We start from the raw sequence: 84,057 nt of genomic DNA on the forward strand, positions 1-84,057 counted from the left end.
CCGATAGATTAGCGATGGATTTCCCATCAAAATTAATATCCCCTTGCAGCACCTTGCCCGGCGGCGGAATAAGTCCCATCAGCGCTTTGGCTGTTACGCTCTTACCGCTGCCGGATTCGCCGACGATGCCGACGGTTTCCCCTGCATCAATATGAAAGCTGACGCCGCGGACAGCTTGATTCTCCCCTTCGCGGGTGAAGAATGAAACCTTAAGGTCCGTAGCGGTCAGTAACCGTTTTGTCATCTGTGACTCACTCCCTTGTGCCTGCTGTTCACCGGTTATCTCCGAGTGAGCTTCGGTTCAAATCCGACGCGCAATATATCGCCCAGCACGTTGAAGCTAAGAACCGTCAGTAGTATGAATAGTCCTGGAAAAACCGCCAAGTAAGGCGCTTGCGCGATATAACCCTGTGCATTGTTGAGCATGCTGCCCCACGTCGCGCTGGGCGGCTGCACCCCAAAGCCGAGAAAGCTAAGGGACGACTCCATCATGATGGCGTTCCCGATCGTATTCGTTGCGCCAACGATAATGACGGGCATCAGGTTCGGCAGAATATGACGAATAATAATGCCGATGGCGCTTTGCCCTGAAGCTTTCGCATACAGAACGAACTCGCGCTCTTTCACCGTCATGGTCTCCGCTCTAATAATCCGTGCTATGTTCATCCACATCAATAAAGCAATGATAAGAATGATGCTGCCTACATTCGGCTTCAAGAAAATGCTGAGTAATAGTAAGACAAGGAAGGAAGGAATCGACATGATGACCTCTACGCCGCGCATCAATACATTATCCAGCTTGCCTCCGAAGTAACCGCTAATCACCCCAATGGTGACACCGATCCCCGTTGCTACCAGCATCGATGCGAAACCAACCATCAGCGATACACGGCCGCCGAACAGCGCCCTCGTAAAATAATCACGACCGAAGTCATCCGTCCCGAACCAGTGGGCCGAGCTCGGCTTCTTCAGCCGCTCCAGTACATTCAATTGATTCGGATCCTGAGACGATAGAAACGCCAGAATGGCGCTAATCGTCAGCACCGCCAATATGACGACGGCCGCGATCCCAAATTTATTCGACAATAGCTCGTTTCTAACATTGCGCCATTTGGTGCGATTCATGAAGTCACCTCGTCTGTTTGATTCTCGGATCGGCTATGCCGTACAGCAGATCCGCGGCCAAATTCCCCAGTATCAGCATCACGGATGAGAATAGCGTTATGCCCATAATAATGGGATAATCCATTCCCCTCGCGGCCGTCATGCCCAGTGATCCGATACCCGGCCAAGAAAATATCGTTTCCGTCACGATAGCGCCCGCCACCAAATCTGCCATGGACAGCCCAAGCAGCGTAATAACAGGCAGCAGAACATGCTTCATGACATGGCGATATAGAATCTTCATTCGAGTTGAACCGAAAGCATATTGAATTTGCACATAGTCTTCTTTCAATTGTCCAATCGTACTCGAACGGATGTAGCGCACGTAACCGGGCATGAATCCAAACGCCAATACGAGGCAAGGCAGAATCCCATGTTTGAATACATCCCAAGCAGAGCTCGTACCGATTGTCCGCATTCCCATGCTGGGCAGCCAGTGAAGCTTAACCGCGAAGAAATAGATAAATAAAATAGCAAGCCAGAACAGCGGCACAGAAATACCGATATAGGATAGGAAATTAATCAGCTTGTCCACCCATTTGTTTCGGTATGCGCCTGCCAGCAGCCCCAGCGGGATCGCAAGCAATACCGCCAAACCAATCGCGGCACCCATCAGACCCGCTGTTGCAGGCAGGCGTTCCACGATTTGCTGCATCACCGGTTGATGATTCACAAGCGAATAGCCTAAGTTGCCCGTAAGACATGCCTTGAGCCATTGCCAATATTGTACATACGCCGGCTGGTCGAGCCCCATGTTATGCCGGATTCGCTCAATAACATCGGCATGCATGCTAGGTGTAATAAAAGAGCGCACCGGATCGCCCGGAGCCATCTTAATCATAGCAAAGCAGACAACCGAGACGAAGAGAAGCATCGGGATGGTCTGCAATAATCGTTTGGCAATGAGCTGTCTCATGCTGAATTCTCCTTGCTTTCAAGTAGCAAAAAATAAGCTGGAACGATCCAGCTTATTTTTTGAACGTTCTTATTTCAAATAAAGTTTGGACGGATCTTCGAAGATGACGACTGGTTTCAGAACCGCTTCGTCAATGCCGCCATAGCGTTTGTCCATGGCAACGATTGTTTTGGTGTAACCGATTGGGAAGAGAGGAGCATCATCCGCAACGATTTCTTGAATCTTCTTGTACACTTCACCGCGTTTTGCAGTATCGCCTTCCGCAGCGCCTTGTTTCCACAAGCCGTCTACTTCCGCATTCGAGTAATGTGTCGTATTATAGTCAGCACCTGTCGCATACAAGATGCTGTATGCATCTGGGTCAGAACCCATGATGTAACCACCAACGAAGAATTCGAAATCAGCTGCCTTCGGATCGTAAGCCTTATCGCCGAAAGCCGATGCATCCATATTTTGCAGTTCTACATTAAGACCGACTTCTTTAAGCTTCTGTTGTACGTAAAGGGAAATCGATTCTTGCACTTTGTTGCCGCTCGATACGATGAAACGCAGCTTCTGTCCTTCTTTAACGCCGGCCGCTTTCAACAGCTCTTTCGCTTTCGCTGTATCATTGTCAAATGAAGCAACGTCATTCGTTTGGTAAAGGGTATCCGGCGTCAGGATCGAATGAGCCTGCTCTGCGTAATCAGCAGAGGAGTAAGCCGCTTGAATGAGTTCTTCACGGTTTAGCGCATAAGACAGTGCTTGACGAACTTCTTTCTTCTTCAGGATGCCAGTATCGCTGTTTGCATTGAAGTTCAGGTAAGACAGACGGCCTTCGCTATAAGGCTTAATTTCGAAATTGCCAGTAGCATCAATTGTCGCTACGTCTTGCGGATCCAAGTACTTCACGTTGATCTCGCCGCTTTGCAGAGCAAGGTTCGCTGCATTAGCATCTTTCGCGACACGGTACGTGATGGAATCCAGATGAGGTTTGCCGCCAAAGTAGTTATCGAAACGATCAAGCGTCAAGTACTCGCCTGTTTTGTATTCTTTGAATTTGAATGCACCGGAACCGATTGGCGCTGCGTTCTTCGTGCTTTTCTCAATATCCGCTTCGTTCTCGAAGATATGCTTCGGAATCGGTGTAATTTGGACCAAAGTGGCTTCGAATGCCGGGCTTACGCTCGGAAGCTTGAAGTCAACTGTCGTATCATCCACTTTAACCGCTTCGATTGGCTTGCCGCCAATGATCAGGTTGCCGCGCAGGAAGCTGTTTTGTTTCTCTTCCAATATTTTATTGAATGTGAAGACCACGTCATCAGCAGTCAGCTTCTCGCCATCGTGCCAAGTCAGGCCGCTCTTCAGCTTCAATGTATAAGTAAGGTTATCAGCAGATGGCGTCAAGCTGTCTGCCAGATAGAACGTTTTCTTACCGTTGTTGATTTGGAACAATGGCGCATACAGCGCTTGGTCAATCGTTAGGCTGACACGGTCGCTTGCGTAGTTCGGGTTAAGGATTGTCGGATCAGCTGCTACAGCAATAATGAGACTGCCGCCATCCTTCGGCTGCGATGCGTCGGTACCCGCATTGTCAGACGCTTGTGTATTATTGGCCGGAGCGTTATTCGAAGCTGTGTTCGAGTTCGAATTGTTCGAATTGCCACCGGAGCATGCACTGATTACCAGGGTAAGTAGGGCTAGAACGATCACGACGGGTAAACTTCTCTTGCTGCGCATTCTCTCATCCTCCAAGTATCTCTATGAAGAGTTTATTTGATATTCGTAATCATACATCGGAATACTCGGAATTACAATACTTATTTCGACAACCATTCGTTAAACTATAATTTTACCCATTATACTTCATTTATGAACCGCTGTGCTCGGGCAAATAAGGCAAAAAAGCGACCATTTACTGGCAAAATGCCGGTAATGATCGCTTTTTCGTAAAGACATCTATACCTTCACAAACTAACCGCGTTTAACGGATTGAATGTTACCCGATGCCGCGCTCTCATATACCGCTTGGATACATTTGAAGTTAAACACCGCATCTTCATTCAAGAGTGCTGCCGAGTCATGACCCAGCACGCGTTCTACGAAGAAGTAAAGCGGCGCATCCATAAAGCTGTACGCATTGTCATTCGGAACTTGCGCTTCTTTCTCTGCTACGGAGCCTTGCTCGTCGAAGCGGTGAACGACTGCATCGCCGCCGAAATACGGCGACCATTTCACTGCGCCTAGCGTACCCTCAATCTCAACCAAGGAGTAAGCTTCACCATGCGTACAGGAAGAACGCTCATATTGTACGAGTACAGGACGCTCTTGGCCTTGTGCATGATAACGCATCAAAGCGCCGGAGTTATGCTCCACATCGTAAACGACATCTTGCGGGTCTGCGCCTGTAATAGGCTTGCTGATCCAGCCGCCAAGCACATCTACAGCAGATGGCTGAAGAATGTCAGCAAGTACTGTGAAGTCGTACGGACCCCAGTCCGTCAGAATACCGCCGCCGCAAAGCTTGCTGTTCAAGAACCAACGGCTCTCCGGTTGATACTCGACGCCGGCTCTTCCACGCTGATCGCGGTGAATGAAACTCACTTTGTAGATTTCGCCCAGAGCGCCGGAAGCAACAATCGCTTTCACTTGCTCCGTCTTCGGAAGACCGATAAAGCGGTCGCTGCAATCGCCAAACAGTTTGCCTTGATCCTTCGCCAGCTGCGAAAGCTCATCCGCTTCGACTGCGTTCATAACAAGCGGCTTCTCGCAAAGCACGTGACGGCCGGATTTCAGCGCATAGCTGGAAAGCTCGAAATGCGTGAATGGCGGCGTACATACAACCACGACATCATGCTCTTGTGCTTCTTCCGCCAGCATATCCTTCATATCGCCGAACGCAACCGCATGCGGGAATTGCTCAACAAAGCTAGCCAATGCTTTCGGATTCGGATCAGCAACCTTCAGTTCGATGTCAGTTGGCGTTTCCCCATAAAATTTATAAGCCGCTTCTGCATGTGTGCGGGCGATGAAGCCTGCGCCAATCAGGTAAATTCTCGTTGCCATTAATGTTCACTCCTATACGAATAATTATAACCAGTCCCAAGCTTCGTGCGCGGGCACGGAATACGTTATTATAACCCGAAAACGGTTACTCTATCAATCGTTATCCGAAAAACAACTTGTTGCCGCAATCCATTTCCCAACAAGATGCGGTTCGAGCAGCTTACTTCTTCAGCTCTTCTTTGACTTCCTCGGTGATTTTGTCGCCGCCTTGCTCCTTCCAATCCTTCACGAACTGGTCAAACGCGTTTATCGGCTCATCGCCCAGCACGATTTTATAGAAAGTTTCGGTCTCCATCTTCTGCAAATTCGCCCAGCGTGTCTCCATTGTCTTCGTCATAGCCGAATACACCGGATCGGTCACGTTCATCGGTAGTTTCAGTATGCCCGCTCCCATCAAATATGCTGCAGGCGCAGCCCAATCATCCGGATTCTTTCTCGGGTTTCGCCGGTCACGCATCTCTTGCTCGTATACGAGCTGCATTTCGCCGTCCATGTCTTCCTTCTTCACCTTGCCTGCCAAAGCATCCAGCAGCAGATCATGCTTGCGCGTTGCCGCGTCGGCATAGTCGATTGTCATCAGCAGCGGCCACAGGCCATGCCCCGGGTCCAGCTTCTTCGCCTGCTCATCCGGCGTACGCTCCGCCTGCACGCGCATGTTGGAATAGACTACCGCCGCTTCCGGATGCTCATATCCCTTCCGAACAACAAGGAAGAAGTTGCTCACCGGAACGCTCGCAATATTATATTGACCGTTCGCATCCTCAATCATGAATGGCTTCCAATCCGCCTTCGGATTATGCTTCAATGCGTCGATCAATGCCCAAGGCACCCACCAAGGGCCGAAGAAGGCACCGGCTTTGCCGTTTGCAACGAGCTCGTCCGGATTTTTGCGGAGCGCAAACTCCTTATCGATTAAGCCTTCCGCATACATTTCGTGAATCGCGACAAGCGCTTGCTTCGTGGCAAACGTTGTGGAGCCATATACCACTTCGCCATTCTCATCCTTGATCCAAATCATCGGATAAGAATTAAAGGCATTAAAAATCCCTTTGAAATCGTGAATGCCGCCACCCTCCGTTGCCAGCTGAAAGCCATTCCCCGTTAATCCAATGGTATCTGCTTGTCCATTACCGTCCGGGTCTTTCTCGATGAATGCTCGGAGCACCTTCTTCAGCTCATCGATCGTCCTAGGCGCCTTCAGATTCACTTTATCCAGCCAGTCTTGGCGAAGCCACAGAATGGACGGTGCATCCGCTTGAATCGCCACGCTCGGCAGCGCCATCAGCTTGCCTTTATAGGTCGCTTTCTCCAGCGCTTTGCCTTCTGTGGACTTATAGAAATCCTGCATCTGAGGCGAAGCATATCGGTTGTAGACCGCTGTTAAATCCTCCAGCTGGTCAGCCGCAGCCATGGCGCGGAAGGTTTTCTCATCCACGATCATCGCGTCCGGAATCTCATTGTTTGCGATGGCCAGCTGCATTTTCTGGTCGAAATCCGTAGAGGTCGCGTCCCACAGCACCTTTGTCTTAATGTTCGTTTTGTTAAATACATAATTCGTATATTCATTATCTTCAATCGTTTCGCCCGGCTTCAGTTTCGAGCTGGGTCCAACCGACTTAATAACACTCATTTCCACGGGCTCAGGAAGCTTAAAATAATCAACTTGCTCGGGATTCGCCTCATTGCTGCCGGTATTCCCCGACTTGTTTGCGTTGCCGCCTCCGCAGCCTGCCAATACTAAGGATGCTGCCATAACTAAAGAAACGGCTTTCATTAGCTTGTTCAATTCGCAATAGCCCCCTCTCCCGGTTGCTTGCCGTGCTCCATCCATCATAGCATGAAAAATGAATGATATTAAATGCCTATGCCATGTAGTATATTACGCGACAAGTGAATTATAATTGGGAGATCACGCTTACATCAGAAGAAGGTGAATGGGCTGAAGCTGTTTAAACTTCGAATCGGTATCGTTAAGAAAATGATTATCGGCTATATCGTCATCATTCTGCTGCCCACCGTGTGTATCGGGATGCTGTACTATAAACAAATTCACAATAATGCGCTGAAGGATTTTGCCAATAACCGCGAATACTTCATCCAGCAGTTCGGCTCCTCCCTGACGATGAACATGAATCAGATCGAGATGATCAATGATGTATTCCAAACGAACAAGGTGCTGAACAACCTGCTTTCGGGCAAATACAAGACGGAGTCCGAGCAGGTGTCCGTCTATCTGAAAGAGCTTGTCCCGCTTTTTTCCTTCTATAAAAGCAACTCATTCTACATCGACCAAATCCGAATCTATAAGACGGACCCGAATGTGCGGAGCATGGGGACAAGCATCGTGGACAGCGATGGCAGCATTCCGTCGCAAGCCTCCAAGTTGAAGGTCGGGGAAGGCTATTGGCTGCAGGAAATGTCCACGCCTTCTGCGCTGCAGATGATCTATTATAAGAAGCTGTACAATGAGGACTTCACCCATGCGATTGGGCTTATGGAAATCAGGCTGAAATACACGTTCTTGTCCAGCATGTTCCACTCCTCTGACGTCAAAGGTACGCCGCTGCACTATTACATGGCCGAAGACAGCAATCCGAGGAAGGGCATTACCCATACCGAAATCGTGGCATTATCGGCCAAGCTGCCGCTCTCCGATACCGATAAGGTACGAATTTACTCGTCCGTTCAGAGGTCAAAATCCTTGCAGTACATGGATTCGGAGCTTGGCCAGCTGCTGATGAACAGCTTCTATGTACCGAGGCTGTCCTCGACGATCTTGACCGTGACGCCGACAAGCGAGCTCTTCCAGAAAACGAAAAATTCCGTACTCTTCTACTTGCTGATGATCAGTGCCCTGCTGCTGATCCTCTCCTTTGCCTATTTCTTCACGGTGTCCACCGTTGTTCAACGGATTGTGAAGCTCGGCAAACATATGCGGGGCAACCTGCTTGCCAAGTATAAAGAAGAGCAGGACAGCGACGAGATCGCCTTCCTCGTCTCTTCCTACAATAAAATGATTGACCGCAACGATGAGCTGATGAGCAAGGTAGACATTTCCCAGCTGAGGCAGAAGGAAGCAGCCTATCTGGCGCTGCAAGCCCAGATCAACCCGCATTTTATATACAACGGGCTTGAGGCGATCCGAATGGCGGCTGAGGAAAACGAAAGCCCTGACGTAGCCAAAATGATCTATGCCCTCGGGCAATCGATTCGCTACAGCTTGTCCAAAAGCCAATATGTCGTCCTGCGGGACGAGCTCTCGCATATTCGCAGCTACCTGCAAATTTATAAGGTACGGATGGAAGAGCGGCTTCAGTACGAAATTGAAGTGGAAGACGAGAGCCTGCTGCGCATCGGCTGTCCGCGATTTATCATTCAACCGCTGGTGGAGAACGCCATCGTGCACGGCATATCCAGGAAGCGCGGTACAGGTACGCTGCGCATACGGCTGTATGGCGAAGGCCCTTTAGCGTTTGTGCAAATTCACGATGACGGGGCCGGTATTCCGCCGGAACGGCTTGAAATGCTTCGCCAGAAGCTCGATGGCATCGTGATGATCCAAGAGCCGGAGCCGGAGCAGGGCGGAATCGGCGTTATGAATGTCCATGAGCGCATGATCAGCCATTTCGGACCCGCCTATGGGCTTAGGATAGAAAGCGAACTTGGGGCAGGAACTACGATTACATTATCGATGCCGAAGGAGGGAAATGCCGTTGAAGCTCCTCATCGTTGAAGATGAAGCACCGATCCTACGTGGATTGCTGCGCAAAATCAAACAATTCCATACACCCTTCACAGACATAACGGGCTCCTCCAGCGCTGCCGAAGCACTGGAAACGCTTCGGCAGCATGGCGCTGATCTGGTCATGACCGACATCAACATGCCGGAGATGAACGGGCTGGAGCTTATCCAGACCGCTAAGAACGAGGGGCTGTGCAGCCGCTTCATTATTTTATCCGGCTATGATGATTTCTCCTATGCCAGGGATGCGCTGCGGCTGCAGGTCATCGACTATCTGCTCAAGCCCATCGACGATGAACAGCTCGAAGAACTGCTCACCCGGCTTGGCCAGGCCGCCCTCGCGGAGCAGGCGCAGCATGAGGCTGAAGAGCAGGAGATCCTCATTGCCGACGCTGAGCAGCATGACTATGCGGAGAAGCCGGAAGCGAGCAGGCAGATTCTCGACTTTATCGAGGCGAACTATGTGAAGGATCTCTCCCTCACCTCTGTCGCAGAGCATGTCGGCCTTCATCCCAACTACGTCAGCTTCCTGTTCAAGAAAGAAACCGGCATGAATGTGCTCGCCTATATTCAGCAGCTCAGGGTCATCAAAGCGAAGGAGCTGCTCATCTCGCGGCCATCCCTACCCCTTAGCGAGGTGGCCATGCAGACCGGCTTCGAGAGCCAGCGTCATTTCTTCAAGGTATTTAAGAAGCATACGAACATGACGCCTCGCCAATTCGGCGATGCCCAGCATACGAAGACGACGGATATGCAGTAATGCCCGACCATCGCTTACATGCTAAAAAGCCGATTCCACAAGGGTCGGCTTTTTAGCTGTAAAACCTATTCTTTTACCGCACCGACCATCATGCCGGAAACGAAATACTTCTGCATGAACGGGTAGACGATCAGAATCGGTAGCGATGCGATAAACACTTGCGACGCCTGGATCGTACGGTTCGATACTTTATTCATGAGCTGCGCTTGCGCCTTCGTAAGCAGCCTGCTGTTGGATTCTACAAGAATCGTCTGCAAGTAAGACTGCAGCGGGTAGTCCTTCTGGCTTTTCAAATAGATCAATCCGTCAAACCATGAATTCCAGTGTCCAACCGCCGAGAATACGATCAGCGTCGCAATAATCGGCATGGACAACGCGAGATACAGCCTGCCGAGAATCCGGAAATGCCCTGCGCCATCCATGTACGCCGACTCTTCGATATCCTTCGGAATATTACGAAAGAAGTTGGAGAGGAGCAGCACGTTAAATACGGAGATCGCGCCCGGAATGACGAGCGACCAAATCGTACCGTATAGATGAGTGTTCTTCACGATCATAAAGGTCGGAATAAGACCGCCGGAGAACAGCATCGTCACGACAAAATACCAGGCAAAGAAGGACTGATGCTTAAAGTTCGCTTGGCTCTTGGAAAGCGGATAAGCCGCCAGAATCGTAAGGAACATGCTGATAAATACACCCAGAAACACGCGTTTCACCGATACCAGCATAGCCGTCCAAAATTCGGAGTTGCTCAAAATATATTCATATGATTTCAGCGAGAACTGTACCGGCCAAAACGTAACTTCCCCAGCCGTTACCGCGCTGCTCTTGCTGAATGAGATCGCAAGTACGTGAAGCATAGGAATGAGACAGGCAAGTGAGAACAGAATGAACAGCAAGCCGTTCAAGTTCAAAAATATACGTCTGCCTAACGAACGATCAACCATAATTGAATTCCCCTCCAGACTTTAGAAAATGCGATGATCCGATATTTTGCGGGCCAGAGCGTACGATGCAACAATGAGTATTAGGCTGACAACGGAACGGAACAAGCCGATCGCAGCACCTAACGAATATTGCGCCTGCTGAATCCCCATCCGATAGACCCACGTATCGATAACATCGCCTGTCGAGTAGACAGCCGAAGAGTAAAGCATAAGTACCTGTTCAAAGCCGGCATTGAGAATATAGCCAAGACTCAATGTGCCCATTAGAACAATCGTAGATTTCATACCTGGAAGAGTAATATTCAGCGTTTGTCGGAAGCGGCTTGCGCCGTCCATAACAGCCGCTTCGTAAAGCGTCGGATCGATTGTCGTAATCGCTGCGAGATATACAATCGTACCGAAGCCGGTTATTTGCCAAGTCTCAGTAGCTACAAGTATATAAGGGAACCATGAAGCTTTCTCAAGGAAAATAATCGGGTCAAAGCCCCATTTGCCAAGCATTACGTTGATTAAACCATCACGGGAGAGCATGTCTCTGAAAATGCCGCCGAGGATAACCCAGGAAAGGAAGTACGGAAAATAAACAATGGTTTGCACGGTACGTTTGAACACTTTAGATACAATTTCATTGAGAAGAATAGCAACCGCAATGGCCGCAACCGTTTCGATGATGATTTTCATCGTTGCAATAAAAAGCGTGTTGGCAACAACTTGCTTAACGTCAGGTATGAGCAGCAGCCGCTTGAAATGATCCAAGCCGACCCACTTGGAGCCAAAGAAGCCTTGTGTTGGCTCATACTTCTGGAATGCCATGACAACCCCGAACATCGGGAGATAGGAATATATAAACACGACTACGACTGGGAGGATCAGCATCAGATACAGCGCTAGCTGCTTCTTCGGAATTTTGAAAGCGTTCATAAGCTCGCCCCTTACGATGACTAAATTTAAGGATAAGAAGAGATGCAGAGTACGGATCTACTTGCCATCCGAACTCTGCATGCCCTATTCCGGTTCCTTATTTCTTCTCAAACCACTCTTGAACGCTTTCTTTGTTCTTCGCTTCAAACCATTTGTTCACTACAGGGTTTACAGCGGAAGCATACATGGAATCGTATTGCTTCAAGAAATCATCGTATTGGCTAATGTCTGCACCTTTCACTACGTTCAGGAACATAACATCCCATGCTTTTTTGATGATCGGCGCATTATCAAGCATTTCTTGCGTAGGCATTGCTGTGTACTCGTTCATCTGGAATCTCTTTTCCTGGATGTACTGATTTACGACAGCAAGGGAGCCTTTATCTGTGTAGGACAGGTAGGACGGGAATCCGGTAGCGTCGTTCTTATCTGCATAAGACTTGGCTTGATCATAGAACAGTTTGTATGCTTCGGACAGTTTATCCGTCGAGTTTGTTTTGAACGCATCGCTAATATCAACAAAGGCTTGGTAGTTGAACGATGGATTGTAGATTGGCATCGAGTACAGCTGGAAGATACCTGCGTTCGTTTTTGGATCCGTGTTGTATTTACCGAATTGCATCGTTTCCGGATTGTTGTTCAAATCATGGAACAGGTTCGCCATCGTCACAAGCGCTTCAGGGTGTTTAACGCCCTTCTTCGCTACATTGACACCAAGTACGGTTGCCGCTGTAACGGATGATTTGCCCGGCTTGTCGTCTACGGACGGAATGCCTACCGGCTCCCATTTCGCATTCGGGTTCTTCTCAAGTTCCAGGTTAAGCGGCCACCAAGCATCCCACAGTCCGCCGAAAGCAACAAACGATTGCTCGTTCACGATTTGCTCGTTGTATTTCGCGCTGTCAAGCGATGCAAAGTCTGGGTGGATGTACCCTTTCTTGTAGTACTCTTGCAGTTTCAATAGCGCTGCACGCGTATTCTCACGGGACTCTTCACCGAACATACCGTGCTCGAGCTCGCCTTTGCTGTTCTTCACCCAAATGTCCGGGTAGGAATGGAACATATTGAAGAACGCGCCGCCGATACCCCAGTTAGTCGAATCCATGCTCGCGTCTGCAAGCGGAATCGGGTATTTCTCGTTGCCTTTGCCGTCGTAGTCATTCTTCTTGAACGCTTCAAGCACTTTATCCAGATCAGCAACCGTCTTAGGTGCCTCAAGGCCGGCTTTCTTCAAGTTGTCTTCACGGATCCAGAGCATGTTGCCTTGGTCGTGGTAGGTCATACCATTAGGCAAACCGTAGATTTTGCCATTCTTCGTTACGGCTTCGAGCAATCCCAGGTAGTCGCCTGTCAAATACTGCTTTGTATATTTGGAAGCATAATCTTGCACGACTTTCGTAATATCTTCCAGTTGGCCTGTCGACGCCAGCTTCTCGAACTGTGACGGCGATACGTAGAAGAAGTCAGGCAGGTCGCCGCTTGCGATCATTAGGTTCATTTTCTCTTCGGCTTGCTCGCCCGGCGAGGTCCAGTTATATTTCAGCTTGATGCCAAGCTTATCTTCCCAAGTCTTTGTGTAAATGTTGTTTTCAATCGTAATGTCTTTAGGCATGTTTTGAAGAATGCCGTTGTTTGTATGAACCGTCGTTACTTCAATAGCCGGAGAGTACTTGCCCGGATCTTTCGGTTCCGAGTTCGGATCTAACAGCTTGGAGATGTCAGCGGTTTCATTTGAGTCCGACGAACCGCTGGTATCGTTGTTGTTGCCGCAAGCTGCGAGCGATAGCGATAACGATAGACACAGTGTAAGAGAGGCAAGCTTAACTTTGTAATTCTTTTTCATGTTCATGAAACCCCCTGTTTACTAGTAGTAATCCTGCTGAATCGTTGATGCCAAAATTTCTTCAAGTGCCGACGGCTGTCCTTATTCCAACCAGAATGTAGAGCCGGCCCCTCACCTCCTAGGCAATTTGCGTAGTGGTTCTATTTCAACCTGAGGTCAGACAATCCTCTATGTCATGCTGCTGCACCTTCCCTTCGATAAGGGCGTGACAGCGTTTGCAATAATGCCACCGATTATTCTTTATTTAATTTCTTGGCCGCTTTTATCGAAGCGCCGCCGAGTGTTCTTGCATCACTTGCTTCTCCACTAAGTAGAAACGTTTCAAAAGACCGGAAGCTTCTTCAACGCTTCGCATGTGATCAAGCTTTCCTGCGAGATCGCGTGTGTCTCCGTCATCCGTCTGCCTCCTTCATTTCTATATCCCCACTATACATGAAGCGCTTTCATCATTTATACGGATCATTTCTTATATGATAGTGACCAAAATTAAGATTGCTTGTTTGAGGGCTGTTTTTACAGGGGAAATCGACTGCGGAAATGGAATTATGAGGTGGAATTGCGAAACGTTTCACTAAATTTCGAGGGCAATTCGAGGTATTTGTAGGTAAAGATTGGGGTTTTCATGGGATGCTTCGTGCTAGAATCTTCCGTATTTAGGCGAGTGTTGTGTAAGAAGGATCCTGAGGGATCTACTTTGAATGAGAATCCTGCGGAATGTGCGAAAGAAGGGTACACAGGGATCTACTTTTGCGGAAAATCGGCGAATATCTCCTATGAAGACCACCTAGGGATCCACTTTAGCGAAAATATTGCGATAATCGCAAAAGAAGATCACCCAGGGATCTTCTTTTGCTTATAGCTTCCACCAATCCGCCGCATTTCGGCGGATGTGTAGCTCTGGGAGCAACACTTTGCTCGATGCCGCCATACTTTGGCGAATGTGTGGCTCTGGGAGCTACTCTTTGCTCGATTCCGCCGCATTTAGTCGGATGTGTAGCTCTGAGAGCAACACTTTGTTCAATTTCGCCGCATTTCGGCGGGTGTGTTGCTCCTAGAGCAACTCTTTGTTCAATTTCGCCGCATTTCGGCGGATGTGTTGTTCTGGGAGCTATTCTTTGCTCGATTCCGACGGATTTCGGCACTGTAACTTCGAGTTAGTTGAATCGAGGCGGGAATGCTGCACATTGTGCAGCATTCCCGCCGGATTCCAAGACAAACTCCGCTAATGCTGCCTGCCTAGAGTGCATCATTAGCGGAGCAATGCGGAGCTTTGAAGTAGGGCTCGCTTACTCCCACGGATACTTCGTCAGCAAGAAATCCGCGAATTTCTTGCTTTCTTCTCGGCGATGCTTACGCATTTCGGCGCGGCGCTCGGCGGTTTCGTGCAGCTTCTTCTCTTCTTCCGTCTCCGGCACGATCTGGGGAACGCCCGTCGGACGGTTGTTCTCGTCGAGCGCTACGAAAGTGAGAAAGGCGGTCGCAGCGATTTTGCGATCGCCGCTTCGTAAATCTTCGCGGATGACTTTCACGAAGACCTCCATCGAGCTCGTGCCGGTCCATGTGATGAACGATTCCAGCGAGACCGAATCCGTTGGACGAATCGGCTGCAAGAAATCGACCGAATCCGTCGAGGCCGTCACCGCCGTAGCCCGGCACAGCTTCGAGACGGAGATCGAAGCAATGTCATCGATATACGACATTAGCTTTCCGCCAAACAGCGTATTGTGATTGTTAACATCCGTCGGGAATACCCGCGACACCTTGAAACACCGCGTTTCTCTCGCCGTCTTTGTTTCCAAAACCGCTCACCCCACCTTATGGGCATGTATGTGTTACAGGTATGCATGTGCTATGGGCATATTGGGACAGCAATGCTCCCCCTACGCCTCGGCACGTATCTCTCATGGATATGCATTTGTTTTCTCTTCAATAAGCTCCGATACCGTCACGAACGTGAACCCTCGCCGCGCAAGCTCCGGAAGAATAATGCGCAGCGCCTTCACCGTATGGATGGAGCCCGGGATATAGTCATGCAGCAGCACAATATCGCCGTTCCTTGCATTCTTCAACACCTTGCGCACAATGTAGTTCACGCCCGGACTGCGCCAATCCGATGTATCCTGATGCCAGGACCAGAGCACCGTCGTATAGCCAAGCTTACGAGCAACTTGGATTGTCTGATCGCTATAGAACCCGCCCGGCGGACGGAATAAATGCGGCTTCTTCCCGGTCAGCGCGACCAGCGAATCCTCGGTTTGCATAATCTCTTTCCGGATCGTCGAGAGCGCCGTCCCCTTGGTCAGAAAAGCATGGCTATATGTATGATTGGCAACTTCATGCCCTTCCGCGACTTCCCGCTTGATCAGCTCCGGAAACTCTTTTACACGGTGGCCAAGCACGAAGAACGTCGCTTTGGCATTGTACAGCTTGAGCAGATCCAGAATATCATTCGTCATTTCCGGATAGGGGCCGTCATCGAAGGTCAGCGCAATCTTCTTCTTATCCAGCGGCACCTCCCATATAATATCGCCTCGGCTTTCATAGAAGTACCGGTCTTTCTTCGGCAGCTGAAACCCGCATAACATGCAAAAGCACAGCAGAACCGCCGAGCAGCGCCATACTACAACCACATTCGTTCCTCCTGTTCATCCATTCAACACCTTATACTATGTGCGCTCAAACCGGGATTTATCCTTCAAACAGAGCCCCAGCGCCATATTAAAAAGCCTCCATGTCCACTCAAATGCGGACATGAAGGCTTATAACATCGATAATTATGAGACCTGCTGCTGCGTGCGCTTCTTCGAAGAATCGAAGTTGTTCATGTCGATGCCTGCCCAGATATTCGGCACGTTCACATCCTCGGGATGATCAAACACGAGAAACGCTGTTGGCAAATAACGCGCGCCGTACTTGCTTGAAGGTTTGTTGACGACCTCGTCATCCTTCACCATGACTGTGGATGAACCGCCATCCAAATTCGCTGCCGTTACGGCACCTTTCTCAAGCAAAATCTTCTGCACATCATACAACGTTGCGCCGACCGAATACCCCGGCTGACGGCCATCGATAACGACGAATACAATCGTGCCATCCTTCAACTGTGCCATACAAGTCCGAGGCGCGATTCCCCAGCCGTCGGCCTCGCTCTTAATCAGGCCTTTACCGTTTACGATAAATTTCGGCTGGAACGTCACCGCATCCGATACCCCCATCTCCAATAGCTGATTAGGGGAATAACGCCCCGCCACCATCAAGCCGTCGCGGTCGATACCGACGACATTCACTTTTGCGTTCATGCCGTTGCCTTTATAGAGCACTTTTCCTCCGGACATCACGAGTCCGGCCGGCTTAAAGCCATTACCGCTCCAGTTCGGATCGTCAAACGCGCCGCCGTTCACGCCGGCAATTGCACCGGTCCGCTTTACCATGCTCTCCACTCGCTCACCCGATCCGACGATACTGGTCGTGACGACACGGATCATTTTCGGATCATGGACATACATCAAATAGCCTTTGAAGCCTTTGCGCGAAATCGGCTCGATCTTCACAGTCCCCTGCGGGTGTGAGGCGAGATTGACATTATGATTGTCTTTGACCTGCGCCATTGCATCAAACTGCTCATTATACGCCGCTATGCGATTATCGAGTTCGGCTTGTCCGATCAAATATTTCGCCAAATAGCGATGCTGGCTGGTAATGAGCGTATCCGCCAGCATATACCGAACATCCGAGCCCGAAGGCGTCAGATAAAACCAGCCGCTGCCGCCTAACACGGCCACAAGCAGTAAAACCGACAGCTGCTTAACCGTTCGCTGCCAACGTTTCTTTTTGCGTGCCACATTATGGGAAGTTTGCCTCTTGGGCATAGCCGGTGTCGTTTCTAAGTTGTTCTCCATTGTGCTGCACCCCTTTTTGTATGGTCTGTATAGTAAGTTACACGGCTCAGCAGCTCTCCACATCCGCATGAAAACCGCGACTCTTCTTTTCGCATCACATCCCAATACTATAGAAGCCGAATCTTAAGAGAAGCTTAAAATCGTTACATGTTACCATGGCAATAAAAGTGAATTACCGTGATGCTGAGTTATTTCGGCGGAATTGCGCAAGCTAAACGGGAATACGTAAAGGAGGTCATTTCACTTGCAGCAAACGCCATCCACCCAGCAGCAGGCCGGTATCATGCCGGTGCCGCCCAAAGTCATTACGACCAAAGATGCGTCATATTTGAAGGACCAATTGTCATGGCTCATTCTGGCTATGAAGAAATGCAGTCATTTTGCCCGAGAATGCTCTGACCCCGAAATCAGCCAAGCCATTGATAAAGCTGGCAAGATGCACGAACGCCACTATAATCTGCTGCTTAAGCATCTGCAGAACAACAACACGCAGGAAATGAAGAACGTTCCCCAACATTAGAAAGGAGGCACTCCGACCGTGAGCCCGAATAATCAAAATGCGATCCAAAATCCGAAACCGTCCTACGAGCCGCAGGTGAAAGGCCCCGAGTTAACGGACCGCGACCGAATCAACGACATCCTGGCGACGGAAAAATATTTGGGTGACAGCTTCAGCATCGCAGCCAATGAAGCCAGTCACGCCGCGCTCCATCAGGATATTATGACGGTGCTGAATGAGACCCACCAATGCCAGCACGAGATCTTCGAGCTGATGTTCCGCAAGGGACATTACAAGCTGGAAGCCGAGGAGCAGACGAAGCTCGACGAAGCCTACCAGCAGTTCAACGGCTATTCCAGTCAGTTCCCTTACGGTGGCTCAAATACACTGCAATAAGCCAAGCCGGCGCAAGCGTAACAGCGATCTTTTCTCGGTCATCTTACCGGGGGAAGGTCGCTTTTTCATGCTCGCGGCTCAAACTCGTTGAAACTTCTGCCCCGTTAGCTGCGTCAAATGGTTAACGGTTATCAGGAGGAGTGTGTGCTTCAATGTCAATGAAGAGCAACCGGTTAACGCCTAGACGAGCAATCATAGGGGCATTGCTCGGTATATCGGTAATGATCCCTACTATGGCGGTTGCTGCTGCGGGAAACACCGATGAGAAGCTATTATCCGCAATCACGCAGATTGACTCAGGCGCGCAAAGCTCCTATGCGATTCAGGCAGGCGGCAGCGTTTGGGCATGGGGAGGCGGCACCGCCTCCATCGGAAATGGGGCTACAACACCAGCCTACACACCCGTGCGATTACATATGGACCATGTGAACAAGGTTTCCGGAGGATACAGGCATACCTTATTCCTGAAGGAAGACGGTTCGGTTTGGGCAGTCGGGGGCAACGAGCATGGGCAGCTGGGGAACGGACAACAGACTACGGCGATTACAACTTCGCCCATCGAAGTGAAAGGGTTATCCGATGTCATTATGGTTTCTGCCGGCGATAACCACAGCCTTGCGCTTCGAAACGACGGAACCGTTTGGGGTTTTGGCGGCAATGAGAAGGGACAGCTCGGCAACGACTCACGTCAAAATGCCTTAAGGCCCATACAAGTCGAAAATCTGCCATCCATCGTCTCTGTAGCGGCTGGGATGTACACGTCCGCAGCGCTCGGTAATGGCGGCGAGATTTGGGTTTGGGGGCTGGAAGCTTACGGCGGCGGCGGTAAGCCGGATGTCATTCGTAAGCCAACCATGCTCAAAGGGGACGGCGAGTATAAGGCTGTTGATATTGACCAGTTCTACGGAACGGCGCTGCGCGCCGACGGTACCGTATGGATGTGGACCAATCAAGCCTGGTATCAGCCGGAACGCACCACATTTACACCCTTTCAAGTACCGGGGCTGACAGACATCGTATCCATTAGTATGAACGCAGCTGTTAAAGCCGACGGTACGGTATGGACTTGGACCGTGGACCACCACGGCATTCCGCACGCCGTACAAGTACCTGGCATTGACAGCGCCGTTTCAATTGCCTCTTCCGGCCGCAATTATCTCGTCCGCTTACAAGAAGGCAATGTCGCGTCGTGGGGCTCTAATGAATATGGGCAAACCGGACTTGGCGTATTAGATATAGAAGTCAAGACGCCCCAATTCGTGAGAAAGCCCATCGCCGTCTACCTCAATAACCAAGAGACCGAACTGTCCACGCCGCCGCTGCTGCTTCAGAACTCAGCCTACGTGCCGATTCGAGGTGTTTTTCAGCAAATGGGCGCGGATGTGCGGTGGGATGTGCCGACCCGGTCAGTCATCGCGAAGAGCGCGACTGCTACGATCGTACTGAATTCCGTCACCGGGAAAACAATGCTTAACGGCAGCGTCGTGCCAGCGTCTGAGAAACCCGTCTTCGTGAACGACAGTGTGTTCGTCCCGCTCCGTCTCCTATCGGAGACGCTTGGCGCTCATGTCGCATGGGATGTACCGGCCAACGCGGTGAGAATCGAGCAAGCGGCACAAGCGGCGAATTAAATAGGGTCGCATGAAAAAAGAGACCTCTCGCGAGGTCTCTTTTCTTATCTATACCATGACTTTGCAAATCGCATTTGTGAAAGCAACCGGATCTTGAATCGGCAACCCTTCGATCAGCAGCGCTTGGTTGTACAGCAGCTGAGTGTACAGGTTCAGCTTCTCGGCATCCTTGTCAGCCGCTTCCTTCAGCGATTGGAATACCGGGTGATTGACGTTAATTTCAAGCACCTTCTCCGCCTGTACATCTTGGTTGTTCGGCATCGCCTTCAAGATTTTCTCCATCTCAATGGAGACTTCGCCTTCGCTGGAGAGGCACACCGGATGGCTCTTTAGGCGCTTCGACGCTTTAACCTTGATTACTTTGCCGCTTAGGATGGTTTGCATTTGCTCGAACAGCTCTTTGCTGCCGCTCTCTTCTGCATCCTGCGCATCCTTATCCGCATCCGACTCGATACCAAGATCGCCGCTCGATACGGATTTGAACTGCTTCTCCTTGTAGCTCATGATCGTCTTGATCGCGAACTCATCGATATCGTCGGTGAAGTAGAGAATTTCATACCCTTTGTCCGATACAACCTCGATCGCCGGAAGCTTCTCAATACGCTCGATGGAATCACCTGCCGCGTAGTAGATAAACTTCTGGTCTTCAGGCATTCTCGATACGTATTCGTCCAGCGAAACCAGCTTCTTCTCCTTGGAGGAGTAGAACAGCAGCAGATCCTGCAGCGTGTCCTTGTTCATGCCGTAGTCGCTGTAAACGCCGAATTTCAGCTGGCGTCCGAATGCTTTGTAGAACGTTTCGTATTTGTCGCGCTCGTCCTTCTGCAGGCTCTGCAGCTGGCTCTTGATCTTATTCTTGATGTTCTTCGCGATCAATGTCAGCTGACGGTCATGCTGCAGCATCTCACGGGAGATGTTCAGCGACAGATCCTCGGAGTCAACCATCCCTTTGACGAAGCTGAAGTAGTCCGGCAGCAGATCCGCGCATTTGTTCATGATCAGAACGCCGTTGGAATAGAGCTCAAGCCCTTTCTCGTATTCCTTGGTGTAGTAGTCGAATGGCGTGCTCTCCGGAATGTACAGAATCGCTTGGTACACGACAGCGCCGTCCGCACTAATATGGATATGCTTCAGCGGTTTATCGAAGCCGTAACGTTTCTCATTATAGAACTGCTCGTAGTCCGCCGCAGTGAGTTCGCTCTTGTTCTTGCGCCAGATCGGTACCATGCTGTTAACCGTTTGCTCTTCCACATACGATTCCAGCTCAGCTTCTTCTTCGCCCTCGCTGCCGGCTTTCGGACGCTGGCCCTTCACATCCATCTTAATCGGATAACGAATGAAGTCCGAGTACTTCTTGATAACGGAGCGCAGACGGTATTCCTCAAGGAACTCGTCGTAGTTGTCGTCTTCTGTGTTCGGCTTGATGTGCAGCACGATTTCCGTGCCGACAGCTGCCTTCTCGCTTGGTACGATCGTGTAGCCGTCCGCGCCTTCGGATTCCCACTTGAACGCTTCGTCGCTGCCAAGTGCACGGCTTGTTACCGTTACGCGGTCCGCCACCATGAACGCCGCATAGAAGCCAACGCCGAACTGGCCGATAATGTTGTGGCCGTCCTTGCTTTCATTATCTTTCTTGAACGCCAGCGAGCCGCTCTTCGCAATAACGCCAAGGTTATTCTCGAGCTCTTCTTGCGTCATCCCGATACCGGTATCGGTAATCGTGAGCGTGCGCGCTTCTTTATCGGCAGTTACTTTCACATAATAATCAGCCTGGTTAAATACCAGGTTATCGTCCGTTAGTGCCTTGTAATAGATCTTATCGATGGCATCACTCGCATTGGAGATCAGCTCCCGCAAGAAGATTTCTCGCTGCGTGTAGATGGAATTAATCATCATTTCGAGCAGTCGCTTGGACTCTGCCTTAAACTCTTGCTTGATCATTAGTTGATACCCTCCCAAAAAAATGTCGCAGTCATTTCGTTAGCACTCTTGCTTTCGGAGTGCTAACACTCTCTTTTTTATAGCATTTTTTTGGGAATGGCACAAGTACAATCGAAGCGTTAGCCTACATGCTGCCCATTTACAACAAGCTTCGTTTCGATATTACCGCGTGTTGCTTTGGAATACGGACATACGCCCTTGGCTGCTTTCACCAATTCTTCTGCCGTGTGCTGATCCACGCCATCCATGTTGACGTGAAGCTGTACAGCCAGCTCGAATCCGCCTTCCGCATCTTTGCCAATGCTCACGTGCGCCGTTACGTCCGTGCCGGAATGCTGAACCTTCTGCGAACGCGCCACCAAGTTCAATGCACTGTCAAAGCAAGCCGAGTAGCCCGCTGCGAACAGCTGCTCCGGATTCGTACCTTCTTCGCCGTTACCGCCCAATGACTTTGGCATACGCAGATCTAGATTAAGCACGCCGTCGGAGGATGTGATCTTGCCATTGCGTCCACCCTCTACTGTTGCGATTGCCGTATATAATGTTTCCATGTCTAATCTCTCCCTCATTGTTTAATTGCATACAATTTAATTTTATAAAATTAATTTATCATCTTTGGTCTATGCCGTCAACAACAAAAATCCAGGCCGAATAATCGGCTTACAACGAGGGGATCGGCAGCCCTCTACTCCAAAGGCAGTGGATGCCGCAGCATGAAAAAAGACCGAATCCCCAGAAGGGGGAATTCGGTCTTTTTGGGGATATTTTATAATTTCATTACAGGCAGCAGTAATCGGCTCGGATATTCCTCCGAATGATAGATCGTTTGCTTGACGGTCACCGGTTGCGGATCGTCATAGGGATTCAGGCCGGTATTCGTGTTCGGAAACGCAACGAGCTTGCTCGATGACGTGATTGTGAATCGAATGCGATGGCCGGCTTGGAACGTGTGCGCGATATTTTGCAGGAAGATCGGATACTTCTCTACCTTGCCCGGCGTTAGCAGCTCCGGTGCGTCGAAGCCATTCCGATACTTGGCTCTCACGATATAGTTGGACAGCCGGATGGAGTTCCCTTTCTCGTCTACGTCGCTCAGCGTCACGACCCAGTCCGTATCCACGCCGGTGCTCGCCGCATACAGCTCACAGGATAGCTCGCCGGCAACGGTCAGCGCCTCCGTCAACGCTTCGCCGGTGTAGACCAGAATATCGCTGCGCAGCTCATGCTTGCGCATATTCTCGGGCTCCCGCTCCCCGCTGTCCGCCACGGGCTCTTCCGGATTGTACAAGTACGAATCCGGCTCCGACTGAGCAGCCGATGCAGGTGCGTCTCCCAGCACGCCATCGCCGAGACTCGAATTCGCTCGGCCGCCGCTGTTTAAGTAGAAGCTGCGCACTTCCGCTTCAACAGGCGTCCAATCCTCCGATGTCCGCCATTCGTTCGTTCCAACCACATAATAGGCAGCTCTCGGCTCCCGGTCGATGCCATTGTTCACGCCCTTAAGGAACCGATCGAACCAGCGCAGCACGTTCACATCATAATCATAAACGACGGCGTCGTTGCTGAAGCTTACGCCCATTAGATCTCGCGCCCGGTTCGGGCCATGCTCCCACGGCCCAAGCCACAGTTTACGGTTTGGCACATCGTGCTCGGTCAGCATGCGCCACGTTTCCGAAACGCCCGCGCTATCGCCATCGTACCAGCCGGAGATGACGAACATCGGCGCTTTCACTTGATCGCCCCGCTCGGAGAACGTGCAGTTCCGCCAGAAATCATCGTACTCCGGATGCTCGCTCCACAAATCCCATGGACCGGAAGCTCGTCCGATCATTTGCTGCGGAATGTCGCGAATCGGCCTTGCATCAACCGCTTTCTCCGGGTTCACCGTGATACCCGCGAAGATATTAAAGTCGGTCCGTGTCCCCACCGACTGCGCGAGCGTCCAGCACAGCAGCGGCCATGAGCAGACAGTGCCGCCCTTGCGCACCGTATCCACGAACGGCGAGCCTACGTTAACCTCGTTAACGACCGCCTTCAAGTTCGGATGGCCGCTGGTTGCGGCAGCCGTGACGACGTATCCGAGATAAGAAGCCCCCCACATCCCCACATTGCCGTCCGACCAATCCTGCGCAATAATCCAATCGATCGTGTCGGAGCTGTCATCCCGTTCATAATAGAACGGCACGAGCTCCCCTTCGGAATCCGCCCGTCCGCGGACATCCTGATTGACGACAGCATAACCTTTGTTTGCCCAGCGTTTCAGCTGGTCCTTCTTCATATGGCGGTCATAGCAGGTACGAATCAGAATCGTCGGCAGCTTCGTCCCAGGCTCGATGCCCTCCGGCAAATACACATCCGTTGCCAGGCGAACGCCGTCTCGCATCGGGATTAAGTCTGTCCCCAGCTCATGAATGCCATATTGCGCCTGCGACAGCGTAGGCGAATCGTAGATGGCCAGCGGAGTCAGCGCCTCATAACCTTCGGCGACGAGAATTTCCATTCCATATCGGTTCGGTGCTACAAAGCCGATGACGCGGCCCTCCACCGTTACTATATCTAGCGCTGTATCCATCCGACGTGCCCAAACTTGCGAGCTTACTTCACGGCCATCCACGATTGCGGTATAGCGAATATGCTTGAGATACACATCTCCGTTTGCGAGCTTAACCTCTTCCCCGCTCCAAGCGGCTTCCTCGTACTGATCAAGGAACTGCTTGATACGCTGCAAGGGCAGCATATAGGGCGCCTGCTCCGACAGTACATTTTCCTGCATTTGCGTCCGCCGCCTGGCATCTACCTTGGCGTGCGTCACCTTGTCCGCCGTAAAGCGAATCCGACCCTCATATACACCTGCGCAATATAGTTTAAACGTTGTCTCTTGCAGCATTTTGCTCATACTCGTTTCGTCGCTCCTATCCCCATACCTGTTCAAACACGCGCAGCCAATTGCCGCCCATAATCTTCGCGATTTCTTCGTCCCGATACCCTCTTACAACCAAACCTCGCGTGAAGTTGATAAAATAACTGTACTTCTCCAGCCCCTTCACCGTCTCGGTGGAAGGCCCGTCCCCCTTGGCAAAACCAAGCATCGGCGCCACATGCTCCTTGAAATGGACAAGTGCCCATTCCACATCGCTCATCGGCCAATCGGTGCCGATGCCGACATGATCGACGCCTACGAGCCTCACGATGTAGTCGATATGATTCAGCACATGCTCTATCGTCGTATCCTTCGGATCGCCGTGCACGAACCAAGGCATGGCGAACACGCCGATAACGCCGCCTGTTGCGGCAATCGCCTTTATTTCCTCATCGCATTTGCAGCGCGCATGGCCGTAGATCGCTTCGGCCCCGGTATGCGAAGCAATCACCGGTTGAGCCGATAATCGGCACGCATCAAGCGTCGTTTGTTTGCCGCAGTGGCTTGTATCGACGATAATGCCAAGCTCGTTCATACGGCCGATGAAACGCGTGCCGAATTTGCTCACGCCTCCGTCCGTCTCCTCCATGCAGCCGGAAGCGACATAGTTCTGATTGTTGTAGGTCAACTGCAGAATGCGAAGGCCAAAGTGATGGAGCGTATCCAGCAAATCCAGGTTTTTGCCCAGGCCGTCGTTCTCCTGTGCCGTCACAATGCCGGCCTTCCGGCCACTGCGCTTCGCTTCGCGAATATCTCCGGCAGTCCGTGCCTTAACCAGCCACTCCACGGCATCGAACTGGCGCTGCACGTCCCCCATGCTTGCGACGACGCTCTCCGGACTCGACAGGTCGAGCTCCCGATTACCCGCCGTAATGCCGGATCGGTACCATTCCTCTTTGAACTCAGCCAGCTCGCCGCGGGCAATCATACCTTTAATGAGTTTGGCCGGCATCATGCTGTATGCCATCGGCTGATCGCGATAAGGCTCGCATTGCTCACGAAGCTGTTCGGCTACATGCGCGGGTATCGCCTTTGGCGACAGCGGTCCCTGGAACAGCAGGTCAATGATGATCATCTGCTCATGCAGCTGCCTGGCTCGCTTTTCGTCCTCCGCCGATAACGGGAAAGGGTATAGTCCTTCTGTTTGCTGATTCATGCTGCTGTCCCTCTCCTAAAAGTCAATTTGCGTGCCTTTATGTAAACGAATGGCTTCTTTCAAAATAAACCCGGCTGCCGCCAAATCCTCGCTCGCCAGTCCAAGCGCTTTGAACAGCGTAATGGCTTGATCCGAGCTTCGCCCCTGCGGGATGCTGCCTGTCAGCAGCTCACCGAGCTCACCCCGAATATGAGCCTCCGTAATTACGCCCTCGGCAAGCGGAATAAGGTAATCGCCCGCTTCATGAACAGCGGATTCCCTGCGGTCGACATAGAGCTCCGCGCGTCGCACCAGCTCGGAGTCCAGCTCTCTGTCCTTCGCCCGGCATGCTCCGACTGCGTTGACATGCGCACCTGCTCTGATCCATTCGCCTTGCACAACCGGGGTCGTTGACGCTGTAACGGTGCAAATAATCTCGGCCTCCGCCACGGCCTGTTCTGCAGTTGGCATCGCTTCTACGATGATGCGAGCTCCTGCGTAGCGCTGCTCGGTCTCCAGCTTAAGCTGCGCCGCATGCGCCGGGTTCGGCCCCCAGATCGCAATGCGCCGGATCGGCCGCACGAGCAGCATCGCCTCAATATGACTGCGCGCCTGCTCCCCTGTCCCGATGACGGCAAGCGTTGCCGCATCTTCGCGCGCGAGCAGCTTCGTCGCTGCTGCGCTGACCGCCGCTGTGCGGATGGCCGTAATCTGCCTTCCGTCCACGATGGCTTCGAGCTTTCCCGTAACCGCGTCGAATAGGGATACAAACCCTTGATGCGACGGCAAATGCTTCGCGTGATTGTCCGGGAAGACGGTAATGATTTTGGCGCCAACCTTCTCTTCCCGCTTCAAATAGGCAGGCATCAGCCCCATCAAATTGCCCCCGCGCACGGGAACCACGCTCCGCAAGGATTGCACCGCTTGTCCGGTTGTCAGGTCTGCCAGCACTTCTTCCATCATGCCGATACATCCCTGCATCGTCAGCAGTTCTTTGACTTCATTCTGTGTAAGGACCAACATGCGATTCACCTGTTTCTATATTTGCTCGTTCCAGTATATCAGAATCTGTGTTACCTTTACTCGGACTCCGGCACCATGAACTTCCTCGGTTCGGTACTCTGCATTGTTTATACTTTTTTTAGAACTGGTTTATGGAATATTTACGGGTAGATACTACAATGAAATGGAAGGAGGCTGCCATGCCATGTCCATCCGAACGAAACTGCTTTTCTCCTATATTGCGATGATTGTCATTCCGGTTCTGCTGCTTGGCATTACCGTCACCTTAGCGGCAAGTGTCTTCAAACAAGATATGACTTCCCAGACCGGACAAGAAAACAGGCAAAGTCATGTGCCGTTTGCCGAAATCCGCGACTTGTTCAGCGGGCGCAGCGAGATCGCTTCCGGCCTTCGGTTCGTTGCCCAGCATGATCCGAAGCTGCTCAGCGACCCTGCTTTCCTAGCATCGACGGAGACGGAGCTGGCCAAGGTAGACGCAGGCATGGTCATCCTTGCAGACGAGACTGCCGTCTATAGCTCTCCGGGACTCTCAGCCGATGAAATTATAACCGAGTTGCACGGAAGCAACGATGATAGCCATCGCCGCTTCGCTCACCCCGGACCGCCAAACGGAAACAGTCTTGACCAAATTGCCTATACCAATCCTAGCGGCAAGCCGGGCTCGATCATCATCGTGTCCGATATGGAACCGATCGCGAACTTCTTTAAGAGGTTCATCCCAACCGTGCTGCTGGCCCTGCTTCTCGCACTCGTGCTGACGAACGGCGTTCTCACGTTCTTCGTCTCCCGCAGCATTATTAAGCCGCTTCATGCGCTGCGAGATGCCGCAGGACAAATCCGCGAGGGCCAGCTGGACCACGCCATTCATCTGCAGCGCCAGGATGAGATCGGACAGCTCGGATCCGCCTTTGAGGAAATGCGCATTCGGCTGAAAGGGTCGATCGATGCCCAGCTGCAGCTGGAACAGAGCCGCAAGGAGCTGCTCGCGAATATCTCCCACGATCTGAAGACGCCAATTACGGCCATCCAAGGCTGCGTCGACTGCCTGCGCGGAGGGGTCGCCGATACGGAGGAGAAACGGAGCAAATACGTGGACATGATCGGCGGCAAAACGGCCGACATGAACCGGATGATCGAAGAGCTCCTGCTGTACTCCACGCTGGATATCGGGAAGCTGCCGTTCCAATTGGAGACGCTGAACATCGCGGAATATTTGAGCCTTACCGTCGATGAGCTGAAGCTTGATCCCAGACTCAGCGGAGCCGAGATCCAGTTCATCGGCACCGCAGCAACAGATGCAGGTCAACCGCTGCTCGTTCGAGCAGACCGCGAGAAGCTGCATCGGGCCATCTTTAACGTCGTCAATAACAGCATTAAACATATGGACAAAACGCCGCGAATCCTCACGATAGCGCTCTCTAGCGAAGCTAGCCATTCCGCTACCGCAGCTATCACCATCTCGGACAATGGAACAGGCATTCCGCCCGAAGCACTGCCCCATGTGTTCGACCAGTTCTACCGGGCAGAGTCGTCGCGACGTCCGGATGCGGGCAGCGGCGGCCTCGGGCTCGCGATTGTGAAGCAGATTATGGAGGAGCATGGCGGCTCGGCGGAAGCCCGAAGCCGTGAGGGCGAAGGTACGGCGATCGCATTACACATCCCCACCGTGCAGCGAGTAAAATTGTCATCTGAAGAAAGCGAGGAGCCGATATGAATCGAACTCGGAAACGAATCTTGATTATCGAGGATGACCCTGTCATTGCCGAGGTGCAGAAAGATTATTTGGAAGCAAGCGGCTTCTCTGCAGACATCGCGGATCGCGGCGACCTTGGTCTTGAAATGGCGCTCAAAGGGGACGGCTATGACCTCATCCTGCTCGACTTGATGCTGCCGCGCATGGATGGCTATGACGTGTGCCGGCGCGTCCGGGAAGCGAGCAACATCCCGATTCTTATCGTCTCCGCGAAGAAAGAGGAAGTGGACAAGATCCGCGGATTCGGGCTCGGGGCCGACGATTATATTCTCAAGCCATTCGGGCTAGGTGAACTTGTTGCGCGGGTCAAAGCGCATTTGGCACGGTATGACCGGCTTGTCGGCAGCGGCGAATGGCGGAAGGATGAGCTGCAGCTGCATAACATCCGCATTGACCGGCAATCCCGCCGCGTGTATGTCAACGATGAAGAAGTGCTTTTCACAGCCAAAGAGTACGATCTGCTGCTCTTCCTCGTCATGAATCCGAATCGGGTCTTCCGCAAGGAGGAATTGTTCGAGCGAATATGGGGGCTCGACGCACTTGGCGATCACGCAACGGTGACCGTTCATATCAGCAAGCTGCGGGAGAAGCTCGAACGCGACCCGTCCAAGCCGCGTTATGTCGAGACCGTTTGGGGTGTCGGCTACAGATTCAACCTATAATTTATAGAGGAGCTGCGTTACGTTGAAGAAACTATCCTTGCAGGGACGCAGAATACTTCTGCTGCTGCATATTATTTTTGCCGCAATCATGCTGGGTGTGCAGGCGGTGTTTATCATTCTGGCGCTAACCGCTTCTGTGACAACCGATAGCACGGTGCTTCACGCCTGCTACTCCATCATGAATTTGCTCGCTTCGAGCAGCGTTCGGGCCTCGACCATTGGGGTGACCATCACCGGTATTATGCTGTCTGTGATGACTTCATGGAAGCTTTTTCGCTACAACTGGATTATTGCCAAAGAGGTACTTACACTTGTTTGCATCGGCATCGGAATCTTCGGTTTATATGAGTGGACGTTGAAGGGGATCGAGCCGACAGCTGAGGCCGGTCTGGGCGCATGGCAAACATCCGGTTTCACCGTCAACCATACGCTGCTCTGGATCGGAATCGCGCTGCAAACGGTCTCACTCGTCGTCATGTATATATTATCGATATGGAAACCGGGCGGCGAGCGGCGGTCGTATCGCAAACCATTAAAGGGGGCTAAGCAATCATGATCCGTATATCCAAAATCATTTTCTATGTACTAGCCTTGCTGTTCGGAATTTCATTGTTTACACAAGTGTTTCTGGCGGGCCTTGCGATCTTCGACAATGGCGACTGGTCCATGCACAAGTCTTTCATCCACTACTTCGAGTTTGTTCCGATTGTCATGATCGTATTCGCCCTCATCGGCCGCATGGGCTGGAGAACCGCTACCTTATCGGCCTTATTGTATGTATGCATCATCTTTCAATATATCTCCGTCAACCTGGATACACGCGCGATCGCAGCCATCCATCCGGTTACGGCACTGCTCATGCTCTGGGGCACGCTGACGATTATTCGCCGCTCCAACCCATGGAAGTCCATTAGCCGATAGTACCTCCCACCATGCAAAGGAATACCACAAAAGAAGAACCCCTAGGGATCAACATGTACAGGAATCCCGCCAATTTCGCTAAAGAGGAGCCCCTAGGGATCTACATGAGTTCGTTTTCACACGACAATACTTCGCAATGGCGGATGTGTTTTCAAGGGAGCTAATGGAGCTGTTTTTCCTCCATGCATCAAAAGGCCGTCCCAAAATGGGACGACCTCCTTTTATTTATGCGAAGTCATGATTACCACTGCCAAGGCATTTTGACAGAAGCGCCGACTCTTTCGTGTCTGAACAGGCTTTTCACAGCTGGCGATGCTTGGTCATACGCTTCTTGCGGAACGTGGATCGATCCGCCCGCGCCGTACCAGTCGTTGTTGTAGATCAATGCGATGTTTGTGCGGTTCTCTTGCGTACGGTTTGGCGTACCACGGTGCCACATGCGGATGTCACGGATTACTACCGAACCTGCAGGCATGTAAACTTTCTCCGAGTACATCGATTTCGCCGCACGCAGCATCTCACCGTCGATGGATGTATGTTTGGTGCTCTCAGGGTCCAGATGCGTACCGCCAGGCCATACTTCAAGCGGTCCGTTCTCTTCATGAACGTCTACGAGCGGAATATTCATAACTAGGCTGTATGCTGGCAGCGCCACACCCAAAGTTGGGAACAGCGGCGGCACGTCGGAGTGTACGTTTTGATAATCGGAACCTGGGCAAGCTGTATCCGAAGCCAGATACGTACAACGAACGCCTTCGCCAAGCACGGCGTTGATAACAGGCATCGCAAATGCGTTTGCGACCATGTAATCATTAACAAATGGTTGTAAAAAAGGAAGATGCATCTGCGCACGGTTCGTACCTGTGTTGTAACCGAATCTGTCGATGTATTCGTTGAAGATCGGAAGGAATGCATCCTTAATCTCTTGCACTTGCTCTTTGGACAACACGCTTTCAAATCCGATATAGCCGTTTTTGCGAATTTGTTCAATCGCTACCTCGATCGTTTCTTGCTCCGGTACACCAGTCAATCTTTCTTGCTCAGTCAATTTCAACAACATATTTAATCACTCCTTGTTTTCGATTTATGTCCTGATTATACGTTGCAGATTGCAGGACGTATTGTATAATGGAATCTAAATTGTAAAAAAGTCAGAAAAAAGTGAGTGATAAATTTGGCAGCGAACGATAAACTTCTATCCGGACTCGAAGAACTCATTGCCCTTATCGACTCGGAGTGGCCCTTCCTTGACCTGCATTCCTACGGCTTGTGGCGCAATCACGGATGGGATGGCGTGGGCCACAGCTTCGAGCTGAACTACTATATACAAGGAAGTAATCTGATTCGTCAGGATCAAGCCAGGGTAGAAGTGAAGCAGGGCGATCTGCTTTTTCTACCGGATACGATTCGTAAGAGCAGCTGCGACGACGGCAGCTTCAAGGTGATTTTCTTATCGTTTTGGTTTAAGGACGATGCGTTAAACGCAAGGCTGCGCCAGATTTATAAGACAATCGCCCGCGATTCCCAACCGCTTGCGGTGCCCGGCCTTGAGGATGATTTTGTCGCGCTCATTACCGAACTGCGCTCCGGCCTGCGTTCGCCGCATCTGCTGAAGCATCTGTTCATTCATATTCTTGTGAAAATTTACCGAGCGGTTCATATTTATCATGGCAGCAGACCGAAGCATAATAAGCATGACCAGATGATCGGCGAAATCATTAAAGATCTCAATGAGAATTACGGCTCCGACATTTCGCTCTCCGACATTGCTGCAACCTATTCGCTAAACGAGCGGTACTTGAATCATGTCTTCAAAGGTGCAACGGGCATTCCGCTTGGACGGTATTTGATGAAAATCCGCATCGAGCAAGCCAAACGACTGCTACGCACTACCCATCTGCAAATTACCGATATCGCGATGGATACCGGATTTTTCGATGCGGCGCATTTCTGCAAAGCCTTCAAGAAGCATACGGATTACACGCCGGCCGAGTATAAAGCGCGCATGGAATAAGCCGTGCCCTTGAATCCGCCCTGCTTGTATGTCACAATCTTCTGTAGGACTATACCTATTCGCAATTAGGAGGATGAAACGAATGAGAACGATGAAGCTCGGAAGCAGCTCCCTTGAGGTGCCGGTTCTTGCTGTAGGGTGTATGCGTATTAATGGGCTGGAGAAAGCTGAGGCGGAACGATTCGTCCAAACTTCACTGGAAGCAGGTGCGAACTTCTTTGACCATGCCGATATTTACGGTGGCGGCAAGTGCGAGGAAATCTTCGCGGATGCTATACATATGAACGACGATGTGCGGGAGAAAATCATCCTGCAATCCAAATGCGGCATTCGCAGCGGCATGTTCGACTTCTCAAAAGAACATATTCTTAACTCTGTAGATGCCATCTTGAAACGTCTCAGAACAGACTACCTCGATATTCTGCTGCTGCACCGTCCGGATGCGCTGGTTGAACCGCATGAAGTAGCGGAAGCATTCGATAAACTGGAGAGCTCCGGCAAGGTTCGCCACTTCGGCGTATCCAACCAGAACCCGATGCAAATCCAGCTGCTCAAGAAAGTCGTAAAGCAGCCGCTTGTCGCTAACCAACTGCAGCTGAGCATCACGAATGCCAATATGATCTCCAACGGCATTAACGTCAATATGACGGTTGATTCATCCATCAGCCGCGACGGCAGCATTCTGGATTACTGCCGCCTGAACGACATTACGATTCAGCCATGGTCGCCATTCCAATACGGCTTCTTCGAAGGCGTATTCCTGGGCAGCGAGAAGTTCCCAGAGCTGAATAAAGTGATCGATGAAGTCGCCGCTAAATACGAAGTGAGCAACACGACGATCGCGATCGCATGGCTGCTTCGCCATCCTGCACAAATGCAGCCGGTAACCGGTACTACAAGCGTTCAGCGTATTCTCGACTGCATCAAAGCAAGCGAAATCTACCTGACACGCGAAGAATGGTACGCCATCTACCGCGCGGCAGGCAATATTTTGCCATAAGACATAACAGAGGAGCCGAGATGTCCGTTCATGCGGACTTCCCGGCTCCTTTTTTTATTGTACTTCTGCTGTATGTCTCGCCGACCCTTATCTTAGCGCAGCCCCCAGAGCTCCTCGAACTTATCCGGGTCCATGCCGGAGCGTTCATTGCGGTTCAGCGCATCGAGCCGTTCCATGTCGGCTGACGACAATTCGAAGCCGAAGATACCGGCATTCTCGCGGATCCTCTCCGCATTCGCGGATTTCGGAATCGTCACCACGCCGTTCTGCAAATCCCAGCGTAATACAATCTGCGCCGCGGTACGCCCGTACTTCCCAGCCAATTCTTGAACAAGCGGCTCCTCCAACACTCGGCCCAGCATCAGCGGGCTCCAGGCAACCAATTGAATGCCCTTGTTATTGCAGTATCCCTGCAGCTCCTTCTGCGTCAGCCGCGGGTGATATTCCACTTGATTGACCGCTGGCACGACGCTGCACTCTGCAAGCAGCGTATCCAAATGCCGAACTTGAAAATTACTGACGCCGATTGCTCTCACTTTGCCTTCTGCATAAAGCTTCTCCATCGCACGCCATGTTTCCTTATAATGTGCACTCACCGGCCAGTGGATGAGGTAGAGATCAATGTATTCCATCCCAATCTCGCCGAGCGACTTTTCGAACGCCTTCAGCGTAGCGTCGTAGCCTTGATTGGCGTTATCCACTTTGGTCGTGACGAAGATATCTTCTCTTGGCACGCCGCTCGCTCGTACCGCTCTCCCGACCCCTTGCTCATTACGGTAAGCCGCCGCCGTATCGATGCTGCGATAGCCCGCTTCTATAGCCGTACGTACCGCATGCTCCACATGTGCGCCGTCTTCCGGTCTGCCCTGCCATACGCCAAGTCCAAGCCAAGGCATAACAACGCCATTATTTAATGTGACACCGCTCAAAATGGTTTCCGTCATCCTGCATCTCTCCTCTACATCCGACTCATTCTTTCCCCATCATAGGACAGCGCATGTCCGTTTGTCAGCACCGATTTACAAAAAAAAGATCCACAACCTCAGTCGGTCGTGGATCTCATTCAATATTAAGCTTCAAGCGGCTTTGCATGCTCCCGGCTCACAATAGCCTTCTTCGTCCAAATGCCGCTCTTCCATCTGGCCAGCATCAATAGTCCGCGTACCCATTCATCCACTGCGAACGAAATCCATACGCCGATTAAACCCATTTCCAAATGGATGCCGAGATAGTAGGACAACGGAACGCAAATGCCCCACATCGAGCAGACGCCCATCAAGACAGGGAACTTCGCATCCCCCGCTGCGCGCAGCGAGTTGATCACGACAATGTTGAATACCCGCCCCGGTTCCAAAATAATCGATATGAGGAGGATGCTCGCCCCGATCGCGATGACCTCCGGATCATCCGTGAACAACCCGACCAGCTGATAGCGGAACAATGCCGCAATGCCGACCAATACGGCTGTCAGCAGAATGCTGATCCGCAAGCTTCGCAGCAGCCGGAAGTACGCAGCCTTCTTCTCGCCGGCACCCACCATATGCCCGACTATAATTTCCGTCCCCATCCCAATCGCCATGGACAACGCCATGAAATAAGCGCTGATATTGTAGACATACACATGGGCGCTTAGCGCCTGTTGGCCGATTAAATTGATAAAGGCCATAATCATCATCATCTGCGACTGCCACGCCAGATGCTCGCCGGCAGAAGGCAAGCCGATGCCGAGTATTTTCTTCATATACTGCTTATCGAAGGAAATATAATCTCGAAGCCTTATTGGGCTTGGCGTTTTGCGATACAAGAGGATAAACAACACGATAAGGCCGAGAATCCGACTGCCGATCGTAGACACAGCCGCTCCGGTTACGCCCCATTCCGGGAAGCCAAAGTTACCGAAGATCAGCAGGTAGTTGCCCGCGACATGGATCAAATTCACGCCGAGCGTCACATACATAACGTCCCGGGTATTGCCGTTCGAACGAATAATCGACGAAACCGCGTACGAAATCGCCTCGATCCAAATAAATCCGCCAATCAGCTTCAAATAGGTGCTCGCGATCGCAATTTGCGAAGGGTCGAGATGGAGCAGCCGCATGCCCGGTTCACTAAAACAAACAACCACGATGCTAACGACGACGCCGAACATCAAATTCATCATAATGGCAAGAGCGGAGATACGGCTGGCCGTTGCTTTCTGCCCCGCCCCCAAGTACTGCGTAACCGCAACGCTCGTTCCAATCGCGACGAATCCGAACATCATAATACAGAACATCATAATTTCATTGGCAAACCCGACGGCACCCGCCACTTTATCCGAAATCCGGCTGAGCATGAAGACATCGGCCGTTCCCAGCATCATGCGCAGAACAGAGTCGACCAGTATTGGCCATGACAGAGCAAAGAGACTCAGCTTCTTCCAAGAAGGTACAGCATCATTTTTAATCAAAAAGGTCTATCTCCTATCACTTATTACATGATCTCTATATAACGCTTATCGCTTCCACTTACCAATCGTTATTATCCCACCTCAAATTGGCCCTGTCTATGACAAAAGACCTCCAATCCCGTATAGAGATGGAGGTCCTTTCAACTATATTCCAGCCTACCCCCGTCTTATGCCTGCATCCATGCTTTCATAACAGGCATTAATCGTTTGGCATCTTCATAACCTTCCATATATAGCGCGTCCAGCTTAGCCGGGTCGCGCTCCATCCGTCCAACTGTCAGCTTCTGCTGCGGCCGAATCACGAAGAGATTCCCTTTACGCTCCTGCTCTTCAATATAAGCTAACGTATCGTTGTAGATTTCATGGCGACGAAGCATAACTTTGACAAACTCGGGAAATTTCCTATACGCGCGTCGCACGAGCCAGCCGAAACGGTTACGCGATTTGCGGTAATCCGAATCCCGGGTCAGTACGATTACATTGCGCTTGAAGCCGTCCGTCTCTGCTTTACGAAGCGGAATCGGGTCCGAGATCCCGCCATCCAGCAGGTTGCGGCCCTTATATTCGATAATCGGCGCGATAAAAGGAAGCGAGCTCGATGCGCGAATGATCTTCAGCAGATCAAAGCCGGGTTCATCCCGGTTATAGAAGATCGTCTCTCCTGTATCGCAATCGGTCGTGCCGATGACAAACTGCTCTTTACTCGCCTCGAAAGCTTGATAATCGAAAGGAACAATCACGTTCGGGAGCTCATCGAAAATAAAATCCATGCCGAACAGCTCGCCCTTGCTGAAATAATTTTTCCACGAAATATAGCGCGGATCCGTGACGTAGTTGACATTGACCTCTCGATTGCGGCCAAGCTGTCTGGATAAGTAGCTTGCTGCCATGCAAGCTCCGGCCGATACGCCGATAGTATAGGGAAAGTACATGTTCTGCTCTGTAAAATAGTCCAGCACGCCGGCCGTATAGATGCCCCGCATGCCTCCGCCTTCGAGTACTAAACCGATGGATGAATCCATGACCAAACCCCTTTGCCTGTGCTTCCGTATTCGCTATATTCATTGTACCTATCGCTTAACGGGAGAGTCAATTTTACGACAAACAAGAGCCGACCTGATGCGGCCGACTTTCTATACTCGTTTCTATTCCTGTCAGCTTGCAATGTCTCTGGATTCGACTGCTGCAGGTTTGTTTCCAAACATCGATGATAATGAATGACCGAACTTGCGCTCCATGACCTCCGCCAAAACAAGAGCAGCCATTAATCCAACCAGCGCGGCGCATACCGATATCGGAATCGCCCATAGATGCGAAGTATGCGAGAAGAAGGGGATTAACGCTATGGCAGCAATCGGCGGTGCGTTCCAATTGAACTTGCGAATCAGCCAAATGATGATAACGGCGTTCACAAACAGGGTGAGCGAGCTTGGATAGAGATAGAACAGAATCGTACCTATAATTGCCGACACTACGGACCCGAAGGTAATCTTGCCGAGCTCCGACATCGAATACGTGCGTGTGAGAAACAGGAAGCTAAATGAGCCGATCGTCGGAAAAAACAACGTATCCAGGAACGAAACATGCAGCGAAAGCCAGTAGAGCACCATGACATATAAGCAAATAGCTAATGATTTCACATTCATTAGGTCGTTACGGCCTCCTAATTGAATTGACATAGTTTTTATTATAACGGTCTGTCTTAGAAAAATCACTCGGAAAATAGCCATTTAAACCTACCTGCTAACTAGGAATTGAAGTATAATGAATGTACCGATTCGAACTACAAGGAGGGCCTTGAGATGGGCAAACAACCGATTCTCCCTACGTATGCGTGCGTAGACGATGTTCCTTTGCACCGTGTTCGCGGTAACCAGCTCGGCATTTTGCTTAGCGTAATTATTAGTGTAAGTACAGGACAATTATGGATACTCGCACTTCCTCTAGTCGTTCAATTGATCAGCCGCACCTATGGCGTTAACTATAATCTGTTTGTTCGTCTGTTTGCGCCATTGTTCCCTGTGAGCGCTCGGACGGAGAGCCGCGAGCTGCTCCGGTTCAACAATTTGCTGGCGATTCTCTTCCTCGTTGTCACGCTCGTTGCCTACACTCTCGGGTTCCTAACTGTAGCCTATGTAGCGCTTGGCATGCTTACCGTAGCCGTTGTGCTTGCGCTTGGCGGATTCTGCGTTGGCTGCTTCATGTACTTTCACTGGAAGCAATTTCTCTTGAGACGGAAAATATCGCAATGATTGTCGAACCGACCTGACGTTAGGGTCGGTTTTTTTGTGCGCGATGCGAGTGTTGTGCGATCAGCTGGGAATAATAGCGGATATGAGAAATAAGTTCATGCTGAGCGTGCTGTTAATTGCCGGGTTGGTCTTGAGCACTTGAAAGGACCAGATCGGAATGATTTCCCGCCTAATTATCTGGATCTGTTGAAATAAAACAGCCCGCCCCAATTGTAATTGGGACGGGCTGTTTAGTTGCTGGGATGAATGAATGCCGTGCTACCTTCTATGCTTCGTTAAGAAAACATGCTCTCTCTTCTGAACGGCTTTCTCCCGATCCTGCTGAATGTCATCTTTCAGTTTCGAGACGCATTTCACACAAAGCTTGCCCTGACGGGTTGGCTCTGAACAAAGATCACAGGCATCGGATAAGTTCGGGTAATCGAATAATTTAAGCTTGCCCTTGCGGATATACGAGCGAATCTGTTGCACGGGAACTGCGGTTTGTTCAGCCACTTGCTCATTGGTGAGCTGGCGGTTGCGCCTTAGAACCTGCTCAATCGATGTAATTTGTCCATCTTCCTCGGCCGTGCATGTCGCGCATAAGTTGCGCAGATTCTTCTGAAAAACCTTTCCACAGTTGGGGCAATGCGCCACGTTTAGTTCTAGAGCCATACCATAACCTCGCTATTAATAGTTCTTATGAACCAATGATAGCATGGCGCATGGAAAAATTCACTAGAAAAGAAATCATAGCTAACGCTGAGAAAGCCTCGCTCCGCACGACTCGCGGATCATAAGCTCCGGCGTATGTTGGATGGCAATGGCCTCAGGCGAACCGTTCATGGCGCTAATCAATTGAAGCACCGCCATTTTGCCTAAGTATTCATTGTGCTGATCCATGGCGGTGAGCCTCGGGATGCTGAACTCGCACTGCAGAAACTGATCGCAGCTAGCGATCGCAATATGCTCGGGACAATGCAAGCCTCTGTCTTTCATCGCGCGAATGCCGCCGAGCGCAACCATATCATTCATGGCAATAACCGCAGTCGGCATGGAGATTCCACCCGCCTCACTCGCATCCAATAGCTGATTCATCGCTGCATAACCATCCGGCGCATAATAATCCGATGGAACGATCATCTGTTCCTCTACAGTCTTGCCGAGCGCGTGCATGGCCTGCTTGAATGCATCCATACGCGCTGTGGTGATGCGGATGCCCGGCTCTCCTCCGATGAATCCAATTCGTTCATGGCCCAGCGCAATGAAGTGATGAACGATCGCCGTTACACCCTGCTTCAAGCTGCGCTCGACGAAGAGACACTCGCAGCCTTCAATTCGGCCCCCGACAATGACAACGGGCAATCGACGGTGGAGCTGATTGAGCGCTTGGATAAACGAGTCCGGAATCTCTTCTTTATCGATCATGCCGCCAAGAATAAGGACGCCATCGACCTGCTTCTCCAGCAGCATGCGAAAATAATCCTCTTCCGAGAAGCGCAGATTGGGCGCCCCCTGCTTCTGATGCTGACGGACAAACATCGTATTGAACAGCAGCGCGGCATACTGATGCTGCATCGCAAAACGCTCCACTTGCTGAAACAAGGAAGCGAAATAAGGATTTGTAATGTCAGGTAGAATAACGCCGATATTACCGGGTTTATGCTGATGAACCATCCCTCTCGCAAACACGCTCGGGGTATAGTTGTATTCCTCTATGATTTTCTCAATGACTGCTCTCTTCTTCGGGGAGACAGAGGGGCTGTCATTAAGTACACGTGACACGGTTGAGACGGAGACACCGCTCTTCTGGGCAATTTCCTTAATCGTAATCTTACTTTTCACAGGCGGTTCCTCCGCTATTTCATTCATTGGGTGATAGCTAGATTTGATTTTATCCTAGTTCAAAGTCGAATTCAATTGAAATTTGGTATCGGTACCAAATTGCTGATGAAACGGAATTCGGTTAATTTTACCCCTGTAGATACTGGAATTGTATCCGTTGACCGCCTTATTCTTATTTGCTACTCTCAGATCATAACGAAATCATTACAGCTTGATTTGGTACCGTTACCAAATTGAAAGGAGCTCTTCCGACAGATGAATACTTTTCCCGCTTCCGTTCTTGCAGTCGATTTAGGCGGCACCTCGATACGCGTCGGGGAGGTCGCGCCGGACGGTACGATATTGCATATGAAATCCTATTCCAGTGACACGTCTTCGCAAGCTGAAGCGATGGCACGCATCTTGAAGTCCATCGAAGATTATCGAACGAACGAGCCGCTCATCGCGCGCGAGCTGGTCGGTTTCGGTATCGGGGTCGTCGGACGCGTCGATTCTCGCAACGGCCGCTGGCTCGAAATCGAACCCGGCAAGTCAGACCCGACTGACGTGACCGCAATCTTAGAGTCCGCGGTTGGACTGCCCTGCGGCATCGATAATGATGTGGCCTGCGCCGCGAAGGCGGAATGGCAGTTTGGCTGGGGCACGCGTTCCAATCATTTTATCTACTTCAATATTGGCACAGGCATTGCGGCAAGGTTTATCGTGAACGGGCACTATATGGAAGGCAGTAACTTCAATGCCGGCGAAGTCGGGCATATGGTGGTGGCGATGGACAGCGAAGTTGTATGCGGCTGCGGCCGCAGAGGCTGTGTCGAGCGGCTTGCATCCGGCCTTGGCATGCATGAGCGAGTAATGGCGCTTCGGCCACACTATCCGGAGACCTCGATTTCGATCGCAGGGCATGGATCCCGAGTGCCTGCTCGATTGATTTTCTCCGAAGCAGAGAACGGCGATCGGCTTGCACAGCGAGTCGTTGCCGATGCAGCCCGGGCAGCTGCGACAGCCATTATGAATCTGGTGCGCGTCACCGATCCGGAAACGATCGTACTAGGCGGCGGCGTTGCGCGAAGCGATTATTTCCGGGAACAGATTGGGCTGTATTTGAACCCTAGAACGATGCGTTTCGTTACCAACGGCCTTGTCGCCACGATGCTTCCCTCGCAAGAAGCAGGGCTTGTGGGAGCCGCGCTGGCAGGCTATGAAGCCTTTCATTCCCGTCATAAAGGAGGTGCAGCACGATGAACGAGGCATTCATTAGGGACATTAAACAATCGGGCTATATCCATCGCCCGCTGCCGATCTATGAGGAGCACTCGCTGGAACGGGAGCAGCAGCGGCAGCAGTTGATTGACGCGAAGCCGTTTTACGAATTGGGCAATGTGAGCGGCAATGGACTGGTATGGGTGCATCGCGGGATTGGATCGCTGCAGCAACCGGCCGAGCAGCCGCTTCTGCTGAGCTCCCCAACGGTTACGCCCGAGTGGCCCCCCGGCGCTCCGGCCGATGGCGATTATACGAATTTCGGCCATTCTTGGATGGCGATGGCCGTTGATCGGGAGGATTGGGAAAGCTTCAACCGCATCGCCATGGAACTGCGACCGGACTTCCACGGCGTGCCGAATGCCTACGTCATGATTAAGTTCCGAAACGAAGGCGTCTTCCCCATTCCCGACATCTACGACCGTGAAGGAGTGCACGGCGTTAACCTGCGCAACCACCAATGGAATACGATCCACCTCGATATTGGGGGGCTTCCGAGAGATATGATCACGGAGCTGGCGATTGGGCATCTCATTAACGGCAAGGAACGAGCCACCGGTGAGACGATGACCCTACAAGTAAGACGCATTACGCTTGAAAAGACGACCGGGCAGTCGATCTCTAAAGGCTGGATGCCAAGCAAAGGCGAGATCGTGTTTTCGCATTCCGGCTACAATTTTGGTAGTCCGAAGACCGCCTTCGCCGCTGAGCTTGCTGCAGAGACGTTCGAATTGAAGTGTGCCGAGCGAGGCGAGACGGTCTTCAGCCAGCCGATTGGAGTGATCGAGACATCGCTTGGCCGCTATGCCCTGCTTGATTTCAGTGATTTTCGGGAAGTAGGCCGATACTACCTGCAGGCCGGCGGCCTTATGACTGAAAGCTTTGCGATTGGCTCCTCTGCGCTCTTGTGGCAGCCGTCTCTCTGGAAAGCGCTCAATTTCATATTTTGCGAGCGATGCGGCTATCCCGTCCCCGGCATCCACGGCAGCTGTCACGCTGATATTATCGCGAAGCACGAAGGCACGATGCTCGCCTTTAACGGCGGCTGGCATGATGCGGGCGACGTCTCGCAGCAGCTCATTCAGACCGCGGAGGTTACATGGTCGCTTATTGAAATGGCCGAGCAGGTGAAGCTGCGCGATGAGGATCTCTATCTCCGTTTGCTGGAGGAAGGCGAATGGGGGCTCGACTTCCTGCTCAAAACCCGCTTCGGAGACGGCTTCCGGGCAACAAGCGCCGGCATCACCCGCTGGACGGACGGGCGAATCGGCAACATGGATGATGCCGATGCCCGCGTGCATAACCAGGCTTACGAGAACTTCTACTGCGCCGGTATAGAAGCTTACATTCACCAAAGGCTGCCGAATGCGGCGCTGTCCTCACGTTTGCTGCAGATTGCGCGGGAGGATTTTGATTTTGCGCTTGCTCAGTTCGAGAAGGTCGGGTTCCAAGAGAAGCCCATCTTCTGGGAGCATACGTACCAATCGTCCGAAAGCTTATATATGGCAACGGCATCCTGGGCAGCATCGATGCTCTATCAAGCGACAAAAGAAGAGTGCTATGCGGCAAAAGCAGCCGAATTCATCGCATACGTCCAACGCTCCCAAGAGCTGGACGGCCTCCTGCTGCAGGACGGATCACGCTTGGGTGGTTTCTTCTATCGCAATCCCGATAAGCGGATAGTACAGCATTTCAACCATCAGGCACGCGAGCATTTGTACATGTGGGCCTTTACGGCCATTCATGAAACGCAGCCTCATCATCCGGATGCCGGCAGCTGGCTAGCTTCGATTGTAGCCTATGGCGATTATGTGAAGCAGTTGGCTTCCTATACACAGCCTTATCCGATGCTGGCAAGTGGCGTGTATCATGTCGATGAACATGAGGATGACGAGAGCTTTAGCCATCAGCATTTGCTTATTGATGAGCGTGCCAAGACGGACTATAGCCTGCAGCTGAAGGAAGGCGTTAAGCTGAACGACTCCTACTACCTGCGGCGGTTTCCGGTTTGGTTCTCGTTCCGAGGCAATAATGCGATCTTGCTGTCTGCCGGAAAAGCGGCTTCTCTCGCCGGTCTTCACTTGAACGACAGCGAGCTGCTTACCATTGCGGAAGGGCAGCTGCAGTGGATTGCAGGGCTTAATCCGTTCGGCCAATCGCTCATGCATGGCGAAGGCTATCGGTATGCGCAGCAGTATTCGGTGCTGAGCGGCGAGATGACCGGCGAAATTCCGGTCGGCGTTCAAACGTTCGGCAACGAGGATCTCCCTTACTGGCCGCAGTTCAACAACGCCACCTACAAGGAAGTTTGGACAGGTAATGCGGGAAAATGGCTGTCGCTTGCGGCGGATCTATACGAAGCTGCCGATCGGGAGGGTACGCGATGAAACCGACGATGATGACTTATATTCTTGAGGAAGAAGCGATGGTTCGCGGGATTCTGGCGGCTTATCCGGAGCAAGTGCGCTCCTTCGCGCAGCACTCCGCGGGTAAGCGTGAATGGCTAATGCTCGCGACAGGCTCTAGCTATAATGCGGCGCTTAGCGCCAAGTTCGCGATAGAACGCTGGGCCGACGTGCGCATTGAGGTGAAGGAGCCTTTCCACTTCACCCATTATGAACGGATCAGCCCGCATACCGATTTGGTCATCGGCATCTCGCAGAGCGGACAAAGCACTTCGACCATCGAAGCGCTGCAGCGCATTCGCCGCGATGCCGGCGGAATCGCGACCATCGCGTTTGCCAGCGATACGGCGAGCGCGATTGCCGAGGCCGCCGATCTGACCGTCGATATCGGCTGCGGCAAGGAACGCGTCGGCTACGTGACGAAAGGGTTCCTCGCCACCGTGCTTACGCTGATGCTTGCCGGCCTTCATTTGGCCGAGACTGCCGGGAAGCTGTCCGAGGCTGAAGCGGAAGGGATTCGCGCAGGCTTCCATGAGGCAGCCGCGTCGATTCCCGCTATTATTGAGCGGTCCGAAGCCTTCTTCGAGCGGCATCGCGAAGCGTTCGCAGCGGCTCCGCGCTTCACCGCAATCGGCTATGGGCCGGCGGTCGGCACCGTCAAGGAGATCGAGACGAAGTTTTCGGAGACGGTGCGGGTACCGTCACAGGGGATCGAGCTCGAAGCGTTTATGCACGGGCCGTACCTGGAGGTCAACCCGGAGCACCGCATCTTCTTCCTCGAAACGGGAGTCGGCGCGGTGAACGACCGGCTTCGGCTGCTGCGCGATTACGAGTGCCGCGTGACTCCGTACACATACACCGTTTCGCTTGGCGAGTCAAAGGATGACCGTACGCTCGGCCTCTCTCTTTCGTGCGATGAATATACGGCGCCGCTGTGGCTCGCCATTCCGTTCCAGCTCTTGGCCCATCACATCGCCGAAGCGAAGGGCAACGACCTGAAGACGCGCATCTTCACCGACTTCGGCGTTGCGATGAAGAGCAAGACGCAGCCGGGCGATTACGCCTAGGCTGCGCCGGTTGTAGCGAGAAAAGCCGTCTCATGAACGCGCGGTATGCGCTTCTTGAGACGGCCTTTTGTCATGCTCCGCGGATGCGAGGTAGTCGCCGCGCTCCCTCCACTCCCTTGGACGAAGATGCGGACTGCAGCGATTTGGTTGCAAGCAGAAACGGGTTGTTTTTGCAGTTGTTGCGCGCTAACAAACCGTGGAGACCTTATTTGCGCGAAAACAGCCCTAAAAATATTCTAACGAACCGTAGAAGCCTTATTCGTACGAACTGGTGTAGTTTGGGGCATTTTGACACCAAATAAGGCCTGTACGATTCGTTAGATTTTCAAACTGCTCGATTTGGCTCAAATAAGTCCTCTGTGGTTCGTTAGATTCAAAAACCCGCGTTTCATCTAGTTAAAGGAATCGGTTGGTGCGAAAGCAAGCCGGCCGCTCGATTCCGTTTCCGCTGAGCTGCTCGAATCGTTCGGATCGCTCGTCCCTGTTCCTTTCCCTCTATCCAATGAGCTGAACTTCGTCTAAAATGACATTGAACCACCTGGGACTACCATTATTTTGCAAAGGAGCGCATGTTCATGAAAGTCGTAGTATTGGGTTGCGGCACAATGGGATACGTACACGCCGCCGCATTCAGTCGGATGCCCGGCGTCACGCTGGCCGCTGTGTGTGATAGTGATGAAGAACGCGCAGAACGCGTAGCTTCTTCACTTGGAACGGCTTCTTATACCTCGTTTGAGGCAATGATGGAGGCCGTCGATGCTGACGTTGTCTCCGTTGCTTTGCCTACTCCCTTCCACAAGGAATACGTACTGAAAGTCGCAGCTCTAGGCAAACATGTCATCTGCGAGAAACCGATCGCGCCAACGGCCGCGGATGCGGATGAGATGATTGCAGCTTGCCGTACGCAAGGCGTCCGCCTGTTTATCGGCCATGTCGTTCGTTTCTTCCCTGAATACGTGGATCTAAGTAAGCGAATTGGTTCCGGTGCCATCGGTACTGTCGGCGTCGCTCATGCGAAACGGATCGGCTCCCATCCGGGCGAACACTCGCCTTGGTATGCGGATAAAGAAGCAAGCGGCGGCGTAATCATGGATCTTATGATTCACGATATCGACTACATGCGCTCCCTCTTCGGAGATGTGAAATCCGTATATGCTCTTAACCGGACACAACGGTCCCTTGATTATGCACTCGTTACCCTTCGGTTCCACCATCATTCCGCTATCGTTCATCTTGAATCCCATTGGGGCTATCCGGGCGCATTCACAACAGCCGTCGATTTCGCCGGTACTTCAGGCGTTCTTCAATACGACAGCAGCACTGCCAAATCGCTGCAAATCCGCCGCACGGAAGCAGCTGCTGCCGAGAAAGCAGTTCAGGTGCCTCAAAGTCCTTCGCATCGTGATCCTTATTTCATCGAGCTGGCTAATTTTATCGATTGCATCCGCAGTGGAGCTGAACCGATCGTGACGGCCGAAGATGCGAAGAAAGCCGTTGAGGTTGCACGGGCTGCAATGGAATCGGCTGCTACCGGACAATTGATCCGCCTACAATCGACTACTGGGGAGGCACGCTAATATGACGACGACTACATCAATCTCGGTTGGCCTGCTTAGCTTTGCCCATGGTCATGCCCACAGCTACACCGGCGAACTGCTCCGCCGTTCCGATGTGACCATCGCCGGCTTCTGGGACGATAATCAAGACCGCGCAAATGCGATCGCAGCGCAGTATGGCTTCCGTCATTACGAATCCTTGCAGGAGCTTCTCGGCGCAGGCATCGATGCCGTCATTATTTGCTCGGAGAATGCGAAGCATGCTGATCTGACGCTTGCCGCAGCTGCCGCTAAGAAACATGTTATGTGCGAGAAACCGCTTGGCATCTCCGTGGAGGAGATGGAGCTTATGATCCAAGCTTGCGCAGTTAACGGCGTTCAGCTTATGACGGCCTTCCCTTGCCGGTACATCCCCGCTGTCGTGGAAGCGAAGAGATCGATTGACCGCGGCGATATCGGAGAGATCGTGGCCATTAAAGGAACGAACCGCGGCTCTATGCCTGGCGATTGGTTCGTAGTCCCTTCCGCTTCCGGCGGCGGCGCTGTGCTCGACCATACGGTGCATGTGATGGACCTGATGCACTGGTTCGTGCAATCCGACGTAGTCGACGTGTATGCGGAAGCAGCTACTCTGTTCCATCCGGAGCTTGAAGTCGAAGACGCCGGTATGGTGCATGTCCGCTTCGGCAATGGCGCGGTTGCGTCGCTGGACCCGAGCTGGTCCCGCTCCAAATCGTTCCCGACATGGGGCGACGTCACGATGGAGATCATCGGCACGAATGGCGTTATCAGCATCGATTCTTTTGCGCAGAAAAATGATCTGTACAGCAACAAAGAGTCGAAGGCGCATTGGCTATACTGGGGCGACGATATGGACGCAGGTCTCGTGGACGCCTTCATCAGCGCGATTCGCAGCGGCTCCGCCGTGCCGATCACCGGTGAAGACGGCTTGAAATCGGCTCGAGTCGCGCTTGCCGCACTGGAATCGGCAAGACTGGAAGCGCCGGTTAAGCTTTAGCATCTGTAAATTAGACGAACCCACAGTCCCATGATTGAGCTGCGTCCCAATTGTTAGCTGGTGTCTAACAATTGGGGTGTGCAGTTCAGATGCGGCTGTGGGTTTTTGGCTTGGCATGTGCAGTGAAGCGATATATGCAGCGGAAGTGTTGCACCCAGGGCAACACTTCCGCTGCTCGCGTGCTTTTCGCGCGAATGTGTCGCTCCCAGAGCCACACTTCCATCACTCGCGCACTTTCCGCGCGAATGTGTCGCTCCCAGAGCCACACTTCCGCCACTCACGCGTTTTTCTCGGGCATGTGTCGCTCCCAGTGCCACACTTCCGCCGCTCGCGCACTTTCCGCGCGAATGTGCAGCTCCCAGAGCTACACTTCCGCCGCACTCCCGCGCTAACGAACTCTACAGGCCTTATTTACGCAAATATCGCCACTCTTTTATTCTAACGAACCGTGAAGGCGCTATTGAGGCGAATTCGAGCGGAAAGGGACAGTTTCGCACCAAATAAGACCTGTACGGTTCGTTAGATTTTCAAACCGCCTAATTTCGCCCAAATAAGGCCCGTGTGGTTCGTTAGAGTGAAAACCTACATACCATGACTATGAGAATCACGGACCGAATAGTGGAAAGGATGCGAAGCCTATGGAATTTAAGCTCGCTGCTGTCGGGGATATTTTGATGATTGGGCCGATTCTGCGCTCTGCCAAACAGCAGGGGGATCGGTACGCGTTCGAGCCCCTATTCCAGAAGGTCGCCCCTTACCTCAAGCAAGCGGATCTGGTCATCGGCAATCTGGAAACGCCGCTCGCGGGCAGAGAATCTGCCTATACAAGAGCGAACGCCACCACGGGTTTCTCCATGTTCAACTGTCCGGATGAGCTCGCTCCAGCGCTTAAATCCGCAGGATTTGGCGTCTTGACGACCGCCACCAACCACTGCTTGGACCGCGGCACGAAGGGGCTGATCCGCACCATTAATATACTGAACGATAATAACCTGGCACATACCGGCACCTACGCTTCTGACCCCGGGGCCGACAACCATATCATCGTCGAAGTAAAAGGACTGAAGGTCGGCATCGCCAACTACAGCAAAGGAACCAATAACATCCCCCTGCCGGCAGGTGAAGCATGGCGTGTAAACACCGTCACCCCCGCCACCTATAACAAAGTCGCCGCACATATCCGCAGACTCGCGGAGCAGGTCGATGTCGTCATCGTTTGCCTGCATATCGGCAAGGAATGCCGCCACGTCCCCCTGGGCCAATCGCGTGAGCTCGTGAATCTGCTGCTCGCAAACGGCGCGCATATCATACTCGGCCACCACCCGCATGTCCTTCAGCCTGCTTTTCATACCAAAGACGACAAATTCGCCATCTACTCACTTGGCAATTTCGCCTCCACCCTTCTCTACAAGAACGCTGCCACCAAATGCGGTGCCATCGCCGAGCTGACCGTTGTCAAAGACGACAATGGCAAGGTGCGCGTGAAAGAGGCTACCTACGTCCCAACTTGGACGACCAGAGTAACAACGTCAAGCGGCATGCGTTATCGGATCCTCCCGATTCTCCAAACCTTGAACCAGCCAGACCCTGGTCAACCGGCAGCCGATCGCCAGTTAATGCTTAAGGTGTGGAAGAAAATGTCCCCGCTGCTCGTTGAGAAGCGCACACTACTCTAGATCCGTTCACGCGATCAGTAGGTTGGAACCAGCAGCACAAAAAACCGCACCCCAAAAGGGATACGGCTTCGCTACAACACCGGTACAAACTCACAGCTCTTACACACGATCATTTTCTAAGCACCGCACGAACCGGACTTCCATCCGCCTCGGCCAGAGGCAGCGGAAGCGCGATCAGCTCATAATCCCCCGGTTCCACATGGTCTAGGACAAGCCCTTCCAGAATGTGAATGCCATGTTTGGCGAGTTCATGATGAGCAGGCAGTTCCTTACTGTCCAGCGGATCCACAGAGGGCAAATCAAGCCCAATCAATCGCACGCCATAACCTGCAAGATATGCAGCGAGCTCCGGTTCAATCGGCGGAATGGATTGCGGAAACACATGCCTATCCTTCCATGCATCCGTACGGATCAACAGCCTCGTTACCCCATTCAGCTCTACGCCGGCCAGCTCTCGCACGCCAACCGATGCAGGATCTGGCAGATGAATGACTCGCGCCTGCCCGATATATAAATCAAGGTCGAGATCACTGACCCTCTTACCCTCATTATCAAAATGAAACGGCGCATCAATATGCGTCCCCGTATGAATGCTCATCCTGATTTGCCCCACATTGACGGAGCCGCTTTCTTCTTTACTCCAACTTACCTTGTAGGAGAAGGGAGTGTCCCCCGGCCAAGTGGCAACCTTCTCATCCAGCGGCTGTGAAATATCTATCCAGTTGCTCATATCGCCTTAAATCCCCTTCCTGCTGCTTTCCGCCCTCGACGCTTAGCTTAAGCCTACAGCTTGGTGCGCATGCTCCACAGCTCCGGGAAGAACTGCTGATCCAGCGCTCGCTTCAAGTAATTCACCCCGGACGAACCGCCGGTTCCCATCTTATTGCCGATAATCCGTTCCACGGTCGTCATATGGTTAAAGCGCCAGAACTGCTGCTGACTGCCGATATCGACGAGCTTCTCTGCCAGCTCATAGAGATCCCAATATTGATCGACATCGCGGTACACGGTCAGCCATGCCTCTTCCACACTGGCATTGGGCGTGTAGTTTTGCGACCAATCCCGATCCAGTGCCTCTTGATCTATCGGCAAGCCGCGAGCTGCGAGCGCTCCGATAGCCGCATCATAAAGGCCCGGCTCGCGCAGTGCTTGCTGCATCTGCGTGTACAGCTCTGTCTGATGCTGGAATACGGACAAGGTATGCACGTTCTTGTTGCCCATGGCGAATTCGATTAAGCGATTCTGATGCGATTGGAAGCCTGAGGATGAACCGAGCGCATCGCGGAAACCCATATATTCAGCCGGCGTCAGCGTCGAGAGCACGCTCCAGGACTGGATCAATTGCTGCTGAATTCTGGACACGCGCGCCAGCATTTTGAAGGAAGGCTCCAGATCGTTATTGCGAATGGACAGCGTTGCAGCCTGCAGCTCATGCAAGATGAGCTTCATCCACAGCTCACTCGCCTGGTGAATGATAATAAACAGCATTTCATCGTGGTGGTCGGAGCATCTATGCTGGCTTTCCAGAATTTTATCCAGATGGAGATAGTCCCCGTAGGACATCGATTTGGAGAAATCGGTTTGAATATCCTTCTCCAGCTTCCCGCTGCCGTGCTGCTCTTCATGGTTGTTCATGGTGTAAGGCCCCTCTCAATGTTCGTTAGGCAACGACTTCGCGTTCGTTCTTAAACTGCTCATATTCCTTATCGACCATGATCTTCTTCAGCTTCTGAACGACTTCCCATACTTCGGTATAGGAGTTATACAGCGCGACCGGTGCAAGCCGAATAATATTAGGTGCCCGGAAATCCGGAACAATGCCGTTATGCTTCAATGACTTGCAGACTCGCGCTACTTCCGGATGTTCCAGGCTGACATGACCACCGCGCCGAACATCGTCGCGCGGGCTGCCGATATAGAAGCCGAATTCGCCAAGCTCATGCTCAATTAGGTCGATTAAATATTGATTAATATGAAGCGACTTCTGCCGAATATTCGCGATACCCGCTTCCGCGAAGATCTCCAGCGCCCCAAGTAGCGGCGCTAAACTTAACACATGAGGCGTTCCGATCTGATAAGCTCCTGCAGTCTCCGCTGGGGTTAGCGTATGCTCCATATCGAATTGTTTGTCTTTTCTTGAACCGAACCAGCCCGCTAAACCGGGGTTCTTGCCGAAATGCTTCCGGTTTACGAAGAGTCCTCCGACGCTGCCCGGCCCGCCGCCGAGATGTTTATAATTGCACCAATAGGCAAAATCAACATCCCACTCGCTGAACGAATGTGGAATCGCCCCGACCGAATGACAGCCATCAAACCCGATGAGAATGCCGCGCTTGTGGGCTTCTTCTGTCAAACGCTTCATATCCAGAATCTGTCCGCTGCGGTACAGCACCGTCGGCAGTACGATCAGCGCAATATCATCCGTCATCGCCGCGATAATATCGTCTTCTTCCAAGAACCGGCCATCACGGCTTTTCACGCGAATGAGATGGGTTTCCGGATCATAGCCTCGGATGCGCAACTGACTTTGAAGCGCGTAAATATCCGAAGGGAAGGTTAATTCATCGGCCAAAATCTTATTGCGCTCCCCTTGCGGCTCATAAAACGTAGCAACCAGCTGATGCAGGTTCACGGTCGTAGAGCCCGTAACGATCACTTCCTCCGGAGAGGCGCCGACAAGTCCCGCGCTCATCTCCCCCAGCTTCTCCGATAAGGTGAACCAGGGGTGAGTGCCTTGCATCCAGCCGTCAATCCCATGTTCTCTCCAGTCCGCCAGCGATTCCAGCAGTGTACGCTCTGCCCGCTTCGACAGAAGTCCTAAAGAGTTTCCATCCATATAAATCGAATCCGGCTTCACGTAGAACTCTTCGCGAAACCGTGACAGGCTATCTTCGGTATCTAATTGTTTAGCGTAATCAAGTGTGGGTTGAAACGCATTTGTTCCCATAGCTGCTCCCTCGTTTTCACAGAATAATCGCTCGATGAGGTGATCATACCAACCAATATGACATCGTGTCAATATGTTCAAATTGGGCAATAAGCAAGCTGCGCCGGCATCCGAACGAACCTTTCATTTTCCAGCCATTTCTTATATTCTAGAAGGGTATGGACGGAGGGGGAGAACGATGGCCACAGAGAAAACGACAGATAAACGACACTTACGCTCCGCGCTGACTCGCCAGAAAATATTAGTTGCCGCCAAGCAGGTGTTTCTGGAAGAAGGGTTCCAAAAAGCGACCATTTCGCAGATGATTCATGCCGCCAAAATCGGATATGGAACAGCTTATGTTCATTTTCAAGGAAAAGAAGATTTGTTAAGCGTGTTAATGGAGAATGTGATGGAGCAGTTCTATGAAATCGCCGCCATTTCCTTCGTCCCGGAGACAAAAGAAGAAGCGGTTCATACCATCCGCAGACAAACCTTGGCTTTTCTCAAAATGGCCCAGGCAGAGCGCAATATGATGCAAGTGTTCGAGCAAGCGATCGGCATCTCCTCTGTCATCTCCGATAAGTGGAAGGGCATCCGCGAGAAGTTTATCCAGCGGATATCCAGCGACATCGCCTACTCCCAGTCGCATGGACTGGCGCGAACCGATCTTAACCACCTGCTGATCGCACGCGGCTGGTTCTATACGAATGAAATGTACCTGTGGGAAATCGTGCGGGACGAGCACCAAAGCTCGGTTGAAGAAATCGCGGTCAACATCACCGATCTATACACGGCGGGACTCTATCTTTAATGAAGCTTAGCTAAAATAAAACCGGCCTCTGCATCTCGCGCAGAGGCCGGTTTCTGTTGGTCTTGCAATTACTTGCCTGCTTGTACAATAATGCCGGACTGGTCGCCATCCACAACAATTTCTAAAGTCGCTGCAGGATGACTTTGATTCCCTATTACTAAGGTGTAGCTGCCCGGCGCGATATCGGTCAGTTTAAACGCGCCGTCCTCGTCCGTCCCCGGCCAGTAACTGCCGTCGTTGCTGGACGTAATAAGTCTAACCGGCAAATCAGCAAGCGGATTCCCGTTGCCGTCTACCGCCTTACCTCTCACCGTATAAGTTGGAACAGCCAGCTGCAGCGATATTTTGCTCAAATTGGAGCCTTTAACCGTGATCTTGTTGGAGGTTTGTAACTTGTAGCCGGAATAGTGGAACAAAATCTTATAAGACCCATTGGGAATCTGATTGAACGTATACGTACCTGCTTCTCGATCGGCATTCGAGACGGGATAATCACGATCTTCGCCGCGCAAATAAACGCCTGTGTTGACGGCCTCCCCATTCAGGTCTGCCACTTGTACCGTAACGGAGTAGCCTGTTCCGTTCTCTGGTTGCTGCACAGCAACGGTATCGCCGGCATTATCGCTATCGTCTAACTCCACCTTGTCTTCCGTATCGTCCGACTTATTGTCATTGCCGAACTGATAAGCCCGCCATAACATAGCCGCTGCCTGCGCACGGGTAACCGGCTGCTGCGGGCGGAAGGTCTCATCCGGGAAGCCGGATGCAATGCCTGTCTCGATCGCAATCGCTACAGCATCCCGGGCGAACTTGGAAATACCATTAAAGTCTTTAAACATCGCCTGGATGATGCTTTGATCCGGCAGATGCGTTTTGTCATAGCCCTTCAGTTTAACCAGCGCCGTCGTAATATCCTCTCTCAGTGCAGGCGAGTTCGGTTTAAATACGATTTTCCCGCCGGAGAGCTTGTACCCATTCAAGTATTGCTTCGAAGCTTCAACGAAAGGCGTCTCCCAATCTGTAGGCTGCAGGTCGGCAAAGGTCGATTTCGTTACCTTCTTCGCTTTCACGCCTGAAGCCAGCATCATGATTTTGGCAAACTCCGCTCTGGTCACGATTTTCTCCGGTCTAAACTTGCCATCGGGATACCCGCCCAATACGCCGCGTTTCGCCAAGTCTTCAATCGCAGTCAACGCCCAATAGTTACTGGCGACATCTTTGAAGGTTGAGCTTGCAGGCTGACCGTAATTAGGGTCAATATCATTGCCATAGTCCAATGGATTATCCGAAGATGGAGGCTTTGAATCAGCCGGTGTACTCGATGCGCCTTTCACCACGACAACGCCCGGCTCAACATGCCATACATACTCGGTGCTGATGGATGGCGCGATGAGCTGGTAGGGAACACCGTCCGCCATTTGGCTGGTGTCTGCGATATGGAATTCAAATCCTGAATCCGCCATATCTCCAAACCCGCCTCTAAGCTGGGCATACACATCCGGATGTCCTTCCGCCTTAAGCACAAAATCTGATCCTGCCTTATCGACAAACACCATATCCGTGCCATTAATATTCTCTCGCGTAGAAACGATAAAGTCGAACGACGCGTCCTGGATCGGCTTGATGATTCTAGGATCACCTTTCCACAGCGTTCTGTAAATATGAACGTCACGGAGCTGGCTTTCCGCCGCCGATGCGGAATAAGCCGGAATAAGCAAAGCAATAATGACGATTAGCAGCAGCAGCTTGGATAAACCTTTCATGATCGATGCCCCTTTATAAAGAAATGAAAGGTGCCCCCGCTTAGGAGGACACCGTTCTAGCTTAAGATGGGAACTCCACGATCTCCGCCGTTTCGCCATCCACGATATCGACGGCTTCCTCGTCATCGCCATTCTCTTCCTTGTTCTCATCCCCATACTGATACGCTCTCCAGAGCATCGCTGCCGCTTGCGCGCGCGTTACCGGCTGCTGTGCGCGGAACGTCTCATCCGGGAAGCCTGAAACGAGGTTGTTCTCTATCGCCAGTGCAACATAGTCTTTGGCATATGAGGAAATCGAATTGTAATCCTTAAACATCGCTTGAATAATCGTGCGGTCCGGCAGCTTCGTCTTGTTGTAGCCTTTCAGCTTCACGATCGCTACAGCAACATCTTCGCGCGTCGCCGGTGCATCCGGCTTGAACACAAGCTTCCCGCTGGCAAGTTTATATCCGCTCAAATACGATTTGGCAGCCTCTACGAAAGGGGCCTCCCAATCCGTTGCTTTCATGTCGGAGAAGCTTGTTTTGGTTACTTTCGCAGGAGTGAGTCCGGCTGCCAGCACCATGATCTTCGCAAACTCGGCGCGTGTAACGACTTTATCCGGTCTAAACTTGCCATCCGGATAGCCGCTGATGACATTTCTTGTATTCAAATCTTGAATGGCGCTAAACGCCCAGTATTGATTCGTAATATCAGTAAACTGCGATTCGCCGACACTGTTGTAGTTCGGATCGATATCATTGCCGTAGTTATTCGGATTGGACGGTTGGCTCGGTTGTGTTGGCTGCGTCTGTTCATCGTTTAGTACGTTAACTTTGGATTCATTGTAAGCGAGCGGGTTACGGTTATCATCGTACAGAATCGTCAGCGCGTAATAGGTACCGCCGTTTGCAAAGCTGCTGTTATAACCGCTTGCGGAATACGGTTCAGGCAAACCTACGTAGGCCGCTACACCGACTTCATTAACAGCAAATGGCGCATTGGAGGATTGAACGGTGATATGCGTAAATAATTGCGCCTGTTCAGGCAGCTCTGAGCGGTTAATGATGGTTTTAAAGCTCTTCACGCCCGGAATATGCTTGAGGCCGGCCGTAATCTCGACAGCGCTGCCAGCTGTCGTTTCTTCAGCATAGGAGTAGTTCTTAAGGCCCGCAGCTGCCAGAACAACAATGAATGCAAAACAAAGCAATGCTTTCAATGATACATTTCGTACGCGATTCATCTTCACAAACCCTTCCATAGTGGCGAATGCCCCTCTCATGTTGGCAAATCTATCTACTAGCTTTATACCATAAATCGCCATCTATTAGTAGGAAAATATAGGATAAAATGCCCAGTTTTCGCACTCCGCCTTCCCCATCGTTCGACACCATAAAAAAGGCCGCATCCGCATCCGGATGTGGCCATTATCGCTTATAGATTAAACCTCTTAATCGCTTCTTCCAAACCTGAGCTTCGCTGCTTCAGCAGCTCCGTCGTCACGGAAATGCGCTTGGCCGCAGCCAGTTGGTCGGCAGACATCCTTTGAATCCACGCGGTATTATCCGCAGCCGTATTCGAAATTTGCGAGATTTGCTCCACCGATGCAGCAACCTCTTCCGATCCGGCCAGCACTTCTTGCGCCGCAGCAGAAATCTCCTGAATCTGACTGTTCACGAGATGGAAGCGATCGGCCGTCTGATCGAACATCGATTCGACATAACCGGAGAGCTCCGTGCTCCTGATCATCTGTTCGCTGCCTTCCATCATTTGTTTGCCGATATGAGCAGACTCCTGTGCAATTTGCCCAAGAAGCGATGTGATGTGATTAGCAGATACGGAGGAGGCTTCAGCCAGCTTACGCACCTCACCGGCTACAATGGCGAAACCCGAGCCATGCTCGCCTGCCCTTGCTGCCTCAATGGAAGCATTCAGTGCCAGCAGCTTGGTTTGATCCGCAATACTCGAGATCGAGGCGAGTACCGGTTCCATTTCATGCATAAATGCATTGAGGGCCAAGACTGAATCGTTGGTCTGCTTAGCCACATCAGAGATGGAGATCACTTGCGCCCTTAATTGGTGAATCGACTTGCGGCCTTCCTCCGCGGAATCAAGCGCTTCTGCAGAGGCGCTCGAAACTTGGGATGAAGCCTCGGATACGCGCTGAATCGCGTACGTAATTTCCTCCATCGATTTGGCGCTTTCCTCTGCCCCAATACGCTGATGCTGCGCCCCATCCGCCAATTGCGTAATGGACAGCTCAAGCTTCTCGTTCAAGTCAACAAGCTGGCCTGCCTCAGAGCCAAACTGATCGGTGGACTGAATGAGATCCTTCGTCGTGATCTGCATATCCCGAACCACATTGCCAAGCGTCACACCTAGCCTGTCGCTCATTTTGTTCATCGCCGCGAATGCTTGTCCGATTTCATCTGGTGAGTTCACGCGCGCCGAGCCCAGGTGTCCCTTCGCAGCAGCGAAGTCTCCTTCGGCCATGGCTTCTGCCCCTTTTACAACAATCCGCAGCGGCCGCAAGGCACGGGACAGGAACACGGCAATGAAGACAAAAACAAGCAGAATCACGATGCCCATGACGATAAATAGCGGCGTGCTGGATTTCAAAACTTCCTTATAAATGGTCGTGGATACCGATATATCCGTATCAATCCCAATGGCGCCAATGATTGTACCGGATGCATTGCGAAGCGGCGCATACGCTGAAATATAAGTACCATAATCAGGATTGCGAATAATGCCGGATTTGGCCGATTTGCCCTCTAATACGAGCGCTATTGCATCCTTTGGCATGTCGGTAACTTCACCGATTGGAGACGCATCCTCGTCATCTTTAGGCTGGCCATCAACGAGAATGATGGGCTCCCCTTGGTCATTAATTTGAATCGTATATACGTACAAAGCGCCAATCCGCTGGCGATAGTCATTCATGCCATTACGAATTTGCCAATAGAGATCATTCTCCTTAGCATCTTGCGCATACGTTTCATATTGCTTGACATCAAATTGACCCGCGTAAGCCTCAGCTGTATGCATGCCAAAGCTGCCGATCGCTTCCTCGCTTGCTTTCCTCGTATTCTGGACTTGCAAGTAGATTAAGGCTGTAGACAGGATTACGAGAGTAGCCAAAATAAGAACAGATAACTTTACTGCTAACCGGCTTCTAATGCTTAAGAACATGATACGTATACTCCTCCTGCAGACCTATGTAATTGCTTTCCTACTAGTTTACCATAATTTTCTCGCCATCACTCCCTAAAATATGCCATGAATCAACAAAAGAAACGACCTCTAAAGGTCGTTTCCCGGTCTATAGTAGGCTCCACGGCTTATTCTTCTATCCCGAGCTGCAGCTTGCGCACGCTGCGGACACCGGCTAGCCCAGTCGGATCGTTCTGCGTCTTGTGGTGGGCAAACTGTTCCGCACGCTCGGAAGTGCGGATGCGAAGCGGCTTCTCTTCCATTGCTACCAGCTCCCACATCACTTCTGCAACCGCATCTGCAGTCTGGGGCTCCGCGTTACGGCTTAGGAACATTTTCGTATATTGATCGATGATCGGCTTATACTCATCCTCCAGAATGCCGCCCGTGCTTACAACATGCCCCAGAACGGATTGGGTGAAATTCGTTGCGATCGCACCTGGTTCAAGCAGCGTCACATCAATATTGAAGAATGGCTTGTAGTAGGTAGCCAAGCTCTCCAACAATCCTTCAACCGCGAACTTGCTCGCACAGTAGATTTCATTCATCGGCTGACCCACCAAGCCGCCTACGCTGGACGTTGCAATGATATGACCATGACCGGCCTTCTGCATCATAGGCAGGGCGGCTTGAATCGTATGCATAACGCCATATACATTCGTGTTAAAGATATGCTCGATTTCCTGTATCGGCGCTTGTCCCAGTGCGCGCAAATAGCCGATGCCCGCATTGCAGAATAACACATCGAGCTGCTTCTGCTCCCGTTTAATCTCGTCTATCACCGTACGAATGGCATCCGGGTCCGTCACCTCCATTTCGCGAAAATGGAGATTGTCATACCTTGCGTACTGCTCCTGATCGCGCTCCAGCTGCCGCGTTCCGGCAAATACGACCCAGCCGTTCTGCGCGAACTTAAGTGCGGTTGCGAGCCCAATACCTGCCGATGCGCCGGTTATAAGTATGGTTTTGCTCATGGTTATCGTTTCACCCCTATGTTGGCCAATTTAAATAGGCAAAGGGAGCCATTTCGGCTCCCTCAACCAATATTCCCTTATATCTACTTATTCAGCCGCACTACGCCTTCATGATTCCTTTGTCTTTGAGCACCTTCATCGAGATGCCACCGACTACGCTGCGATGCTGGAAGTTAAGTGCTCTCGCCGTAAACGTATCCGTCCAGTCGGAGAACATCACGCGGTCCGCTGTGTCGTTCAACATCTGCCAGATCGGTTCGACCAATGCGGTGAACGTTGCTTGTTCGTCGGCCAATGCCGCCGACCATACCAGCCAATCGGACTTCGTATAGGTAGCCCGGCTGTCCAGCGGCGTACCGTACTTGTTGCTTTGTTTCAAATACCAAGCGACTTCCTTCTGAATCATCGCTTTATCAAACAGCTCTGTGCCGAACAATTGATCCCAGATTAAATTGTATTTCAAGCTCCAGCTGCCCTCTTGCCCGAACGCCAGCTTCGTGTGATCGCCGTCATCGGCAAGCGCGCCCCACTGATCCGCCATTTCCTTCGCTGCATTGCGATAGCGAGCGGCCTCATCGCCTTTGTTCTGCAGCTTCTTCAGGATGGAGAAGCTCGCAACGCCCATGATCGCTTTGACGGACAGGTTCGCATTACGGGCCAGATGGCCGGCAAAATCATCCGTACACAGCTGATTCTCCGGATCCAATCCATGCTCCAGCAAGTACTCCGCCCATTCCGTGAATACATCCATTTGACTGAAAATATAGTCGCGATTCCCGCCAGCCAAGCAAACCGCCGCAGCCATGACCAGCATGTTGCCGCACTCCTCGACAGGCATCTGTCCTTCTCTGGCGTTCTCGCTGTATACCTGACCATTGCCAATCGGGTACTGTCCGATATCATGCGGCGCGAATTCGAACGGCCACTTATCGCTTCTCGTGTACTTCATGATCGGACGGATCATGCCCTCGACTAGGGCAGGGTTATAGAGAAGGAACAAAGGAACAGAAGGGTAGCTGACGTCAACCGTTGCCATGCAGCCGTTGCTATAGCACTCTTTGGACAGGAACAGCAGCTCTCCGTCCGTATCGGTCACCAACTTGTGCGCTGCAATAGCCTGACGGTAAGAAACCGCCAGAAGATCCGCGTATTTCTCGCCGCCTGACTTTACGCCATCGGCCACAATCTCCTGATCGAATGCCGCGCAGCGCTCCATTAACTCGTCGTATTCAGCGAAGGCTGCCGCAATCATATCGTCTGTGCTTTGGCCGTTTCTCTTCCAGTAGGCTTGCAGCTGATCGCCGAAATACGTAACGGAGTACACGTCATCGTAGGCCAGCACAGCCAGCTCGGATACCGGGGACGCGCCAACCTCGCCCAGATCATAGACAAGTGCCATAACCGGATTCCCTTCTGCAACCACTTGAGGCGATGCAGCCGGTTCGTTCGTTAATTTCTCGTTGCGCACGAAGAGCTTGCGCAAATTTGCCGAATGCAGATAGGCTTGCGTTTGCTCCGACTTCCGTGCGGATAAATAGAAATAACCCCAATCGATGCGATGATCGTCACCGGACCGATTCATATAGGATTGCTGCTCATGACTCATTTTCATCACAAGCAATGCATTGTTTTCGCTAAACTCCGAAACGATCGCTTGCGAAGTCTGATCCACGCACCATTCGCCGGTTACGTCGAAATACACGCTCACATCATGGCCGCGTCCATCAAGGGCTTTCACCTCGAACGCCACATAAGAAGCCGGTCTCGACAGCACATCCAGATCAGTCAACAGCAGCGGCGTCGTGAAGCGTACCGTCAATTCGATACCCGCCGCCTCAAAGGTGTAGACGGTGCTCAGCGGCGTGACCTTCAGGCTCGTTTGCGTAAGTGCCGTCGGCTCCGTGTAATAACGCTCCGCTCTCGGTTCTACGCGGCCCGCGAAGCGGTAAGGTACCCCGTCAATTCGGATAAGGCCAGTCATTGCATGTCGTTGTCCCGTCCAATGGCGGGTGAAATCGTCGGTTAAACGGTCAGCAGTGGACCATACGCTGAAATAAGGATCTACCGTTACTAAAGGTACTGCAGCTGGACGAATCGGATTCATGGGTTGAACATCCTCTCATTGATATGTATATAAAAACTATAATGTATATATAAAACATAATATATATACGTAATTTTGTATATAGGCAAATGGCAAGTGGACAAAAGAAAAATCCATAACCGGTAAGGTTGTGGATTTAAGCTCCGATTAGTTCGTATCCGATAAAGCAGCACATCGAAAAAAGCCGACCAGCGGAGGTCGGCTTTCTTCATTACGCTTTGGGCGTTACGTTCTTTAACGCTGTCTTTAGTTCGGAGCTGGAGTTATGTAAAATGGGGAGATCTTTCATACTGTTAATCATCGGAGACTTACATTGCGCGCATGTCGGAACTTCCTCAAACGAGTAGCTGTTCCTCATCCAACCATTGCAGCCTTCCTTCGTACATGACCAGATGGCTGTCATTTCATTCGGCAAATCCTCAATGGGTCTCTTCCGTGAAAAATACATTAGCAAGTCCTCCCCTTCGATCCTTCATAAAAAAAGTCACACACCGAATTAGGCAACATCGCACCTTTTCAGTATGTGACATTAAGTCTCATATACATTCATATACGTGAATCAAACTATACCACACTATCGCTTAATTAGCGAAAGAAACCTTTAAATGGAGCCTATATAGTGACCGGTTCAATCCTATTTCTGTGCAAGAATTTCATCGATTTCGCTCTTGAGGAGCAAGTAGCGATGAACGCTTCGCATGATTGGCACCTTGGTTAGTTTATGTTTCTCTACGTAAACCTTCATATGATCCTTAGAGAGGCCCAGCAAACTGCCGGCTTCCGTCACCGTTAACACAACTTCGTTGCTCGTTGCATTAAACGTTTCCTTCACTTTTAAATTCCAGTCGTTAAACCCCTGCATATAAGGTAACCTCACGTTTCTGTTTCATCCAATATTTTATTATACCACGAAATTGGACTTATTCCTAAACCAGATGCAGGAAATGTAAGGAAATGTGCAGTGAACCGATCATTCCGATCGTTTAAGGACAACAACACGCAGCTCTCTCCGGTGGGAGTACACTAACAATAGAAAATTGATCATTCCAAACAGAAGGACGGCCCCCGAATAACGCGCAAAGAATAAGAAGATCACGAGCAGCAGCATCCCGAGCACAACTTGAAAGGCATCTGCTTCCGAAGTGGATGGTTTGCCTCTGCTGAGCAGCCGGCCCGACACTAGCAACACCCCCAGAATAAGGGCATAAGCGAGCGAAGCCGCGAATCCCGTCAACCCGCTCCAGACGCCGAATGACACTGCAATCGCTTTGCCTCCCCTCCATCGCAAGAAAGGCGAGAAGATATGACCGAGTATGGCCGCAACAGATGGAAGAATGATTCCGGAGCCTGCCACCGCATTAGTATGTACAAGCCAAAATATCGGTACACACCCTTTTAGAAAATCAAGCGCAATGCCCGCCAACCCGTACGTATAACCAGCCGCTCTCCACAAATTCAGCGCTCCGGGATTGCCATCGCCATGCTCCTTCAAATTATGCTTCGCCATCAAGCCAAGCCAGTAAGAAAACATAAGCGATCCGGATAAGTACGATAGGACCGTCCATAGTATCATCATCATTTTCTCCGAGCTCCGACTTCAATACTCCGACCTTTCCATGCCACTCGTCCAAAGAAGACGACCTGATAAACGGAATACAGCATAATCATCAGAAAAAAAACAGTGCTCAAGAAATGAACGGCAGGCAGCCATTTGCCGAATCGCCCTGTATAGTGAACGAAATAATAAATTTGCGCGGTATAGAGAACGTACCCTACAGTGAGCGGCATCCCCCAGGAGGTGCCTAGGAAGAATGGCGTCGCCTCCACCATAATTAATCCGATCAGCCAAACCGCCACGAGCAGTGTCGTAAGCAAGCTGAGCTTGCTTGTACTAAGCACCGCCCCTTTGCTAAAGCCTTCAATTTCGCTGCGAATACCGCCGGGATACATGCGGAAGGATACCTTGTTGTATCCAATGTAATTCACGACCGGAATTCCCGCTTCAATAAATTTAGCGCCAAGATTCAAGTCATCCAGCAGCTCGCCCTTAATGCCCTCATGACCTTGCACCTTGTCATAAAGCGTTCTAGTCGTGAGAATGCATGACCCGTACAGCCCTTTAGTTACATTCGTCCGTTCCATGGGTGACGTAAACGCGAACAAGCCCAAGAGATTGGGAATTAGCGCTAACTTCTCGTAGAGCTTCTCCGCCTGATGATAGGGCACGACCGAGATCGTCCCACCGGCCTGATCTCTTGCTGCGATGAGCGCCTGAAGCGCATCCGGTGCGAGCCGGACATCGGCATCCAGAAAAGCGATCAGCTCCCCGGTGCTCTGCAAGTAGCCGTTCCAGACGGCCCAATTCTTACCTGTCCATCCCAAGGGCAGCTCGGGGCTCGCAATGACTTTCACGCCATAGCTCTCGGCAATCGCTCTTGTCCCATCCTCGGAATGATCATCCACGACGATAATCTCAATCGCTCCTAGGGTCTGGGCTTGAAGGGAACTCAGAAGATGCGGCAGGTTGCCCTCTTCATTCCTAGCCGGGATAATGACGGACAGCTTCCTCGGCTGCAAGAAGAGATGATTATGAAGATCGACAGGAATCGTATTTCTACGGAACAATATCAAACCCGCAGCACACGCACCCATCAGCACAGCAATAATCAGCATCCCCATTCCATTACCCCCTAGGACTTGGTTTATGGCTATAAGTAGAATATATGGCATCGATGTATGGATCTATGAACTTATTTCGGGTAACCTCAGCTAATCCCTTTTTTCAGTCTTTCAATAGCGCATTTGCGATCAACATATCAAACTTGCGAATATCTACGCCTTTTTGCAATTTCACTTTAATATGGCCCGCCCGTGTCCACAACTCAACCTCTGCATTGATATCGAGGAAACCGCCGGCGTTCTCTGTAGACCACATATTGATCGAGGAATAAGGGAGAGAGTAGATCTCAATCTTCTTGCCCGTGATACCTTGCACATCTCGTACGATTAACCTTTTGTTCGTGAAAATAGCCGTGTCGCGGAAGGTTTTGTAAGCCGTAACCGCTACTTCTCCTGTCACAAGCAGTGCATTGACGTCTTGCGGTATCGGACACTCCGAAACCAAGGTCCACTCCAGAATACTTGAAGTAGCTGCCATCTGCTTAGCCCCCTGTTCGTGATTTTACTCCTGTTCCCTGTCGCTAACGATTACTTCGCTCTGCGATTTCACATTAGGCAGCAACGAGATAAATCTGGCAAGTGTAAGCCAAGCTTCCCTCACCCTTCAACAGCACATTATGATATATGTATCATGAAGAAAGTTAGAATAATTTGTCAATCCTAATTGTGTATATTTACATAATCAAACCCACATCCGCATGAGGATGTGGGTTAATAGCGATGATCGATCAATAGGTTTTGATGATATTCTCGATGCAATCCATAAGCTTGTTAAATTCGGCCAGTGCCTGAACCGGGTCGCGAACCGCGATTGCGGCGAACATAGTGTGATGAAACTCATACGTTTCGTCGAACAGCTTCTGTTCGCCAAGCGGTTCATTGAAAAACTTCTCGTACAGCGCAGCTATCGACTCCAGCACGCTGGATAAGATCGGATTGGACGCCGCACTCATAACACCCCGGTGGAATGCCAAATCGATCTGCGAGGTCGGTTTCCCCAATTCTTTTAGTCGGCTGTATTCGTTCAAACAGGCTGTCAGTTCATCAATTTGAGCCTGCGTAATCCGTTTGGCTGCCAGTTCAACCGCTTTCCCCTCCAGCGCCCGACGCACATCTAATATCGAAAGCAAAAATCGCTTCTCATTTTCTATTTTGATTTTGCCGGCAAATCGATATGTCCCCACATCACGAACATAGATCCCCTTACCGTTGGCAACGGAGAGGACATCAATTGCCTCCAGATAGCGCAGCGCTTCTCGGAGCGAAGAGCGACCGACGCCGAACATCTGCGCCAATACCTCGGCCGACGGAAGCTTATCTCCTTCCTGCAGACCTTTCTCTTCAATATAATTTTGAATCTCCTGCGAGACCAGCTCAGGCATCAATTGCCGTTGGATCTTAGCCACAAACGAATCACTCCCCGCTTATACGAATCCAAGCCGTTTAAAGCCGCTATAGCTGCAAATCACAAACTTGCGCCCATGTCTGATCCAAGTCGTGGATCAAATCGTCGGCGCTCTCCAATCCGATATGCAGACGGATCAAGCTGCGAGCCTCTGCCGTACAACCTGCGAAGGCCGGATTGACGGTGACGAGGGATTCGAAGCCGCCCCAGCTGACCCCGATTTTGAACAGCTTCAGCTGGCCCGCCCATTGCCGCATCTTCTCCGGCGACTCAGCCGTTTCGAACGAGAACAAGCCGCTCGAGCCGTTCATTTGCTTTCGTCCAAGCTCGTACTGCGGATGTGCAGGGAGCGAGGGATGATTGACACGCAGCACATAAGGCTGGCTCGCTATATGAGTCGCCACCTTCAGTGCGCTGCGCTCATGCCGCTCCATGCGAAGAGGCAGCGTACGCAGGCAGCGGGTGACCAGCGCCGCTGTATGTGCCGTCATAATGCCGCCGAACAGCATATATTCGTCCTCCGCAATCCGACTGACAAGTCGCTCCGATCCGAGCACGACACCGGCCACGCTGTCGCTTTGCCCAGAGATGTACTTTGTAACGGAGTGAACGACGAGGTCGATACCAAGTTCCAAAGGACGCTGGAATACAGGCGTAGCCCAGGAGTTATCCATAATCGTAACGATGCCGCGGCTGCTGGCAAGCTCCGCGCAGGCTGCCAGGTCCTGCAGCTGGAACAGCATCGACGTCGGGCTTTCCAAGTAGAGCAGCTTGGTTTCCGGGCGAAGCGCTGCACGAATAGTATCCGGCGAGCTTCCGTCCACAACCGTCGATTCGATGCCGAAGCGCTTCAAATACTGGGTCACGAAAGCTCGTGTCGGCCCGTACGCCTGATCCACGCAAACGATGTGGTCGCCTGTCTTCACCGTCGAGAGGATCGCGGCTGAGATCGCAGCCATCCCCGAAGCGAAGCACTTCGCCATTTCCGCATGTTCCAGCTCGGCCAGCTTGTCCTCTAAATACCGCACGGTCGGATTATTTCCCCGCGAGTAGACATGATGGGTCTGTTGCTGCTTCGCAGCCTCTTGAAATTTATCGTACGACTCAAAGGCGAATAGGCTTGTTTGATAGATTGGAATATTAATCGATCCGTGATGTCGTTCATCGACGGCGTCATGCGCCGTCAAAGTGTACTGCCATTCTCGATCGTTCTTCTCTGTCATCCGTTATACTCCTCCTTCCATCACTGTACGCGGGCTGTTATCCCTTAACAGCCCCTTGCGTCAAACCTTCGACGATAAAGCGCTGTGCGACGGCGAACAAGGCGATGGTCGGAATGACGGATAACACGGTTCCGGCCGACATCGCGCCCCAATCCACATCGAACTTCATGACGAAGGAATTCATAGCCACGGGCAGCGTCTTCAGCGATTCGTCATCGATAAATAGGACCGCCATGAACAATTCATTCCAGTTCTGCACAAAGGCGAAAATAAAAGTGGCCGCAATCCCATTTAACATGACCGGCATAATGACTCGCAGCAATGCCGACAACCGGGAGCAGCCATCGATCATTGCTGCCTCTTCAAGGCTGGACGGAATCCGTTCGAAAAACCCTTTGAGCAATATGGTCGAGAATGGAATCAAGCCGACGGTGTACATCAGAATGAGCGAGGATCGCGTATTAATTAAATCTAAGCGGGACATGAGCAAATAGAGCGGAGCCAGCGCCACGAAGCCCGGAAGCATCTGGGTCAGAAAGAATCCCAGCATAATATGCCGGTGGCTGCGAAATTTGAAACGGGCCAGCACATAGGCGCTGAGGATCGCAATGCAGACAACAACCGCGGCCGCACTGAGGGAAATCAGCATACTGTTGGCGATATAGATGTGGAACTTGGAAATTTTAATAATGTTGATGTAATTTTGAAAGCTCAAATGATCTGGCCAGTATTTCAGCGGGAACGAGAAAATTTCTTTCTGCGGCTTCAGGGATGTGATAACAATCCAATAGAGCGGAAACACCATCACCATTAAATAGATCGCCAAGAAGACGACCTTCAACCCTTTCGACAGGTGCCGCTTCATATTAGAAGTCCCCCATTTTCTCGGATCTCGTCACGGTTAAATAAAAGATCGTATAGAGCATGAGAATGCCGATCATTAGGATACCGATTGCAGAAGCTGCACCATAATCGCCGCCGTACATGATTTTATCAAGCATCAGCGAGGACAATATATGCGTGGAGCCAGCCGGCCCGCCGTTCGTTAACCCATAGATGATCGATGGATCATTGAATATCCAGATCGCGCGCAGCAGCGTAGTCGTAATGACTGTCGGCATAATATAGGGCATTGTAATGTTCAGCAGCTTGCGAGCACCGTTAGCACCGTCCATGCTCCCTGCTTCGTAGAGCTCTGACGGCACCGATTGCAGCGCGGCCAGCAGCATAATAGCAAAAAAGGCGATTCCATACCATATATTCGCCACAATGACCGAAACCATCGCCCAATTCGGATCCGACAAGAAGCCGATGCGCTCATGAATGATTCCGGTTCGGAGCAGCAAGTCGTTGATGACCCCGATCTGTGAATTGAACATCCATTTCCAAATCAGGCCGATCAGAAATCCGGATAACGCCCATGGATAGAAAACAAAGCCTTGAAAGATTCCCCGGCCGCGGAACCGTTTGTTCAATAGAAGTGCGACTGTCATACCGATCGTAAATTGTAAAATAAGGGAGATGAACACCCAATAGATGCTGTTAATCGAGGCATGTTTAAATTTCGCGTCTTCAAACATATGCTTGAAGTTGTCAAAGCCGATGAAATGAACGTTGGTCAGATCGAAGAGTTGATAGTTTTGAAACGCCATCACGATACCGCGCAAGAAAGGGTAGTATGTAAATACAAGCATTAGGACCACTGTGGGTAACAAACTGAAAAAGATGAAGCCGCGCGGCGAATTGCGGTAACTTGCCTGCACTCGCCCGATGATGGAAGGCTGATCATCTTTCATGAATCGCACCACCTTTAAGAGTTAAGTGGTAACGATGGGTGACAGCTCGTCACCCATCGTCCCTTGTGCATCCATTACTTTTTCAAATTTGCTCTTTGTTCGGCCCAGAACTTATCCCATTGCTTCAAGGTATCGTCAATCGATACTTTGCCGAGCAGCATGGATTGTCCGCTTTCCATCGCAATTTGGCCCCATTGGCCAATACCCGGATATTTCGTATTTGCCTTCAGGTTAACGAATTCGTCCGGCTTGCTGGACATTTCAAGCAGCGACTTATACATATCCGTTTGGAAGAACGCGTCTTGGCTGGCTGTAGTATGAATCGGAATAAGTGCCGTCTTTTGAGCAAAATACGTATTTTGTTCCGGACTCGATAGGAAGGCGATCAGCTTAAAGGCTGCATCCTTGTTCTTCGAATAGCTGGTGATCCCCCATCCTGCGCCGCCGGTTGCCGTAAATGCCTTACCGCTTGGCCCTCTCGGCATCGGAGCTGTTCCAATGGTGTTGACATCCATTTTCTCCAATAGCGCCGGGATCGCGTCAGGGTCCTGCAGCAGGATGCCGGTGACTCCGGATGTGAACGCTTGAACCTGTTCTTGGTAGCCCCAGTTAATTGAATCTTTCGGAGAGCCTTCATTGTAAAGCTTCACATACAGCTCGACTGCTTTCTTCGCTTCCGGCGTGGAATACATCGTCTTGCCGTCTTTCAGGAACGTCGAGTCATCATGATCGATATTATCGAAGTTGTAGTTAAGAATCATCGTATCCGGAACGCCGTTAGCGCCTGCCCCGCCGCGGAACGAGAACCCATAGCGGTTTTTGCTTGCGTCGGTCAGCTTGATCGCGGCTGCCACCATCTCTTCATAATTGGTCGGCGGCTGAATGCCTTTCTCCTGGAACCAGTCTTTGCGATAGAACATCTGACGCTGATACATACCGTTCGTAATAAAGTACAGCTTGTCATTAAGCGAAGCCACCGACTTGGCTACGTCGACTTCGGTCGCATAATCGGACCAATCTTTCACGTAGTCATTAAGCGGTTCAAGATAGCCGTTATTGGAGAATTCCGAAATAGTGGAGTCCCGTACTTCCAATACGTCGAGATCCTGCTTAGCTCCGAGAATGGTTTTGATTTTGTTGTCGGCTTGGTCAAAAGGAGGCGAAATCAATTCAACTTTAATGTTCGGATTGGCTGCTTCAAACTTGGAAATCATTTCATTCAAAACCGTTGTTCGGGCTGGGCTGGTTAAGCTCTCGATCATCCGCAGCGTGACCTTCTTCCCCGAGCCGCCGTTGTCGTTACAGCCTGCCATAACGCTTACAAGCATCACACCTGCGACCGCACCGAATAACATCTTTTTCTGTTTCCCTGCCGCCATTTAAATAGCCTCCTTTTGGTTTAACAAGCCTCCAACTCGGATTCAATTGTCTTCCATATCTTCCAGGCATACACTCTGCCTGTCTGATAGCATCAGTGTAAATGAAAGCGATTTATCCCACAATACATTTTTTTAACAATTCCAAATTTTATTTTTATTCTGACTATTAACCTTATTAATTAATGCCATTCACGATTTTTAAATAGAAAAAAACCACATCCTCATGCGAATGTGGTTTTACGCTGCCGTGACTTCATTTCATACATTTCACGGTCTGCTGCATTAAGTAAATCATCCAAGACTGTGGCATCTCGCGGATACACCGCGGTGCCAATAGAAACCGAAACATCCATATTGAACGCTTTGGATAATATCTTCAGTGTGTCTTTAATTTGTGTCGTGATAACCTCTTCCTCGTCCGGGTTTGCAGAGGGGGAAATGATAAGGAATTCATCTCCCGCCCAACGGGCGATAACTGCCTTATCGGTAGCATGTGATGACAAGATCGTTGCGATCGCTTGGAGCACCTTGTCTCCCATTTCGTGTCCGTACGAATCATTAATATGTTTAAAGTTATCTACGTCAATGAGATACAATCGCAAGCTTTGATTACTTTTGTCCATTCGCGCAAGAAGTCTGGGGAATTGCTGAATAACGAATCGCCTGTTATAGATTTCGGTCAATACATCCTTTTCCGCATAAAATTTGACCTTGTCATATTGGTTACCCAACCACCAACAAATCAATACTGCAGGCACGCCAAGATAAGGTAATTGGAAGAGCGGGAAATTATAATACATGCTTCCATAAATGCGAGCCATCACTACCAACGCCACTACAACAGCCGTAATTACGATTCTACCTGCATACTGCATTGTCGATCTCCGCTTTCCAATCCGCGTGTAACCATCCTCGAAACAATCTCATTAGAGTAGGGTAGGATTACCTATCCCATTTCGACATCTTCCATCCAATCCCTGTTTTTTTATAGGACGAATGATCTAATTTCCTCCAATTTACCCTATCCCAGCTTCTGACCGCAATTCGGGCAGAAGTTAGCTCTTTCATTCTTGGCCCCGCAGTTGGGACAGAAATTCGGCTTCTTGCTTCCCGCGGATGAAGGAGCCGGCGCCGTATCCGGACTTTTATCTGCCGCAGGCTGCTGATTCTGGTTTTGGTTCATATTTTTCAGCATTTCATTCGCCATATTCATGCCCATCATCATACCGGCCATATCCGAGGCAGCCCCGCCGCCTTGTACCTTACCCGACGAGATCCCATCGGTCATGCTCACCTGCTGATACTTCTGCAAATTACCGATCATCTCATGCGAAGCCGTCTTCGTAATCATATCCTGAATTTCTTGCGGATAATTGAAGCTCATTACTTGGAAACCGGTAATCGCGATCCCAATGTCCATCATTTGCATATCCAAATCCTCGCGGATTCCCTTTGCAATGTCCGATGCGTTCGCCTGCAGATTGAACATATCCTTGCCCTCTCGGCTAATCCATTTCATCAGCAGCTGATCCAGAACGGCAGTCATTCGGATTTTGACATCCTCGACCAAATAATCTTGTCTAACGCCGGCAATCTTATCGATCAGCGCCATATAGTCGCTTACTTTGAAAATAAACGTACCGTTGGCACGAACCGGCATCCCGCCCGGAAGCTGTGGAGTTGGGATCAGTACCGGGTTCTGCGTGCCCCATCTTACGGTAAATTCCTTCGTATTCACGAAGAGAACTTCTACCCGCATGCCGCTGTTGAAACCGAACTTGAACCCTTTCAGCGTGGACAAGAAGGGAATGATGTCCGAATCGATCTGGAAGGAGCCCTCATCCTTGAATATCCCTTCGACCTTACCGTTATTCAGAAAGATAGCATCCTGGCCGGCGCGAATAACGAGCTTGCTGCCCTTCTTAATCTCGCGATTGTTCCACTTCCAGAAAATCATATCATCCCTAAATTCTTCCCATTCCACAACGTTTGAGAATTGATTCCCGAAAAGCCCCATTCTAATCCCATCCCTTCTATAGTCCGCATTATTGGCTATTAAAAAGACCCTCTGCTTCCGCTATGGGAGTGACCGCCGCCGCTGGTCCCGCCACCGCCGCCGCCCGAACCGCGACCGCCTTTGTTCTTCGGAATTTTGCTTTTGGTAACCGTCGTCCGAATATACTGATCCGCATGCTCTAACACGCCAGACGTGCTTGCATCCTCATATGTCGCCCGAGTGACCGTAATGCGGCCGCCTGAACGGAACACCATGACACTGACAACAATGCCCCCAATGATTAAAGCAGCTCCCAGCTGAAACCAGATGGTAAACAAAATATTATCGGGATTTACACCGGGCTTGAACCCCATATATTTGTGCGAAATCGTGATATACCTGGTGAATGCTTTCGCATAATCACCGCGCGTTAGATCCGGTGAAATCGCGTTTCGGATCTTATCCAGCCTGCCGCTGTCGAGATAAGATTCCGCTTTGCCAAAGCCGGCCAAGTAAACCTGGCGATTGTTCATATCCATGGTCAAAATAACGGCATTGCCGTGAGCCTTATCGTACCCCGGTGCCTGGTTATCATAGAAATCCTCCGTCATCAGCTGGACATCCTGGTTCTCCTTATTATCGGAGGTAAGAACGATGATGTCCGTCTCTCGGTCAGCCCCGTATTTAGCCGCCAACGCGCTCAGCTCAACTTGTTCTTGTTCACTGAGCAGATGCGCCTGATCAAAAATCAGCTTCTTGTTCGCTGCCGTTGCTGCCGTCGCTGTAGGCAAGGCGGGTATTATTAGCGCCGTCAAACAAATCGCGAACAAGATGAGAGCTGTTAGAATCCTAGCATGTTTGCTCACAGGAACCCGCCTCCCATCATCCAGGAAACGATTTTTAACCCCACGAATGAAACGGCAGAAACCCCTGCAAACCATGCGGTTACCTTCCCTTTGCTAATCGGAGGTTTGCCCACGACTTTCCCCGTCTGGCCGTTCATCGCAAACGTGTACTCCCGCCTATTATAGTTGTACCTAATCATCCATACGGGCAGCAGCACATAATCCGCCTGTTTCACTGTCGTGTCAACTTGCTTGTCGGTGTACATCACGCTCGAATACCCCTGTACCGTTGAAGAAATATACGCATCGATGTACGAGCTCGTTTTCTCCTTGGCTCGCGGGAATAACTGTTCATCGTCATAGCTGTATTTCTCCGCCTGATAACCTGCCAGATACGGTGTCTTGAATGCTTTCAGCTGGTCATAGGGAAACGGCTCCAGCTTATCCATCAGCTCATCGTTCATCTTCTCCGATGCATCGATTGGCAGTCTCGCATAGTTCAGCCGGATTTTGCGATAGATGTTAAAATGCTGTGTCTCCGTATACCTATAATCGCCCTGTGTATAGATTCTAACCCTAGTTCCCTGGCCGTGAACCTCAATCCCGTTATGTAGGTCATAGAGCCAGAAAGGGACATACATCCCTGTGATCCCTGCGATTCGATCCGCTGTCATAAATCCTTTAGGCGTCAGCAACCCGTTCCTGCACCATTTCTTGAACGCCTTCATCGCGGCTTCTTTGGGAATTGTAAAAGGAATCACCATCACCGGGGCAAAATCACCCGACAGCCGATCCATCAGCACCACGGCAGATCCGCAAAAGCTGCATGTCGTTGCACTTGTCTCCAGTTCGGTCACGATGACCGAGCCGCAGCTGTTGCAGTGATACTCCTTCACTTCCTCTTGCGTAACCGGCTGCTGCTTCAGCGGATCGGGGATCTGATCTACCTGATCCTGCCGTCCGCAGCTCGGACATGACAACGTCCCGGAGCCCGCGTCGAATACCATGCCGCTGCCGCAATTGGGACACTTATACTCGATAACCGCCGCCACTAGGCTCACCTCGACTTTAATCTTTCCTTGATTGCTGCGAGCTCATCTTCAGGTGCTGTCTTTTCAGTTGCTGCAGCCGTACCCGCTTCTGCATCCTTCTCGAGCTGGGCGATCAATACATCCAGATCGTCTTCCTGCGCGCCTGCCCTAACCTCAGCGAGAGCCATCGCCTCGTTCAAAGCCTGGTTGGCCTTTTCTTCCATGGTGTTGAAGGCAGCGCTCGCTCCACTGCCAGCTTGCTGCTGCGTATTGGCATCCGCCAACTTCCCTTTCAGCTCTGCATGCCGCGCTTCCAGCTGCGCCAGATCAGACACGAGCTTATCCTGCATATGCTTCATCATCGTCGCCTTCGCAGCAGCTCGGGTGTACACGGCCTCCAGCTCTGCGAATTTGTCGGTTTGCTTCGATTTGAGATCGAGGAATTTGATGGCATTGTCATCCTCGCCGGATTCCGCGGACTTCTCCGCGTAACGCTGCAGCTTCTTGATCTCCGCGCTGCACTCGTCCCGCTCCCGCTTGGCTCTGCTCTCCTCAAGCTGTACCGCAGCCGTCTCCGCCTTCACTTGACCAAGATCGCTATGCAAGCTCTGCATATACGCCTTTACAGTCTTCTCCGGGTCATCCGCACTGCCCTGCAAACCATGCATATTCGCTTTCATCACGTCCCTAAACCTCGATAAGATCCCCACCGCAAGCTCCTCCTTCGAAGTCTTACATTATCTTCTATACTACAACAAATCGGCTCTAATATTTAATTAGTACAATATATTGTTTACTTCTTCTGGTAAAACAAGTTTTTAACACAGGCTATAATCAAGGTTAAGTACGGAAAGGAGGTCTCATCAGCTTTTATTGTAAGCGCTTCATTTATCTTCACCAAATTCACTTCGCAGGGGGAAGCAATAAAATGACCCGAACAATCAAACGAGTACTCTCCATTTTGCTGGCAGCAGCTTTGCTTATTCCTTCCGGCCTGCAGCCCCCGATTGTAAAGGCCGCGGCTGCAGAGACGACCGTCGTTTACCACGAGGACTTTGCCGGCGGAAAGGGTGCTGCTACGCAATCCGGCGGCGCAAACTTGACGCCAGTTTCCGGCAAGGTGTTTGACGGCAATGCCGATGGGGCAGCTCTATCCGTAAGCAATAGGGCGAACACCTGGGATGCGGCAGATTTCAAATTCAGCGACATCGGGCTGGAAAACGGTAAGACCTACACCGTAACCGTGCAAGGCTATGTGGATTCAGGCACAGAGGTGCCGGATGGCTCACAAGCCTATTTGCAGACGGTTAACAGCTACGGCTTCTTGGCTGGCGCTGACTTAGCAGCCGGTGCCGCATTCACGCTGACCAAAGAATTTACGGTAGATACAAGCAAAGATATAAGCCTGCGCGTGCAATCGAACGAAACCGGCAAAACCGTGCCGTTCTACGTTGGCGATATCCTCATCACCGCGATGAAACCAGCGACAGACGTCGCTACGGTATACCACGAAGCTTTTGCAAGCGGCAAAGGGGCTGCTACGCAATCCGGCGGCGCGAACTTGACGCAAGTTACCGGTAAAGTCTTTGATGGCAATGCCGACGGGGCAGCTCTATCCGTAAGTAACAGAGCAAACACCTGGGACGCGGCAGATTTCAAATTCAGCGACATTGGCCTCGAAAACGGTAAAACCTACACCGTAACCGTGCAAGGTTATGTGGACCCGGGTACGGTTGTGCCTGACGGCTCGCAAGCCTATCTGCAAACGGTTAACAGCTATGGCTTCTTGGCTGGCGCTAACCTAGCAGCCGGTGCCGCTTTCACATTGACGAAAGAGTTTACGGTGGATACGAGCAAGGACAATAGCTTGCGCGTGCAATCGAACGAAACCGGCAAAACCATGCCGTTCTACATTGGCGATATCCTCATCACCCAGCAAGTAGAACCGGAAGATCCAGCGGTAGAAGAGCCGCGGCCACCGGCTTTGGATTTCAGCACCGTTACGTTTGAGGATCAAACGGCGGGCGGCTTCGCAGGCCGAGCAGGAACGGAAACCCTGACCGTAACGAATGAAGCCAATCATTCCGACGAGGGCTCCTACGCTTTGAAAGTGGAGGGTCGAACAGATGCGTGGCATGGACCGACATTACGCGTAGAGAAGTATGTAGATAAGGGCTCCGAGTATAAAATTACGGCCTGGGTGAAGCTGATCTCTCCGGCTAGCTCACAGCTTCAGCTCTCCACGCAGGTTGGTCAAGGAAGCAGCGCCAACTATGTTCAGCTTGCCGGCAAAACAATCAGTGCAAGCGACGGCTGGGTGAAGTACGAAGGCACCTACCGCTACAATAATGTAAGCAGCGAGTTCTTATCGATCTATGTAGAGAGCTCCAATAACAAAACAGCTTCCTACTATATCGACGATATCAGCTTTGAGAGCACAGGCTCCGGGCCGATCTCCATTCAGAAGGATCTGGCTCCGATTAAAGACACCTACCAAGACGATTTCCTAATCGGAAACGCGATCTCCGCGGAGGATCTGGAAGGCGTCAGACTTGAGCTTCTGAAGCAGCATTTCAACGTTGCTACAGCTGGCAACGCCATGAAGCCGGACGCGCTTCAGCCTACGAAGGGCAACTTCACTTTTACGGCGGCCGATGCTCTTGTCGATAAAGTGCTGGCTGAAGGTATGCAAATGCACGGGCATGTACTGGTATGGCATCAGCAATCCCCTGCTTGGCTGAATACGACTAAGGATGTGGATAACAACACGATTCCACTGGGCCGCGAAGAAGCGCTCGCTAATTTGAAGACCCATATCCAAACGGTCATGGAGCATTTCGGCAGCAAGGTGATTTCATGGGATGTCGTTAACGAAGCCATGAACGATAACCCATCCAACCCGGCAGATTGGGAAGCGTCCTTGCGTCAAACGCCATGGTATAATGCGATCGGAACGGATTATATCGAGCAGGCCTTCTTGGCAGCAAGAGAAGTACTGGACGCACATCCAGCTTGGGACATCAAGCTCTATTACAATGATTACAACGAAGACAACCAGAATAAAGCGCAAGCGATCTACAACATGGTCAAAGACATTAACGATCGCTATGCAGAGACGCACCCTGGTAAACGCCTCATCGATGGCGTCGGGATGCAGGCGCATTATAGCGTGAATACGAACCCGGACAATGTAAAACTCTCATTGGAGAAGTTCATTTCATTAGGGGTAGAAATCAGCATCACAGAGCTCGACATTCAGGCCGGAAGCAACTATCAGCTCTCCGAACCGCTTGCCATTGCTCAAGGCTATCTGTACGCGCAGCTGTTTGATATTTTCCACGAGCATGCTGCCGACATCAAACGCGTCACCCTCTGGGGCATGGATGACAACACGAGCTGGAGAGCAGCCTCCAACCCCTTGTTGTTTGATAAGAACCTGCAGGCCAAACCGGCTTATTACGGCGTCATCGCCCCTTCCGCATTCATGGAAGAGCATCAACCCGACTTGGCGGAAGCCAACCAAGCAACAGCTCAATTTGCTACGCCGGTAGTCGATGGAACCGTTGACGCGATTTGGAGCCAGACACCGGAAATCCCGATTAACCGGTATCAGACGGCATGGCAAGGAGCTAGCGGAGTTGCCAAAGCGCTCTGGGATAATGAAAATCTCTACGTTTTGGTTCAAGTTAGCGACGCGCAGCTCGACAAAACAAGCGTAAACAAATATGAGCAGGACTCCGTCGAAATCTTCTTGGATCAAAACAATGCGAAAACCTCGTTCTACCAAGAGGATGACGGGCAGTACCGCGTGAACTTCGACAATGAAACATCGTTTAATCCGACAAGCCTGGCAGACGGTTTTGTGTCCGCAACCAAGGTTTCCGGCACTAACTACACGGTTGAAGTGAAAATTCCACTGAAATCGATCACGCCGGCTAACGACAAGAAGCTCGGGTTTGACGTACAGATCAATGACGCTAAGGACGGCTCCCGTCAAAGTGTTACCGCATGGAACGATACAACCGGCAACGGCTACATGGACACATCCGTGTACGGTGTACTTACTCTTGCCACTACGACGACTTCGCCAATCGGCAGCATCGTCGATACACAAACAGGCAATGTTCAGAACCGGAACGGCGTCGTTTCGATTAACCCGGAAATGAAAACGGACAACGGACGCGCCATCGGCACGATTTCCAGTGACAACTTGAAGAAGGCATTGGAGCTAGCCGCTCCGGCAGCTAACGGCAAGAAACAAGTCGTCATCGCGTTACCGAAGCAAGCGAACGCGGCATCGTACGAGGTGCAACTGCGGGCGCAAAGTCTGAAAGGGCAAGAATCCTTCGTCCTTACGGTGAAGACCGAGAACGCAACGATCCAAATTCCAAGCAACATGCTGTCTGGCATGACAGACAAGACAGAGCAAGTATCCATCCGTGTTGGCAAAGCTTCGCCAGACAGCTTAGATTCCGCTACCCGCGAACTGATCGGCAACCGTCCGGTTATCGATCTAAACCTAGTCGCAGGCAACACTGCTCTTGCATGGAGTAATCCGACTGCGCCCGTATCGGTAGCCATCCCTTACACGCCAACAGCGGAAGAGCTTAACGATCCGGAGCATCTCGTCATTTGGTACATCGATGGCAAAGGCAACGCGACGCAGATTCCGAACGCTCGGTATGATGCCGCAACCAAATCGGTTGTTTTCCAAACGACCCACTTCAGCACTTATGCGGTAGGTTCCGTATTTAAATCCTTCGGCGACCTGCTACATGTCCCTTGGGCCAAACAAGCCGTGGATGTTATGGCTTCGCACGATATTATCAAAGGAACATCCGAGAACAGTTTCTCTCCGGCAGCTTCTATTAAACGCGCTGACTTCATTGCCCTTCTCGTAAGAGCGCTTGAACTTCACGGCACAGGCAAAGCAGGCGCAATGTTCAGCGATATCGAGCAATCCGCTTATTATTACAACGAGCTGGTCGTCGCCAAGGAACTGGGAGTCGCAACCGGCTTCGCAGCTAACACCTTCAAGCCAGACAGCACAATCTCCCGTCAAGATATGATAGTGCTGACGGCACGCGCACTGGCATCAGCCGGCAAGACGATCGGAACTGCCAGAGCTCTGGATGCTTATGCTGACTCGGCCACGATTTCAGGCTATGCGCAAGACAGCGCCGAAACTCTGGTGGGAGCCGGCATCGTAAATGGCAAGAATGGCATACTCGCACCGCACGAATCACTCACCCGCGCCGAAGCGGCGGTCATTCTGTACCGTATTTGGAATCTGTAAGACCGATTAGGGAGCGTGCTCCCCATCCCAAAGTAAAAACCACATCCATAGGGGATGTGGTTTTTACTTTTTGGTAGGATCAAACTTTCTTACGTGCCGAGCTGGTCCTGATCTGAGTATCCTTAATGGCTTTGGATCGTATCCTGGCACCAACCGTTGACTCCACAATCTTCTCCATCATTTTTTCTTTCCCATCACTTTTATTAATGAAGATATCCAATAATAACGTTAGTTTGATTAAATCGTTCTTTGATAAATTCTGTTCCATAAGATATTCTCTAGCCATTTCTCTTGTATCAGCTATCAAAAGCTTCTCTACTATGTAACCAACTTCTACGCCCGATTTCTTTTCCGCCTTTTCTTTTACAACCTTATTTCCGGGCACATACTTCAATTTTCCATTTCCCTCCATCAGGGCATGGAACTCTTCGTCGCTCATTTCAGACAGCGCCTGTGCGAATGACTTATAGATTTTGGCCATATCATTTTTAAACGTATTCACCGTCTACTCCCCTTCCTCCCTACAATTTCACTCTAGCAATCACTTCTCGAGCAAGCGCTCTCAGCTCTTGTCGCACGTTCTCGAAAGTTCCGTTGTTTACATCTTCAAGTACGACAGGAATTCCAGACTCGGGAGCATCCGCATAAATGGTTTTATTATCCCTGATAATCGTGTCCAAAACGGGGATCTTTGATCTTTGAACCTGAGAGATAAATTGCTGCTGCGCTTTGATCGGAAGGCCCTCCCTGATTCCGACCATGGTGAAGATTACCCCTTCGAATGTAGGTGAAATGATGCTGAATTCCTGCCGAACTTCTTCATATTGCGTTTTGGCATTATATTCAGATACAAGCTCAGTTACATTTTTATTAAGCTGTTCAATTCCAATCGTCGATAGGAAGTCCGGTTTTGCCGGAACTAGCAAGAAGTCGCTGGCGATGATAGCGGTCTTGGTTACAACATTAAAATTAGGAGGACAATCAATTAGCACATAATCATATTCCTTTGTCTCTATTTGCCGAAGGCCTTCTTTTAATCGGGAATGTACTTTGAGAAAGTTTCTACGATTCGCCCTGTCACTACCTCCCCATAGCTTTGCGCTAAGTTCAAGATCAACGTTTATCAAACCAAGGTGAGAGGAAATCAAATCTATGCTACCGCTAGCTCCCAACTCCTGTAGTCTTTTATTGACACGTTCCGGTTTGATGAGCAAATCCTCTAAGTTAAACTCTTGATCGTTATCGATAAAGGCGTCAAACCACTTTTTTATCGTTTCTTCTTGGTAATTGCGCTCCCAGTCATCCACCTTCAAAAAAGAGAATGTTAAGTTAGTTTGCGGATCAAGATCAACCGCCAATACTTTAAAGCCGCTATTTGCTAATTCTGCAGCAAGATTAGATGTGACTGTTGTCTTGCCCACCCCACCTTTATAGTTGATCACTGAAATGATCCGTGACATAGCCTAATCATCCCCTCAGTCAAAAGTGTCCTAATAGAACTTAGTGGAATGACTGTAGAAATATACTGGTTTTGTACATAAATAAAGCAAAAACCACATCCTCATGCGGATGTGGTTATCTATTATGCGGAGCCAAAGAGTTTTGTGCAAAGCACTACAGCGTCATAGCCTGTCCATACCGCGCAAGGTACGCTTCCTTCTCTTTGTAGTCCGGCATAACACTACCTACAAGTCTCCAGAACGACCGGTCATGGTTCATATGCGACAGGTGGCACAGCTCATGAATGATGACGTAATCGATGACCTCGATCGGTGCCATGGCCAGACGATAGTTAAAGGTCAGCTGCTTCTTCGAGCTGCAGCTTCCCCACTTGGTGCTGGACTCTACGATCTCGATCGACTTTGGCGCGACCTTCAGCTGCTTCTGATAGATCGGAATCCGTTCCAATACAACCTTCTTACAGCTGGCAAAATAAAACTTCTTCAAGCGTAGCCGAAGCTCTTCTTCAGTCTGCGCCGTGGTATCAATGAGATCGCTCAGCAAACAGTATTTGCCCAGATGGAGGAACTTGCCCTCCTCCTGATACTCCTTCACCGTCAACGCATCACGGGATTTCTCAATCCGATCAAGCTGTGCCGTTATCGCCGGCCCATGCTGCTTCACTGCATTTATGATCCGTTCGTCGCTGGTGCCGTTGGGAGCCTTCACCGTGATGAAACCTGTAGGCTCGATCTGGATAGAAAGCTTCTTACCCGGCCCATAGGCGACATGAACGTCAATCGTTCGCTGTTCGAGTTGAATCTCCATACCCTACAGGCAGCACTTTTTATGTTTTTTCCCGCTGCCGCACGGGCACGGTTCGTTTCTTCCGATTTTCGAGGATGCCGCCGGGAACTGGACTACATTCGAGTTCTGTTCCGGCTTCGGTCTTAGCTCATCAGGCGTAAACCCGCGATTGGACCACATTCTCGTATTGTTATGCACGTTAATAATTAGCGGCGTAACATCTTTTAACTGCTTCTTGTTCAGGCGAATCTTGCGCTGATCGAACTCTTCCATAATGACGCTAAGCGGCTCTTCCATCGCACATGCGAACTGAATATCATCCGCCAGCGCTTCAGCCAGCTTTTCCACTTTGCCCAGGTCCTGCATGATGTAGCTTTTCAATGCTTCCAGCTGAGGCGTCTTCTCGAAATAATCGATATTCGCATACAGAAGCAGCTCTTCTTTTGGAGGAATGTAGTACGGCTTGTCCTTCACGCTCTCCAAGAACGCTTCATAATCGTCCAAGTCTTCTCCATCTAGGCTGTCGCTAAATAGAAAGCCCCGTTGAATATCCCAAGTCAGCACTTTATCTGAGACGGATAAGCGGATTTCGAGAAGCTTCTCCTCCGTCAAGCTAACGTCGTTCTGGTCGTTAATAATCTCAATGAGCTTGTGCACCGGGCAAATCCCATATAAGTTAGCAGCGGCCTCCATGTACCGCAGCACCAGTTGGTTGACGTTGCGATTTTCTTGGAACAACTTTTGGTCCAGCTTCTTATACGCGGCCTTCACTTCCCCCGGCATCACGAAGAACAGCTCGTCCCCTTCGAGGAAGCTGAACACCAATCCTTTATCCATCAAAAACAAGTAAGCATCCGCATATATCGCGTTATCCTGAATGTACGGGACTTCCAGCAGCCGGTTCACAAGCTTCCATTCCTGCGGCTCTGCTGTAAGGAAAGCCGACTGTACTTGCGTCACATTCGTAATTCTATCGCAAAGCGCATCTACGAGCTCCTGCTTCTTCAGCTTGGAGCGCCCCGCTAGCGCGCAATTTGCAGCAATGAAATTCAACCGATCCTTGGTTAACTGCCCAAGGATGTCCTTCAAACTCGTTTTCACCGCGCCTTTGATCGCATTGTTTACGTTCAACTGCAGCATTTCTTTTTCCAAATCCATACCTTAACCCCTTTACAATTCAAACAACCTATATAGATTGTACCCTAACCTGGCTCTCAATTGAAGGGAATGGTAGTATTAAGCAAATTAGTCCGGCTTTACCTAGCCGTTTATCATTTTTTATTTTGGTAATTGTTATGGATCAAGTAGGAAAGGAAACCCTATTAAAAGAATCAAGTAAGGAAGCCAAAACAATGGAGGTAATCATGGGAAGAGTCGTTCATTTCGAGATTCATGTCACGGACATGGACCGCGCTAAGAAGTTTTATGGAGAGGTATTCGGCTGGACATTCGAGGATTACAGCAGCTACGCCGGAATGCCCTACTTTGGAGCTGTAACGGGTGCAGCCGACGGAATGGGAATCAACGGTGCTTTGATGCAGCGCCAGGGTGCTTCTCCGGAGCCTGGACAGCCTGTGAATGGTTTTGCCTGCACAATGGGCGTTGGCGACTATGATGCGACTGAGGCCAAAATTCTGGCGCTCGGAGGCACACTCGCGCTGCCGAAATTCGCACTGCCCGGCATGGCTTGGCAAGGGTACTATATCGATACCGAAGGTAACATTATTGGTATTCATCAGCCAGATGTAAATGCAAAATAGCGTTTTACGAGCAGCTAAATACAAAAAAGCCTTTTATCCGTTGGGATAAAAGGCTTTTTTGTAATAAGATAAGCGGGTGATGGGAATCGAACCCACGCTATTAGCTTGGAAGGCTAAAGTTCTACCATTGAACTACACCCGCAGAAAAGATGGTCGGGATGACACGATTTGAACATGCGACCCCCTGGTCCCAAACCAGGTGCTCTACCAAGCTGAGCTACATCCCGTTATTCATAAAAAATACAAGGCGCCACCCAGATTCGAACTGGGGGTGAAGCTTTTGCAGAGCTCTGCCTTACCACTTGGCTATGGCGCCATGATGGAGCGGAAGACGGGAATCGAACCCGCGACCCTCGCCTTGGCAAGGCGATGCTCTACCGCTGAGCCACTTCCGCAGATGGTGCGGTCAAGAGGACTCGAACCTCCACGTCATTGCTGACACTAGAACCTGAATCTAGCGCGTCTGCCAATTCCGCCATGACCGCGTAACAAGATAAAGTGAGCCATGTAGGACTCGAACCTACGACACCCTGATTAAAAGTCAGGTGCTCTACCAACTGAGCTAATGGCTCAAAAATGGCTGGGGATCTAGGATTCGAACCTAGGGATGACGGAGTCAAAGTCCGTTGCCTTACCGCTTGGCTAATCCCCAACATGAAGCATTTGGTTTAGTTAAAAATGGGGCGACCGATGGGAATTGAACCCACGAATGCCGGATCCACAAACCGGTGCGTTAACCACTTCGCCACGATCGCCATAATAAAAAAGTGGTGGAGGATGATGGATTCGAACCACCGAACTCAAGGAGAGCAGATTTACAGTCTGCCGTGTTTAGCCACTTCACTAATCCTCCATAATGGTGCCGGCGATAGGAGTCGAACCCACGACCTACTGATTACAAGTCAGTTGCTCTACCAACTGAGCTACACCGGCATATGAACCTACAGTTTAAAAATGGTGGCTCGGGACGGAATCGAACCGCCGACACGAGGATTTTCAGTCCTCTGCTCTACCGACTGAGCTACCGAGCCGAACTTATAAAGAAATGGCGGAGCCGACGGGATTCGAACCCGCGGTCTCCTGCGTGACAGGCAGGCATGTTGGGCCACTACACCACGGCTCCGCAGTAAAATTGGTTGCGGGGGCAGGATTTGAACCTGCGGCCTTCGGGTTATGAGCCCGACGAGCTACCGGGCTGCTCCACCCCGCGATAGTACAAGTAAATCTTATATGGTGGAGGCTGACGGGATCGAACCGCCGACCCTCTGCTTGTAAGGCAGATGCTCTCCCAGCTGAGCTAAGCCTCCAGGGAAATAAATGGTGACCCGTAGGGGACTCGAACCCCTGTTACCTCCGTGAAAGGGAGGTGTCTTAACCACTTGACCAACGGGCCCTATCTGGCGGAGAGCGAGAGATTCGAACTCTCGAGACGCGGTTAGCGCCTACACGATTTCCAATCGTGCTCCTTCGACCACTCGGACAGCTCTCCAGATAAATGGCTCCCCGAACAGGACTCGAACCTGTGACAACTCGATTAACAGTCGAGTGCTCTACCAACTGAGCTATCAGGGAATAGTTTGAAACAATTCATGGTGGAGCCAAGCGGGATCGAACCGCTGACCACCTGCTTGCAAGGCAGGCGCTCTCCCAGCTGAGCTATGGCCCCAAAGGGAATGGTTGGCCTTAGTGGACTCGAACCACCGACCTCACCCTTATCAGGGGTGCGCTCTAACCAGCTGAGCTAAAGGCCAATAAAAAACCCACTGCTAGGTGGGGTGTTTATTCAATATAAGTGAAGATCACACCCTGAAAACTGGATACGAACCTTTGCGAAGGTTTTGTTTAGCTGATCTTGATCCGAAGTTGAACATCCGAGCGAATGTTCGTAGGATAAGCCCTCGACCGATTAGTATTCGTCAGCTGCATGCATTGCTGCACTTCCACCTCGAACCTATCAACCTGATCGTCTTTCAGGGGTCTTACATACT

At 51.1% G+C, this 84,057-nt stretch carries 72 protein-coding genes, 19 tRNA genes and 1 rRNA gene (1 of these 92 only partly in view); 21 read left to right on the plus strand and 71 right to left on the minus strand.

Features of this window, described 5'->3' with window-relative positions; all coding sequences use genetic code 11:
• The 6 genes from AC6ESO_RS17730 to AC6ESO_RS17755 all read right to left on the minus strand — a co-directional run.
• On the minus strand, positions 1-244 hold the start of the coding sequence (locus AC6ESO_RS17730; RefSeq protein WP_497092510.1) for an ABC transporter ATP-binding protein. It extends 746 nt beyond the left edge of the window; only the first 244 of its 990 coding nucleotides appear in the window; the start codon lies at positions 242-244; the stop codon falls past the left edge of the window.
• A gap of 35 nt (positions 245-279) precedes the next feature.
• The gene (locus tag AC6ESO_RS17735; protein ID WP_497092511.1) at positions 280-1,125 is read right to left on the minus strand and encodes an ABC transporter permease; all 846 of its coding nucleotides are present in this window, start codon (positions 1,123-1,125) and stop codon (positions 280-282) included.
• Positions 1,126-1,129: 4 nt separating this feature from the next.
• On the minus strand, positions 1,130-2,080 hold the full coding sequence (locus AC6ESO_RS17740; RefSeq protein ID WP_494821413.1) for an ABC transporter permease subunit: 951 nt from the start codon (positions 2,078-2,080) through the stop codon (positions 1,130-1,132).
• A 69-nt stretch (positions 2,081-2,149) separates the two neighbouring features.
• Complete coding sequence (locus tag AC6ESO_RS17745) at positions 2,150-3,799, minus strand: ABC transporter substrate-binding protein (RefSeq protein WP_497092512.1); 1,650 nt, start codon at positions 3,797-3,799, stop codon at positions 2,150-2,152.
• 234 nt (positions 3,800-4,033) lie between these two features.
• Entirely contained in the window at positions 4,034-5,125 is a 1,092-nt protein-coding gene (locus AC6ESO_RS17750) for a Gfo/Idh/MocA family oxidoreductase (protein ID WP_494821415.1), read from the minus strand.
• 160 nt (positions 5,126-5,285) lie between these two features.
• A complete protein-coding gene (locus AC6ESO_RS17755; protein WP_497092513.1) occupies positions 5,286-6,911 on the minus strand; it encodes a type 2 periplasmic-binding domain-containing protein in 1,626 nt (541 codons plus the stop codon).
• Between the two features lie 144 nt (positions 6,912-7,055).
• Here AC6ESO_RS17755 and AC6ESO_RS17760 point away from each other — a divergent pair, with 144 nt between their 5' ends.
• Positions 7,056-8,858 carry a sensor histidine kinase gene (locus AC6ESO_RS17760; protein ID WP_497092514.1) on the plus strand — a complete coding sequence of 601 codons (1,803 nt, stop codon included), beginning with the start codon at positions 7,056-7,058 and terminating at the stop codon, positions 8,856-8,858.
• Positions 8,839-9,627: a response regulator transcription factor gene (locus AC6ESO_RS17765; protein WP_497092515.1), complete on the plus strand. Its 789-nt coding sequence runs from the start codon at positions 8,839-8,841 to the stop codon at positions 9,625-9,627. The genes AC6ESO_RS17760 and AC6ESO_RS17765 overlap by 20 nt, the downstream gene beginning before the upstream one ends.
• Positions 9,628-9,692: 65 nt before the next feature.
• Here the strand turns inward: AC6ESO_RS17765 and AC6ESO_RS17770 are convergent, their stop codons facing one another.
• From AC6ESO_RS17770 to AC6ESO_RS17795, 6 genes are all read right to left on the minus strand, one after another.
• Positions 9,693-10,574 (minus strand): carbohydrate ABC transporter permease, encoded by an 882-nt coding sequence (locus AC6ESO_RS17770; RefSeq protein WP_497092516.1) that lies wholly within the window; start codon positions 10,572-10,574, stop codon positions 9,693-9,695.
• A 21-nt stretch (positions 10,575-10,595) separates the two neighbouring features.
• A complete protein-coding gene (locus AC6ESO_RS17775; RefSeq protein ID WP_497092517.1) occupies positions 10,596-11,495 on the minus strand; it encodes an ABC transporter permease in 900 nt (299 codons plus the stop codon).
• Positions 11,496-11,592: 97 nt separating this feature from the next.
• Entirely contained in the window at positions 11,593-13,338 is a 1,746-nt protein-coding gene (locus AC6ESO_RS17780) for a type 2 periplasmic-binding domain-containing protein (RefSeq protein WP_497092518.1), read from the minus strand.
• A gap of 1,286 nt (positions 13,339-14,624) precedes the next feature.
• Positions 14,625-15,137, minus strand: a complete 513-nt coding sequence (locus AC6ESO_RS17785; protein ID WP_497092519.1) for an acyl-CoA thioesterase — start codon at positions 15,135-15,137, stop codon at positions 14,625-14,627.
• Between the two features lie 102 nt (positions 15,138-15,239).
• Positions 15,240-15,968 carry a polysaccharide deacetylase family protein gene (locus AC6ESO_RS17790; protein WP_497092520.1) on the minus strand — a complete coding sequence of 243 codons (729 nt, stop codon included), beginning with the start codon at positions 15,966-15,968 and terminating at the stop codon, positions 15,240-15,242.
• 144 nt (positions 15,969-16,112) lie between these two features.
• On the minus strand, positions 16,113-17,237 hold the full coding sequence (locus tag AC6ESO_RS17795; RefSeq protein WP_497092521.1) for a phosphodiester glycosidase family protein: 1,125 nt from the start codon (positions 17,235-17,237) through the stop codon (positions 16,113-16,115).
• A 283-nt stretch (positions 17,238-17,520) separates the two neighbouring features.
• Here AC6ESO_RS17795 and AC6ESO_RS17800 point away from each other — a divergent pair, with 283 nt between their 5' ends.
• From AC6ESO_RS17800 to AC6ESO_RS17810, 3 genes are all read left to right on the plus strand, one after another.
• Positions 17,521-17,757, plus strand: a complete 237-nt coding sequence (locus tag AC6ESO_RS17800; RefSeq protein WP_497092586.1) for a hypothetical protein — start codon at positions 17,521-17,523, stop codon at positions 17,755-17,757.
• Between the two features lie 18 nt (positions 17,758-17,775).
• Entirely contained in the window at positions 17,776-18,132 is a 357-nt protein-coding gene (locus AC6ESO_RS17805) for a spore coat protein (protein WP_494821425.1), read from the plus strand.
• A gap of 152 nt (positions 18,133-18,284) precedes the next feature.
• Positions 18,285-19,763: a stalk domain-containing protein gene (locus AC6ESO_RS17810; RefSeq protein ID WP_497092522.1), complete on the plus strand. Its 1,479-nt coding sequence runs from the start codon at positions 18,285-18,287 to the stop codon at positions 19,761-19,763.
• Positions 19,764-19,811: 48 nt separating this feature from the next.
• Here AC6ESO_RS17810 and htpG read toward each other — a convergent pair whose 3' ends face one another.
• The 5 genes from htpG to AC6ESO_RS17835 form a co-directional block, all read right to left on the minus strand.
• Complete coding sequence (htpG, locus tag AC6ESO_RS17815) at positions 19,812-21,704, minus strand: molecular chaperone HtpG (protein WP_497092523.1); 1,893 nt, start codon at positions 21,702-21,704, stop codon at positions 19,812-19,814.
• 119 nt (positions 21,705-21,823) lie between these two features.
• A complete protein-coding gene (locus AC6ESO_RS17820) occupies positions 21,824-22,255 on the minus strand; it encodes an organic hydroperoxide resistance protein (protein WP_497092524.1) in 432 nt (143 codons plus the stop codon).
• Between the two features lie 215 nt (positions 22,256-22,470).
• The gene (locus AC6ESO_RS17825; RefSeq protein ID WP_497092525.1) at positions 22,471-24,600 is read right to left on the minus strand and encodes a CocE/NonD family hydrolase; all 2,130 of its coding nucleotides are present in this window, start codon (positions 24,598-24,600) and stop codon (positions 22,471-22,473) included.
• 16 nt (positions 24,601-24,616) lie between these two features.
• Entirely contained in the window at positions 24,617-25,780 is a 1,164-nt protein-coding gene (locus tag AC6ESO_RS17830) for a dipeptidase (RefSeq protein ID WP_497092526.1), read from the minus strand.
• Between the two features lie 15 nt (positions 25,781-25,795).
• Positions 25,796-26,782, minus strand: a complete 987-nt coding sequence (locus AC6ESO_RS17835) for an ornithine cyclodeaminase family protein (RefSeq protein WP_497092527.1) — start codon at positions 26,780-26,782, stop codon at positions 25,796-25,798.
• A gap of 184 nt (positions 26,783-26,966) precedes the next feature.
• On the opposite strand from AC6ESO_RS17835, the gene AC6ESO_RS17840 reads away from it, so the two are divergent.
• The 4 genes from AC6ESO_RS17840 to AC6ESO_RS17855 are packed head-to-tail and all read left to right on the plus strand — an operon-like array spanning position 26,967 to position 30,118.
• Positions 26,967-28,496: a sensor histidine kinase gene (locus AC6ESO_RS17840; RefSeq protein ID WP_497092528.1), complete on the plus strand. Its 1,530-nt coding sequence runs from the start codon at positions 26,967-26,969 to the stop codon at positions 28,494-28,496.
• On the plus strand, positions 28,493-29,197 hold the full coding sequence (locus AC6ESO_RS17845) for a response regulator transcription factor (protein ID WP_497092529.1): 705 nt from the start codon (positions 28,493-28,495) through the stop codon (positions 29,195-29,197). The genes AC6ESO_RS17840 and AC6ESO_RS17845 overlap by 4 nt, the downstream gene beginning before the upstream one ends.
• Positions 29,198-29,219: 22 nt before the next feature.
• Positions 29,220-29,753 (plus strand): hypothetical protein, encoded by a 534-nt coding sequence (locus tag AC6ESO_RS17850; protein WP_497092530.1) that lies wholly within the window; start codon positions 29,220-29,222, stop codon positions 29,751-29,753.
• Positions 29,750-30,118, plus strand: coding sequence for a DUF6220 domain-containing protein (locus AC6ESO_RS17855; protein WP_497092531.1), 369 nt, complete (start codon positions 29,750-29,752; stop codon positions 30,116-30,118). Before AC6ESO_RS17850 ends, AC6ESO_RS17855 begins: the two co-directional genes overlap by 4 nt.
• A gap of 241 nt (positions 30,119-30,359) precedes the next feature.
• Here AC6ESO_RS17855 and AC6ESO_RS17860 read toward each other — a convergent pair whose 3' ends face one another.
• Positions 30,360-31,178: a phytanoyl-CoA dioxygenase family protein gene (locus AC6ESO_RS17860; protein ID WP_494821439.1), complete on the minus strand. Its 819-nt coding sequence runs from the start codon at positions 31,176-31,178 to the stop codon at positions 30,360-30,362.
• A 114-nt stretch (positions 31,179-31,292) separates the two neighbouring features.
• On the opposite strand from AC6ESO_RS17860, the gene AC6ESO_RS17865 reads away from it, so the two are divergent.
• A complete protein-coding gene (locus AC6ESO_RS17865; RefSeq protein WP_497092532.1) occupies positions 31,293-32,132 on the plus strand; it encodes an AraC family transcriptional regulator in 840 nt (279 codons plus the stop codon).
• Between the two features lie 82 nt (positions 32,133-32,214).
• On the plus strand, positions 32,215-33,132 hold the full coding sequence (locus tag AC6ESO_RS17870) for an aldo/keto reductase (RefSeq protein ID WP_494821441.1): 918 nt from the start codon (positions 32,215-32,217) through the stop codon (positions 33,130-33,132).
• A gap of 92 nt (positions 33,133-33,224) precedes the next feature.
• Here AC6ESO_RS17870 and AC6ESO_RS17875 read toward each other — a convergent pair whose 3' ends face one another.
• From AC6ESO_RS17875 to AC6ESO_RS17890, 4 genes are all read right to left on the minus strand, one after another.
• Entirely contained in the window at positions 33,225-34,076 is an 852-nt protein-coding gene (locus tag AC6ESO_RS17875; RefSeq protein ID WP_497092533.1) for an aldo/keto reductase, read from the minus strand.
• A 125-nt stretch (positions 34,077-34,201) separates the two neighbouring features.
• Complete coding sequence (locus tag AC6ESO_RS17880) at positions 34,202-35,581, minus strand: MATE family efflux transporter (protein WP_497092534.1); 1,380 nt, start codon at positions 35,579-35,581, stop codon at positions 34,202-34,204.
• 167 nt (positions 35,582-35,748) lie between these two features.
• The gene (locus AC6ESO_RS17885; RefSeq protein WP_497092535.1) at positions 35,749-36,603 is read right to left on the minus strand and encodes a patatin-like phospholipase family protein; all 855 of its coding nucleotides are present in this window, start codon (positions 36,601-36,603) and stop codon (positions 35,749-35,751) included.
• Between the two features lie 132 nt (positions 36,604-36,735).
• Positions 36,736-37,227 carry an HPP family protein gene (locus AC6ESO_RS17890; protein ID WP_497092536.1) on the minus strand — a complete coding sequence of 164 codons (492 nt, stop codon included), beginning with the start codon at positions 37,225-37,227 and terminating at the stop codon, positions 36,736-36,738.
• 156 nt (positions 37,228-37,383) lie between these two features.
• On the opposite strand from AC6ESO_RS17890, the gene AC6ESO_RS17895 reads away from it, so the two are divergent.
• Positions 37,384-37,833 carry a DUF4395 domain-containing protein gene (locus AC6ESO_RS17895; protein ID WP_497092537.1) on the plus strand — a complete coding sequence of 150 codons (450 nt, stop codon included), beginning with the start codon at positions 37,384-37,386 and terminating at the stop codon, positions 37,831-37,833.
• Positions 37,834-38,091: 258 nt separating this feature from the next.
• Here the strand turns inward: AC6ESO_RS17895 and AC6ESO_RS17900 are convergent, their stop codons facing one another.
• Positions 38,092-38,487, minus strand: coding sequence for a hypothetical protein (locus tag AC6ESO_RS17900; RefSeq protein WP_497092538.1), 396 nt, complete (start codon positions 38,485-38,487; stop codon positions 38,092-38,094).
• Positions 38,488-38,568: 81 nt separating this feature from the next.
• Complete coding sequence (locus AC6ESO_RS17905; protein ID WP_497092539.1) at positions 38,569-39,657, minus strand: LacI family DNA-binding transcriptional regulator; 1,089 nt, start codon at positions 39,655-39,657, stop codon at positions 38,569-38,571.
• Positions 39,658-39,912: 255 nt separating this feature from the next.
• Here AC6ESO_RS17905 and AC6ESO_RS17910 point away from each other — a divergent pair, with 255 nt between their 5' ends.
• The 6 genes from AC6ESO_RS17910 (at position 39,913) to AC6ESO_RS17935 (ending at position 48,639) form a co-directional block, all read left to right on the plus strand.
• Positions 39,913-40,899, plus strand: coding sequence for an ROK family protein (locus tag AC6ESO_RS17910; RefSeq protein ID WP_497092540.1), 987 nt, complete (start codon positions 39,913-39,915; stop codon positions 40,897-40,899).
• Positions 40,896-43,304, plus strand: coding sequence for a glycoside hydrolase family 9 protein (locus tag AC6ESO_RS17915; RefSeq protein ID WP_497092541.1), 2,409 nt, complete (start codon positions 40,896-40,898; stop codon positions 43,302-43,304). Before AC6ESO_RS17910 ends, AC6ESO_RS17915 begins: the two co-directional genes overlap by 4 nt.
• Positions 43,301-44,389: an SIS domain-containing protein gene (locus AC6ESO_RS17920; RefSeq protein WP_497092587.1), complete on the plus strand. Its 1,089-nt coding sequence runs from the start codon at positions 43,301-43,303 to the stop codon at positions 44,387-44,389. The genes AC6ESO_RS17915 and AC6ESO_RS17920 overlap by 4 nt, the downstream gene beginning before the upstream one ends.
• A gap of 575 nt (positions 44,390-44,964) precedes the next feature.
• Complete coding sequence (locus AC6ESO_RS17925) at positions 44,965-45,966, plus strand: Gfo/Idh/MocA family protein (RefSeq protein ID WP_497092542.1); 1,002 nt, start codon at positions 44,965-44,967, stop codon at positions 45,964-45,966.
• 1 nt (position 45,967) lies between these two features.
• Positions 45,968-46,963, plus strand: a complete 996-nt coding sequence (locus AC6ESO_RS17930; protein ID WP_497092543.1) for a Gfo/Idh/MocA family protein — start codon at positions 45,968-45,970, stop codon at positions 46,961-46,963.
• A 638-nt stretch (positions 46,964-47,601) separates the two neighbouring features.
• Entirely contained in the window at positions 47,602-48,639 is a 1,038-nt protein-coding gene (locus AC6ESO_RS17935; protein WP_497092544.1) for a CapA family protein, read from the plus strand.
• Positions 48,640-48,748: 109 nt separating this feature from the next.
• On the opposite strand, the gene kynB is transcribed toward AC6ESO_RS17935, so the two are convergent.
• The 3 genes from kynB to kynU are packed head-to-tail and all read right to left on the minus strand — an operon-like array spanning position 48,749 to position 51,586.
• Positions 48,749-49,369, minus strand: a complete 621-nt coding sequence (gene kynB, locus AC6ESO_RS17940) for an arylformamidase (RefSeq protein WP_497092545.1) — start codon at positions 49,367-49,369, stop codon at positions 48,749-48,751.
• A gap of 53 nt (positions 49,370-49,422) precedes the next feature.
• Positions 49,423-50,274, minus strand: coding sequence for a tryptophan 2,3-dioxygenase (gene kynA, locus AC6ESO_RS17945; protein ID WP_497092546.1), 852 nt, complete (start codon positions 50,272-50,274; stop codon positions 49,423-49,425).
• Positions 50,275-50,299: 25 nt separating this feature from the next.
• A complete protein-coding gene (gene kynU / locus AC6ESO_RS17950; protein WP_497092547.1) occupies positions 50,300-51,586 on the minus strand; it encodes a kynureninase in 1,287 nt (428 codons plus the stop codon).
• A 178-nt stretch (positions 51,587-51,764) separates the two neighbouring features.
• Between kynU and AC6ESO_RS17955 the strand changes: the two genes are divergently transcribed.
• Complete coding sequence (locus AC6ESO_RS17955; protein WP_497092548.1) at positions 51,765-52,379, plus strand: TetR/AcrR family transcriptional regulator; 615 nt, start codon at positions 51,765-51,767, stop codon at positions 52,377-52,379.
• Between the two features lie 68 nt (positions 52,380-52,447).
• Here the strand turns inward: AC6ESO_RS17955 and AC6ESO_RS17960 are convergent, their stop codons facing one another.
• From AC6ESO_RS17960 to AC6ESO_RS18055, 20 genes are all read right to left on the minus strand, one after another.
• Positions 52,448-54,142, minus strand: a complete 1,695-nt coding sequence (locus AC6ESO_RS17960) for an S-layer homology domain-containing protein (RefSeq protein WP_497092549.1) — start codon at positions 54,140-54,142, stop codon at positions 52,448-52,450.
• Between the two features lie 61 nt (positions 54,143-54,203).
• Positions 54,204-55,364, minus strand: a complete 1,161-nt coding sequence (locus AC6ESO_RS17965) for an S-layer homology domain-containing protein (protein WP_497092550.1) — start codon at positions 55,362-55,364, stop codon at positions 54,204-54,206.
• 191 nt (positions 55,365-55,555) lie between these two features.
• A complete protein-coding gene (locus AC6ESO_RS17970) occupies positions 55,556-57,313 on the minus strand; it encodes a methyl-accepting chemotaxis protein (protein ID WP_497092551.1) in 1,758 nt (585 codons plus the stop codon).
• Between the two features lie 149 nt (positions 57,314-57,462).
• Positions 57,463-58,308: an SDR family oxidoreductase gene (locus tag AC6ESO_RS17975; protein ID WP_497092552.1), complete on the minus strand. Its 846-nt coding sequence runs from the start codon at positions 58,306-58,308 to the stop codon at positions 57,463-57,465.
• Positions 58,309-58,408: 100 nt separating this feature from the next.
• Entirely contained in the window at positions 58,409-60,412 is a 2,004-nt protein-coding gene (locus tag AC6ESO_RS17980) for a glutaminase family protein (RefSeq protein WP_497092553.1), read from the minus strand.
• Positions 60,413-60,623: 211 nt separating this feature from the next.
• Positions 60,624-60,860 carry a cold-inducible protein YdjO-related protein gene (locus tag AC6ESO_RS17985; protein ID WP_494821468.1) on the minus strand — a complete coding sequence of 79 codons (237 nt, stop codon included), beginning with the start codon at positions 60,858-60,860 and terminating at the stop codon, positions 60,624-60,626.
• A 186-nt stretch (positions 60,861-61,046) separates the two neighbouring features.
• The gene (locus tag AC6ESO_RS17990) at positions 61,047-61,274 is read right to left on the minus strand and encodes a helix-turn-helix domain-containing protein (protein WP_494821499.1); all 228 of its coding nucleotides are present in this window, start codon (positions 61,272-61,274) and stop codon (positions 61,047-61,049) included.
• A gap of 108 nt (positions 61,275-61,382) precedes the next feature.
• Positions 61,383-61,991, minus strand: coding sequence for a glycerol-3-phosphate acyltransferase (locus tag AC6ESO_RS17995; protein ID WP_497092554.1), 609 nt, complete (start codon positions 61,989-61,991; stop codon positions 61,383-61,385).
• Complete coding sequence (locus AC6ESO_RS18000; protein ID WP_497092555.1) at positions 61,988-63,091, minus strand: glycosyltransferase family 2 protein; 1,104 nt, start codon at positions 63,089-63,091, stop codon at positions 61,988-61,990. The genes AC6ESO_RS17995 and AC6ESO_RS18000 overlap by 4 nt, the downstream gene beginning before the upstream one ends.
• 103 nt (positions 63,092-63,194) lie before the next feature.
• Positions 63,195-63,569 carry a PH domain-containing protein gene (locus AC6ESO_RS18005; RefSeq protein WP_494821471.1) on the minus strand — a complete coding sequence of 125 codons (375 nt, stop codon included), beginning with the start codon at positions 63,567-63,569 and terminating at the stop codon, positions 63,195-63,197.
• Positions 63,570-63,819: 250 nt separating this feature from the next.
• Positions 63,820-64,497: a FadR/GntR family transcriptional regulator gene (locus tag AC6ESO_RS18010; protein WP_497092556.1), complete on the minus strand. Its 678-nt coding sequence runs from the start codon at positions 64,495-64,497 to the stop codon at positions 63,820-63,822.
• Between the two features lie 46 nt (positions 64,498-64,543).
• Positions 64,544-65,719, minus strand: a complete 1,176-nt coding sequence (locus AC6ESO_RS18015) for a trans-sulfuration enzyme family protein (RefSeq protein ID WP_497092557.1) — start codon at positions 65,717-65,719, stop codon at positions 64,544-64,546.
• 37 nt (positions 65,720-65,756) lie between these two features.
• A complete protein-coding gene (locus AC6ESO_RS18020; protein WP_494821474.1) occupies positions 65,757-66,584 on the minus strand; it encodes an ABC transporter permease subunit in 828 nt (275 codons plus the stop codon).
• Between the two features lies 1 nt (position 66,585).
• On the minus strand, positions 66,586-67,515 hold the full coding sequence (locus AC6ESO_RS18025) for an ABC transporter permease subunit (RefSeq protein WP_494821475.1): 930 nt from the start codon (positions 67,513-67,515) through the stop codon (positions 66,586-66,588).
• 74 nt (positions 67,516-67,589) lie between these two features.
• The gene (locus AC6ESO_RS18030; RefSeq protein WP_497092558.1) at positions 67,590-68,894 is read right to left on the minus strand and encodes an ABC transporter substrate-binding protein; all 1,305 of its coding nucleotides are present in this window, start codon (positions 68,892-68,894) and stop codon (positions 67,590-67,592) included.
• Between the two features lie 221 nt (positions 68,895-69,115).
• Positions 69,116-69,769, minus strand: a complete 654-nt coding sequence (locus AC6ESO_RS18035) for a GGDEF domain-containing protein (RefSeq protein WP_497092559.1) — start codon at positions 69,767-69,769, stop codon at positions 69,116-69,118.
• Between the two features lie 146 nt (positions 69,770-69,915).
• Positions 69,916-70,911, minus strand: coding sequence for an SPFH domain-containing protein (locus tag AC6ESO_RS18040; RefSeq protein ID WP_497092560.1), 996 nt, complete (start codon positions 70,909-70,911; stop codon positions 69,916-69,918).
• Positions 70,912-70,949: 38 nt separating this feature from the next.
• Entirely contained in the window at positions 70,950-71,756 is an 807-nt protein-coding gene (locus AC6ESO_RS18045; protein WP_497092561.1) for a TPM domain-containing protein, read from the minus strand.
• Positions 71,753-72,787, minus strand: a complete 1,035-nt coding sequence (locus AC6ESO_RS18050; RefSeq protein ID WP_497092562.1) for a TFIIB-type zinc ribbon-containing protein — start codon at positions 72,785-72,787, stop codon at positions 71,753-71,755. The genes AC6ESO_RS18045 and AC6ESO_RS18050 overlap by 4 nt, the downstream gene beginning before the upstream one ends.
• 5 nt (positions 72,788-72,792) lie before the next feature.
• Positions 72,793-73,476, minus strand: coding sequence for a PspA/IM30 family protein (locus AC6ESO_RS18055; RefSeq protein ID WP_497092563.1), 684 nt, complete (start codon positions 73,474-73,476; stop codon positions 72,793-72,795).
• A gap of 218 nt (positions 73,477-73,694) precedes the next feature.
• On the opposite strand from AC6ESO_RS18055, the gene AC6ESO_RS18060 reads away from it, so the two are divergent.
• Complete coding sequence (locus AC6ESO_RS18060; protein WP_497092564.1) at positions 73,695-78,062, plus strand: endo-1,4-beta-xylanase; 4,368 nt, start codon at positions 73,695-73,697, stop codon at positions 78,060-78,062.
• A 79-nt stretch (positions 78,063-78,141) separates the two neighbouring features.
• On the opposite strand, the gene AC6ESO_RS18065 is transcribed toward AC6ESO_RS18060, so the two are convergent.
• The 4 genes from AC6ESO_RS18065 to AC6ESO_RS18080 all read right to left on the minus strand — a co-directional run bounded on the left by AC6ESO_RS18065 (position 78,142) and on the right by AC6ESO_RS18080 (position 81,467).
• Positions 78,142-78,564, minus strand: a complete 423-nt coding sequence (locus tag AC6ESO_RS18065) for a hypothetical protein (RefSeq protein WP_497092565.1) — start codon at positions 78,562-78,564, stop codon at positions 78,142-78,144.
• Between the two features lie 19 nt (positions 78,565-78,583).
• Positions 78,584-79,522: a ParA family protein gene (locus AC6ESO_RS18070; protein WP_497092566.1), complete on the minus strand. Its 939-nt coding sequence runs from the start codon at positions 79,520-79,522 to the stop codon at positions 78,584-78,586.
• Positions 79,523-79,676: 154 nt separating this feature from the next.
• Positions 79,677-80,330, minus strand: a complete 654-nt coding sequence (locus tag AC6ESO_RS18075; protein WP_497092567.1) for a M48 family metallopeptidase — start codon at positions 80,328-80,330, stop codon at positions 79,677-79,679.
• Positions 80,331-80,333: 3 nt separating this feature from the next.
• Complete coding sequence (locus AC6ESO_RS18080; protein ID WP_497092568.1) at positions 80,334-81,467, minus strand: YecA family protein; 1,134 nt, start codon at positions 81,465-81,467, stop codon at positions 80,334-80,336.
• 206 nt (positions 81,468-81,673) lie between these two features.
• Between AC6ESO_RS18080 and AC6ESO_RS18085 the strand changes: the two genes are divergently transcribed.
• On the plus strand, positions 81,674-82,069 hold the full coding sequence (locus AC6ESO_RS18085) for a VOC family protein (protein WP_497092569.1): 396 nt from the start codon (positions 81,674-81,676) through the stop codon (positions 82,067-82,069).
• 71 nt (positions 82,070-82,140) lie between these two features.
• Here the strand turns inward: AC6ESO_RS18085 and AC6ESO_RS18090 are convergent.
• From AC6ESO_RS18090 to AC6ESO_RS18185, 20 genes are all read right to left on the minus strand, one after another.
• Positions 82,141-82,211, minus strand: a tRNA-Gly gene (locus tag AC6ESO_RS18090).
• 8 nt (positions 82,212-82,219) lie between these two features.
• Positions 82,220-82,296, minus strand: a tRNA-Pro gene (locus AC6ESO_RS18095).
• A gap of 18 nt (positions 82,297-82,314) precedes the next feature.
• Positions 82,315-82,385: transfer RNA gene (locus AC6ESO_RS18100), tRNA-Cys, on the minus strand.
• A gap of 4 nt (positions 82,386-82,389) precedes the next feature.
• Positions 82,390-82,464, minus strand: a tRNA-Gly gene (locus AC6ESO_RS18105).
• 3 nt (positions 82,465-82,467) lie between these two features.
• Positions 82,468-82,554: transfer RNA gene (locus AC6ESO_RS18110), tRNA-Leu, on the minus strand.
• 14 nt (positions 82,555-82,568) lie between these two features.
• Positions 82,569-82,641 (minus strand) — tRNA-Lys (locus tag AC6ESO_RS18115).
• Between the two features lie 5 nt (positions 82,642-82,646).
• Positions 82,647-82,721: transfer RNA gene (locus AC6ESO_RS18120), tRNA-Gln, on the minus strand.
• A 27-nt stretch (positions 82,722-82,748) separates the two neighbouring features.
• A tRNA-His gene (locus AC6ESO_RS18125) sits at positions 82,749-82,824 on the minus strand.
• A gap of 13 nt (positions 82,825-82,837) precedes the next feature.
• A tRNA-Tyr gene (locus AC6ESO_RS18130) sits at positions 82,838-82,922 on the minus strand.
• A 4-nt stretch (positions 82,923-82,926) separates the two neighbouring features.
• Positions 82,927-83,002: transfer RNA gene (locus AC6ESO_RS18135), tRNA-Thr, on the minus strand.
• Between the two features lie 22 nt (positions 83,003-83,024).
• Positions 83,025-83,100, minus strand: a tRNA-Phe gene (locus AC6ESO_RS18140).
• A 15-nt stretch (positions 83,101-83,115) separates the two neighbouring features.
• Positions 83,116-83,192 (minus strand) — tRNA-Asp (locus AC6ESO_RS18145).
• Between the two features lie 10 nt (positions 83,193-83,202).
• A tRNA-Met gene (locus AC6ESO_RS18150) sits at positions 83,203-83,279 on the minus strand.
• 21 nt (positions 83,280-83,300) lie between these two features.
• Positions 83,301-83,376, minus strand: a tRNA-Val gene (locus AC6ESO_RS18155).
• Between the two features lie 11 nt (positions 83,377-83,387).
• Positions 83,388-83,462: transfer RNA gene (locus AC6ESO_RS18160), tRNA-Glu, on the minus strand.
• 5 nt (positions 83,463-83,467) lie between these two features.
• Positions 83,468-83,558 (minus strand) — tRNA-Ser (locus AC6ESO_RS18165).
• A 7-nt stretch (positions 83,559-83,565) separates the two neighbouring features.
• A tRNA-Asn gene (locus AC6ESO_RS18170) sits at positions 83,566-83,641 on the minus strand.
• Between the two features lie 18 nt (positions 83,642-83,659).
• A tRNA-Ala gene (locus AC6ESO_RS18175) sits at positions 83,660-83,735 on the minus strand.
• 8 nt (positions 83,736-83,743) lie between these two features.
• Positions 83,744-83,820, minus strand: a tRNA-Ile gene (locus AC6ESO_RS18180).
• A 135-nt stretch (positions 83,821-83,955) separates the two neighbouring features.
• Positions 83,956-84,057: ribosomal RNA gene (locus AC6ESO_RS18185) — 23S ribosomal RNA — on the minus strand; the annotation flags it as partial.

The organism is Paenibacillus rhizoryzae (genome assembly GCF_059686995.1).

What these genes read in the sequence shown, in the direction of transcription:
- AC6ESO_RS17735 (WP_497092511.1), bottom strand. Translation starts at nt 1,125, where the DNA reads ATGAATCGCACCAAATGGCGCAATGTTAGAAACGAGCTATTGTCGAAT.
- AC6ESO_RS17740 (WP_494821413.1), bottom strand. Translation starts at nt 2,080, where the DNA reads ATGAGACAGCTCATTGCCAAACGATTATTGCAGACCATCCCGATGCTT.
- AC6ESO_RS17745 (WP_497092512.1), bottom strand. Translation starts at nt 3,799, where the DNA reads ATGCGCAGCAAGAGAAGTTTACCCGTCGTGATCGTTCTAGCCCTACTT.
- AC6ESO_RS17750 (WP_494821415.1), bottom strand. Translation starts at nt 5,125, where the DNA reads ATGGCAACGAGAATTTACCTGATTGGCGCAGGCTTCATCGCCCGCACA.
- AC6ESO_RS17770 (WP_497092516.1), bottom strand. Translation starts at nt 10,574, where the DNA reads ATGGTTGATCGTTCGTTAGGCAGACGTATATTTTTGAACTTGAACGGC.
- AC6ESO_RS17775 (WP_497092517.1), bottom strand. Translation starts at nt 11,495, where the DNA reads ATGAACGCTTTCAAAATTCCGAAGAAGCAGCTAGCGCTGTATCTGATG.
- AC6ESO_RS17780 (WP_497092518.1), bottom strand. Translation starts at nt 13,338, where the DNA reads ATGAAAAAGAATTACAAAGTTAAGCTTGCCTCTCTTACACTGTGTCTA.
- AC6ESO_RS17795 (WP_497092521.1), bottom strand. Translation starts at nt 17,237, where the DNA reads ATGGAGAACAACTTAGAAACGACACCGGCTATGCCCAAGAGGCAAACT.
- AC6ESO_RS17800 (WP_497092586.1), top strand. Translation starts at nt 17,521, where the DNA reads ATGCCGGTGCCGCCCAAAGTCATTACGACCAAAGATGCGTCATATTTG.
- AC6ESO_RS17810 (WP_497092522.1), top strand. Translation starts at nt 18,285, where the DNA reads ATGTCAATGAAGAGCAACCGGTTAACGCCTAGACGAGCAATCATAGGG.
- htpG (WP_497092523.1), bottom strand. Translation starts at nt 21,704, where the DNA reads ATGATCAAGCAAGAGTTTAAGGCAGAGTCCAAGCGACTGCTCGAAATG.
- AC6ESO_RS17820 (WP_497092524.1), bottom strand. Translation starts at nt 22,255, where the DNA reads ATGGAAACATTATATACGGCAATCGCAACAGTAGAGGGTGGACGCAAT.
- AC6ESO_RS17825 (WP_497092525.1), bottom strand. Translation starts at nt 24,600, where the DNA reads ATGAGCAAAATGCTGCAAGAGACAACGTTTAAACTATATTGCGCAGGT.
- AC6ESO_RS17830 (WP_497092526.1), bottom strand. Translation starts at nt 25,780, where the DNA reads ATGAATCAGCAAACAGAAGGACTATACCCTTTCCCGTTATCGGCGGAG.
- AC6ESO_RS17835 (WP_497092527.1), bottom strand. Translation starts at nt 26,782, where the DNA reads ATGTTGGTCCTTACACAGAATGAAGTCAAAGAACTGCTGACGATGCAG.
- AC6ESO_RS17840 (WP_497092528.1), top strand. Translation starts at nt 26,967, where the DNA reads ATGTCCATCCGAACGAAACTGCTTTTCTCCTATATTGCGATGATTGTC.
- AC6ESO_RS17845 (WP_497092529.1), top strand. Translation starts at nt 28,493, where the DNA reads ATGAATCGAACTCGGAAACGAATCTTGATTATCGAGGATGACCCTGTC.
- AC6ESO_RS17855 (WP_497092531.1), top strand. Translation starts at nt 29,750, where the DNA reads ATGATCCGTATATCCAAAATCATTTTCTATGTACTAGCCTTGCTGTTC.
- AC6ESO_RS17860 (WP_494821439.1), bottom strand. Translation starts at nt 31,178, where the DNA reads ATGTTGTTGAAATTGACTGAGCAAGAAAGATTGACTGGTGTACCGGAG.
- AC6ESO_RS17870 (WP_494821441.1), top strand. Translation starts at nt 32,215, where the DNA reads ATGAGAACGATGAAGCTCGGAAGCAGCTCCCTTGAGGTGCCGGTTCTT.
- AC6ESO_RS17875 (WP_497092533.1), bottom strand. Translation starts at nt 34,076, where the DNA reads ATGACGGAAACCATTTTGAGCGGTGTCACATTAAATAATGGCGTTGTT.
- AC6ESO_RS17885 (WP_497092535.1), bottom strand. Translation starts at nt 36,603, where the DNA reads ATGGATTCATCCATCGGTTTAGTACTCGAAGGCGGAGGCATGCGGGGC.
- AC6ESO_RS17890 (WP_497092536.1), bottom strand. Translation starts at nt 37,227, where the DNA reads ATGAATGTGAAATCATTAGCTATTTGCTTATATGTCATGGTGCTCTAC.
- AC6ESO_RS17895 (WP_497092537.1), top strand. Translation starts at nt 37,384, where the DNA reads ATGGGCAAACAACCGATTCTCCCTACGTATGCGTGCGTAGACGATGTT.
- AC6ESO_RS17900 (WP_497092538.1), bottom strand. Translation starts at nt 38,487, where the DNA reads ATGGCTCTAGAACTAAACGTGGCGCATTGCCCCAACTGTGGAAAGGTT.
- AC6ESO_RS17910 (WP_497092540.1), top strand. Translation starts at nt 39,913, where the DNA reads ATGAATACTTTTCCCGCTTCCGTTCTTGCAGTCGATTTAGGCGGCACC.
- AC6ESO_RS17915 (WP_497092541.1), top strand. Translation starts at nt 40,896, where the DNA reads ATGAACGAGGCATTCATTAGGGACATTAAACAATCGGGCTATATCCAT.
- AC6ESO_RS17920 (WP_497092587.1), top strand. Translation starts at nt 43,301, where the DNA reads ATGAAACCGACGATGATGACTTATATTCTTGAGGAAGAAGCGATGGTT.
- AC6ESO_RS17925 (WP_497092542.1), top strand. Translation starts at nt 44,965, where the DNA reads ATGAAAGTCGTAGTATTGGGTTGCGGCACAATGGGATACGTACACGCC.
- AC6ESO_RS17930 (WP_497092543.1), top strand. Translation starts at nt 45,968, where the DNA reads ATGACGACGACTACATCAATCTCGGTTGGCCTGCTTAGCTTTGCCCAT.
- AC6ESO_RS17935 (WP_497092544.1), top strand. Translation starts at nt 47,602, where the DNA reads ATGGAATTTAAGCTCGCTGCTGTCGGGGATATTTTGATGATTGGGCCG.
- kynB (WP_497092545.1), bottom strand. Translation starts at nt 49,369, where the DNA reads ATGAGCAACTGGATAGATATTTCACAGCCGCTGGATGAGAAGGTTGCC.
- kynA (WP_497092546.1), bottom strand. Translation starts at nt 50,274, where the DNA reads ATGAACAACCATGAAGAGCAGCACGGCAGCGGGAAGCTGGAGAAGGAT.
- kynU (WP_497092547.1), bottom strand. Translation starts at nt 51,586, where the DNA reads ATGGGAACAAATGCGTTTCAACCCACACTTGATTACGCTAAACAATTA.
- AC6ESO_RS17955 (WP_497092548.1), top strand. Translation starts at nt 51,765, where the DNA reads ATGGCCACAGAGAAAACGACAGATAAACGACACTTACGCTCCGCGCTG.
- AC6ESO_RS17960 (WP_497092549.1), bottom strand. Translation starts at nt 54,142, where the DNA reads ATGAAAGGTTTATCCAAGCTGCTGCTGCTAATCGTCATTATTGCTTTG.
- AC6ESO_RS17965 (WP_497092550.1), bottom strand. Translation starts at nt 55,364, where the DNA reads ATGAATCGCGTACGAAATGTATCATTGAAAGCATTGCTTTGTTTTGCA.
- AC6ESO_RS17970 (WP_497092551.1), bottom strand. Translation starts at nt 57,313, where the DNA reads ATGTTCTTAAGCATTAGAAGCCGGTTAGCAGTAAAGTTATCTGTTCTT.
- AC6ESO_RS17975 (WP_497092552.1), bottom strand. Translation starts at nt 58,308, where the DNA reads ATGAGCAAAACCATACTTATAACCGGCGCATCGGCAGGTATTGGGCTC.
- AC6ESO_RS17980 (WP_497092553.1), bottom strand. Translation starts at nt 60,412, where the DNA reads ATGAATCCGATTCGTCCAGCTGCAGTACCTTTAGTAACGGTAGATCCT.
- AC6ESO_RS17985 (WP_494821468.1), bottom strand. Translation starts at nt 60,860, where the DNA reads ATGTATTTTTCACGGAAGAGACCCATTGAGGATTTGCCGAATGAAATG.
- AC6ESO_RS17990 (WP_494821499.1), bottom strand. Translation starts at nt 61,274, where the DNA reads ATGCAGGGGTTTAACGACTGGAATTTAAAAGTGAAGGAAACGTTTAAT.
- AC6ESO_RS17995 (WP_497092554.1), bottom strand. Translation starts at nt 61,991, where the DNA reads ATGATGATGATACTATGGACGGTCCTATCGTACTTATCCGGATCGCTT.
- AC6ESO_RS18000 (WP_497092555.1), bottom strand. Translation starts at nt 63,091, where the DNA reads ATGGGGATGCTGATTATTGCTGTGCTGATGGGTGCGTGTGCTGCGGGT.
- AC6ESO_RS18005 (WP_494821471.1), bottom strand. Translation starts at nt 63,569, where the DNA reads ATGGCAGCTACTTCAAGTATTCTGGAGTGGACCTTGGTTTCGGAGTGT.
- AC6ESO_RS18015 (WP_497092557.1), bottom strand. Translation starts at nt 65,719, where the DNA reads ATGACAGAGAAGAACGATCGAGAATGGCAGTACACTTTGACGGCGCAT.
- AC6ESO_RS18020 (WP_494821474.1), bottom strand. Translation starts at nt 66,584, where the DNA reads ATGAAGCGGCACCTGTCGAAAGGGTTGAAGGTCGTCTTCTTGGCGATC.
- AC6ESO_RS18025 (WP_494821475.1), bottom strand. Translation starts at nt 67,515, where the DNA reads ATGAAAGATGATCAGCCTTCCATCATCGGGCGAGTGCAGGCAAGTTAC.
- AC6ESO_RS18030 (WP_497092558.1), bottom strand. Translation starts at nt 68,894, where the DNA reads ATGGCGGCAGGGAAACAGAAAAAGATGTTATTCGGTGCGGTCGCAGGT.
- AC6ESO_RS18035 (WP_497092559.1), bottom strand. Translation starts at nt 69,769, where the DNA reads ATGCAGTATGCAGGTAGAATCGTAATTACGGCTGTTGTAGTGGCGTTG.
- AC6ESO_RS18040 (WP_497092560.1), bottom strand. Translation starts at nt 70,911, where the DNA reads ATGGGGCTTTTCGGGAATCAATTCTCAAACGTTGTGGAATGGGAAGAA.
- AC6ESO_RS18060 (WP_497092564.1), top strand. Translation starts at nt 73,695, where the DNA reads ATGACCCGAACAATCAAACGAGTACTCTCCATTTTGCTGGCAGCAGCT.
- AC6ESO_RS18070 (WP_497092566.1), bottom strand. Translation starts at nt 79,522, where the DNA reads ATGTCACGGATCATTTCAGTGATCAACTATAAAGGTGGGGTGGGCAAG.
- AC6ESO_RS18075 (WP_497092567.1), bottom strand. Translation starts at nt 80,330, where the DNA reads ATGGAGATTCAACTCGAACAGCGAACGATTGACGTTCATGTCGCCTAT.
- AC6ESO_RS18080 (WP_497092568.1), bottom strand. Translation starts at nt 81,467, where the DNA reads ATGGATTTGGAAAAAGAAATGCTGCAGTTGAACGTAAACAATGCGATC.
- AC6ESO_RS18085 (WP_497092569.1), top strand. Translation starts at nt 81,674, where the DNA reads ATGGGAAGAGTCGTTCATTTCGAGATTCATGTCACGGACATGGACCGC.